86 protein-coding genes and 1 tRNA gene (2 of these 87 running past the window's edge) are annotated in these 115,343 nt (G+C 32.4%); 39 read left to right on the plus strand and 48 right to left on the minus strand.

What is annotated here, in order from left to right:
- The 3 genes from D1816_RS19620 to D1816_RS19630 all read right to left on the minus strand — a co-directional run.
- On the minus strand, positions 1-1,659 hold the 5' portion of the coding sequence (locus D1816_RS19620) for a M56 family metallopeptidase (protein WP_118505128.1). It extends 126 nt beyond the left edge of the window; only the first 1,659 of its 1,785 coding nucleotides appear in the window; its start codon is at positions 1,657-1,659; the stop codon falls past the left edge of the window.
- Between the two features lie 5 nt (positions 1,660-1,664).
- Entirely contained in the window at positions 1,665-2,024 is a 360-nt protein-coding gene (locus D1816_RS19625; protein ID WP_118505130.1) for a BlaI/MecI/CopY family transcriptional regulator, read from the minus strand.
- A 285-nt stretch (positions 2,025-2,309) separates the two neighbouring features.
- Entirely contained in the window at positions 2,310-2,756 is a 447-nt protein-coding gene (locus D1816_RS19630; RefSeq protein ID WP_147405134.1) for a hypothetical protein, read from the minus strand.
- A 183-nt stretch (positions 2,757-2,939) separates the two neighbouring features.
- Between D1816_RS19630 and D1816_RS19635 the strand changes: the two genes are divergently transcribed.
- From D1816_RS19635 to D1816_RS19645, 3 genes are all read left to right on the plus strand, one after another.
- Positions 2,940-3,440: a DUF456 domain-containing protein gene (locus D1816_RS19635; protein ID WP_066313137.1), complete on the plus strand. Its 501-nt coding sequence runs from the start codon at positions 2,940-2,942 to the stop codon at positions 3,438-3,440.
- Between the two features lie 77 nt (positions 3,441-3,517).
- Positions 3,518-5,542, plus strand: a complete 2,025-nt coding sequence (locus D1816_RS19640) for a S9 family peptidase (RefSeq protein WP_118505134.1) — start codon at positions 3,518-3,520, stop codon at positions 5,540-5,542.
- A gap of 206 nt (positions 5,543-5,748) precedes the next feature.
- The gene (locus D1816_RS19645) at positions 5,749-8,352 is read left to right on the plus strand and encodes a T9SS type A sorting domain-containing protein (RefSeq protein ID WP_118505136.1); all 2,604 of its coding nucleotides are present in this window, start codon (positions 5,749-5,751) and stop codon (positions 8,350-8,352) included.
- Between the two features lie 271 nt (positions 8,353-8,623).
- Here D1816_RS19645 and D1816_RS19650 read toward each other — a convergent pair whose 3' ends face one another.
- The 5 genes from D1816_RS19650 to trxA all read right to left on the minus strand — a co-directional run bounded on the left by D1816_RS19650 (position 8,624) and on the right by trxA (position 14,384).
- Entirely contained in the window at positions 8,624-10,897 is a 2,274-nt protein-coding gene (locus tag D1816_RS19650) for a fibronectin type III domain-containing protein (RefSeq protein ID WP_118505138.1), read from the minus strand.
- A gap of 39 nt (positions 10,898-10,936) precedes the next feature.
- Positions 10,937-11,968, minus strand: coding sequence for a hypothetical protein (locus D1816_RS19655; RefSeq protein WP_147405133.1), 1,032 nt, complete (start codon positions 11,966-11,968; stop codon positions 10,937-10,939).
- A gap of 932 nt (positions 11,969-12,900) precedes the next feature.
- A tRNA-Asp gene (locus D1816_RS19660) sits at positions 12,901-12,974 on the minus strand.
- An 85-nt stretch (positions 12,975-13,059) separates the two neighbouring features.
- The gene (locus D1816_RS19665) at positions 13,060-13,989 is read right to left on the minus strand and encodes a DUF58 domain-containing protein (RefSeq protein WP_118505142.1); all 930 of its coding nucleotides are present in this window, start codon (positions 13,987-13,989) and stop codon (positions 13,060-13,062) included.
- 77 nt (positions 13,990-14,066) lie between these two features.
- Positions 14,067-14,384 (minus strand): thioredoxin, encoded by a 318-nt coding sequence (trxA, locus tag D1816_RS19670; RefSeq protein ID WP_066313142.1) that lies wholly within the window; start codon positions 14,382-14,384, stop codon positions 14,067-14,069.
- A gap of 240 nt (positions 14,385-14,624) precedes the next feature.
- Here trxA and D1816_RS19675 point away from each other — a divergent pair, with 240 nt between their 5' ends.
- Complete coding sequence (locus D1816_RS19675; RefSeq protein ID WP_066313143.1) at positions 14,625-14,984, plus strand: hypothetical protein; 360 nt, start codon at positions 14,625-14,627, stop codon at positions 14,982-14,984.
- A gap of 110 nt (positions 14,985-15,094) precedes the next feature.
- Here D1816_RS19675 and dnaE read toward each other — a convergent pair whose 3' ends face one another.
- From dnaE to D1816_RS19690, 3 genes are all read right to left on the minus strand, one after another.
- Entirely contained in the window at positions 15,095-19,480 is a 4,386-nt protein-coding gene (gene dnaE / locus D1816_RS19680; RefSeq protein WP_118505144.1) for a DNA polymerase III subunit alpha, read from the minus strand.
- A 185-nt stretch (positions 19,481-19,665) separates the two neighbouring features.
- Positions 19,666-21,051, minus strand: a complete 1,386-nt coding sequence (locus tag D1816_RS19685; protein ID WP_233565331.1) for a hypothetical protein — start codon at positions 21,049-21,051, stop codon at positions 19,666-19,668.
- A gap of 670 nt (positions 21,052-21,721) precedes the next feature.
- Entirely contained in the window at positions 21,722-23,065 is a 1,344-nt protein-coding gene (locus D1816_RS19690; protein WP_233565330.1) for a hypothetical protein, read from the minus strand.
- Positions 23,066-23,592: 527 nt separating this feature from the next.
- Here D1816_RS19690 and D1816_RS19695 point away from each other — a divergent pair.
- On the plus strand, positions 23,593-25,116 hold the full coding sequence (locus D1816_RS19695; protein ID WP_118505146.1) for a nucleoside hydrolase-like domain-containing protein: 1,524 nt from the start codon (positions 23,593-23,595) through the stop codon (positions 25,114-25,116).
- Positions 25,117-25,251: 135 nt separating this feature from the next.
- Here the strand turns inward: D1816_RS19695 and D1816_RS19700 are convergent, their stop codons facing one another.
- Complete coding sequence (locus D1816_RS19700; RefSeq protein WP_066313157.1) at positions 25,252-26,565, minus strand: hypothetical protein; 1,314 nt, start codon at positions 26,563-26,565, stop codon at positions 25,252-25,254.
- A 503-nt stretch (positions 26,566-27,068) separates the two neighbouring features.
- Entirely contained in the window at positions 27,069-27,902 is an 834-nt protein-coding gene (locus D1816_RS19705; protein ID WP_066313160.1) for a DUF6252 family protein, read from the minus strand.
- 343 nt (positions 27,903-28,245) lie between these two features.
- Between D1816_RS19705 and D1816_RS19710 the strand changes: the two genes are divergently transcribed.
- The 3 genes from D1816_RS19710 to D1816_RS19720 are packed head-to-tail and all read left to right on the plus strand — an operon-like array spanning position 28,246 to position 30,044.
- Positions 28,246-28,764, plus strand: coding sequence for a 30S ribosomal protein S16 (locus D1816_RS19710; RefSeq protein ID WP_118505150.1), 519 nt, complete (start codon positions 28,246-28,248; stop codon positions 28,762-28,764).
- A 14-nt stretch (positions 28,765-28,778) separates the two neighbouring features.
- Positions 28,779-29,303, plus strand: coding sequence for a ribosome maturation factor RimM (gene rimM, locus D1816_RS19715; RefSeq protein WP_118505152.1), 525 nt, complete (start codon positions 28,779-28,781; stop codon positions 29,301-29,303).
- 27 nt (positions 29,304-29,330) lie between these two features.
- The gene (locus D1816_RS19720; protein WP_118505154.1) at positions 29,331-30,044 is read left to right on the plus strand and encodes a tRNA1(Val) (adenine(37)-N6)-methyltransferase; all 714 of its coding nucleotides are present in this window, start codon (positions 29,331-29,333) and stop codon (positions 30,042-30,044) included.
- 124 nt (positions 30,045-30,168) lie between these two features.
- On the opposite strand, the gene D1816_RS19725 is transcribed toward D1816_RS19720, so the two are convergent.
- Positions 30,169-30,480 carry a hypothetical protein gene (locus D1816_RS19725; RefSeq protein WP_066313170.1) on the minus strand — a complete coding sequence of 104 codons (312 nt, stop codon included), beginning with the start codon at positions 30,478-30,480 and terminating at the stop codon, positions 30,169-30,171.
- Between the two features lie 385 nt (positions 30,481-30,865).
- Here D1816_RS19725 and D1816_RS19730 point away from each other — a divergent pair, with 385 nt between their 5' ends.
- Positions 30,866-32,044: an acyl-CoA dehydrogenase family protein gene (locus tag D1816_RS19730; RefSeq protein WP_066313174.1), complete on the plus strand. Its 1,179-nt coding sequence runs from the start codon at positions 30,866-30,868 to the stop codon at positions 32,042-32,044.
- Positions 32,045-32,476: 432 nt separating this feature from the next.
- Here D1816_RS19730 and D1816_RS19735 read toward each other — a convergent pair whose 3' ends face one another.
- The 3 genes from D1816_RS19735 to D1816_RS19745 all read right to left on the minus strand — a co-directional run bounded on the left by D1816_RS19735 (position 32,477) and on the right by D1816_RS19745 (position 34,412).
- Positions 32,477-32,749: a hypothetical protein gene (locus tag D1816_RS19735; RefSeq protein WP_066313177.1), complete on the minus strand. Its 273-nt coding sequence runs from the start codon at positions 32,747-32,749 to the stop codon at positions 32,477-32,479.
- 344 nt (positions 32,750-33,093) lie between these two features.
- Complete coding sequence (locus tag D1816_RS19740; protein WP_118505156.1) at positions 33,094-33,825, minus strand: tol-pal system YbgF family protein; 732 nt, start codon at positions 33,823-33,825, stop codon at positions 33,094-33,096.
- Positions 33,822-34,412 (minus strand): RNA polymerase sigma factor, encoded by a 591-nt coding sequence (locus tag D1816_RS19745; RefSeq protein WP_066313187.1) that lies wholly within the window; start codon positions 34,410-34,412, stop codon positions 33,822-33,824. Before D1816_RS19745 ends, D1816_RS19740 begins: the two co-directional genes overlap by 4 nt.
- Positions 34,413-34,701: 289 nt before the next feature.
- Here D1816_RS19745 and D1816_RS19750 point away from each other — a divergent pair, with 289 nt between their 5' ends.
- The 6 genes from D1816_RS19750 (at position 34,702) to D1816_RS19775 (ending at position 44,571) form a co-directional block, all read left to right on the plus strand.
- A complete protein-coding gene (locus D1816_RS19750) occupies positions 34,702-37,914 on the plus strand; it encodes a CHAT domain-containing tetratricopeptide repeat protein (RefSeq protein ID WP_158597800.1) in 3,213 nt (1,070 codons plus the stop codon).
- Positions 37,911-41,156, plus strand: coding sequence for a tetratricopeptide repeat protein (locus D1816_RS19755; RefSeq protein ID WP_118505160.1), 3,246 nt, complete (start codon positions 37,911-37,913; stop codon positions 41,154-41,156). Before D1816_RS19750 ends, D1816_RS19755 begins: the two co-directional genes overlap by 4 nt.
- 59 nt (positions 41,157-41,215) lie before the next feature.
- Positions 41,216-41,893, plus strand: a complete 678-nt coding sequence (locus tag D1816_RS19760) for a glycerophosphodiester phosphodiesterase family protein (protein ID WP_118505162.1) — start codon at positions 41,216-41,218, stop codon at positions 41,891-41,893.
- Complete coding sequence (locus D1816_RS19765; protein WP_118505164.1) at positions 41,893-43,104, plus strand: NAD(P)/FAD-dependent oxidoreductase; 1,212 nt, start codon at positions 41,893-41,895, stop codon at positions 43,102-43,104. Before D1816_RS19760 ends, D1816_RS19765 begins: the two co-directional genes overlap by 1 nt.
- A 45-nt stretch (positions 43,105-43,149) precedes the next feature.
- Complete coding sequence (locus D1816_RS19770) at positions 43,150-43,707, plus strand: DUF1697 domain-containing protein (protein ID WP_118505166.1); 558 nt, start codon at positions 43,150-43,152, stop codon at positions 43,705-43,707.
- A 75-nt stretch (positions 43,708-43,782) separates the two neighbouring features.
- Complete coding sequence (locus tag D1816_RS19775; protein ID WP_066313195.1) at positions 43,783-44,571, plus strand: hypothetical protein; 789 nt, start codon at positions 43,783-43,785, stop codon at positions 44,569-44,571.
- Between the two features lie 65 nt (positions 44,572-44,636).
- On the opposite strand, the gene D1816_RS19780 is transcribed toward D1816_RS19775, so the two are convergent.
- Positions 44,637-45,209 (minus strand): TetR/AcrR family transcriptional regulator, encoded by a 573-nt coding sequence (locus tag D1816_RS19780; RefSeq protein WP_066313197.1) that lies wholly within the window; start codon positions 45,207-45,209, stop codon positions 44,637-44,639.
- Positions 45,210-45,234: 25 nt separating this feature from the next.
- On the minus strand, positions 45,235-45,708 hold the full coding sequence (locus D1816_RS19785) for a TspO/MBR family protein (RefSeq protein ID WP_066313199.1): 474 nt from the start codon (positions 45,706-45,708) through the stop codon (positions 45,235-45,237).
- 104 nt (positions 45,709-45,812) lie between these two features.
- Here D1816_RS19785 and D1816_RS19790 point away from each other — a divergent pair, with 104 nt between their 5' ends.
- The 3 genes from D1816_RS19790 to D1816_RS19800 are packed head-to-tail and all read left to right on the plus strand — an operon-like array spanning position 45,813 to position 48,799.
- Positions 45,813-46,895 carry a diphosphomevalonate/mevalonate 3,5-bisphosphate decarboxylase family protein gene (locus tag D1816_RS19790; RefSeq protein ID WP_118505168.1) on the plus strand — a complete coding sequence of 361 codons (1,083 nt, stop codon included), beginning with the start codon at positions 45,813-45,815 and terminating at the stop codon, positions 46,893-46,895.
- Positions 46,896-46,943: 48 nt separating this feature from the next.
- Positions 46,944-47,879 carry a mevalonate kinase gene (locus tag D1816_RS19795; protein ID WP_066313211.1) on the plus strand — a complete coding sequence of 312 codons (936 nt, stop codon included), beginning with the start codon at positions 46,944-46,946 and terminating at the stop codon, positions 47,877-47,879.
- Between the two features lie 11 nt (positions 47,880-47,890).
- Complete coding sequence (locus D1816_RS19800) at positions 47,891-48,799, plus strand: geranylgeranylglycerol-phosphate geranylgeranyltransferase (RefSeq protein WP_066313212.1); 909 nt, start codon at positions 47,891-47,893, stop codon at positions 48,797-48,799.
- 76 nt (positions 48,800-48,875) lie between these two features.
- Here the strand turns inward: D1816_RS19800 and D1816_RS19805 are convergent, their stop codons facing one another.
- Positions 48,876-49,226 (minus strand): hypothetical protein, encoded by a 351-nt coding sequence (locus D1816_RS19805; RefSeq protein WP_066313213.1) that lies wholly within the window; start codon positions 49,224-49,226, stop codon positions 48,876-48,878.
- Between the two features lie 438 nt (positions 49,227-49,664).
- Between D1816_RS19805 and D1816_RS19810 the strand changes: the two genes are divergently transcribed.
- Complete coding sequence (locus tag D1816_RS19810; protein ID WP_118505170.1) at positions 49,665-50,618, plus strand: carbon-nitrogen hydrolase family protein; 954 nt, start codon at positions 49,665-49,667, stop codon at positions 50,616-50,618.
- 51 nt (positions 50,619-50,669) lie between these two features.
- Positions 50,670-51,506 carry a pseudouridine synthase gene (locus tag D1816_RS19815; protein ID WP_118505171.1) on the plus strand — a complete coding sequence of 279 codons (837 nt, stop codon included), beginning with the start codon at positions 50,670-50,672 and terminating at the stop codon, positions 51,504-51,506.
- Here D1816_RS19815 and D1816_RS19820 read toward each other — a convergent pair.
- From D1816_RS19820 to D1816_RS19845, 6 genes are all read right to left on the minus strand, one after another.
- Positions 51,487-52,887, minus strand: a complete 1,401-nt coding sequence (locus D1816_RS19820; protein ID WP_118505173.1) for a mannosyltransferase — start codon at positions 52,885-52,887, stop codon at positions 51,487-51,489. The genes D1816_RS19815 and D1816_RS19820 overlap by 20 nt on opposite strands.
- Positions 52,887-54,359 (minus strand): cellulose synthase family protein, encoded by a 1,473-nt coding sequence (locus tag D1816_RS19825; protein ID WP_118505175.1) that lies wholly within the window; start codon positions 54,357-54,359, stop codon positions 52,887-52,889. Before D1816_RS19825 ends, D1816_RS19820 begins: the two co-directional genes overlap by 1 nt.
- Entirely contained in the window at positions 54,359-55,051 is a 693-nt protein-coding gene (locus D1816_RS19830; RefSeq protein ID WP_066313222.1) for a glycosyltransferase family 2 protein, read from the minus strand. Before D1816_RS19830 ends, D1816_RS19825 begins: the two co-directional genes overlap by 1 nt.
- The gene (locus tag D1816_RS19835; RefSeq protein WP_120702491.1) at positions 55,052-55,606 is read right to left on the minus strand and encodes a toxin-antitoxin system YwqK family antitoxin; all 555 of its coding nucleotides are present in this window, start codon (positions 55,604-55,606) and stop codon (positions 55,052-55,054) included.
- A gap of 129 nt (positions 55,607-55,735) precedes the next feature.
- Positions 55,736-57,373: a 4Fe-4S dicluster domain-containing protein gene (locus D1816_RS19840; protein ID WP_118505177.1), complete on the minus strand. Its 1,638-nt coding sequence runs from the start codon at positions 57,371-57,373 to the stop codon at positions 55,736-55,738.
- A 3-nt stretch (positions 57,374-57,376) separates the two neighbouring features.
- Complete coding sequence (locus D1816_RS19845) at positions 57,377-58,678, minus strand: NAD(P)/FAD-dependent oxidoreductase (protein WP_066313227.1); 1,302 nt, start codon at positions 58,676-58,678, stop codon at positions 57,377-57,379.
- 322 nt (positions 58,679-59,000) lie between these two features.
- On the opposite strand from D1816_RS19845, the gene D1816_RS19850 reads away from it, so the two are divergent.
- The 6 genes from D1816_RS19850 to D1816_RS19875 all read left to right on the plus strand — a co-directional run bounded on the left by D1816_RS19850 (position 59,001) and on the right by D1816_RS19875 (position 65,299).
- Complete coding sequence (locus D1816_RS19850; protein WP_066313229.1) at positions 59,001-59,711, plus strand: DUF547 domain-containing protein; 711 nt, start codon at positions 59,001-59,003, stop codon at positions 59,709-59,711.
- Positions 59,712-59,799: 88 nt separating this feature from the next.
- Positions 59,800-60,765: a hypothetical protein gene (locus D1816_RS19855; RefSeq protein WP_066313232.1), complete on the plus strand. Its 966-nt coding sequence runs from the start codon at positions 59,800-59,802 to the stop codon at positions 60,763-60,765.
- Between the two features lie 46 nt (positions 60,766-60,811).
- Positions 60,812-61,810 (plus strand): glycoside hydrolase, encoded by a 999-nt coding sequence (locus tag D1816_RS19860; protein ID WP_118505179.1) that lies wholly within the window; start codon positions 60,812-60,814, stop codon positions 61,808-61,810.
- A gap of 10 nt (positions 61,811-61,820) precedes the next feature.
- Positions 61,821-62,552, plus strand: coding sequence for a hypothetical protein (locus tag D1816_RS19865; protein WP_233565329.1), 732 nt, complete (start codon positions 61,821-61,823; stop codon positions 62,550-62,552).
- Between the two features lie 91 nt (positions 62,553-62,643).
- Positions 62,644-63,906 carry a POTRA domain-containing protein gene (locus D1816_RS19870; protein ID WP_118505181.1) on the plus strand — a complete coding sequence of 421 codons (1,263 nt, stop codon included), beginning with the start codon at positions 62,644-62,646 and terminating at the stop codon, positions 63,904-63,906.
- Positions 63,907-64,039: 133 nt separating this feature from the next.
- Entirely contained in the window at positions 64,040-65,299 is a 1,260-nt protein-coding gene (locus D1816_RS19875) for a POTRA domain-containing protein (protein ID WP_118505183.1), read from the plus strand.
- Positions 65,300-65,390: 91 nt separating this feature from the next.
- Here D1816_RS19875 and D1816_RS19880 read toward each other — a convergent pair whose 3' ends face one another.
- Positions 65,391-66,155 (minus strand): DUF6503 family protein, encoded by a 765-nt coding sequence (locus D1816_RS19880; protein WP_118505185.1) that lies wholly within the window; start codon positions 66,153-66,155, stop codon positions 65,391-65,393.
- Positions 66,156-66,183: 28 nt separating this feature from the next.
- Positions 66,184-67,053: an NAD(P)-dependent oxidoreductase gene (locus D1816_RS19885; RefSeq protein WP_066313252.1), complete on the minus strand. Its 870-nt coding sequence runs from the start codon at positions 67,051-67,053 to the stop codon at positions 66,184-66,186.
- 233 nt (positions 67,054-67,286) lie between these two features.
- On the opposite strand from D1816_RS19885, the gene D1816_RS19890 reads away from it, so the two are divergent.
- The gene (locus tag D1816_RS19890) at positions 67,287-67,880 is read left to right on the plus strand and encodes a Crp/Fnr family transcriptional regulator (RefSeq protein ID WP_066313255.1); all 594 of its coding nucleotides are present in this window, start codon (positions 67,287-67,289) and stop codon (positions 67,878-67,880) included.
- Positions 67,881-68,140: 260 nt separating this feature from the next.
- Here the strand turns inward: D1816_RS19890 and D1816_RS19895 are convergent, their stop codons facing one another.
- The 5 genes from D1816_RS19895 to D1816_RS19915 form a co-directional block, all read right to left on the minus strand.
- On the minus strand, positions 68,141-69,007 hold the full coding sequence (locus D1816_RS19895; RefSeq protein ID WP_118505187.1) for an AraC family transcriptional regulator: 867 nt from the start codon (positions 69,005-69,007) through the stop codon (positions 68,141-68,143).
- Between the two features lie 92 nt (positions 69,008-69,099).
- Positions 69,100-69,807, minus strand: coding sequence for a TIGR04283 family arsenosugar biosynthesis glycosyltransferase (locus D1816_RS19900; protein ID WP_066313260.1), 708 nt, complete (start codon positions 69,805-69,807; stop codon positions 69,100-69,102).
- Between the two features lie 35 nt (positions 69,808-69,842).
- On the minus strand, positions 69,843-70,553 hold the full coding sequence (locus tag D1816_RS19905; RefSeq protein ID WP_082832391.1) for a DUF547 domain-containing protein: 711 nt from the start codon (positions 70,551-70,553) through the stop codon (positions 69,843-69,845).
- Between the two features lie 292 nt (positions 70,554-70,845).
- Positions 70,846-71,775, minus strand: coding sequence for a DUF547 domain-containing protein (locus tag D1816_RS19910; RefSeq protein ID WP_118505189.1), 930 nt, complete (start codon positions 71,773-71,775; stop codon positions 70,846-70,848).
- Positions 71,776-72,175: 400 nt separating this feature from the next.
- Positions 72,176-72,889, minus strand: a complete 714-nt coding sequence (locus tag D1816_RS19915; protein WP_082832393.1) for a DUF547 domain-containing protein — start codon at positions 72,887-72,889, stop codon at positions 72,176-72,178.
- A gap of 242 nt (positions 72,890-73,131) precedes the next feature.
- On the opposite strand from D1816_RS19915, the gene D1816_RS19920 reads away from it, so the two are divergent.
- On the plus strand, positions 73,132-74,352 hold the full coding sequence (locus D1816_RS19920; RefSeq protein WP_118505191.1) for an NADH:flavin oxidoreductase/NADH oxidase family protein: 1,221 nt from the start codon (positions 73,132-73,134) through the stop codon (positions 74,350-74,352).
- A gap of 63 nt (positions 74,353-74,415) precedes the next feature.
- Here the strand turns inward: D1816_RS19920 and D1816_RS19925 are convergent, their stop codons facing one another.
- The 14 genes from D1816_RS19925 to D1816_RS19990 all read right to left on the minus strand — a co-directional run bounded on the left by D1816_RS19925 (position 74,416) and on the right by D1816_RS19990 (position 88,686).
- Positions 74,416-75,165 carry a DUF547 domain-containing protein gene (locus tag D1816_RS19925; protein ID WP_118505194.1) on the minus strand — a complete coding sequence of 250 codons (750 nt, stop codon included), beginning with the start codon at positions 75,163-75,165 and terminating at the stop codon, positions 74,416-74,418.
- A gap of 651 nt (positions 75,166-75,816) precedes the next feature.
- Positions 75,817-76,785 carry an arsenosugar biosynthesis arsenite methyltransferase ArsM gene (arsM, locus tag D1816_RS19930; RefSeq protein ID WP_066313262.1) on the minus strand — a complete coding sequence of 323 codons (969 nt, stop codon included), beginning with the start codon at positions 76,783-76,785 and terminating at the stop codon, positions 75,817-75,819.
- A 109-nt stretch (positions 76,786-76,894) separates the two neighbouring features.
- Complete coding sequence (locus D1816_RS19935; RefSeq protein ID WP_066313264.1) at positions 76,895-77,707, minus strand: purine-nucleoside phosphorylase; 813 nt, start codon at positions 77,705-77,707, stop codon at positions 76,895-76,897.
- Positions 77,707-78,318, minus strand: a complete 612-nt coding sequence (locus D1816_RS19940) for a TIGR04282 family arsenosugar biosynthesis glycosyltransferase (RefSeq protein WP_369886677.1) — start codon at positions 78,316-78,318, stop codon at positions 77,707-77,709. The genes D1816_RS19935 and D1816_RS19940 overlap by 1 nt, the downstream gene beginning before the upstream one ends.
- Positions 78,319-78,378: 60 nt before the next feature.
- Complete coding sequence (locus D1816_RS19945) at positions 78,379-78,882, minus strand: rhodanese-like domain-containing protein (RefSeq protein WP_118505198.1); 504 nt, start codon at positions 78,880-78,882, stop codon at positions 78,379-78,381.
- On the minus strand, positions 78,882-79,823 hold the full coding sequence (locus D1816_RS19950) for a radical SAM protein (protein WP_118505200.1): 942 nt from the start codon (positions 79,821-79,823) through the stop codon (positions 78,882-78,884). The genes D1816_RS19945 and D1816_RS19950 overlap by 1 nt, the downstream gene beginning before the upstream one ends.
- Positions 79,813-80,553: an ABC transporter ATP-binding protein gene (locus tag D1816_RS19955; protein ID WP_118505202.1), complete on the minus strand. Its 741-nt coding sequence runs from the start codon at positions 80,551-80,553 to the stop codon at positions 79,813-79,815. Before D1816_RS19955 ends, D1816_RS19950 begins: the two co-directional genes overlap by 11 nt.
- The gene (locus D1816_RS19960; protein ID WP_082832396.1) at positions 80,550-81,320 is read right to left on the minus strand and encodes an ABC transporter permease; all 771 of its coding nucleotides are present in this window, start codon (positions 81,318-81,320) and stop codon (positions 80,550-80,552) included. Before D1816_RS19960 ends, D1816_RS19955 begins: the two co-directional genes overlap by 4 nt.
- Positions 81,313-82,206, minus strand: a complete 894-nt coding sequence (locus tag D1816_RS19965) for an ABC transporter permease (protein ID WP_147405132.1) — start codon at positions 82,204-82,206, stop codon at positions 81,313-81,315. The genes D1816_RS19960 and D1816_RS19965 overlap by 8 nt, the downstream gene beginning before the upstream one ends.
- An 8-nt stretch (positions 82,207-82,214) precedes the next feature.
- Positions 82,215-83,423 (minus strand): ABC transporter substrate-binding protein, encoded by a 1,209-nt coding sequence (locus D1816_RS19970; RefSeq protein ID WP_118505206.1) that lies wholly within the window; start codon positions 83,421-83,423, stop codon positions 82,215-82,217.
- A gap of 9 nt (positions 83,424-83,432) precedes the next feature.
- Positions 83,433-86,414, minus strand: a complete 2,982-nt coding sequence (locus tag D1816_RS19975) for a TonB-dependent receptor (RefSeq protein ID WP_118505208.1) — start codon at positions 86,412-86,414, stop codon at positions 83,433-83,435.
- Positions 86,415-86,502: 88 nt separating this feature from the next.
- Positions 86,503-87,186 carry a DUF2064 domain-containing protein gene (locus D1816_RS19980; protein ID WP_118505210.1) on the minus strand — a complete coding sequence of 228 codons (684 nt, stop codon included), beginning with the start codon at positions 87,184-87,186 and terminating at the stop codon, positions 86,503-86,505.
- Between the two features lie 3 nt (positions 87,187-87,189).
- Positions 87,190-88,257, minus strand: coding sequence for an arsenosugar biosynthesis radical SAM (seleno)protein ArsS (gene arsS / locus D1816_RS19985; RefSeq protein ID WP_066313276.1), 1,068 nt, complete (start codon positions 88,255-88,257; stop codon positions 87,190-87,192).
- A 93-nt stretch (positions 88,258-88,350) separates the two neighbouring features.
- Positions 88,351-88,686 carry an arsenosugar biosynthesis-associated peroxidase-like protein gene (locus D1816_RS19990; RefSeq protein WP_066313279.1) on the minus strand — a complete coding sequence of 112 codons (336 nt, stop codon included), beginning with the start codon at positions 88,684-88,686 and terminating at the stop codon, positions 88,351-88,353.
- A 542-nt stretch (positions 88,687-89,228) separates the two neighbouring features.
- On the opposite strand from D1816_RS19990, the gene bglX reads away from it, so the two are divergent.
- The 3 genes from bglX to D1816_RS20005 all read left to right on the plus strand — a co-directional run bounded on the left by bglX (position 89,229) and on the right by D1816_RS20005 (position 95,532).
- Complete coding sequence (gene bglX / locus D1816_RS19995; protein ID WP_233565273.1) at positions 89,229-91,547, plus strand: beta-glucosidase BglX; 2,319 nt, start codon at positions 89,229-89,231, stop codon at positions 91,545-91,547.
- Positions 91,548-91,714: 167 nt separating this feature from the next.
- On the plus strand, positions 91,715-94,498 hold the full coding sequence (locus tag D1816_RS20000) for a hypothetical protein (protein WP_118505212.1): 2,784 nt from the start codon (positions 91,715-91,717) through the stop codon (positions 94,496-94,498).
- A gap of 20 nt (positions 94,499-94,518) precedes the next feature.
- Complete coding sequence (locus D1816_RS20005; protein ID WP_066308499.1) at positions 94,519-95,532, plus strand: LacI family DNA-binding transcriptional regulator; 1,014 nt, start codon at positions 94,519-94,521, stop codon at positions 95,530-95,532.
- Between the two features lie 38 nt (positions 95,533-95,570).
- On the opposite strand, the gene D1816_RS20010 is transcribed toward D1816_RS20005, so the two are convergent.
- Entirely contained in the window at positions 95,571-96,602 is a 1,032-nt protein-coding gene (locus D1816_RS20010; RefSeq protein ID WP_082832270.1) for a LacI family DNA-binding transcriptional regulator, read from the minus strand.
- Positions 96,603-97,292: 690 nt separating this feature from the next.
- Between D1816_RS20010 and D1816_RS20015 the strand changes: the two genes are divergently transcribed.
- From D1816_RS20015 to D1816_RS20050, 8 genes are all read left to right on the plus strand, one after another.
- On the plus strand, positions 97,293-98,963 hold the full coding sequence (locus tag D1816_RS20015) for an alpha-glucosidase (protein ID WP_118505214.1): 1,671 nt from the start codon (positions 97,293-97,295) through the stop codon (positions 98,961-98,963).
- Positions 98,964-99,252: 289 nt separating this feature from the next.
- On the plus strand, positions 99,253-102,231 hold the full coding sequence (locus tag D1816_RS20020; protein WP_118505216.1) for a TonB-dependent receptor: 2,979 nt from the start codon (positions 99,253-99,255) through the stop codon (positions 102,229-102,231).
- Positions 102,232-102,254: 23 nt separating this feature from the next.
- Positions 102,255-103,742 (plus strand): RagB/SusD family nutrient uptake outer membrane protein, encoded by a 1,488-nt coding sequence (locus tag D1816_RS20025; RefSeq protein ID WP_066308487.1) that lies wholly within the window; start codon positions 102,255-102,257, stop codon positions 103,740-103,742.
- 97 nt (positions 103,743-103,839) lie between these two features.
- Complete coding sequence (locus tag D1816_RS20030; RefSeq protein WP_118505218.1) at positions 103,840-107,157, plus strand: VCBS repeat-containing protein; 3,318 nt, start codon at positions 103,840-103,842, stop codon at positions 107,155-107,157.
- Positions 107,150-110,455 (plus strand): VCBS repeat-containing protein, encoded by a 3,306-nt coding sequence (locus D1816_RS20035; protein ID WP_118505220.1) that lies wholly within the window; start codon positions 107,150-107,152, stop codon positions 110,453-110,455. Before D1816_RS20030 ends, D1816_RS20035 begins: the two co-directional genes overlap by 8 nt.
- A 75-nt stretch (positions 110,456-110,530) precedes the next feature.
- Entirely contained in the window at positions 110,531-113,803 is a 3,273-nt protein-coding gene (locus D1816_RS20040) for a VCBS repeat-containing protein (protein WP_118505222.1), read from the plus strand.
- 34 nt (positions 113,804-113,837) lie between these two features.
- Positions 113,838-115,166: a vanadium-dependent haloperoxidase gene (locus D1816_RS20045; protein ID WP_118506298.1), complete on the plus strand. Its 1,329-nt coding sequence runs from the start codon at positions 113,838-113,840 to the stop codon at positions 115,164-115,166.
- A gap of 35 nt (positions 115,167-115,201) precedes the next feature.
- Positions 115,202-115,343: the 5' portion of a GyrI-like domain-containing protein gene (locus D1816_RS20050; protein WP_118505224.1), read on the plus strand. The gene runs 764 nt beyond the window's last position; 142 of the gene's 906 nt are visible here — the first part of the coding sequence; the start codon lies at positions 115,202-115,204; its stop codon lies off the right edge, out of view.

Raw genomic sequence — 115,343 nt, forward strand, 5'->3', positions numbered from 1 at the left:
AAAATAGGCCATACAGATATTATCAATAGTTTTTTCAGCATAATCATCCCCATATATTACACTATATTCATACGTACCCTCGGGAATGTTTCTAGCAATATATACTTGGTTAGTTTTAACGTGAATTGTACGTACGACTTTTTGATTTTCTAATGAAGTTAGAGTAAGAATAACATCAGCATCTTTACCTGCTGTAATTTTTAAATAGTTATCTATTTTAGTATCGTATTGTGCATTTTGATTAGGACATTTTGGCTCGGCTTCACGTTCAATAATTTTTTTAGAAATTTTTGGTTTAACATTTTTGGATGAAGTAGCTTCTTCATTGATAGTCTTTTTTTGATTTTTATTTTTTAAATCAATACTTAAAGAATAAGATGGTACGTTGATTCTTTTTTTGGTTTTGACTATTTTAAAATCAAGAATATTCGGATTTGTTTCTATAGCTATTTGGTTTGTGAAATAGGCTTTGCATTCACCATCAATTTGCTTTTCAGCATAATCTTTACCATAGACCACATTAAGCTTGTATGTTCCTTCTGGAATATTTCTTACGAACTGAGTTGTGTTTTGTGTAATATATACAGTTCTTACCTTTTTGGAAGTTTCAGTAGAAACTATATCGACAATGGCTTCTGAGCTTTTTCCGTTGTACAATTTTAAGTAATTATTTAGTTTACCGTTGTATTCAGAATTTTCATTAGGACATATAGGTTCTCCACTAGCAAAGAAATTTGAAGTGCTTTCATCAATGTTATTTGTTGAATTTTCAATACTACTTCTTGTTATAGTGCTTGAAGCTTCAATAGAAGAAGTATAAGACAGTATGCCAATAATTACGGGTGCTAGTAGTAGGTATTTAAATTTAGCAATAGTTTTAGATTTGGATTTTTGTAACATAAATATTCGTTTTTTGATTAGGGACTTATTAAAAAATTGATTGACAAATGTAATTTCCTGAGTTTGAAAAGCTGAGTTTAATAATTGTTCTATATAGTTTCTTTTTTCTATAGTAGACACCACTGCGGCATCAGCCAAGTACTCATGTAAAATTGTAATTCTAGATTGATAGATATAAATCATTGGGTTCCACCATAAGACTACCTTTAAAATTTCAAAAAATAGCTGGTCCAGCGAATGTTTTTGTTCTACATGAACAATTTCATGAGTAACAATTTGTTTTTTCTCTTCTGCATTTAGTTGATCTCCGAGATAAATCGTATTCCAAAAAGAAAAAGCCTGGCTGCTATTAGGAAGCGTTACTATTTTTTGATTTTTGAGAACAGATTTAAAAGAAAAACTTGTTAAAATATTCAGTTTGTAAAACTTCATTACAAGTAGAAACAGACTCACTATTACACCTAAACAATATAAAACTAACCACCAATTTGTTGGACTTTGTTCTGGCCCAGTGGTACCAAGAACAACAAGACTTTCAGAAGAGGTGTTAATTACTCTCTCTAGTTTAGATACATATACTTGAGAAGTAGGTGTACTTAGCGCCTGAATTTTTATAAAAGGAAATATTAAGGATAGAATTGGTGTAAATGTTAGGTATATTCTATTCCATATAAAAAATGTATCCTTTTTATGAAATATATCATAAAGCACTAAAAATAGCACTTGAAAAATCAAGGTTTGTAAAAGATAATGAGGCATAATACTTAATTTTCTTTATCGATTTCTTTTAAAATTTGTTCCAGATCTTTGATGTCCATATCATTCTTTTTTACAAAAAATGAAACCATATTTCTAAAGGAACCATTAAAGTAACCGTTCATAAGTTTGTTAAGGGATTGACTACTATAATCTTCCTTTTTTATCAAAGGAAAATAGATATACCCTTTACCTTTTTTCCGATGTGAGACAAATGCTTTGTTTTCTAAGATTCTAATTATTGTAGAAATGGTATTATATGCAGGTTTTGGATTAGGCATTTTGTCTATTATAGACGCTACATTTGCTTCTTCCAGTTCCCATAATAACTGCATTACTTCTTCTTCGGCTTTTGTAAGTTGTTTCATAAATTGATTCTTCTATAGACTATTAAACTAAGAAACGAACAAGCGTTTCTCTGTAAATTAGATAGAGTTATAGAATAAGATTTTTAGTGTGATTGTTTTATTTAAAAAACAAATATAACTAAATATTTAGTTAAAACTAATTATTTAGTTAAAAAAATGTAAAACAATGAATTTTAGGGATGTGTGTTATTGGTACAAGCTGTATTTTGTCTAAAAACTAACAACAACCCGAGACAAGTAATCAATATGAAGAAAATATTTTGGTATGAGTGCAGATAGGTATTATTAATTGCCTGTTAGTTGTTTCTCTGTAGGGTTAATTTCTATTTGGGTTTTATTGACCTCAAAAGTGATAAGTAGGGTATAAATATCTTCAGACTCAAGTGTATTATCTGTATTTGCAATAGGTATCAAATCAGGAAATGATGCTAACACTCTAATAGCTTCTATTTCTAAAGGAAAAGATGATGCTTTGGCCTGTATGTCGGTAATTTCTCCTGTAGTATCAATCTTAAAACGTGTATAAATACGATTAGCTCCAGGTTTGGTATCTGAAGAAATTGCAGTAATATCATAGTTGTCATTAACATACTTCTGAATTTCTTTGATGACACAGTTTTTCCTTACACGTTCATTAGTTGAATTTTTGCATTTTTTTGTAGTGAAACTACTTTGAGAAAAAGACATAAAGCATGTCATCATGACAAGCGCTGATGTAAAAAGAGTTTTCATAATTCTGGGGGTAGTTTTGAATCAATAGTTAGTTTATTAGTCTTTGCTTAACAGTAAGCTTATACAAAATAATTAAATTTAACTATAATATGTGTACTCTTATCTAAGTAAGAATAGGTTGGGCGTGTTAAATGATATTGTCGTAACAAATCAGAAACATTGTCGTCATATAAATAAAAAAGTATGGATATTGCTTTAGTAGTTATAGGTCTTCTCTTTTGTCTTTTGGGTATTATAGGTAGTTTTTTACCAGTTTTACCTGGACCTTTTACTTCTTGGATTGGATTATTGATTTTACATTTTACAGATGCCGTTCCTCAAAATTGGACATTTTTAGGAGTTACTTTAGCAATTGCTATATTGGTTTGGGTACTTGATTACATAGTTCCGGCATTGGGTACAAAAAAGTTTGGAGGAACTAAATATGGTATGATCGGAAGTTCTTTAGGATTAATTGTCGGTATCATATTCATGGGGCCACTTGGTATTATTATTGGGCCATTTGCTGGTGCTTTTTTAGGAGAATTTATAAGAGATAGTAGTGAAACATCAAAGGCACTCAAAGCAGCCTTTGGATCATTCATAGGTTTTTTGGCAGGAACGTTTTTAAAATTTATAGTATCACTAGTATTTATTTGGTTTTATTTTATTAAAGTTTCTGAAAATTGGGAAGCATTATTTTAGTAAATGATCTCTTTTGTGTTGTAACATATTGAATTTTAATCAGTTTTATAAATATAAATTCACAAAATCATCAAATCATGAAAACGTATTTTTTATCGGCACTGGTCGTGCTAAGTGTACATTGTAGTGTAGCACAAGACAAAAAGGATAAACTGCCTGGCAATCCCTCACTAGTTTCATCAAAAGAACAACTTAAAGCTTTGGTAGATCAAGAAAAAGGAAATTTTAAGTACGCCGTTCAAGATTATTTTGAAAGGCCGAAACAATCTTCTTTTCAATTTTCACCAGATGGGATGTACTTTTCTTATCGCGAAAAAGATACTAATGGAAAAAGACATATATATGTTAAGAATACAGAAACAGAAGTTACAAAAAGAATCATTGAAGAAAAAGAAGAACTTATCAGAGGTTATGGTTGGGCTAACAATAATCGTCTTATTTATGTCATGGATCAAGGTGGAAATGAAGATTATCACCTTTTTGCTTCAGATTTAGATGGTTCGAATCAAAAGGATCTTACACCTTTTAAAGGGGTTCGTGTAAATATTCAAGAATCCTTAAAAGAACAACCCGAGTTCATGATTATTACTATGAACAAGGATAATCCACAGATATTTGAACCTTTTAGAATAAACATAAATACTGGAGAGCTAAAAAAACTGTACGAAAATAAAGATGTGCAAAACCCTATATCAGGATATAATTTTGATAAAGACGGAAATTTAAGGGCTTATAGTAAACAAGAAAACGGAACGAATTATAGTTTATATTATAAAGTAGCTAAAGAAAAACCTTTTGAAAAAATCCTTACAACAACCTGGAAAGACAATTTTTATATTATCGGATTTGATTATACTACGGCATATCCTCACGACGCTTTTGTAATGAGTAATTTAGAAAATAATACAGATGAGATTATTTTGTATGATCTAGAAAATAAAAAAACACTTAAAAAAGTATTTAGCAATGCTACTTTCGATGTGGGAGGAATGAATCGTTCTAGAAAAAGAGGTTATGAAACTGATTATTACTATTATACTGGAGAAAAAAGTGTTACAATACCAGTTAGTGAAACATTTAAGAAGTTATACAAGAAAGTAAACGATAAGTTTGGGGATAAAGATGTTTCTATAGCTAGTAAAACAGACGAAGAAGATAAGTATTTACTCTATGTTGATAGTGACAAATTATATGGGATGTATTACCTGTATGATACAAAAAAAGATAGTTTTAAAGAGATTATGAATTTAATGCCTCAATTAAAAGAAGAGGATATGGCAGAAATGCGACCTATTAAATTTAAGTCAAGAGATGGATTAACATTATATGGTTATCTAACAATACCAAAAGGAATCGAAAAAGGAAAAAAACTTCCTTTGATTGTGAATCCACACGGCGGCCCATATGGTCCAAGAGATTATTGGGGGTTTAATCCAGAAACACAGCTTTTTGCAAGCAGAGGCTACGCAACTTTACAAATTAACTATCGCGGTTCAGGAGGTTACGGAAAAGAGTTCTTTCTAGCGGGGAGTAAACAAATTGGTAGAAAAATGTTAGATGACCTTGAAGATGGAGTGAAATATGTAAAATCTATGGGATTCATTGATGAAAATCATATCGCTATTTATGGCGGAAGTTATGGTGGACTAGCTACTTTAGGAAGTTTGGTGAAAACACCAGATTTATACCAATGTGGAGTAGATTATGTTGGTGTATCAAACTTATTTACCTTTTTTAAGTCATTTCCTCCTTACTGGAAACCCTATCTGGCACAAGTATATGAACAATGGTATGATGAGAATGATCCAGAAGATCAAAAAATAATGAAAGAAGTTTCACCTGCATTAAATGTAGATAAAATTACTAAACCTCTTTTTGTTGTGCAGGGAGCTAACGATCCTCGTGTAAATATTAATGAATCAGATCAAATTGTAGCCAATTTAAGAGGAAGAGGTTTTGATGTTCCGTATATGGTTAAATACGATGAGGGTCATGGGTTTGGACATGAGAAAAACCGAATCGAATTGTATAAAAGTATGATGGGCTTTTTTGCAAAGCATTTGAAATCTGATATTCCAACATCGACGTCGTTCAAGCAATAAAAACAAGTGTATAAAAATATAATACCTCTGTTAAAGCTCTAACAGGGGTATTTTTATGTCCAATTTTAGGCCTTTAAAATGTGTTATAAAATGTTTAATTAGGTTAAAAAAAGAATAAGTATGCCTATTTACCAAATCTAAATTAGGTATTCAGCATAAAAACGTATTTCTTACGTTTATTCTTAAAACTAAACTCTTAATTTACTATGAAACACAAAGTATCTATTATTGCCTTATTAGTGTTGTTATGCACTAATTTTGCCTCAGCACAAACAGTAGAGTCTCGTAGACAAGCAGCCAATACATTATGGGAAACTTATGGTAGGAATCCAAATAATCCCTCACAAATGCCCGATGCGGTGCCAGTTAATGTAAACGCTAATATAGACCAAATAGTAATTGACCCAACTTTTAGTAATCTGGAAACAGCACTAAAAAACCTTCTTGATAATAATGGTGGAATTCTTCGTTTCAATGCTACGACTCCAACCACTATTAATTTTAATAATGTTATTCATCTTAATCCATCATACCAAAATAGAGATAAAGTAAGAACAATTGTAATTCAAGGTAAGAACATCACATTTGATGGTCAAAATAATACTAGTCTTTTTTTGGTTAGGGGTAGTGTTAGATTAGTAATTCAAGATGCAACGTTAACAAATGCTAACTTTAAAGGAGTCTCCCAGGCAAATCTTAAAAATATCTTTCGTTCTGGCGGTGGTGCCATAGAAGTGGCGCAAGCAGCGTCATTTTTTGGATCTTTAAGAGTAAGAAATTGCCAATTTGTTAATAATAAAGTATCGCATTTTAATGGTATAGGTGAAAACCAGAATGGTGCAGCAATTAGAATTAATAACAAAAGTACTGTAGAGGTATTTGGTTGTAGTTTCAAAAACAATCAAGCGGTTACAGGAGGAGCCATAGGAGCGACTTCAATCGAAAGACTTACTATCATTAATAGTTCTTTTGATTCTAATTTATCTAATGGATACAAATCAACTACTGGTTATATGAATGTAGTAGAAGGTGCTGGCGCTTTGCGAGTAGATAGAACCACAAAGCCTCTTGAAATCTATGGAACTAGTTTTGTTAGAAATTCTGCAAATGTGAAAGTATCCGTAATGGAGGTATTTATAGCTCCAGTTTTTGGATCTTCACCAGGTTATCCTACCAATGAACCGGCTCTAGTTATTGATAATTGTGAGTTTAAAGATAATACATATAATAACTATGCAGGCGTAAGTAACTTTGAAAGAGCTTTTTTTGCAGGATGTATTGTTTTTCATGGCAATAGTGCTAAAATGAAGTTAACCAACTCTGTGTTTAATAATAATGAAGTAGGACAAGCTAATGTTAGATTGATTAATAATTTTGAATTTGACAACTGTACTTTTGCAAACACTAAATTTCTTAATGTTGTAGATGCACCGCAGCAAGGAGCCGTCTTTTTACAAAAAATACCTGAATCAGGGTCATTTAATAACTGTACTTTTTATAAAAATGAACCTAGAAATAGAACTGTGGCTAATGACATCATGTTTTGGCAAGGTACAGTGCCTTCAAGAGTTACATTAAATAACTCTATATTTTATCGTACGAACACAAGTACAAATATTAAGCAGGTAAAAGCTCCTTTAAAGGGAAATGGCAATAATCAATATATTCCGGGAGTAGCTTCTTCTAGTCTTTCTGAAGTCACTACGACAGCTTCAAATAAAACTAATCCAAATATTATTGCCAATAATATAGTAGATATGTGTCTAGGGACAAACACACTACCTTTGGGTATAGGAGGTATAGATGATTGTTCAGGAACACCACCAAATCCAATAGGTATTGTAATTCCGGGAACTATTCAGGTAGAAAATTTTGTTGCTAAAAATGGAGAAGTAAGAGCAGAAAACACACCTGGAGGAGGACAAAACCTAGGGTTTATAAAAAATAATAATTATACCGAATATGATATTAATGTTGATAAAAAAGGAACTTATACGTTAGATGTTTTTACTTCTTCAAATGGAGTAGGAGGTAATGTTGTAGTTTCTGTCGGGGGAGTAAACAAGGCCACCCTAATGGTTCCTGTTAATAATGCATGGCATACCTATGATACTTCAATCACTGCAAATTTAGATTTGGTAGCAGGGACTCAAAAAATTCGTTTTACATATACTGGGGGAGCAGGATTCTTATTTAATTTTGATCGAGCAGAATTTAAGTTGAATACCGCCGTGCCAGTAACATTAGATTGCAATGATGCACCTACCGGGTTAAAAGCGATTAGCTCGACTACAAATTCGATTACGTTTTCATTTGATAATTCGAGTAATGACCTTAGAAGATTTGAGTTAAGGGCTTTCGTGCAAGGTACTTTTGGGGGAAATATAAATTCTGGAGCAGTTAGTTACGCAGCAGCCCCAGAAGGAAGTTCTACAATAACGATAAAAAGTTTACAAGGAGCTACTAGTTATGATTTTGTATTTAGAGCGCTATGCTCAGGTAGCAACCCTGGGGCTAGTTCGGTTGCTCCTCTAGTTAACGCTTCAACAAGTGCAACACTTGCTAAGAATGTAAATAATGAAGAGTTAGAAATTATAGCGTATGAAGGTTCTTTGGAGATAAATAATTTAACAGTGTTTACTGGTGTTGAGAATGTGAGGTATGCCTTATATAATTTATCTGGTCAAATAGTGAAAAAAGGTATTTTAACTACCTCAAAAATTTCAACGAAAGGTTTTCCAAAAGGAATATATCTACTAGAGTTAAATAAAGGAATCAAAAGAAAGGTTTTTAAAGCCTTAGTGCAATAAATAAAATAAAAAACCAATACACTAGATCAAGTCTAAAATTGTGTTCATTCGATTTTAGCCTTGGTCTAGTACTTATTTTATTAGTCTTGATGGATTATTTTTAAAAACGGTTCAAGGAGATTGGAATTTAGTAGCCCAGGGAACTCATATGACAGTTGTATCATTATATCACATAAAAAAAACAGCAGCCTATTTTAATGGACTGCTGTATGATAATTATAAAGAATTGATACAATTCAATACGGAAAAAAAATGATGAACTAAAGTTCAATTACTTTCTCACAACTAATTTTTTTGAATAATTTTTTCCTTTAGCATCACTTATATATACTATATAAATACCTTCTGATAAGTGCTCTATATTTACACTATTGCTAGCTTTATGAATGGTCTTTTGCATTTGCAAAGCCCCCATCATATTATAGATTCGCACTTGTGAGTTTTTTACTTTACCCCAATCGATACCGATCACTGTAAATTCATTTTTTGAAGGGTTTGGATATAGATCCATATGCCCAATGAATGAGTCGGATTCAATAAGCTCTTCTTTTATGTCGGCTATGGTCGTATCTGACTTAGAATTTGTTTGTCTATTCGAAGTACATGGTTTTATTGTGAAAACTGTTCGCGAGCCCTCTTCAACACGGGTGCCTGTCCTTATTATAATTTGTCTTCTGGCCCGGGCGTTCGTATTACTACCAGCCTTAAATGTACTTCCTACTACCTCAATATTATTGTTTACTCTATATTCTTTGACTGAGGTTTCTGTGACATTTTGCAGTAACAAAGAATCATGAGTACAATCCTTCGGACTGGTATAAATGATTTTAGCAGCGCTATAGTTTGATTCCCCATACTGACCAATGGCCTGCACCCAAAAAGTATATTTAGTTTCAGGCTCTAAAAAGCGCACTGTATGAAATGTATTGGAAACAGGAGATGTAATACCTGTTCCGTCTGAACGCCTCATTCGGACCTTGTACCCAGTTGCATCTGCAACTTCATTCCAATATATGGAAATTTGTGTTTGCGAGGTAGAATGATTAGTTATAATCGGAGTCTCAGGCACCGGTGCTTCTTGAGTTGACGTCATAAGGTTTTGCGAAAAATCACTAACAAGATATTTGTTTTTAGCTCTGACCTTGAAACAATAGCGCGTATCAGGATCTAAGCCCGTAATTTTATACGAAGTCGAGGTGGTCGTACCAATGAAATTACCCTCGCAACCAAATACCTCATATTCCGTTGCGTTATCACTAGGGTTGAAAAATATTCTGATATAGTCCACTTGGCGTTGGCTGCCATATAAATCTGGAACAGTCGGAATAGGTGCGACTTCCGTTCTAACCGAAAGGTCTTCGGAAAAAGAAGAAACACCACCGTTATTTGCTGCTCTAGCTTTATAACAATAGTTAGTATCTGGGGCTAATTCGGTTATCTGGAATGTGAAGTTTCCTGAACTTTCATATTCAGCTATCTCATTTCCATTACAATCATATACCTGATATTTTGTTGCATTAGTACTCTGACCCATGGTAAAACCAACCCAGTCAATTCCAATGGCGTTAACACTTAATGTAGGAGTGCTAGGGGTAGGCACAACTTCCGTTTCTACCTCAAAATCTGAGGAGAAACCAGAAGCCCCTAAACTATTCAGCGCTCTAACCTTGTAGCAATAATTAGTTCCTGAGGCTAGTTCCGTTATCGTGTAACTTGTACTAGAGGTCGTACCTAATTTAGTGCCCGTGCATGTAAAGACCTCATAACTCGTTGCTCCTATGCTATTGCTCCAATTAAGTCTTACACTATTGGTCGTACTTGTATGAGATGTTATCTCAGGGACAGCAGGGAGTTCTCCTTCATAGGTTACTTTGGTTTTTATTTGGTGGATCTTTACCCATCCACGTAATGGAAAAAAAGCTAAGGTAAAAGAGTTGCCTTCTTGGTTAAAATGTTGCAATGTTTCACTTGGAAAACCGGAAGCTCCTTTATCGTATAAAATCAAACTTACAGTTTCTGGACTACTACTATTAGTGCCAACCCCATTCTCATGGATTGGATTTCCTGAGTTGTTACAGAGATAAAGGGCTTTAGCATCTGCACGGGGTGTCCAGGGAACTGATGTGTTACAAGCTGCCAATGGTACGGATATCCCAAAGCCAGATTGTACGTTGTTTATAGTATTACCAGGGATATTAGTTTTACTAATACGAAGTTCTAAAACGATCTTTGTAATGTCTTTATTCTTAAAATCGGGATGATCAAAGCGGTATCGCGCATTTTTATATTTTGGAGACCTCACGGGAGCCCCCGCCGCATCATCAAATAGGGTCTCATCTGCCTGACTTAAGCTATGCCTGCACGGGTTAAAAAAGCAGTCTAAGGTAGCTCCTTGTCGCTGGGTATAGTTTAAAGTAACGGTCTTAGTCGCTGTTTGGCCAAAAGTGAATAGCGAGACAAACATTAATAGGAAACAACTGTATTTAACTTTTGAGCCCATATTTTGCATGAATAAATTATTTATTCTTATTATTTTTGCTTTCATAGCTTTTAATTTGACGTATGATAATACATGTTCTATTGGCTATTTTCTTTCTAGTAAGAGTTCCAGTTTTTGTTCTAATGCTTCGATCTTTGCATTTTGTACTTCTAACTCTTTTATTCTCTTTTCTTGCTGAAGGATATAAAGAGTAAGCTCTTCTATTTTTTGCATGTGTATACGTTGCATGTCTCCCACGGCTACACCTTCTTTTTCGATCTCTTGCTGAGAAGGAACATCTGGTAAATGATAATTTTCTTTGATAAAGATTGCCACCTCCTCTAGAGTTGGAAGTTGATAGTTTTCTTGAAACACATAATCTGCCCAATTGGCCTCTACAACAATCTCTTTGGCTCTTACTTTACCGTTAACGGATAGTTTGTAATTAGGGTCTGGATTCCTGGTGCCAATACCTACGTTATCCATAATGACCTTTGGCCCACCGATAAAAGTCCCCCCTTCGAAGTCACTATCGTAATTTAAATGTAACTCATCATTTATATAATGAACTAAAGCTCTGTTACTTGTTTTAGTTCCTTGATCTCTACCGTCATGCACTCCTAGTTGAAAGTCAGCACCTCCATTCCTAATCCGGCCAAACACATAAAAATTTGAATGGGCATTATCTCCATACCCTACATATACATTTTTTCCTGAATTATAGTTAAGGTATAGGTCATCTATAACGTCACTAGTAGAGGATTTTCCATCGACATGTCTAGTACGCAATCTGTAATTTCCATCTCCTCCTATGTTCACATGTCCTTTAACGTTAAGTTTCCAAGTGCCTGGGCTTGTTGTACCAATACCAATATTTCCATTCCCCATTATTCTAAAAAGGCTTGTATCTCCAGGTCCCTGAAAATCAAATCCATTACTTGCTCCTATCCCTACACCGCCTACTCGTAAACGGGCAATATTGTTATACCAAGAAAGTGAGTTTGATGCAGCAGTATTGTTAGGGTTTGTCGCTCTAATATTTCCAGAAGTAGTATTATCGCCATTAGGATTCCATTGTCCGTAAGAAAAGGAATTCATAACTAAAAAGGCTAACGTACATTTGATTATTTTTTTCATGTTATTTGATTATTTATGATTACTATATTTTAAGTTTTGATACTAAAAAGCTTAATAATAAGATTGATTTATCCTATGATATATTTTGTTTGTCCGAGATGTTTTAGTGTCCTAATGTTAAAAGATGTTACCCTATTTTTTCGATTTTTTTAAGGAGATGATTTATTTAAACTAAAAACAACTATATCTTTTTTTTGAATATGACTGTTTTTGATAGTATTATTATGTTAATTTATCATTTTAGAGTCATTAATTTGTCGAATAGGAGTCACCTTTGAAACAACTACATAGATTCTGGATAAACACCTTCTGAAGGATTGATTATGTTCGTCTTATTGCTGCTTTTAGTTACGGTTGTGTATTTTTTAACGCACTAAACATATTATCCTTGAATTTAGAATTTTGAATTACACCTGAGTTGATACTAATCACCGTAGATTTATTATTTGTTGGTTTGGGATACACTTGTATGTTCCTTTTTTTAGATTATATGATAATCTATTAGGAGGTTTATAGTTAAAACTATATATGGTTTAAAAAATAGAGGGATATTATCAAATGGAGGAGGCAACAAAAATAGATTCAACAAGAGTATTGTGTAGCAAACGAAGTCGCATAGCGCTGAATAAGAATTGTTACAATCATTAAGTTTACTATTGATCAGGTACTTTTTTACTCTAAAAATCAGCTTGGAATACTATAGCAATCAATTATTAATCCATCTTAAACTATTTGATTAACCGAAGTGCAAAAATGCTTCAGTAGAATCTTTTTGTATGTTGTATACATGAATTAAAAAAAGCCTCTCCAAGTTTATATGGAAAAGCTTCTCATCGGTTTACTACTAAACCATCCCGATCTCTCGGGATCAACACAACATTTTTCAATTGCTAAAAAAAGCTTCAATAATAATTGAAGCTTTTACAATTTTGCGGTCTGGACGGGACTCGAACCCGCGACCCCCTGCGTGACAGGCAGGTATTCTAACCAACTGAACTACCAGACCAGGCCTTATTGCGGATGCAAATATACACCTCATTTTAGAACCCGCAAATCTTTTTTTTGTTTTTTTTCAAAATCTTTTTTCGAGATCAACTAAATTTCTGCCTTTCAACTAAATATGTGGTTAAAATTTTATCAAAGTTTTTGGTGATATCTGCTTCAACATACTTAATGCCATATTGGGCGCATTTCATTTTTAAGTCATAAAAGTAAGTAGAAACGGCTTTTTGATAATTGTCTTTTATATTATCAGCGTATAAGTTAATGTGTTCTTCGGTTTCAACATCAATAAATCTAGTAGGGCGATTGCTAAAATCAAAATTTAATTCTTTTTCACTATCAAAAGTGTGAAAAAGGATAACCTCATGTTTATTGTGTTTAAGATGTCTTAATGCTTCAAAAAGTTTTTCGGGACTTGTTGTAGCTTGAAGCATATCAGTAAATAAAAATATAAGAGATCGCCTATGTATTTTTTCAGCAATGAGATGTAAAAACTTAAAAGTTTCAGTATTCTTATGTTCAGCTTCTCTAACAATCGTTTGATTAAGATTGTTAAGTAACATTTGGTGATGCCTTTCACTACCTTTTTCTGGGGCATAGTAATCGTATGCATCGCTGTATACACTAAGCCCAATAGCGTCGCGTTGTTTTTTTAAAATATTCATTAAACAAGCAGTAGCTAAAACAGAAAAGCTAATTTTATTTAAGGAATTTAAATTGTGCTCTTTTACTTTAGGGTAATGCATAGAAGATGAGCTGTCTATAATAATATGACACCTTAGATTAGTCTCTTCTTCGTAGCGTTTTGTAAAAAGTTTATCTATTTTGGCAAAAAGTTTCCAATCTATATGTTTAGTACTTTCTCCATTATTATATACTTTATGTTCGGCAAATTCTGCAGAAAATCCATGAAAAGGGCTTTTATGCATACCCGAAATAAACCCTTCTACAACTTGTTTAGCTAATAATTCTAGATTAGTAAACCCACCAGTTTTATTTATTTCTTTTTGAATATCCATACATGCAGATTTTTGTGAAAATAAAAAAGGTTTGACAATTCGTCAAACCTTTTATTGTTTTTATTATTGAGTTGTAATTACAAAAGCGAATCTAAAGCTTCTGAGTATACATTTTTTGGAGAAACACCAACTTGACGACCTACAACCTCTCCATTTTGGAAAACCAAAACAGTTGGGATATTTCTTACACCGTATTTAGCAGCGAATTCTTGATTAGCATCTACATCTACTTTACCTACAACGGCTTTGCCATTATATTCTTCGCTAATTTGTTCGATGATAGGACCTACCATTCTACAAGGACCACACCAAGCTGCCCAAAAATCTACTAATACTGGTTTATCGCTTTTAAGTACTACTTCGTCAAAAGTAGCGTCTGTTATTTCTAGTGCCATAGTTATTTATTGTTTAAATTTTTATATTGTTTTAATAATTACAAAATTAGTCAATAATTCTTCGAAAGCTTACAATCGTTGTATTTGTTTTGACTATTTAGCTATATGGTTTTCTGATACCTAAGTTTGAATATCGAAATATAATCTAATTTATATTTCTACGAAAACAATACTTTAAATATACACTTATATGTTCTAAAATGAAATTAACATTATATTTGTAAGACTGAATTAGAAATAATGAAGGAAACCCAACTCTCATATTGTCACTTAACTTTTAAAGAATCTCATGCCATTTTGGTAATGTATGAAGGATCAGCGATTACCATAGAAAACGCTAAAGAGATAACTGCACTCTTAGATGAATTTTACCAAGGAAGAAAATTTGTTTTTATAACTCATCGAAAATACGGTCATGATATAGATCTGGATGTTTATAAGGGTAAAATTTTAAAAAATATGATTGGCTTTGCGATAGTTTCTAATAATCCTGATGAGGTAGAAAGGGCAGTAAAAGAACAATCTTTATGGAATGAGGCGTTTACTTTTTTTACCACGCTTGAAGAAGCTGAAAATTGGGCAAGTAGCTTTTTTGATTAGACTAATCTTTATAGTAAATAAATCATTGTACTCACTAAAATATTAAAAATCAAAAGAATATAAAACATTCTTTTTTGCGTGAGCGATCAGCAAATTATAGTCTGTATACATTAATTTAATTTGTAATACACAGCATCATTTTCTAACGCAGTTAATAATTCAGGTGAAATGTTTATTTTTTGTTTTCTACTTGGCATATGTAATTTTAGTTTTTCTGCCATTTCATAAATCACAAAATTAAGAGTATGATTTCCAGAATGTTCGGTTAATAGTTCTTTTAGGCTATCAATTCTAGAGTCTGATAAATTATTAATGTCTAATTGGATTGTTAGTTTTCTGGCGTAGGTTTCCATAACATCGTGTAATAGCTGAAAACTATTAAATTGTATTCTGGGGTCTCCTTTTTTACCTGTATCTCTATTAACCCACCCTTCTTTTATAAATGCTTTAGTATACACAAAAGTACTTTGTACTAGAAAAGGTCTGTGTTTAAGATAGTCTTCTCCAAACACCCTAAATTCATGAGCTGTATTGTAGTCTTCAATTGTAAATGTTGCCCAGCCTTTTCCATTTTTTGAAGTACGATGTTCTACTCCCGTAATTACTCCTCCAAACGCTATTTCACGATTTAGGTTATTTTCTAGATCAGCAAAATTCAAAAGAGTTCCATTACAGAAATATTTCATTTCATATTTAAAATCGTCTAACGGATGTCCGGATAGATAAATCCCAACGACTTCTTTCTCTCGGGCGAGTTTTTCCATGGTTCCCCATTCTTCACAAGGAGGAACTACAGGCTCAGGGATTTGAACATCACTGGCTTCGCCAAATAAACTTACTTGTGAAGAGTTTTCATTTTCTTGATATTTAGAGCCGTATTTCATAGCTTTTTCAAGAAAAGTAATATCATCTCCATCTTTATGAAAATATTGCCCTCTATGTGTTTCTCCAAATGAGTCAAAGCCACCTGCAAGAGCTAAACTTTCAAATGCCTTTTTGTTAGCTGCTCTAAGGTCAATACGTTTAGCCATGTCAAAAATAGACTTGTATGGTCCATCTTCTTTTCTATTTTCTACGATAGTAGCTACAGCTCCTGTTCCTACACCTTTTATTGCTCCCATACCAAATCGTACGGCACCATCCTTATTTACAGAGAATTTTCTATAAGATTCATTAACATCAGGTCCCAATACATCTAATTTCATTCGCTTACATTCTTCCATAAAGAAAGTAACCTGTTTAATGTCATTCATATTGTTAGAAAGTACTGCAGCCATATATTCTGCAGGGTAATGCGCTTTTAAGTATGCTGTTTGATATGCAATCCAAGCATAACATGTAGAATGTGATTTATTAAAAGCATAGGCAGCAAATGCCTCCCAGTCTTTCCAAATTTTTTCTAATTTATCTTCGGCATGACCTTTTGCAGATGCTTGAGATATAAATTTAGGCTTCATTTTGTCAAGAACGGCTTTCTGTTTTTTACCCATTGCCTTACGAAGGACATCGGCTTCACCTTTTGTGAAATCAGCAAGTTTTTGTGATAATAACATTACTTGCTCTTGATATACAGTAATACCATAGGTTTCTTTTAGGTATTCTTCACATGCTTCAAGGTCATATATGATTTCTTCTGTTCCGTGTTTCCTATTAATAAAACTAGGGATATATTCTAAAGGCCCTGGACGATATAAAGCATTCATTGCGATAAGATCGGCAAAAACAGTAGGTTTTAACTCCTTCATGTATTTTTGCATTCCCGGGGATTCATATTGAAATACGCCTACAGTTTCTCCTCTTTGGAATAGAGCATAGGTCTCTTCATCATCTAATGGGAAATTTTCTGGATCTAAATCTACATCATGTTTAGCTTTTACAATCTTAACGGTATCCTTAATTAGAGTCAATGTTTTAAGCCCTAGGAAATCCATTTTTAGTAATCCAGCACTTTCAACAACAGAGTTGTCAAATTGAGTACAGTACATATCTGAGTCCTTGGCTAGGGCAACAGGTACAAATTTGGTAATATCGTCTGGGGTAATAATAACTCCACAGGCATGGATCCCTGTATTTCTTACAGAGCCTTCTAGAACTCTTGCTTGGTTTAGGGTTTCTGCTTCGAGATCACTTCCTTCGGCTATGTTAAGAAGCTCATTTACTTTTTCTAATTCGTCGCTTCTAAATTTTTTCTTTAATGTGGCTTCATCTACACCAAATATTTTGCCTAATTTGGACATATTTGGTATTAGCTTAGCAATACGATCGGCATCACTAAGCGGTAAATCAAGTACTCTGGCTGTATCTCGAATGGAAGACTTTGCAGCCATTGTTCCGTATGTAATGATTTGCGCAACTTGATTGGCGCCATATTTTTCAATTACATAGTCCATAACTCGCCCTCGTCCTTCATCATCAAAATCAATATCAATATCGGGCATACTTACACGATCAGGATTTAAGAATCTCTCAAAAAGTAAATCGTATTTAATAGGGTCAAGATTCGTGATCCATAAACAATATGCTACTGCTGATCCAGCGGCTGATCCACGACCGGGCCCTACCGAGACGCCCATGTCTCTTGCAGCTCTTATAAAATCTTCAACAATAAGGAAATATCCAGGATAACCTGTTTTTTCAATTACTTTAAGTTCAAAATCCAGACGTTCGTCGATTTCTGGAGTGATGTCGCCATACCGTATTTTAGCACCTTGATAAGTGATATGCCTTAAATATGCATTTTCTCCTCTTTTACCACCATCGATTTGATCCTCTTTAGACTGAAATTGTTCAGGGATATCAAATGCAGGTAAAAGTACATCTCGTGCAAGTACAAAAGGTTCGATTTTATCTATAACCTCTTGTACATTAATAATAGCTTCAGGTAAATCTTTGAAGAGATTTTTCATCTCCTCTTGTGTTTTGAAATAATATTCTTGATTTGGTAAGCCATAGCGATATCCACGACCACGACCTATTGGTGTTGCTTGTTTTTCACCATCTTTTACACATAATAGGATATCATGGGCATTGGCATCTTCTTTTTCACAATAATAGGTGTTATTCGTTGCAACAGTTTTAATCCCATGTTTTTTTGAAAAATCAATCAGTACCTGATTTACCCGATTTTCATCTTCTTGATTATGACGCATGATCTCGATATAAAGATCATCACCAAATTCTTGATACCACCATAATAAAGCCTCTTCAGCTTGTTTTTCTCCAATATTTAATACTTTACTAGGAACTTCTCCGTAAAGGTTACCGGTAAGAATTATAATATCGTCTTTATATTGCTTTATGATCTCTTTGTCTATTCGCGGTAAATAATAGAATCCATCTACGAAGGCAGTAGAAGACATTTTTGCTAGATTGTGATACCCGTTTTTATTTTTGGCTAACATCACAATTTGATAACCATTATCTTTTCGAGATTTATCTTTATGGTTTTCACAAACAAAAAATTCGCATCCTACAATAGGTTTCATTTCTATACCTGTTGGAGTCTCTCCATTTTCAATAGCTTCAGCATTAGCTGCTTTCACACTTTTGTTATGGTTAGAAACGGCTTGTACAAAATGAAATGCACCCATCATATTAGCATGATCGGTCATGGCAACAGCTGTCATTTTATGTTGAGCCGCTATATTAACTAGATCAGGGATACTTGTAGTAGATTGTAAAACTGAAAATTGAGTGTGATTATGTAGATGTGCAAAATTGACTTCGTCAAGAGCTGCTATATTCTTCTCAATTTCTTGTTGAGATATATCAGAAGTACCTTTTTTATTAAGGGCTTCTTGTATTTTTTGTGAAGCTTTCTTAAGGTTTATATGTTTTAACCCTATTAGTTCAATAGGTTCTTGATGAATCTCCTTAAAATTCTGAAAGTAATCTGGCTCAACATCAAGCTCTTCTACTGTGAATATTTGTTTACGAATTAGTTCAAGAAAACATCTTGTTGTTGCTTCTACATCGGCAGTAGCATTATGTGCCTCTCCAAAAGCTACTCCAAAAAGATGTTGATGTAATTCGGTAAGAGTAGGAAGTTTAAACTTACCTCCTCGTCCTCCAGGTATTTGACAAAGTGATGCTGTGGTTTCTGTACAGGTATCAAGAACGGGTAGGTTTTGCAAATCATTTTCTACACCTAAACGATAGAATTCTGCCCCCATTATGTTAACATCAAATCCTACATTTTGACCAACTACAAATTTAGTTTTGGAAAGCGCTATATTAAATTTTTCAAGAACCTCTTGCAAAGTAATTCCGTCCTGATCAGCAAGTTCAGTTGATATACCATGAATTTTTTCGGCATCGTAGGGGATATTAAAACCATCTGGTTTTACAAGGTAATCTTGATGCTCAATGCAGTTTCCCATTGCATCATGCAATTGCCAAGCAATTTGTATGCATCTTGGCCAGTTATCACTGTCGCTAATAGGTGCATCCCATCGTTTTGGTAAACCGGTGGTTTCTGTATCAAAAATTAAATACATAAAAGATATATTTCGAAAAAATTAAGGCCTTACTTCTGTAGTTCAAAAATACAGAAAATGATACGTTCGGTTTCCGAAAAGTTATCCAGAATTATCAACTAGTCATTTTGATTAAAATATGTCAATAAAAAAAGCTTAGAAACATTAAATGTTTCTAAGCCTCTTTTGTATAATTTGTTTTACTATTAATTGTTTCTCGGTGATCCAATTTGAGTTCCGATTACACTTTCCGAAGGCTGTGTAATTACTGGGCAATTGATAATTGCTCCTGTCGCGGTTAATAAATCTGATAAAGAGTTTGCTAATGGACTAGGGTTTGCATTTCCTCTAAAAGGAATTAAAGTGCCATCTGCTAAAAGATCGTTTATTTGTTCAAAACTTTTTAAGATTGGACGCTCTGATTCTGCTACTGTAAATTCAGTAATATGAGCATCCCACATTGGTGCATATCTAGTGTCTCTAGGATCAATAGGAAAAGTATTTGTAGGATCTTGTACTTGTCTATCACTTAATGAAGCAGAGTTTAAACCTTGAACTCCAAAACCATCGGTGTCTGTTGTTCTACCGTTTGCCGTTGGGCTAAAAGGTAGCATAGAACCACCTGGGAATAAGCCAAATGTTGGTAACTGAGCTAATCTTGGTGCAAAAACACCTAATTCTATTGTAGCCGGTCCTGGATCTGAAGTGTCAGTTACTATATGGAAATAGTAAGGTTTTCCGTTTTGCCACCCATCTAAAAGTTGCATTACAACTGATGCTTGATCAGGAGCAAAGTTTGGATTGTTTAAATCGTCTTCCTGTTGTGGCCCATTCCCATTAGGATTAGGTATTCTATCATGAATACCTGTACTATTGGCTACAGGTTGAGCATTGATTACAACTCCACTTGGTAATACTACATAAGACGACCAATTAGCATCAGCTATAGCTCCTGGGTTAACTTCTGCAGGTGGAAAACCAAATAATAATCCATCATCTGATGTAGGTCCTGGAACCAAAGATCTTTTTGGAGAAAAATCTACAGACCCTTCAAAAACCAATCGACCTCTACGAGTAAAGTATCCTCTTTGTTCACCTCCAGAACCTATTGAAGCTGCCATTCTTGGAGCAAAAATAACTCCTAATTTTTTGGCCATAAACTTATCTGATGCTTCGGTTATTACATAATAACTTTCTCTTTTACTTCCATCAGGTAAGGTTTCCAATCCTTTGAACATAGGAAATCTAGCTGTTGGTCCTGCTGGTACTTCAGATCTATCTATTCTATAATCGATACCTAATACACTAGGTAAAAATACATTTTGATCTGAAGTAAAACGAAGAGCAGGGTTAAATACATTATAGGGGGTCCCTCCATCTTGTTTTATACTGCTTAATAATATTTTAGCTTCTTTTAAGGCTCTTAGGGACTGAAAAAAACCTTTTGATTTAGCTTCAAGTTCTAAAGCATCTTCTGCTGTTTCACTGTTGGTTACTAATGGGGGGGTCTCTGAGGTTATATCATCAGTATTACAAGCTGTAAATATCGACGCTGCAAATAAGCCTAAAAGTAATGTTTTAAAATTTTTCATGTTTTAATTTTTTTAAATTTTTGTGTGTTTAAAAAAGAGAAAACAATTGGCCAATTGTTTTTTTTAAGTATTGATTTTGAGTGCTTAAAATCAAAGCTTAAAATTTGATATTAATTCAGACGACAGTATTTTTTTATGCTTACATGAAAAAAAGTATTAAAAAAATATGATTGTTCTAATAATTATAGTTAAAAATAAAAAAATCAATGTTTTTGGGGCTTGTGAAAGAATAAGAAATGTTTTGAAAAAAAATAAAATACTAATTTTAGCATTTAATTAACAAAATTAAAGCGTTTTTAAATCAAACTCAAAAGTCTTAAGTGTTAGGCAGCTAACACATTAGAGTGGTTTTTGAATGAAGTAGTTGTCTCAAAAGAATGCCTAAATGTAATTTTAGTAGTTTTAAAAATCACATTATTTTATTAGTAATATAAAAGATGATGTTTGATTTTGTTTTTTAATCATACTTTTTTGAAATATTTATTAGCGAATCTTCTAAATTTTTTAGAATAAATATTTTCGATTTCTAATCTTCTCACTTTTTTGGAAATATAACAAAATGTATTTGTCCTTTTTATTACCAAGGTTATAGATATAAACAAAGTAAGCTTAGAGACATATAATGTTTCTAAGCTTACTATTACAATCTATTTGTTTGTTTTATACTTTATTAATTGTTTCTAGGCGATCCAATTTGAGTTCCGATTACACTTTCTGAGGGTTGAGTAATTACTGGGCAATTGATAATTGCTCCTGTTGCGGTCAATAAATCTGATAAAGAATTTGCTAATGGACTAGGGTTTGCATTTCCTCTAAAAGGAATTAAAGTGCCATCTGCTAAAAGTTGATTCACTTCGGCGAAACTTCTTAAGATCGGACGCTCATTTTCAGGAATTGTAAATTCAGTAACATGTGCATCCCACATTGGAGCATATCTAGTATCTCTAGGATCGATTGGGAATGTATTTGTTGGATCTTGTACTTGCTGGTCACTTAATGAAGCTGTGTTTAAGCCTTGTACTCCGAAACCATCTGTATCTGTTGTTCTTCCATTTGCCGTAGGGCTAAAAGGTAACATAGAACCACCTGGAAATAAACCAAATGTTGGTAACTGGGCTAATCTTGGTGCAAAAACTCCTAGTTCTATAGTTGCAGGTCCAGGATCAGAAGTATCAGTTACTATATGGAAATAGTAAGGTTTCCCGTTTTGCCACCCATCTAAAAGTTGCATTACAACTGATGCTTGATCAATAGCAAGGTTTGGATTGTTTAAATCATCTTGATCAGCAATGCTGTTTCCGTTCGGATTAGGAATTCTATCATGAATACCAGTGCTGTTTGCTACCAATTGAGCGTTAATTACGGCGCCACTAGGAAGTACTACATATGATGACCATTTGTCATCTGCGATTGCTCCAGGATTAGCTTCTGCAGGTGGGAAACCAAATAATAAACCATCATCTGATGCAGGTCCGGCTACTAAAGATCTTTTTGGTGAAAAATCTACCGACCCTTCAAATACCAATCTTCCTTTACGAGTGAAATATCCTCTTTGTTCTCCTCCAGAACCTATAGATGCGGCCATTCGTGGAGAGAATATAACTCCCAATTTTTTTGCCATTTTTTTGTCAGACGCTTCGGTTATTACATAATATCCTTTTCTACGACTGCCATTGGGTAAAGTTTCCCAACCTTGAAACATAGGAAACCTAGCTGTTGGCCCTGCAGGTACTACAGATCTGTCTATTCTGAAATCAATACCTAATACACTAGGTAGAAATACATTTTGTTCTGAAGTAAATGAAAGTGCTGGCCTAAGAACGTTGAATGGAGTTCCTCCGTCTTGTTTTATACTGTTTAGTAATATTTTAGCTTCTTTTAGGGCTTTAAAAGATGTTAAGGATTTTGCCGATGCTACTGGTTGTTCTTCATTTATTACTGTATCATCGTTACTACAAGCTGTAAATATAGCAGTAGCAAATAGGCTTAAGAGTAAGGTTTTTAAGTTTTTCATGTTTTAATTTTTTAAATTTTTGTGTCTTTAAAAAAGAAAAACAATTGGCCAATCGTTTTCTAAGTATCCAAATTCAGTACTTAAAATTTGATGTTAATTGAGACGACAGTACTATTTTATGCTTACATGAAAAAAACCATAAAAAATGTAAGGTTATCAAATAAATGAGCTTAAAAATCTAAAAAAAGTCAATGTTTGTAGGGGTTTTTTAAGGGTGGAGAAATCTTTGAAAAATGAATTAAAAGCCAAATTTGGCTTTTAATTAACAAAGTTTAAGTGTTTTTAAATTCAAACCGAAAATATGAAATGTTAGGTAGCTAACATATAACTAAAGGTTTTCAAAAAGTAAAAAGAAGTTTTTAATTTACATTTTGAGTTTGCAATTCAAATTCTTTAAAAATTGTATGATATTATTATAATACAAAATGAGTTTAATTGTTAATGATTAAATAGTTTTTTAAGAGTAATTTTATTTTTTTTGATTTAAAAAACTTTATTTACTAAATATATCTTCAACATATACACTAATGAAAAAAGCTTATTTACTGATTTTAATTTTTTGCTCTACATTAATAATTTATGCTAATGATAAACATAGAGTTATAATACTTGCTGATATGGGTAATGAACCTGATGAAGTTCAACAAATTACTCATATGATGACATGTTCTAATGAAATGGATATTGAAGGTCTTATAGCTGTAACAGGAAAATACTTGAGACCTGAATCAAAAGAAGAATACAGAAGAGTTAATCACCCTGAATTATTTATTGAAATACTAGATGCTTATGCTAAAGACCTTCCAAACCTAAGAAAACATGCTAGTGGTTGGCCTAACCCAGAAGAATTGAGAAAAGTTGTTTGTTCAGGTCAGAAAGGATATGGGATTGCAGACGTTGGTGAAGGTAAATCAAGTAAAGGTTCAAAATTAATAATAGATGTAGTAACCAAAGATGACCCCAGACCTGTGTGGATTGTTGTGAATGCAGGTTCAAATACACTTGCACAAGCCTTATATGATTATAAAAAAGAACATTCAAAAACGGAATTACAAGCTTTTATAGATAAGTTACGAGTTTTTGAAAATGGAGCTCAGGACAATGCAGGAGCTTGGATTTGCAGTAATTATCCTAAAATACATTGGATACGTAGTAATTATCAAACATATGCGTATGGCGGACCAGGAGGGACAGACGGAGATATTACTACCAATCTTGGACCACATTATTGGAAACCTTATGCATATAGCGTAACAGGTCAAAATGAATGGTTGATAAAAAACGTAATGACAGATCATGGAGCGTTGGGGAAAGTATATCCCGAACGCAGGTATCATGGTTTTCGAGATGGAGGTTTAGGATTTATGGAAGGTGGAGGTACTATACCTTGGATGGGACTTGTGAATAAAGGACTCTTTGATGTTAATCACCCTAATTGGGGTGGATGGGGCGGTCGTTTTAGCGCAAACAAGGTGCCTGATTTTTGGTCTCGTCATGTAGATATTAAAGTCGATGAGGAAAAAGAAACGCCATTTTATACATATCGAGAAGTAAGTGATCATTGGGTTGATTCACAAGATGGCAAAGTATATAATAATAATTATGCGCCAATATGGCGATGGCGAGAAGCTATGTATAATGATCAGATTTGTCGTATGGATTGGTGTGTAAAACCTTTTAAAGAAGCTAACCATCATCCAGTAGCTGCGATAAACGGAGATGATTCAAATTCAATTATACGAATAAGTGCTCTAGCTGGTGAAACAATTACATTTGATGCCTCTTCTTCTTCCGATCCTGATGGTGATGAACTAATTTTTAAATGGTGGGTTTATGAAGAAGTAGGAACGTATTCGGGAAAAATAATGATTTCGGAGCCTCAACAGTCAAAAACTAAAATAGTAGTTCCTACAGGGGCAGGAGGGAAACAAATACATTTAATTTTAGAGGTAAAAGATAAAAATGCGATTGCTTCTCTTTTTGATTATAGAAGAGTAGTAATTGATGTAGAAAATATATTTGTTAAACAAGAATCTGTTCAAGTAGATTAATGTGATTAATTTGCTAATGCGAAGAATCTGTTTTGATGGTTTTATGTTCTTGTCAAGAGTATAAATAATTAAAAAAAGAAGGCTTAGAGATATCTCTAAGCCTTCTTTTTTTAATTATTTGTTATTACTATTTTATTAATTATTACGAGGAGATCCGATCTGAGTTCCAATTACACTTCCTTCAGGTTGTGTGATTACTGGGCAGTTAATAATCGCTCCGGTTGCAGTAAGTAAATCAGATAATGAATTTGCTAACGGACTTGGATTTGCATTTCCTCTAAAAGGAATTAAAGTACCATCTGCTAAAAGATCATTTACTTGTTCAAAACTCTTTAATATAGGACGTTCAGATTCTGCTACTGTAAATTCAGTAATATGAGCATCCCACATTGGTGCATATCTTTCGTCTCTAGGATCGATAGGGAATGTGTTTGTAGGATCTTGCACTTGTCTATCGCTTAAAGAAGCAGAGTTTAAACCTTGAACTCCATCACCGTCAGTATTAGTCGTTCTACCGTTTGCTGTAGGGCTAAAAGGTAACATAGAACCTCCTGGGAATAACCCAAACGTTGGTAACTCAGCTAATCTTGGTGCAAAAACGCCTAACTCGATAGTTGCTGGTCCTGGATCAGAAGTATCTGTTACGATATGAAAGTAATAAGGTTTTCCATCTTGCCATCCATCTAAAAGTTGCATTACTACTGAAGCTTGATCTGTTGCAAGATTTGGATTGTTTAAATCGTCTTCTTGTGCAGGACCGTTTCCGTCTGGGTGAGGTATTCTGTCATGGATACCAGTGCTATTTGCTACAACTTGTGCATTGATAACAATTCCACTAGGTAAAACCACATATGAAGACCATGCAGCATCTGCTATTGCTCCAGGATTAACTTCTGCAGGAGGAAATCCGAATAATAAGCCATCTGCCGATGTTGGCCCAGCTATTAGAGATCTTTTTGGAGAGAAATCTACAGAACCTTCAAAAACAAGCCTTCCATCATCTGTCCAAGTAGCATTTTGAACTCCACCAGAACCTACTGAAGCTGCCATTCTTGGAGCAAAAATAACCCCTAATTCTCTTGCCATATCTCTATCTGATGCTTCTGTGATTACATAATATGAGCGTCTAGGTCCACTAGGAGTTGTCTCCCAACCTTGAAACATAGGGAATCTAGCTGTGGGTCCAGCCGGTACTACTGATCTATCTGTTCTGAAATCGATACCTAATACACTTGGTAAAAATACATTTTGTGCGGCGGTAAAAGTTAAAGCAGGATTGTCTACATCATAAGGAGTTCCTCCGTCCTGTCTAATACTTTCTAATAATAAACTAGCCTCTGATGGTGTATCTACCGGTGGAGATATTATTGTTGAATCATCATCGTCACTACAGGCTGCTAGTAATGAGGCGGCTAGGATACCTAAAAATATTGTTCTTAAATTTTTCATGTTTGCAATTTTTAAAATGTTTGTATTTTTTAATGTTTATATTTTTAAAAAAAACAACTGGCCAATCGTTTCTATATATCAAAAAACTGATGTTTTAATTTTGATATAAGTTGAGACGACAGCACTTTTTTGTACTTACAAGATGAAAACTTACAGAATAAGTAAAATTTATTAATATTTTTTTTGCAATAAGTAAAAAATATACTGTTTTAAAGGGTTTTAGATGAAAAATGAATGGCGAATTTTGTTTTGAAAATAAATGATTTTATTGAAATATTAGCATTTAATTAACAAATCGACAGCATGGTCAAAGCGAGCCGAGCCCCTGTAAATGTTAGGTATCTAACATATTTGTAAATAGTTTTGTGATTCAGGTAAGAGGTGTAAGGAAAGAATACGTGTCATAAAGTTTAGAGGTGCCTAATCTAAATTTATGCTCTTAAATAAAAAAAAGTGCTCATTAGACAATGAGCACTTTTTATCGCTAAGTTGAGTCTCTGGTTTTAGTAACCAAAATCAAATAGGCCTTCTGTAACTTGAATTCCGCTTCGGGTTTCGAATTCGAAACTTCCTCCAATACATTTTGTATCAATATCGTGGTCTGTTATTATAAGTCTTCCAGAAAGTGCAGATGACTTATCTGTACCTGCTGTATAAGTAGCACTGTAATCTCCTGATCCTGTTAATGAGTATTCTCCCGGACTGGTAGTTGCAGGAAGGACGATAGTAATTTCTCCGTCTTCATTCGTTGCTTTAATAAGAATAGATACAGACGAAACGCCGAATAACTCTGCGGTGTGATTGTCAGTAATCATTTCAGAACCGTCAATTAATGCAGTTAATGAGGCATTAAGTAAACAAGGATTAATTTCTACTGTTGGCTCTTCTGCAACTGCATTTTCAATAGGAACTCTATAAAACCATCCACTTTCCATGCTTGTGGTGTTTCCTTTTGTATCATTTAAGTTTTTGAAATAGAAGTTACCTGAAATTTCATTATTATGTATTTCGGTAATAACTACTTCTCCTTCTGTTGTATCATCTTGAGAAGTAAATTTTGTTTGATCTTTTTCAAAACTTATTCTACTAAGGGTTTGTTGTGCTAATTTATACGTTCCCGTTTTTGTAGAGGACGTTGTGAAGCTGATAGACTGATTGCCTTCACTTCCAGAAATTACTAATGTTCCATCATCATGAATTACTGCCTTTTTGAATGTAGATCTAAAAAGCTGTCCATCAATTTTAGCTTGTAATGCAGGATCGTTAATTTCGATATCTGTCGAACAAGAAGTTAAAATAATGCAGAAAACTGCTAATAGGGTAGTTATTCTAATCATACGCTTGGGGCTTTTGCAATTATTAATTACGGTCAAGCCGTAAAAAGTGCTTACAGGACAAACATACAGGTAAATTTCGTATAAATCAAAAATTTCATCGAAAAAAAGCATATAATATCGATGAAATACACAAAAAGAATAAAAAATATGTTTAATTATTATTATTTATAAGAATTTATCTTTCAAAAAATATTATTATCGACAAAGCGTAAATGAATTCGAAATGGCCTATCTAATAAATTAGACACTATAAACTTGTAAATTATTGATTCTTTATAAATTAAAATAATTATCTTTGCGCCCTTAATTATAACCCGGGTCGAGTACCCAAAAATTAATTTATATGCCTGTTAAAATTAGATTACAGAGACACGGTAAAAAAGGAAAGCCTTTTTACTGGATCGTAGCAGCAGATGCTAGATCAAAAAGAGATGGTAGATTTCTTGAAAAATTAGGTACGTATAATCCTAATGTAAACCCAGCTAGTATTGACCTTGATGTTGATGGAGCTGTAAAATGGTTACAAAATGGTGCACAACCTAGTGATACTGCAAGAGCTATTTTATCTTATAAAGGAGCTTTGCTTAAAAACCACCTTGCTGGTGGAGTTAGAAAAGGAGCAATCACTGAAGAGCAGGCAGCCGAGAAATTTGCTGCATGGTTATCTGAAAAGGATGGAAGTGTAACTGCAAAAAAGGATGAAGTAGCAAAAGCTGAAGCTGCTGCAAAAGCTAAGGCTCTTGAAGCAGAAAAAGAAGTAAATGCTAAGCGTGAAGCAGAAGCAAAGGCAGCTGCAGCACCTGAAGAAGCTGAAGCAGCAACAGAAGAAGTAACAACTGAAGCTAGCAACGAAGAAGAATAGTTGCATTATTAACGATGAAGAAAGAAGAATGCTTCTATCTAGGTAAAATCGTAAGTAAATTTAGTTTTAAGGGGGAGGTATTGATCAAATTAGATACCGATGAACCTGAAAGTTATGTAAAAATGGAATCAGTTTTTGTTGACTACAACAATAATTTGGTTCCATTTTTTATTGAACGAAGTACTTTACATAAAAGCGATTTACTACGGGTAAAATTTGAAGATGTAGATTCTGAAGAAGATGCAGACGATCTAATGAAGGCAGAAATTTACCTTCCACTAACACTATTACCCAAACTCGAAGGAGATCAGTTTTATTTCCATGAGGTTATAGGATTTAAAATTATAGATAATGCGTATGGAGAAGTTGGTGTAATTAAGTCTATAAATGATTCAACAGCTCAAGCATTATTTGAAATCGATCGTAATGGTACCGAGATACTTATCCCTATGAATGATGAGTTTATTGATAAAATAGACAGAGACTCAAAAGAAGTAAGAGTAAATACTCCAGAAGGATTGATCGACCTTTATCTATAAAAGAGATATACATCTCATATTTAGAGTATGAATAAACCTTTTAAATTCAAACAGTTTACCGTTAAACAAGATCAATGTGCTATGAAAATAGGTACTGATGGTGTTTTGCTTGGTGCTTGGGTTCCTATTAGTAATGAGGTAACTTCGGTATTAGATATAGGTGCCGGTACAGGAGTTATAGCACTTATGGCTGCGCAGCGATCAAATGCAGAACTTATTGATGCTCTAGAAATTGATGAAGGGGCTTATGAGCAGGCTGTTGATAATTTTGAGGCTTCACCTTGGGGAGATAGATTATTTTGTTATCATGCTTCGTTTCAAGAATTTGTTCAAGAAATCGAAGACACTTATGATTTATTGATTAGTAACCCTCCTTTTTATGCAGAAGATTATAAATCTGCAAATGCAGAAAGGGATTTAGCCAGGTTTCAGGATGCACTTCCATTAGATCATTTAATAATTGGAGCAGTAAAACTATTATCCGAACAGGGAAAACTGGCTTTAATTATCCCGTTTAAAGAAGAGGAGCAATTACTTGCGATAGCAAAACAAGTGGGGCTTTTTCCTGAAAAAATTACAAGAGTAAAGGGAACTCCAACTTCTGAAGTAAAAAGAAGTATGCTGCTATTGGGTTTTAAAGAAAACGATATGGTGATAAATGAGTTGGTTATCGAAAACGCTCGTCATCAATATACAGATGAGTATAGTGATCTTACCAAAGAATTTTATCTCAAAATGTAGAATTTGAACAAAAAAAGGAGAGCTTTTATAGGCTCCCCTTTCTAAATTCAATCACTCTACTAAAGATTAATTTATATTACGCATTATAAATTAAACTTATGCTTTTCTGTTAAGCAGAATAGAATTACTTGGTAATCCAATTTCCATCAGCGTCACAAAAAACTTCCATTTCTTTTTCTCCCTGCTTCAATACTAATTTAAATTCAGAAGCATCTTCTTTTGCCCCAGCACTTTCGATTGTTGCTCCAGCAAAGTCTTTAGCAACTGCTTCAAGAACTTTTTGAGGTAAATTTTCAACGGCTAAATCAATATATTTATCCTGAACTGGAGTTACTATTTCAGTATTTTCACTAGAAGCTACTTCCTGAGCATTGCTATTTTGAGTTCCTACTAATAATCCAAAAGCTACGGCTGGTAATACAAATAAATTTTTCATTTTATTTCTTTTTAAGATTTAAATTTTGTTACGCTTTATACAATAGAATAATTATGCCATTAAGATAAAGGGTAAGGTAGTTTTTATGCAAACAATTAATAATCAAATAGTTGTATTGAATGTGTGGAAGATTATTGATTTTTAATATTTTGTGATAAGTGTAGAAAGAAGTGTCAAACTGCGGAATTTATACACGGATTTCTTGTAATTATGGTTGAAAAAAGAATCTCAATTTTTTAAGAATCATAATGCTCAAATTCTCATTAAAAAAACAATCTTTTTAAAGATGTGAAAAAAATTGGTAGCTCTTTTTTCATTAATTACATTTGTTAAGTACTTTGATACAAGAATTTTGAAAATAGTGTAAAATTAAACATACTGCTAGATGAAACCTGATCTTTTTGAAGCTCCTGACTACTATAACTTAGATGAATTACTAACAGATGAACATAAATTAGTTCGTGATGCTGCCCGAAGTTGGGTAAAACGAGAAGTGTCGCCTATAATTGAGGATTATGCGCAGCGTGCTGCATTTCCTGAACAAATTATAAAAGGACTAGCAGAGATAGGAGCTTTTGGCCCATATATTCCTGCAGAATATGGAGGAGCAGGATTAGATCAAATAAGTTATGGTTTGATTATGCAAGAAATAGAAAGAGGTGATTCTGGAGTACGCTCAACTTCTTCTGTACAATCCTCTCTGGTAATGTATCCTATTTGGAAATATGGTAACGAAGAACAACGTAAAAAATACCTTCCAAAATTAGCTTCAGGAGAATTCATGGGCTGTTTTGGGCTTACAGAACCTGACCATGGTTCTAACCCTGGAGGAATGACTACTAATTTTAAGGATAAAGGAGATCATTATTTGCTGAACGGAGCAAAGTTATGGATTTCTAATGCTCCTTTTGCTGATATTGCTGTGGTTTGGGCTAAAAATGAAGAAGGAAGAATTCATGGACTTGTTGTAGAAAGAGGAATGGAAGGGTTTTCAACACCAGAAACTCATAATAAATGGTCACTACGTGCGTCTGCCACTGGAGAACTTATTTTTGATAATGTAAAAGTCCCTAAAGAGAACTTATTGCCAAATAAAAGTGGTTTAGGAGCACCACTAGGATGTTTAGATTCTGCTAGATATGGGATAGCTTGGGGAGCAATTGGAGCTGCTATGGATTGTTATGATACGGCTTTGCGATATGCAAAAGAACGTATACAGTTTGATAAGCCTATCGGAGGAACTCAATTGCAACAAAAGAAATTAGCCGAAATGATCACCGAAATTACCAAAGCTCAATTATTAGCATGGCGATTGGGTGTTTTACGTAATGAAGGCAAAGCAACTACTGCACAGATTTCTATGGCCAAACGTAATAATGTAGAAATGGCAATTAATATCGCCCGAGAAGCCAGACAAATATTAGGCGGTATGGGAATTACTGGTGAATATAGTATTATGCGACATATGATGAATTTGGAAAGTGTGATAACGTATGAAGGTACACATGATATTCACTTACTAATTACGGGTATGGATATTACAGGGATACCTGCATTTAAATAAAAATTCTCCTATACCGAGGTATAGGAGAATCAAGGGAATTGCAAAAAATCAGCGAATCGCCGAATGTTTAAAGGTCGTATGAACCTTTAATAGTCCAATATTGATTTCGCCTACCCCTAGTCTCAATTCAATATTGGATTTTTCAGTACTATAATGGCTAACTATGTATTGAAAATGATTTGTTAATAATGATGCAATGATAGCTTAGGGTAGTTTCATTTTTCGTTACTGGGATTTATTTTTTCTTTTTTTCTGAAGAATTATTTTAAGTATTGCAAACAAAAAATTCCCTTACAAAAGCAAGGGAATTTAAAAACTCAACTAATTGTCGAAAGTTTAGAGAATCTTTTAACGATTCTCTTTTGAAGTTTAATACTGATCTCGCCTACCCCTAGCCTTGACCAGATATCAAACTTTTTAAGTTAATACCTATCATGCGGTATTAGTCAATTTCTTATTTCTAAATTCTTTTTGTTCATAAAACCCAAATCGAAACCCAACATTTTGTTCATAGACAAAGCTTTTTAATGCTACATCATAGATTACAGGAGCATTTAATGCTTTCATAGTACTTATGGTACGATATAGTTTTGTTTTTGAGATTCCCAGCCTGCAAGCAAGTGCTTCAGGTGTTCCAGTTGATTTTAATCGAACCAACTGATCTATTCTCTCTATAAGCTTAATGTGTTTTATGATAACATTCATAGATATTCCCTTTCATTTAAATAATATTCTAATACGTATTTATTTGTGGGGGGTTGTCTATTAATGTTGTCAATAGAAAGTATGTTACCTAAAAAATGATATTTTTTTTATTTTTTTATAAAATGAAGAGTATACCTGCTACACAGAACAGGAAACTTGGTGCGATTTTTAGCATAGTTTATGCACTACAGCCCGAAACTTCATCACAAAATTCCTATACCTAAAATAGATAACAATAAAAAAAGAAAAGAATTAAATTCTAAAAAAGCGAATTACCTATGTTTGAAGGAAGAAAGGAAATATGAAAAGAGAAATAATACTCTAAATTAGAAATACTAGTGTTCCTATAAAGCTTCTTTTAACTGTAGGGCTCTAATTTTATAGATGCCATCATAGGCTATTACTTCATCCAAAACTGAAATTACTATGTTTTTCTTATCGAGTTTTAGATAAGTAAGCGATAAGTACCATTTGGCGACCTCGTAAAACTTACTATCTTTTTCAAAATCTTCAAATACTGTGATAGCTTTTTCTTCTTGATTTGTATTTAAGTAGCTATTGCCAAGATATAATTGTAACTTTTCTTTACGGTCTAGATGAGGTAGTTTTTCTAATTCTCCGATTACAGTTTCGTAATCTTTGTTATTGTAGTTTTCAATAATATCTTGTAACTGAGTGTCTGTTTTACCTCTGGTTGTATCTTCTGTTAAAAAAGGAGTGTAATACGCTAAATATAAATCTTGGGTATCAACGGTTTTGCCGGTATAGTTCCATACTAATGCTCCAATACTTAATATGACTATAATAGAGGCCGCGATTTTCCAGGGTGCAGAAAAAAAAGAACTGCTAGCGGTTTCCTCTTCTTTAATCGCAGCACTTATTTTTATTAATTTTTTTTTAAAAGCGATAGTATCAGGATCACTTAAGGCAGCATGTAAAGATTTATGTTTTTCAACTTCCCGGGATAGTTCAGGATTAAGCGATATTTCTTTTTCAAAAGCAATTAGCTCCTCTTTAGATAAAGAGCCAGCAATATAACTTTCGATTTTATCGAATATTTGTGGGGTTCGTTTCATAATTCGCTATTTTTTTGGGGAGTAAGCTGTAACTCCTTAAATGCAGTATCTTTTTCGATCATTTCGATTAAAGATTCCTTGCATTCAAATTTTTTCTTTCGGGTATACCCTTCGGTGTACCCAGTTATTTTAGCAATCTCTTTCATGCTATTGCCCTGAAAGAGTAAATTTAACACTTCGCGACAGCTATCACTTAATTTTAAGAAATATTTGCGATAAATATGTTCGCGTTCACTATTTTCTATATCTTCTTGAACTTTAAGTTCTATAGTATCTGCAGTATCATAGATATTTTCTGCAAGTACTATTTTTTTGTTTTTTCGTAACCGATTTCTCCAAATGTTTTTACAAACAGCGTAGAAAAATGTACGTAAAGAAGACTGAAGCTCTAAAGAATCTGTCTTTAGTTTTTGATAGATCATGACTAATGCGTCTTGAAACACATCTTCTACATCTTCTTCGTTTCCTGAATTTTGTAGAATATATCGCCGTATATAAGGAAGGTTTTTTTTATAAAACAAGGTTAAAACCTGTTCATCTCCTGCCGCGATACCCTTCAAAATTTTCTGATCTTCGGTGTTCTTCATACATTAATGTAATAAGATAACAATTTGTTACCTTTTTAGATGGATTTTTTTATTTTATGTCGAACTATTGGTATAAGAACTGTAAAAGTAACAATTTTAGTGTCTTTGGTATTAATAAAGAAAGGAAACAATTGATAAGAGACACTAGTATTGAAATTAGTAACGATTTTTATACTGTAATATAGCTTATATACGTAAACAATAAGTCATAAAAATAATGGTAATACGACCCAGATATATACCCAAGAGACTGTCATTATATTTTAAAATGACATGTTGCTTCATTTTTTTGAATACAATAGTATCCTATGCACAAACCACAGATACTTTGGTAGCATACCAACACTTTGTAAAAGCAGGTGCATTACTTGCAAATGATCAATATGAGGAATCTATACAATATTTTGAAAAAGCATTACCGATTTATAAAAAGGCAAAGGCATGGGAGCGAGTTGCCAGATGTCATAATAAAATATCAAAGATTTATTGGAAGAATAGAGATTTTAAAGAATCATTAATAAGTGGAGAAAGTGCTATTAAAATTAGTATTAAGTACCTCTCAAAAAACAATCGAGAAGAAGCCGATTACTTTGATAATTTAGGGAGCATATGCTTTCTTAAACAAGAATATGATAATGCGTTGGAATATTATCAAAGATCTTTAGGTATTCGAATAGAAAAATTTGGAATACATCATACAGAGACGAGCGCTTCTTATTTCAATGTAGGACTTACATATTATGAAAAGCAAGAATATGATAGATCATTGTTGTTTATTAAGAGGGCTTCTTCTGTTAGAATAAAAGAATTTGGTAAGAATAGTAAAGAAACTGCTAAGTGTTATGAGGTAATTGGTAAATTATATCGAAGAAAAGCCGAATATGATAAAGCGCTAATGTATTTAAAAGAGCGATTGCTTATTTTGATTAATATTTATGGGAATGATCACATTGATGTGACTAGTGCTTTGGATTTAATAGGACTTACATATAAGAATAAGGGTGAATATGACAAGGCATTAGATTATTACAAAAGGGCAATTAGTATTATCGATAAAATTAAGATCAGTAAAGTGTCGAAAGATAAAACAGATAAACTATCAAGTGTTCATAATAATATTGGAATTATTTACAAGTACAGAGGAGAATATAATAGCGCATTAAAATACCTTAAACAGGCATGTGTTTTGTATATTCAGAAGTTAGGAGAAAATAATCCAAGAGTTGCAATTTATTATAATAATATAGGAAATGTATATAGATTAAAAGGCGAGTATGATCAGGCACTAAAGTATTATAATAAAGCTTTAGGGATAAGAAGACAAACGTTTAATAGAGGGCATTATGATATTACATATTCCTATAATGACATTGGAGAATTATACAATTTAAAAAAAGAGTATAATACTGCTATCCAGTATATTGATAAAGCTTTAAAAATAAGAAATCAAATATTTGGTAAAACTCATCCTGAGGTTGCAGATTCTTATGAGAGTTTAGGAAAGGTATATGAGAATATAAAAGATTATAAAACAGCATTAATAAATTATCAAAAAGCTTTACAAATACGATTAAATGTGTTTGGAGAACGTCATCCAAAAGTTGCTTTGTCCTATACTATTATTGCTGATATGTATAGGTTACAAAGTGATGTTGTAAACAGTCTGCAGTATTATGAAAACGCCATTACCGCAAATAAAAAATTAAATTATACAAGTAATTCATATTTAGATCAAAATATTGTTTTATCCAGTCTTTCAGGAAAAGCCAATGCATACCAAAAAAAGTATCAAAAAAGTAAAGATGTAAAAGATATTGACAAAGCAATTGAAAACTATCAAAAAGCAGATGTTTTACTTCATAAGATTCGTCAATCTTTTACTACTTATGAAGACAAAGTTACTTTTGCCAAAAAAGCAACAGCAATCTATCAAGGTGCTATCGCATCACAATTGTTGCTATATAAAGTAACAAAAAATCAAGAGGCATTAGAAAGCGCATTTTATTATTCAGAAAAGAGTAAGGCTAATACATTAAAAGAATTACTAGCTTCTGCTAATGCTAGAAATTTTATTGGATTACCTAAAAAAGTACTCGAGCTAGAAAAAGAGTTACGCATTGATCAGGCTTTTTATCAATCTAAAATTACTGAAGAACGTAGTAAACAAGAAATAGATTCGTCAAAGGTGGTAGATTATGAGAATCGGCTTTTTGATATAAGTAAACGTCAAGATTCACTTACCACCATTTTAGAAAAAGACTATCCTAAATATCATCAATTAAAGCATAAAAATGCGCTTGTCTCGGTATCAGATATGCAACAAAAGCTAAAAGCAAACACGACCTTGTTAGAATTCTTTGTTTCAGATAGTGTTGCATATACATTTACCATTTCTAAAGATAAGTTAGATGTCAAAGAAGTAGTGGTTTCAGATGTAAGTAAGGATATAGAGATACTTAAAGAATTTATTATTGCAAAAGATATACAAAAGTATAAGAAAGTTGCTTATGGTCTATATTCGCAATTAATAGCACCTATAAAAGATAAGTTAACTGGCGGCGATGAGTTGATCATTGTTCCCGATGGAGCATTATGGCATTGCAATTTTGAATTGTTACTCACACAACAGGATGCATCAAATAACCCAAAGTCATTATCCTATTTATTAAAAGAATTTGCGATCAGTTATGCTAATTCTGCGAGTTTATTGTTTCAATCATCGAATACAAAATCTGTTCACCAAGAAAAAGAAGACTGTTTGGCGTTTTCATTTTCAGACAGTACAACTGTAGTAGATGCCAAAACGATGAGTTTGGCAACTTTGAGAAATGCTGGGGATGATTTACCTGGTACACGAAGAGAAATCAGAGAAATTTCAGAAATTATAGATGGTCAGTATTATTTTGGATCTCAGGCAATAGAATCTAATTTTAAGCGAAATGCGAATCGGTATAACATCCTACATTTGGCATTGCATGGGGATGTAGATCATAAGCGTCCAGAAAATTCAAAGCTGTATTTTACCAAAAGTAAAGACACTATCGATGATAACTTATTGTATGCTCATGAGTTATTTGCAATGGATATCCCAGCAGAACTTACCGTATTAAGTGCCTGCAATACAGGTACAGGAAAGGTTGCCAAAGGCGAAGGGATTATGAGTTTAGGTAGTGCGTTTCAATATGCAGGCACAAAGAGTTTGTTGTTAAGCAGTTGGGCAGTATCAGATCAAACAACGCCAGAGTTGATGAAATACTTTTATACAAACCTAAAAGAAGGGATGAATAAGTCCAAGGCATTACAACAAGCAAAACTACAATACTTACAAACAGCCAATTTAGATCGTGTTCACCCATGGTATTGGGGAGGCTTTTATGTAGTTGGTGATACTGCTGCAATACAGTTTAGTAGTAATACATCGTGGTATTGGATTTTAGGAATAGTATTATTTGTATTAGTTATAGGAGGTTTGGTATACAAAAAGAAAGGATATAGTTTATGAGATTGCTGCTGAAAATATCCATATCATTAATATTGTTTACAAGTCTTGGCTACAGTCAAACCACAGATACTCTGGTAGCCTATCAACATTTTGTAAAAGCAGATTCACTACTAACAAATGAGAAATATGAAGAATCTATAAAACATTTTGAAAAAGCTTTGCCTGTCTATGAAAAAGCAAAGGTGTGGAGGCGAGTTGCTAGGTGTTATAATAAGATTTCTAGAAATCAATGGGAGGATGGTGTTTTTGATAAAGGAGTATTGAATGCAGAAAAAGCAATAAAAACTTGTGAGAAATACCTAAAGAAAAATAATCTTGAAGAAGCCGAGGCTTACAATAGTTTAGGTGTTATATCATATATGCAAAGAAAATATGATATTGCAATTCGATATTACGAAAGATCCTTTTTAATAAGAAATACAAAATTTGGATTAGATTCTTTTGAAACGAGTACAGCTATTTTTAATATAGGACTTTCATACAGTGCAAAAGAAGAGTACGATGTTGCTTTAAAGTATTTTTATAAGGTCATGTCGATTTGGATAGTAATATTGGAAGAGAATAACTTTAATATGGCTAGGTGTTACAGAGCAATTGGCATAGCGTATCAAAAAAAAGGAGAATATAATAAATCAATTAGATATGTGAAAAAAGCCTTATCAGTTTTGATTGATTTGTATGGGCGAAAACACCAAAGTTTAATTAACCCTCTTAATTCAATAGGCGTATCATACAGGAATATGGGGATGTATAATGAAGCTTTGAATTTTTACAATCAAGCAATTATGATTAAAAATGGTTTTCCTAGAAAACTCCAGAGTAAAACTAGTAGAAGGATGTATAACAATATTGGTATTGTATATAAATATAAAGGCGAATATGATAAGGCATTGGAGTATTTAAAAAAAGCTCTTCAGTCTAATTTTGAAATTTATGGAACGAAACATCCCGTTGTTGCACTTAATTATAATAATATAGGTAATGTATGTCGATTGAAAGGTGAGTATGATCAAGCACTGAACTATTACAATAAAGCTTTAAAAATAAGAGAAAGTACTTTAGATAAAAATAACTCTGAAATAGCATATTCTTATAATGATATTGGCGAATTATATAACTTAAAAAAAGAACATAATAAAGCTATTCATAATATTAATAAAGCTTTAAAAATAAGATTAGATGTGTTTGGTACAACTCATCCTAGTGTTGCAGATTCTTATGAAGGTTTAGGAAATGTGTATAAGAATAAGGAAGATCTTACAACGGCATTAACAAATTATCAAAAAGCGTTAGCCATACGATTAGATGTTTTTGGAGCACATCATCCTAAAGTAGCTTTGTCATATACTACGATTGCCAATATGTATAGGTTGCAAGGTGATGTTGCAAATAGTTTACGTTACTATGATAATGCTATAATATCCAATAGAAAATTAAATGATAAAAACAGTTCCTATTTAGATCAAAACATCGTTTTATCCAGTCTTGCAGGAAAGGCTAAGGCTTACAAAAATAGATATCAAAAAAACAAAGATGTAAAAGATCTTGACAAAGCAATTGAAAGCTATCAAAAAGCAGCTATTTTAATTAATGCTATTCGGCAATCGTTTACTACCTATCAAGACAAGCTTACTTTTGCTAAAAAAGCAACAGCAATCTATCAAGGTGCCATAGCTTCACACTTATTGGCATATAAAGTAACCAAAGATCAAAAATCGCTAGAAAAAGCATTTTATTATTCAGAGAAGAGTAAAGCCAACACCTTAAAAGAACTACTTGCTACGGCTAATGCTACAAACTATGCGGGATTACCAAAAGAAGTTTTAGAACTAGAAAAAGAGCTACGAATTGATCAAGCCTTTTATCAATCTAAAATTAAAGAAGAACGCACAAAACAGGGGATAGATTCCTCAAAGATTATAGATTATGAGAATCGGCTTTTTGATATAAGTAAACGGCAAGATTCACTTACCACCGTTCTAGAAAAAGAGTATCCTAAATATCATCAATTAAAGCATAAAAATGCGCTTGTTTCGGTATCAGATATACAACAAAAGCTAAAAGCAAACACGACCTTGTTAGAATTTTTTGTTTCAGATAGTATTGTATATGCATTTACCATCTCTAAAGATAAGTTAGATGTTAAAGAAATAACAGTTTCAGATTTGAATAAAAAAATAGAAGCACTAAAAGAATCTATTATCGCCAAGGATATACAAGAATATAAGAAAGTTGCTTATGGTCTATATTCGCAATTAATAGCACCTATAAAAAATAAGTTAACTGGCGATGAGTTAATTATTGTTCCCGATGGAGCATTATGGCATTGCAATTTTGAGTTGTTACTTACCCAGCAGGATAGTTCTAACAACCCTAAGTCATTACCATATTTGTTAAAAGAATTTGCGATCAGTTATGCTAATTCAGCAAGTTTATTGTTTCAATCATCAAATACAAAATCTGTTCACCAAGAAAAAGAAGACTGTTTGGCGTTTTCATTTTCAGACAGTACAACTGTAGTAGATGCCAAAACGATGAGTTTGGCAACTTTGAGAAATGCTGGGGATGATTTACCTGGTACACGAAGAGAAATCAGAGAAATTTCAGAAATTATAGATGGTCAGTATTATTTCGGATCTCAGGCAATAGAATCTAATTTTAAGCGAAATGCGAATCGGTATAACATCCTACATCTGGCATTGCATGGGGATGTAGATCATAAGCGTCCAGAAAATTCAAAGCTGTATTTTACCAAAAGTAAAGACACTATCGATGATAACTTATTGTATGCTCATGAGTTATTTGCAATGGATATCCCAGCAGAACTTACCGTATTAAGTGCCTGCAATACAGGTACAGGAAAAGTTGCCAAAGGCGAAGGGATTATGAGTTTAGGTAGTGCGTTTCAATATGCAGGCACAAAGAGTTTGTTGTTAAGCAGTTGGGTAGTATCGGATCAAACAACGCCAGAGTTGATGAAATACTTTTATACAAACCTAAAAGAAGGGATGAATAAGTCCAAGGCATTACAACAAGCAAAACTACAATACTTGCAAACGGCAAATTTAGATCGTGTTCACCCATGGTATTGGGGAGGCTTTTATGTAGTTGGTGATACTACTGCAATACAGTTTAGTAGTAACACATCGTGGTATTGGATTTTAGGAATAGTACTATTTGTATTAATTTTAGCGAGATTTGTAAATAAAAGAAATTCTAACAAAACAAAGAAATTATCTTAGGATATTGAATTACCCAGGATTTTATCATTTTTATATCTCGAACACAGTAAGTTATTATCATGAAAATATACGGACATCGCGGAGCAGCAGGTTTAATTGCCGAAAATACCATCGAATCAATTTTAGAAGCGCTGAACAATAATGTAAAAGGAGTTGAAATCGATGTGCATTGCTGTAAATCTGGTGAATTAGTGGTGATCCACGATGAAACCTTAGAACGAACAACTAATGGAACGGGTTTAGTTTCTGAATATACTTTACAAGAGTTAAAACAGATAACCACGATAGAAGGTTATAAAATTCCAACATTACAAGAAGTTCTTGAAGTTATAGACGGGCGATGTGAACTTAATGTTGAACTAAAGGGTATACATACAGCACTACCAACGCTTAAATTACTTGAAGAGCAAATATTAAAAACCAATTGGGAATACAAACATTTTATTATATCAAGTTTTGACCATAGTCAATTGTTCGAATTAAAAGAACATACTTCTAAATTTAAAATAGGTGTTCTTACTGAAGAGAATATAAGTAAAGTACTGCCCGTAGCTCATGACTTAGAAGCATTTTCAATCCATCCTCCAATTTCAACACTAACTCAACAAGCGGTTGATAAAGCAAAAACACAGGGATACCGAGTATACGTTTGGACTGTAAATACAAAAACATTAATAGAACAATCAAAAAGCTGGAATGTTGATGCTATCATCACAGATTTTCCGAATTTTGTATAATGAATTATGATTTAATAATCGTTGGTGGCGGAGCTGCAGGTTTTTTTACAGCAATAAATGTTGCCGAACAGGATCCGAAATTAAGAATTGCAATTCTCGAAAGAGGAAAAGAGGTATTGTCAAAAGTTCGTGTTTCTGGAGGAGGACGTTGTAATGTTACCCATGCAGAGTTTATACCTAATGAACTAAGTAAAAATTATCCAAGAGGAGAAAAAGAGCTAAAAGGACCATTTCATACCTTTATGACTGGCGATACTATGGATTGGTTCGATCAGAGAGGAGTAGCTCTAAAAATTGAAGATGATGGTCGAATTTTTCCTGTCTCTAATTCATCAGAAACTATTATAAATTGCTTTTTGTCCGAGGCAAAGCGATTGCAAATTGATGTTTGTACAAGTCATGCGGTTAAAAATTTTAAACGTGAACAAGAAACTTGGTCTGTCGAAACTAATCAAGGAGGTTTTACTACAAAAAAACTGATGATAGCTACTGGCAGTAATCCAAAGATTTGGAAGGTACTACAAGAACAGGGTCATGATACTATCGATGCTGTTCCTTCATTATTTACATTTAATATTAAAGACTCCAGAATTAAAGAATTACCAGGAGTGGTAACGCATGCCATGGTTAAGGTGAATAATTCAAAATTGCAGAGTGAAGGGCCTTTGTTAATAACGCATTGGGGGATGAGTGGTCCGGCAATATTAAAACTTTCTGCTTGGGGAGCAATAGAATTAAATGCGCTTCAATATGATTTTGAAATAACCGTAAACTGGTTGCAAGATGATACTGAAGAAGAAGTTTTACAAAGTATCAGGAGTCTTAAAGAAACCTATTCAAAACAATTAGTATTTACGTATGCACAGTTCGATTTACCTAAAAGGCTGTGGCAAAGTTTAGTTTTGGCATCGGGTATCCAAAAAGATACTCGCTGGGCAGATCTTAATAAAATTCAAAGTAAAACCCTGTCAGAACAATTAACCCAAAGTGTTTTTAAGGTTAATGGTAAAAGTACCTTTAAAGAAGAATTTGTAACGGCAGGAGGTATTAATCTTAAAGAAGTAAGTTTTAAAACGTTTGAAAGTAAAAAATGCCAAAATCTATATTTTGCCGGAGAAGTCCTAAATATAGATGCTATCACAGGTGGATTTAATTTTCAAAATGCATGGACTGGTGCTTTTATAGCTGCTAAGGCTATTACGTCAAAATAACATTTCTTAATTTTAAAAAGAGATAAAGGACTTAAAAATTAACTTATGAAAACATATGTTGCATTGTTAAGAGGAATTAATGTAAGTGGCCAGAAAAAGATTAAAATGGCAGATCTTACAGAAGCATTAGAAAAATTAGGATTGTTTTCTGTTACCACTTATATCCAAAGCGGAAATGTAATTTTTCAAAGTGAACAAAATGATGTACAATTCTTAAGTGATTTAATCTCAAAAGGTATACAACAAAGATTTGGTTTTGATGTTCCTGTGTTGGTTATTACTCCAGAGACATTAGCTACTATTTATCAAAAAAACCCATTTTTTGATAGATTAAATAAAGAAGAAATTGAAACAAAAAAAATGTATTTTACATTATTGTCAACCCCTCCTGATGAAGAATTAGTAAAAGAATTACGATCTGGTTTTAATGGAGAAGAAGAGTTTGTGATTACTAAAAATGTAGTGTACCTATATGTAACTGCTGGATACGGAAAAACCAAACTAAATAATAATTTTTTCGAAAAAAAATTGAAAAGTGTAGCCACAACGAGAAACTTAAAAACAGTAATTAAATTATTGGATTTAAGTGGTTTGAACTTGTAAATTAGAGTAAAGTATTACGGTTTTTTAAGTAAATTTTTGTATCTTAATAGAGATTAACTAATACCTCAATTAACTATGAAAAAAATTACTCTCTTTCTTTTTGTCATAATTTTATTTAGTAATGCACATCAAGGACATGCCTATAGTGATAAAAAACCTATGGAAAAGTTATTGATGGATTATATTGACAAAATGAATGCCTTGACGCAAGGAACCAAAAAAGAAGATGTACTAAGTTTGTTTGATGAAAAATATAACGGAAATACAGTATATGTAAACTTATCGGGAGCCTTAGTTAGGAAAAATTACTTTAAAAAGGATATTTCTGGACAATTAGACGATATTATTGATGATGATAATTATAAATTTAAGCTTACATTAGAAAAAATTGTTTTTCAAACTCAGAAAGAAAGGGCAGGTACAATTTCTGCTGTAATTAACTTTGAATCGTATATAGATAAGAAAATTGCCGAAAAAGGAACAATGCTAATGGATCTTGTTGCTATTAGAGTAAACGGCGGTTGGAAAATAGCACAAAATAATATGATTAGAGTTTCTGAAGCAAAAGATATAGGAGAATGCATTTGTTATGTATACGGTAAAGGGACTACCAAATTTGTCACAGAAGTATATTACCCATCAGGATTAGAATATAGTCAAGAACTAGGGGCGTTTCAGGTTACGACAAAAGATACAAAACGAATCATTAAATCAAATAGCAATGAGTATTATTGGAATAAAGGCACTGGAAAAATAGCTTTTAAAGGTGTGCAAATTGGAAAAGCCGCAGATTCAAGAAAAGCACTAGAAGTTGTACTAAAACACCAGTATAAAGAATCTTGTGTTAATATTGTATTTAATTAATAGTATTTAGCATATACACATACTTAAGCTTTGTATATTTAAGTATGTGTATTGCTTTATTTCTCTTACTGAATAATAGTTGCATCCTTTAGAAAACCTCGCCATGAGATTTCAATAGCTTGATTAATATGTTTTTCTTGAAGTTTCACCTGCTCATTTTCGTGAATCTTTACCAACGAAACAACGTTACCAAAGAATAACTCTTCCATAACGAGTGTATTGTAAGATTTAAAAACCTTTTGTCGTACACCATTTTTAAAATAATTTTCTATTTCACCATAGTATTCACGAGCTTTATCTTTTAGGCTTTGTGGAATTTCTGGAGAACGAGCAATTTGTTCAGAAAAAATAAAAGCTAATGGGTTATTAACAAAGTAATAGAATAGGTTTAGCCACATTACGGTAAATTGCTTTTTAATATCGTCTTCTGGGATGTTACGCATTACTACTGTACCAAAATCTTGCGTAAGCATTAAATATAATTCTGTAATAATCTCTTCCTTGTTCTTAAAATGATGATATACGGTACCATTAGCAACTCCTGATTCTTTAATAATCTGCGAAAGAGAAGTAGCATTAATTCCTTGTTTAGTAATTAATTCTAGAGTAGTCTGTAAGACTATTGCTTTTTTACTCATAAAAATGAAATTCCTTATTCTTAATTTAATTTAGCTGCCATATGCCAAAATTCAATGCAGTCGCAAAAGCAACCCAAACAACGTAAGGGATAAGTAGGTAAGCGGCAATAGTGTTCACTACAGTAAACCATTTAATGGTAAACAATAGTAGGATAAATAGGGCTATTATATCTAGTAATGCAATCAACGGACTCTGCAAGCCAAAGAAAAAAATTGACCAAGCAGCATTCAATATTAATTGAAAACCAAAATGATATAACGCAGTTTTTACCCATTTATGATAAAAACCTTTACTCCATACAATTCCTGCTGAAATACCCATCATAATGTACAATAGTATCCATACAGGTCCAAATATCCAATTTGGAGGTGTAAAGGACGGCTTTTTTAAAGTTAAATACCAAGTATCTATAGAACTTTGAGTTGCAATACTACTCAAAAAACCAATTAGTAGACATAAAACTACGGCAATACCGATGCGAGATAACTTTTTTTTCATTAAAAGGAATTAGTGCAGTACTAAAATAGGAATTTATTTTCACTACTGATGCACTTAAATATCGTAGAGCACTTATATTTGTTCAAAATTATTCTAATATTATGATGAACTATCCTGAGTTTACCTTTTCTGTAGTGTCAGAATTACCAGATAATGGAGTAATAAAGTGTACATCTCCTAGCAATATAGCTTTAGTAAAGTACTGGGGTAAAAGACCTATACAGCTACCCGAAAATGTATCTATTAGTTTTACGTTAGAGACTTGCAAAACAATAACAAGTTTAGCATACAAAAGAAAGGAAACACCCTCTGAAGATTTTGATTTTGAATTGCTTTTTGAAGGAAAACCCAAACCAGATTTTAAACCTAAGATTCAGAGTTTTTTTACACGAATAGAGACATATTTGCCTTTTTTAAAAGAATATTCTTTTACCATAGAAACAAGTAATACTTTTCCTCATAGTAGTGGGATTGCATCTTCGGCTAGTGGTATGAGTGCCCTTGCATATTGTTTGATGCAATTAGAAAGAAAAATAAACACAAGTATTACAGAACATGAATTGTTACAAAAAACGTCATTTTTAGCCCGTTTAGGATCTGGGAGTGCTTGCCGAAGTCTTGAAGGTCCAATTACGGTATGGGGAAAACACGATGCTATTGGCGGAAGTAGTGATGCCTTTGCTGTTAAATTTCCGCATACTATTCATGATAATTTTAAAGAATTTCAAGATACGATCTTACTAGTTGATAAAGGTGAGAAGCAAGTAAGTAGTACCGTTGGCCATGATCTTATGCATGGTCATCCATTTTCTGCAAAGCGATTTGAACAAGCTACAAACAATTTATCTAAACTTAAAGAAATACTTGGTACAGGAGATTTAGATGCGTTTATTGAGGTGGTCGAAAGCGAAGCCTTAACGTTGCATGCTATGATGATGACCTCGTTACCCTATTTTATTTTAATGAAACCTAACACATTGGTAGTAATTAATAAAGTTTGGGAATATCGAAAAGCAACAGGATCTAAACTTTGTTTTACATTAGATGCAGGTGCTAATGTACATTTGTTATATCCAAATAATGAAAAAGATAAGGTTTTATCTTTCATTACTAGTGAGTTAGTTGCGTATTGTGAAAACGGTCAGTATATTTGTGACAAAATAGGATTGGGAGCAAAATTGTTGTAACTTTATCCTAATAGGGAAGACAAATAAGATATATATTAAAAAATACAGATGAAGGGACCATTATTTTATTCTAAAATATTATTATTTGGAGAATATGGAATTATAAAAGATTCTAAGGGTTTATCTATACCATATAATTTTTTTAAGGGTGCCCTTAAAGTGTCAGAAACTCCAAATGATGAAGCTTTAGAATCTAATAAGAACCTGAAAGAATTTTCAATTTATCTTGAGAAAATTCAAAATGAAGATGTCGTTAAATTTGATTTAGAAAAGTTAAGAAAAGACATAGATGCGGGCATGTATTTCGATAGTAGCATACCACAAGGTTATGGTGTTGGTAGTAGTGGAGCACTTGTAGCTGCTATTTATGATAAATATGCTGCAAATAAAATTACAGTTTTAGAAAATCTTACTAGAGATAAATTATTAAAGCTTAAGAAAGTTTTTGGTCTTATGGAGTCTTTCTTCCATGGAAGCAGTTCAGGGCTAGATCCTTTAAATAGTTATTTAAGTCTTCCGATACTAATTCATTCTAAAGATAATATAGAACCCGCAGGTATTCCATCTCAAAGTGTGGAAAATAAAAAAGGTGCCGTTTTCTTGTTAGATAGTGGTATTGTAGGAGAAACAGCTCCTATGGTAAGTATCTTCATGGAAAACATGAAGCAAGAAGGTTTTCGCAGCATGCTTAAAAATCAATTTGTAAAGTATACTGATGCATGTGTAGATGATTTCCTAAAAGGAGATGTAAAGTCTTTATTTTTAAATATCAAACAGCTTTCTCATGTAGTGTTAGATAATTTCAAACCTATGATTCCAAAAGAATTTCATAATCTTTGGAAAAATGGAATTGAGACGAATGACTATTATCTTAAATTATGTGGTTCTGGCGGAGGAGGTTATATCCTTGGGTTTACACAAGATTTTGATAAAGCACAAGCTTCACTTAAAGATTACAAATTAGAAGTAGTTTATAATTTTTAATAAGCATTAGTATGCTTACTAGAAAAAACAAACTTTTTTTTCTCAAATTGTTAAGTTTATTTTCTGTCGTTAGAGGATATAACATTCTTATTATTGTCCTTGCTCAATATTTGACATCTATATTTATTCTTGCACCTAATATTCAATTAAAGCAAGTTCTTTTTGATCCAAATTTATTTGTAATTGTATTGGCTTCTGCAGGAGTAATTGCGGCAGGATATATTATTAATAGTTTTTATGATAAAGAAAAAGATCTAATTAACAGACCTCAAAAAACGATGCTTGACCGTCTAGTAAGTCAGCAAACTAAACTTACAGGTTACTTTATTTTAAACTTTTTATCTGTTGTTTTAGCAAGCTATGTTTCGTTTAGGGCTGTTCTATTTTTTTCGGTATATATTTTTGCAATTTGGTTTTACTCTCATAAATTGAAGAAATATCCTATTTCTGGGAATATGGTGGCTTCAATACTATCAATAACGCCTTTTTTTGTTGTATTTATATACTATAAAAATTTTGATGAAGTCATCTTTGTACATGCAACTTTTTTGTTTCTAATGTTAATGATTCGCGAGATGATAAAGGATTTAGGAAACTTAAAAGGTGATCTAGTTCAAAATTACAAAACAATTGCCGTTGTGTATGGAGAACTCGCGTCAAAAAGAATTATTACAGGTTTAATCATAATTGCTTGTATACCTATTTATTTATTATTGACTAAATATGAAATAGGGTTTATGTATCTGTATTTTTATGTTTGTCTTGTTCTTCTTACTTTACTACTAGTTGGATTATGGGGTTCTAAGGGGAAATTACATTATGTTTGGTTGCATAATATTTTAAAACTAATTATAGTTTCAGGTACATTTAGCATAATTCTTATTGATGTAAACATGATTCTAGATAGAATTCTTTGGTAAAAAAGAAAGCAGTTGCATATGCAACTGCTTAAAAAGATAAGTTCTCAATTTAATCTCTTTGAAGATGTATTTAAGATTAAATAGTATTTGGCTTTTTAATTTTAAGTGGAAGTCTAAAGATTCTGTTTGTAGTAACAGATTTTTCTGTAGTTACTTTTTTATAGTTTAATCTAGATTTTATATAAGTAACAACACTATCTTCATGTGAATCAACATTTAGAACTACAACTTCACCATTAGTATTGATAGTAAATTGGATTGTAGCGGTCAAATCTGCTTTTTCAATTTTGATTTCTGGGTCTTTTAAAAGTACAGCAACTTCATCTCTTATTTGTTGTTCTGTACTAATAGAATTTTTGTCGTTTGAGGCAAATGACTGATTAAATCCTAATACAATGACGAATACTAAAACGATTAACTTTTTCATTTTTTTGATCTTTTAAGATTTGAGTTTTGAACTATTTGTTTCAATTTTACATGACAAATGTACCGCTGGATTTTACATTATTTTTGTTTTTAGTTTTACTAGAATGTGTCAATATGTTTACGGTTTGGTTAAAAAGCATATGTTTTAACGTAAATTAAACTTTGAATACTATATACTTTTTATATGTTTACTTTTTCATAATAAATAAGGAAGTACTTTTTTGTTGTTAAATTCTCAGCGTTTAGTATGATTTCCTGTCGATAGTAAGTTTTTTACTAAGGCTCTAATGTTATGATAATGTTATGTTGTGGTTTTGCCGTAAGCTCATTTTTAGAGTTTAATGAATTGAAAAACAGAATTTTATATATTAATTATTTGTTAACGAAGTGCTGGGGAATTTGTATCACTCACGCATGAAGAAATAATACAATTGAATACATGAAGGATCCATTATTGACAGTAGCGCTAGCTCAAATTTCTCCTGTTTGGTTAAACAAAACAGGAACATTACAAAAAATTGAAGAAACTATACACGAAGCTGCTTCTAAAAAAGCAGAGCTAATTGTTTTTGGTGAATCACTTCTTCCTGGATACCCTTTTTGGGTAGAACTTACCAATGGCGCTAAATTTAATAGCACGGTTCAAAAAGAAATCCATGCACATTACGCACAAAATGCTGTTAGCATTGAAAATGGAGATTTAGATACTATTTGTAAGCTTGCTGCTACATATAAAATGGCAATGTATATTGGTATTATTGAACGCCCTATAGATCGTGGAGGACATAGTTTATATGCTTCATTGGTTTATATTGACCCTTTAGGAGAAATTAAATCGGTTCATAGAAAATTGCAACCAACATATGAAGAAAGACTAACTTGGTCCCCTGGAGATGGTAATGGGCTTAAGGTTCATCCTCTTAAAGCATTTACTGCTGGTGGATTAAATTGTTGGGAGAATTGGATGCCATTGCCAAGAGCGGCGCTTTACGGTCAAGGAGAAAATTTACATATTTCAGTATGGCCAGGGAGCGATTATAATACAAAAGATATAACAAGGTTTATTGCGCGAGAATCACGCTCTTATGTGATCTCAGTTTCAAGTTTAATGAGAAAATCTGATTTTCCTGAGACAACTCCGCATCTAAATGAAATTTTAAAAAATGCTCCTGATGTTCTAGGAAATGGAGGCTCCTGTGTTGCAGGTCCCGATGGAGAATGGATTCTTGAACCCGTTTTACATACAGAAGGACTTTTAATAGAAACATTAGACTTTAATAGGGTGCTACAAGAACGTCAAAACTTTGATCCAGTAGGGCATTATTCAAGACCCGATGTAACTCAATTACATGTAAATAGAGAACGTCAAAGTACAGTAAGGTTCGATAAATAATAATTGTCAATCCTAAATAGTAATCCACTATCTTTGCAAAAAATTTAAGATATGAGTCGTGGAGATCGTTCTCGAGATGGAAAAAGTAGTGGAAGACAAGGGAAATCTAAAATTAAGACTTTCAAACAGGATAATACTCCTGTAAAAAAGTCTGTTAGAAGTCCTAAAAAGATTGTAGAATCTGATGAGATACGACTAAATAAGTATGTTGCTAATTCTGGTGTTTGCTCTAGAAGAGAAGCTGATTTATATATTCAAACAGGAAGTGTTTGGGTAAATGGTAAGCCAGTGACAGAAATGGGGTATAAAGTGAAGTTGACCGACGAAGTAAAGTTTGATGGACGACTTATTACACCACATAAAAAAGAGTACGTTTTACTTAATAAGCCAAAAGGCTTTGTAACCTCGACAAGTCCCGAAAAAACCAGAACGGTAATGGATTTAGTCGCAAATGCTTCTAAGCAACGATTAAAACCCGTTGGACGATTAGAACGAAATACAACAGGTTTACTTTTATTTACAAATGATGTGGATTTAGAGAAAAAACTCACTCATCATAAAAGTGGGGTTCGTAAAATCTTTCATGTAGAGTTAGAACGTAATCTTAAATTTGAAGATCTTCAGAGAATTGAAAAAGGAATTAAACTAGAAGAAGGTTTTATAAACGTTGATGAGATTTCTTATATCGAAGGCGCTTCTAAAAACGAAATAGGTATTCAATTACAATCTTCTAAAAACGGAATAATTCATAAACTTTTTGAACATCTTAACTATAGCGTAGTCAAATTGGATCGTGTTATCTATGCAGGATTAACTAAAAAAGATCTTCCTCGTAGCCACTGGAGAGTACTAACAGAGCAAGAAGTAATTAATTTAAAGATGATGTAAGACTTGACTTAGTCTGATTTTTAGATAGCAGATACATATCCCAAAAAAAGACAGTTAAGACTATAAAATATTCTAATCCAACCATCCATAAGTTTTCTTTAAAATCAGGATGAATATAGGCTGTATAACTTAATATAATTGCAAATGACCATGCAATAGGGAATTTATACCTTGTAAATATGCAAAGTGATAAAGGAACGGCGATATACCAGGGATGTACTGTGGTGGATAAAAAATAATAACAACAAATTCCTAAGGTCAATACGGTGATGAGTTGTATTGTTGTTTTGTTTTTTCGAATAAAAGTCAAACTAAGAAGGATTAAAATAACAATCATTGGTAATATTTTACCAACGGTTTCGATAATATTCCAACCTACGACTTGATACCCAATCCAACGAATGATATAGAAAATACTGGCATTAAATTCAAAATTTTGAAACCAGAGCGTAATTGTTTTTCTAAAGTTAATAAGAAAAGCTTCTGATAAAAAAGGTGCAAAGGTTACCAAAACAGTAAGAAGAATAATACTATAGAATCCAAGTAGTTTTGGTAATCCTGATCTTATACCAAGCTTGTTGTAGTTTTTGTGATCCCCAATTACAAATTTCTTAAAGAATAATGGTAAAAATAACAAGGGAATCAGTTTTACAGAAACAGATAGTCCTAATGCTATTGCAGCCCAATACCAATAGCCTTTATGTAACAGGTATAAGGACCAAATGATAAAAAAGACCATTACAGCCTCAAAATGCAGGTTTCCCGTAAGCTCTATAATTATAAAAGGATTAAGAACGTACCAGAAAATTTGTTTTTCTGGAAGCTTAAGAGCCTTTAGTAGTTTTTTTCCGAAGAAAAATGTTCCAATATCTGCCAGAATAATAAGGATTCTAAATACCATTGCAGATCCTAGAATGCTCTTACTTGCAAATACAGCCGAAATTAAATAGCAAAGCTGGCTGATAGGAGGGTAATTGGTAAAATGGCTACCATTAAGTTGTCCCATGCCCTTGTAGAGCTCGTGAGCTTGGTTAATAGGAGCATTGTTGTCGCTAATCCAGACTTCAGGCAAAGATAAATACGGATTGTATCCTTCTAGTAACATTCTGCCATCCCAGATAAAGCGATAAAAATCTTGAGATAGGTTAGGGATAGCAAATAAAAATACGATCCTAAATAGTAATCCGGCTACGGCAAGAAGCTTCCAATTATTTGGATTGGATTGTATGATTTTATAGGAAATAAAGAATAAGATAGTCCAAAGACTAATCATCTTAACAAAATCAATGCGCTCTAATTGATAAGCAAAGCTCCAATAAAAAAGAATACCAATAAAAATGAGAAGTATAGAAAACTTATTATGTTTCCAATACGATAACATTATAATTTAGAGGTAACAGATTTAATAAATACAAAACCAAATCCCAAAAAAAGCATAATATGAAATAAGAAGAGTCCAAAATCCTGAAGCTTAAAAGCACTATATAAAGCAAATCCAAAATAGCCCATTAGTAAAGCTTCAATAATAGTATTACCCGAAATATTCTTGTTTACATATTTATTGTCTTTCCATGAATCTTTTAGCGTATTTATATTAAACTTTGGAGTACGTACAAATTCACTTTTCTTTCCAAAATGGCCTTCAAGGACAGCCATAGAATTGTGCACAGAGAATCCCATTGCAATAGAGAAAAATGTAAAAAACATTTTAATATACTCCATGAAATTCCAAAATCCTTTTCCGTGTATTTTTTTAAATGTATGCCAATAGCAATAGAAAAATATTACCGTACTTAGAGCAAAGAATGCGATTACATTAAAGTACCAACTAAACAATGGATTGTTGTTTTTAATATACATTACAGGTACACTAAGAATAGCAACCAATAATACTAATAAAAACATACTACTGTTTAACAAGTGGAAAAAACTATGAAATTTGGTTTTAAAAGGTACGGTTTTGTCTCTAAGTAATTTCCAATATAATTTCTGAAAATTTTCTGCAGCACCTTTATTCCATCTAAATTGTTGTGATCTTGCGGCACTAATTACTACCGGTAATTCTGCAGGTGTTTCAACCTCTTCAAGGTATTTAAATTTCCATTTCTTTAATTGCGCTCTATAACTTAAATCTAGATCTTCGGTTAATGTATCTCCTTGCCAATTACCTGCATCTTCGATACATTTCTTTCTCCAAACACCGGCGGTTCCATTAAAATTAATAAAATGATCCTTATAATTACGTCCTACCTGCTCCATAGTAAAGTGAAAATCAAGCGCAAACGCTTGAATTTTGGTTAGCATAGAGTAGTTTCTGTTAATATGTCCCCAGCGTGTTTGTACAACACCAATATTTTGATCTTTAAAGTAAGGAATAGTCTGCAGTAACCATTTTTTTCCGGGAAGAAAATCAGCATCAAAAATCGCGATGTATTCACCTTTAGCAATTTTTAATCCTTCTTTTAAAGCGCCAGCTTTAAACCCAGTACGATCTTCGCGACAAATATGCTTAATGTCTAATCCATTTTTTTGAAGTTTTTCTATCTGAGCAGCGGTAGTAATCACTGACTCATCTGTAGAATCATCCAAAACTTGTATTTCTAATTTATCTTTAGGGTATTCAAGCTCTGCAATATTATCAAGTAATCGATCCATTACATATAGTTCATTAAATACAGGTAATTGAACTGTTACTTGTGGTATTTCTTCTGCTTTAGTAAAATCAAAAGTAGGAGAGCTATCAGGTTGCTTTCTTGACTTTAGATAATTAACGAGCAGATTCAATTGAGCCAGACTATACATAAATATGATTAGTAAGGCTAATGTGTAGGTTATGATGATAGCAATATCCATTACGTAAAGCTATATTTAAAAATCCAACTTAAAATCTTAACGCCTGCAAATATAGCACCTTTTATTGTTCCTGAAACTTTTGAGACTCCAATTCTCTTTTTGTACTGTACAGGGACTTCGGTGTAGCTGTAACGTTTTTTTAACACTTTTAGCTGCATTTCTACAGTCCAACCATAGGTTTTATCAACCATGTCGAGTGCTAGAAGTGTTTCATATTTAATCGCTCTAAATGGACCAAGATCTGTGAAATTTGCTCCAAAAAAAAGTTTCATTAAGCTTGTAGCTAGCCAATTTCCGAAGATTTGTGGGAACGTCATTGATCCAGCTTCTCGTAAATGTTTTACTCTAGAACCAATAACCATATCAATATTATCAGTAAGTATAGGATTTATAATTTTAGTTAATTCGGCAGGGTAATCACTATAATCTCCATCAAGGAAAACGATAATATCTGGTTTGTTTTCTTTTGAAGCAATATAACTCATGCCTTTTAAACATGCATATCCATATCCTTTTTGATTTTCTATAAGTACTGTTGCACCAGCCTTTTTTGCCACACTTTCTGTTTGATCTGTAGAATTATTACTCACCACAATAATCTCAGAAACCACTTCGGGAATCTCTTGAATTACATGCGCAATAGATTCTTCTTCGTTAAAAGCAGGTATGATTACGTTTATTATTGGAGGCATTTATAAGGAAACATTTGGGTTGTCTTTTTTAAAGCTAAAGATATCGGTCCATTCTCCGATCTTTTCATCATTAACATAGCGTTCGGCTTTAAAAATTTTATTGTTTTTGTATAATAAGGAATATCCTTCTTTTTTATTGTTTTGATATTGGTACTTTGTTGTTATTCCGGTCGCAATATCGTAAATAATCCACCATTTCTCTGCATTATCGTTTAGAAAATGGCCTTCCTTAAATAATTTACCCTTTTCTGTATAAAAATACCAATAGCCATTTTTAGCATTATTTTTAAAATGCCCTTCTTTCATGATGATTCCATTAGAAGAGTAATAATACCAAAAACCTTCTTTTTTATCTTTTTGGTAATGCCCCTCATGAGAAACTTTTCCGTTAGGATAATAAAAAAACCAAAAATTCACTTTCTTTCCGTCTTCTTTCCATCCTTGAGATTTAAGAACACCATCAGGATAGTACTCATAATGATATTCTTTTTGAATAGCATAGGTACTAGCAGAAAAGCAACACATCAATAAGAAAATAGATAACTTTTGGATCATGATGATTTTATGTTTGCAGTCTTAGACGTAAGCTAAAAGCTATACTAACAGAGAATTTTAAGTTAATTCGTAAAAAAGCCATATCTGTTTTTAGATATGGCTTTTTACTTTGTTATTAGATCTTAAAATCTATTTTTTATTTACATAATCCATTAAATCTACATCATTACCTAGTAAGATTTCGTTTGAATTAATTCTACCGTCAAGAGAATCATTTTCTAGTTTAAGTACTCCTCTTGGGCAAACTGCAGAACATATTCCACAACCTACACAACTAGACCTTACTATGTTTTCACCTTTTTGTGCGTATGCACGTACATCTATTCCTTGTTCACAATAGGTAGAACAGTTACCACAAGAGATACACTGTCCTCCGTTAGTAGTAATTCTAAATTTAGAGAATAATCGTTGTTGGATCCCCATAATACCAGCCATTGGACATCCCATTCTACACCATATACGGTTACCAAGTATAGGATAAAAACCAGTTCCTATAACACCAGAGAAAATAGAACCGATTCCGAAAGCATAAAAACTTCTTAAGGCACCATCAAAAGCATATTTCTTTGTATTAAGTCCAAAAGAAAAATATGAGGCATTAATTTTAAGCTGATTAAGATCTACAAAAGCAATTAGTAAAAGAAACCCAATAGTAATTGCAAATGCACCTATAGCTCCTTTAAAAGCAGTGTTGTTAAGTTGATCTCTTTTGAAATATGTTACTGTTGCAAAAACAATTGTTAAAAATGCACCTACACTTATTAAGAATGTATTTTTTGTAAACCAATATTTAGTTGAGTCATATCCTAAATATGTAGATATGGTAGCAACCGTCATTACTACAGAAAAAACCAATACAGAGTTGATCATCCATCTTTCAAATTTCCAGGCTTTAATTCCTTTGTCTGATAGTTGGCGAAAAGAATCACCTGCGGTTTCTGCTAATCCACCGCAACCGCAAACCCATGAACAATACCATCTCTTTCCATATTTATAGGTAAGCCAAGGTGAAATCACAAATACCATTAATACAGCCAAGATTAAAAAGAATAACCCAATGGTTTGCGCATTAATAAATTGATCTACTCTCCATTGTTCAAAAGCATAATAATTTAATGGCCACATGTTTTTTAAATCATTATAGGGTAATGAAAATGTATCCGAATTAAGACGGGCCATTAATTCTGGAATTACAAATGCAAAAGCTGTTTGAAAAAACATCACGCTTACCGTTCGTAATTGCTCATAACGATTGTGTTTGTATTTCATGATGAATTTTACTCCAAAAGAAATAATGGCTACGGTATATAATGTTCCATATACAAACCATTGACTTGCTGGATTACCACTTAATAACCTACTTAACGGATCGAATAGACCTACAAGACCAGTATTTGTTCCATCTGCTCCTTGTCCAAGACCTAATAATTCTGCATAAAAGTATAGTACAATGTAAAAACCTGTAAGTGCTACTCCTGCAATCCAGGCAAGTACGCCTCGGGATGAAATAGAATTAAACCAAACTGCATCATTTTTAATTCCTTCGAGCTTTTTATCATATGCTCCTTTTGAAAACGTTATGATTCCTGCTATTAATGCTATCAAAGATATAGCAAGCCATGCAGTTTTATTTGGTAAGTTGATATTAAAGATTGCTAGTACTAATATTAGCAACCCAGACATCCCGACTAGAACGCCTATTTTTTGTATTGTATTAAGGCTTTTAGGAGGTTGTCCTGTTAGTGCCATATTTCTCTCTACTGCCATGATTTATGCGTTTATAAGTTTTTGCTTTTGAAAAGCATTTAAAATATCTTTTTCGAAATGTTTAAAAAATTCGGGATCAAAATTAGCTTCAGGTAAATGTTGTATTACATAATCAACATCTCTTTTTTCAGTTAACCAACGATCAAAAATTTCGTGGCGCATTCTAATACCAAAAGTGTTTATTCCTAAAAATTCTGAAGTTTCTTTATGATATGAAACCGTTATACACTTAGTATCATCTTCATGAATCCAATGAAATTGTTCTTCATATTCTTGTGGCCTTCCAAACACCCAACCATATGTTTGATATTCGATGTCAAGAAATTTTGCACTATTAAACCAGTGTCCAGGTTTATATTCAATTCTATTTCCGCAGATAGTTTGCGCAACAGTTTCACCCATCATACGCCCAGTGTACCAAACTGCTTCAATTGGTCTTCTAAGTCCAATTGCTTCATGTTGTTCTGCGCAATCACCAATCGCATATATATTAGGAATATTGGTTTCAAGAAATCTATTTACTTTTACACCACGTCCCAGTTCAATACCAGAATCTTTTAGAAAATCTACATTTGGAGATACTCCTGGCGTTAATCCAACAACATTACAGTCGATAATTTCACCTGTTTCCTGTACGACCACACCTTTTACTTTGCCATTGTCATCAGCAAGGATTTCTTTCAAGTTTGTTCCTAAACGAAGATCTATATGATGGTTTTTGATATGTCTATTAATCATGCCACTCTCTCCAGCTGGTAATACAGCATCCCAAAAACTTTTTTCTCGTACTAAAAAGGTAACAGGGATTCCGCGAGAGTTTAACATCTCGGCTAATTCTATACCAATTAAACCACCGCCTACAATTACGGCTCTTTTACATATTTCATTATTTGGAGCATGTTTTTCAAGATTTTCAAGATCTTGCTTGTGGTACATACCCATAACGCCATCTAGATCTTGACCAGGCCAACCAAATTTATTAGGTTTAGAACCTACTGCGATAATTAACTTATCATAACTTAAAGTTTCTCCATCTACAAATTCTAATGTATTAGTTTCATGGTTTACTTTAGACACGAAACCTTTTTTTAGATCTATTCGATTTTTTTCCCAAAACCAGTTTTCGTAGGGTTGTGTATGTTCAAATTTCATATGCCCCATGTATATATACATAAGAGCTGTGCGGGAAAAGAAATAGTCCGTTTCGCCAGAAATTATAGTGATTCTTTTGTCGGACATTTTTCGGATATGCCTTGCAGCAGTTATACCTGAAATTCCATTTCCGATAATTGCAATGTGTTCCATAAAAGATGATTGTTGATTGTCAATTTTTACTTCGAAGTGAATACTTCTGACAGTAAGTCGCATATAAATATAAGAACTTATGTGCTTGATTTAATTTAGAATCAATCTAAAAAATGATTGTGTTGTAAGGACTTTTATTGATCTACGAACAGTAATAACTCTTTGTTAGTATGTGATTTGTTTTGAAAAATAAAATGTAACTTAGTTTGTAAGTTGCAAAATTACCCTTCGACTGATTGTCCGTTACCGAGGTGAACTTTAAAAAAATAAAATGTAATCTGAATCGAAGTTTTTTGAATTAAAAACTGGTAAAAAGTAAATCATGAAAAGAATAATTATTATAGTATTTGTACTTGTAACTCAACTTGGGTTTTCTCAGAGCAAAGCAGATTTTTTTGCTAAGGCAGATACTTTTTTCAAAACTTACGTATCAAATGGTAGAGTAAAGTATGCTGCTATTAAAAAAGATCCTTCATCTTTGGATACGTTGTTAGAAATGGCTGCTAAGATATCAATACCTAAAAGTCAACCTAAGACTTTTCAATCTTTTTATATCAATGCTTATAATTTGGCAGTAATAAAAGGAGTGGTGAATAAATATCCTGTAAAATCTCCAACGAGTATTAAAGGTTTTTTTGATAAAACCACGTATACTATAGGAGGAAAGGCTACAACCCTTAATAACTTAGAAAATAAAATCCTTCGTAAAAATTTCCCGAATGAGGCGCGTTTTCACTTTGTACTAGTATGTGGTGGATTAGGTTGTCCTCCGATTATTGCATCGGCATATAAGCCCGCTAGCTTAGAGAATCAATTACAACGTCAAACTGTTAAAGCTCTTAATGATCCTACATTCATAAAAGTTAAAGGAAAAAGAGTACAATTATCTCAGATATTCGAATGGTATAAAGGAGACTTTACTAAAAATGGATCTGAGGTTGATTACGTGAATAAGTTTAGAAAAGTAAAAATACCTTCTGACGCGAGAGTGTCATACTATACTTATAATTGGAGTCTAAATCAAATTAAATAATCTTTTATTAACAATACCAAAAATAAGAAACTACCCTTGCGCTCACCAAAGCCTGGGATAAGAACTTATGCAACTAAAAATTAAGAAAATGAAAACTACTAAAAATATAATAGCAACTCTTTTATTATTACTAACCGTTACTTTTGGATTTGCTCAGGATGGAGATGGTGATGTTTCGAATATTCAAGAATTTACACCGTCTAAATTATTAAAGAAGGGGCAGTGGGATATCAAAGTTTTTACAGGAGTATATACCCAGACAAAACGAACAGATGCCAGATCTAACTCTGTAGATATTCTTAGAGAAACTTTTTTAACTAATACAAACGAAATTTATACCGGGATAAGCAAGAATTCTAGAGTAAATATTGGTTTGATCTTTCAAATTCGTTCGAATCAAGTAGGAGGTGATAATTACTACGATGCTTTAGGTGTGTTTAGATTTAAGAACGATAAAAATAGTACAAGAAGTGGATTAACAACGATAGCACCATCGATAAGAGTACAGCCTTTCAAAAATATAGCTAATTTTTCTTTTACAAGTTCATTTTTCATCCCTTTATTCGAAGACACAAGTACATTAAACGGGTTAACAGATGGAAACGGAGATCCTGCATTTACACCATATTTGGATCAACGTAGTTTTGCTTGGGAAACTAGATTTTTCTTTGATCACACTTTTGGAGGAAATAAATGGCAAGTATTTACAGAATTAGATTTTAGATTTAATTTTGGTGAAGATGCTGCGGATGCGGACCCACTAACCGAAAATTTAAATGAGCGATTTGCAAACGAAAGTTTGTTTTTACCATCAACTGTTTTCTTGAGTTATTTTCCGTCTTCAAAATCAACAGTTTTTGTTAATGCTCAACAATCTTTTCTATTAGATCTAGGAAATGGATTTGCGCAAAATTCTACACAATTAGGATTTGGAGGTAAGTATCAGTTAACTAGAGTTCTTAATATAGAAGCATCTTACGGAAAGATAGTAAGAGGAAATAATTTTCAAGGGCTTGGAAACACAACAAGTATAGGTTTAAGAGCAATATTCTAAGAAGATATTATAAAATAATTGTATTTTCAGCAGTAAAAAAACAGAAATGAATAAAGTTTTTTTACTGCTGTTATCTTTTATATTTTTAAACTGTTCTGGACAATCGGCAAAAATTAACGGAGTTAGTTTTGTTGCATCACCAAGCGAAATAACTTCAAAAGCAATTGACCCAATTGTAAAAGTTAATGCAAATTGGGCAGCCGTAATGCCTTTTGGATTTGTGAAAAATTTACAAACACCTAAAGTTACTTTTAATATCGAAAGACAATGGTGGGGTGAGCGAAGAGATGGAGCAAAAAAAACAATAGAGTTATTAAATTCTAGAGGTATTAAGGTAATGCTTAAACCTCAGATATGGGTCTGGAGAGGAGAATTTACAGGAAATATACAAATGAATTCAGAAAATGAATGGATCACTTTTGAGCAATCATATGAAGAATTTATAGTATTATATGCAAAATTAGCTCAAGAGATGAATGTGCCAATGTTATGTATTGGAACAGAGTTACATACTTTTGTGCAGCATCGACCAAAATATTGGAGTCAACTTATAACAAAAGTTAAAGCGGTATATAAAGGGAAATTAACCTATGCAGAAAATTGGGATCAATTTGATAAGGTTCCGTTTTGGAGTGAACTGGATTACATAGGTATCGATGCCTATTTTCCGATTTCTGAGGATCAAACGCCAAAAATTGACATGTTAAAACAAGGTTGGCAAAAACATAAAAATAGTATACAAACCCTTTATAATAGTAAAAAGAAACCTGTTTTATTTACAGAATATGGGTACAGAAGTATTCATTATACAGCAAAAGAACCATGGGACTCTAATAGAGCAGATGGTAATGTTGATCTTGAAGCCCAAAACAATGCATTAACAGCATTGTATGAAGAGTTTTGGGGAGAACCTTGGTTTGCCGGAGGGTTTTTATGGAAATGGTATCATAATCATGAAGAATCTGGAGGTAACAAGAATAATAGATTTACGATACAAAACAAACCAGCAGAAGAAATTATAAGAAGGTTATATAAAAATGAATAGGATGCTGATAATGAGATATGTCATAATTATTGTAGTGATACTTGTATGTTATTCTTGTAAGAATGATGATACTCCTATTTTTTCCGAAAACTCTTTAGCGGCGTTAGTAACACAATATGATATTGAAATCGATAATGTAATTGCTTGCGCTTCGGGATCCAAAACCGACGAAAATACAATTATTGCTTATGCATACCCAAGACCAGGAGCTAGTAATTTGCAATATTTTGAAACTTTTTCAACAGACGATGACAAAAATGATTACCAAAATTATACAAAAGTATCTATAGAAGCAACTGACTTTTTTAATGGATATCTTAAAAAATTTACTCGTATAAATACCGAAGAAAAATGGGTGATTATTACTTTTTTTGAGGATAATAAATTGCATTTGTCAAATCCAATTCGTTTAAAACACCTTAGCAAACCTACAGAGTTTTCTGAAACAGTAACTGTGGATACAATGTTGGATGGGATGCCAGTTTTTGGATGGGATGACGGAGTATTTAACGATAACAAAATCTACTTTCAAGTGATCTCTGATGTAGAGAATAATTTTATCTCAGGAACGTATACATTCGAAAAACAATTTCAATATTATAAACTAGATAATGTTGTGCTTAATATAACTCAAGGAACACCTCCTGTATTAAATTCTTCAAATCAGTTCAACTTTACTCTAATGGGAGTTAGTGAAGATAACTGGGTGAATCTCTTTATAGAAAAAAAGTTTACCCCTTAAAATTATTTTATATCTAGTTATCTCAAACTTCTATTGTAAGAACCCCACTTTTTTCTCGTCTACAACAATATCGTTTTGAAAAAGAAAAATCATGATTAAGAAGATTGTATTCTCATTAATCTTTGTTGTTTCTGGCAGTATTTTTTCCCAAGATGCTATAGTGTCAGAATTACATATTGAAGGATTAAAGAGAACCAAGGAATCATTTATACGTAGATTGGTAAAAGTTAAGCCAGGATCCGTATACGATTCTGTACGTATAGCCACAGATATAGCCCGTCTTAAGCGATTGGCAGGAATAGCAAATGCAGATGCTACCACCACAAAAAGTGAAGACAAGAACTATGTTGTTACTTATAAAATTGAAGAGAACTTTACAATAATTCCAGGATTTAATATTGCTACCGATAATAATGGAGAGTTTGCATTTAGACTTTCTCTCTTTGAGTTTAATTTATTAGGAAGAAATCAAATTTTAGGAGGATTTTATCAACGAGATGTATTCGATTCTTATGGTGGATATTGGGAAGCTCCGTACCTTTTTACTAATAAATTGGGTTTTGGAATAAATTATAAAAATTTAGTTTCTCAAGAGCCTGTTTTTTTTGAAGATAATACAGTTAACTATAAATTCGATAGTAGAGCTCTTGAAGCTAATATATTATACGAATTTGACTTTCATAATCGAGCAGAAATAGGAATAAATATTTCTAATGAAACTTATGATTTTATAGAAGGAGATTTACCGGTAGGGATACCTTCAAGACTTACTGCGGACAAGGTCTCTTATCGAGGGGAATATGAATATAATAATATTGATATTGATTATCAGTATGTATCAGGATTTAGAAGTTTATTAGATGTAAGATTTGTAACAGGGGGAGAAGGCTTATTAAATGACTTCTTTATCGGAAGAAATGATTTTGAATATTTTAAGAGAGTCGGAGACAAAGGAAATTGGGCAAATAGATTGCGATTAGGATTTGCATCTAACGATGATACACCCTTTGCACCCTTTGCAGTAGATAATCAATTAAACATTCGTGGTACTGGTAACACTATAGATAGAGGTACTGCTGCCATTGTATTAAATACCGAATACAGACATACATTGTATGAAAAAGGTTGGTTTGTTGTTCAAAGTAATGTTTTTTTGGATACAGGTACATGGCGTAATCCAGGAGGAGATTTAGGAGAACTGTTCGATGAAAGTACCTTACGTTTTTACCCTGGAGCAGGCATTAGATTCATACATAAGCGTATTTTTAATGCTGTTTTTAGATTGGACTATGGTTACGGGATTGGAAATGATGCAACCAACGGAATTGTTTTCGGAATTGGTCAATATTTTTAGATCAAGAAAATAATTAATATTAATTTTAGTTTTTATTAAAACCATTACAGATTACATATCAAAGTAAAAAGTGTAAGTGATCAAATGTTTACTAATTGAAAGTCAGAATTACTTCATTATATAATTTTTATTAATGCGAAAAGAGCTAACCATTATTTTTCTTTTGTTGATATGCTTTTGTGGTTATGCTCAAAATGCAACTATTGTAGACTTAAAAGTACAAGGGAATAAAAAAACAAAAACGTCGGCTTTGCTAAAGCTTACCTCTATAAAAAAAGGGCAACAATTAGATTCTCTTGTAATAGAAGATGACATTAAAAGATTAAAGAGGTTATCATCTATAGCACATGCTTATTATCAGGTGCATAAAAAGAGCGGGGGATATGAGGTAGTTTATGGAGTGCAAGAAAATTTTACGATAATTCCGTCAGCAAATATATATACAACCAATGATGATGAGTTTGCTTTTAGAGTAGGGGTGTATGAGTTTAATTTATTTGGTCATAATATTACGTTTGGAGGAGTGTATCAAAACGATATATATAGCTCATATGGGATCAATTTTAGAGCCCCCTATTTGTTTAGTAAAAAATTAGGATTAGCACTTAACTATAATAATTTAACTACCGAAGAACCTGTTTTTTTAGATAACGGAACTGCAGATTATAAATACAACAATACCTCTTACGAAATTCAAGGATTATATCAATTCAATCTTAGACATCGCATAGAGCTAGGCGTAAATTACTTTAATGAAGATTATGAATATAAAAGAGGGTCAACACAAGAAGGAATCCCTCAGGATTTTGATGTAGATAAACTACTATTTAAAGGTATTTACGAATACAACAATCTTGATTATCATTTTCAATATGTATCTGGATTTAAGAGTAGTTCTAATTTACAGTATGTAGTAAGTACCGAAAATGTTTTGCCCGATTTTGTGATAGGTTGGAATGACTTTTTTTATTACCATAGAATAGGAGAAAAAGGAAATTGGGCTTCTAGATTAAGATTAGGATTAGCAACCAACGATGATTCGCCTTTTGCACCATTTGCAGTAGATAATAATTTAAACATTAGAGGTGTTGGTAATACTATAGATAGGGGAACTGGAGTTATTGTTTTAAATACAGAATATAGGCATACTGTTTATGAAAAAGATTGGTTCGTTTTACAAAGTAATGTTTTTGTGGACGGAGGAAGTTGGCGTAATCCAGGAGGTGATTTTGGTGATTTTGGCGATACTCAAAACTTTAGAGTGTATCCAGGGATAGGGCTACGCTTTATACATAAGCGTATCTTTAATGCAATTTTTAGAATAGATTATGGATACGGTGTTACAGAAGATTCAACGAATGGATTCGTATTTGGAATTGGACAGTACTTTTAACGCTTTAAAGAATATAGTAATTATTAAAAAATGTTTCACATTAAAAAAGTACACTAAAGTATTTACACTAGTGTACTTTTTTAGTTCTTGTTTATTTTTTTATAAAAATTGATTTATCAATATCAGTTTTAAATTTAATATTTGTCCAGTTGGTAATTGCATGTTGTTTTCCAACAACTTCTCCTTCCCAATTTGCGGCAATATATTTTCTTTTTGTTGCAATTTTAATTCCGTCTATTGTTTCATATTCATAAATCATAAGATTGGGTTCTGTAATCCCAAAACCAACAACTGTAAATAAAAACTGATCAACTAATTTTGTTTCTTTATTGATATATAAAATGTAAGTATCCTGTACATCTCCGATCTTGTCACCAAATGTAATTTTAACTATGTTATATTCTTTCCCATTAATATTTTTGGTTCCGGTAAATTCTTGATGTACACCATCGTCTAAGAGTTTAAAAAACATGGCAAACCAATAGTAATTGGTTTTTCTTAAAAACCGAGCAATTCCATTAGCTTTTTCATCGCTTGATAAAGTTCCATTTATAGTAACCCAAGCATCTTTTCCGTCATATCCTTCTACTACTTTTCCTGCAGCACCTAAAAGACTATGCTCTGTATATGAAGCATGCGATAACTCTTTGTCAAATACATAAGTTTCCTGACCTCTAAGGTTTGTTTTAGAGTTAGGATCAGCATATTCATATGCGTACGTTACATTTCCTTTGTTGTAAAAATTTTCTTTGCCTCCTAGAGCATCCATCATTTCAGAAATTAGCAACTTTGGATCTTGTGCATAGCTAGAAAAAGCAAGCATAATTGCTAAAAAAGTGATTGCATTTTTTTTCATTTGAGTTGATTTTAGAGTATGTTTAATATTAATTCTTAGGATTTAAAAATTTATAAATGGCGGTAAAATCGTGATTTCCAAATCCATTTTGCTTTGCTTGAGCATATACTTCTTTAGTAGTATTTAGATTTGGTGTTGCGATGCCATTTTCGTAGGCCGAAATACTAGATAAATGTAAGTCTTTTTGTATCCATTTTAAAGGAAAATTTGTTTCATAATCGTCATTTTCTAATTTATGACGTATAGCAGAGATTACAGGAGCTACTACTGGGGTAGCTAATAAAATATCAAATACTTTTTCTTTTTCTAGTCCCATAGCTTCACCAAGTATTAATGCTTCGGCGAAGGCTAATACAGATTGTCCTAACAATTGATTGATTAGCATTTTCATTGCGGCTCCTTTTCCCACCACACCAAGGTGCAATGTTTTTTTACCCATACTATCAAAAAGAGGAGTTACCTCTTCAAAAGTATCTTTAGTCCCTCCTACTAAAAATAACAACTCTGCATTCTCTGCTGCTGCTTTAGATCCTGCGACAGGGGCATCCAGGTACTGTATTTGATGTTTCTTTGAGATCTTGTGCATTTCTTTACTAAAGGAAGGGTTGACGGTACTAGAATCAATCCAAATACTATTCGGTTTCATTTTATGAAGAAACCCATCTTCTCCTAGAGCAAGTTTTTTTACAATTTCTGGGGTAGAGAGCATCGTGATGATGATTTCTGCGTTATTTCCAACTTCTTTTGGTGAATGCGCCCAAATGCCCCCAGCATTTAAAAGATCATTTGCTTTTTCTTTGGTCCTATTATAAACAACAAGAGAGTATCCTGCTTTTTGTAAATTTTTAGCCATTCTGCAGCCCATTATACCAAGCCCTATAATACCTATTTTTTTCATGAATGTAATTTTAAATTATATGTAAAAGTCACTTTAAATATGTATGTTAAGTTTGCCAAAAAAAAGAAACTTGTGTTTTTTGATCAAAAAATCAAAGTTTTAACAAATAATAAATTCTTATATAAAAAAAGACGAACTATATTGCTAGTTACGTACTAGAATCAAAAAGCATATGTAAATAACCCAAAACTCACAACACAAGAACACACAATTAACCTTAAAGCCTCGTTTAAATGAAAACCTCAGTAAAAGACTACCTCTCTTCTTTTATTAAACTTAGTCCCGAAATTGAAAATGAAGTTTTATCTATTTATGAAAATAGATCCTATAAAAAGATGGAACATTTTATGAAATGTGATTCCGCGGCAGATAAAATAGCTTTTGTAAGAGAAGGTATTTTAAGAGCATATGAAACCAACTGTCAAGGTGAAGAAATTACAATTAGCTTTTATGCTGCACCGTGCTTTGCCTTAGATTTTGTAGCTTTTCAAGAAGGAAAATCTACTACAATGAATATCCAAGCACTAACTCCGGCTAAATTACAAATAGCCAATATAAATGATGTTTATACTCTTAATGAAAAATATGCCGTTTTAGGTAAAATACATATCAAACTCTTAGAAGATTTGTATTGTTATCATAAGAAGCGAGAAACTTCATTTATTTTAAATTCAGCTACAGAAAGGTACCTGAATTTTATTAATACAAAGCAAGAACTTTTTAATACAATTCCGCAACATTACATAGCATCTTATCTAGGTATTAAGCCACAGTCACTTAGCAGAATTCGAACAAAATTAAGTAAGCAATCACCAAGTGATTTTTAAGAAAATTACGGTTAAATCATAAAATTTTCCTAATGCTTAAGTTGTTAACTTAGGTTAATAAATAATTTATAGATTGCTATTAATTTTGCCGCGTGATGTAAATAGCTAATATGTTTTTTTAAACATATTTATTGACCAACACTTGAGTATATTACATCTGAAAAATTCAGATGTATTGTTCATTTTTTTGCCCTCTTAAACCCTATGAAAACCGGGTGTTACTTTTTTAACACCTGGTTTTATGGCTTGTCTTCTATGAGCTATATAAGAATATCTTTTCTGCTTTTTATTTGATATTGTTTAGGAGAAATTTTAAATTCTTTTTGAAAGGCTTTTATAAAATGTGAGATATTTTCATAACCTACTTGTTGGGCAATATCGGTAATAGAATCGTTCTTTTGTTCGAGTAATTTGGCAGCCTTTTCTAATCGCTTTTTGATTAACCATTGCTTTGGTGAGATTTTAAATCTAGATTTAAAATCTCTTCTAAATGTTGAAATACTTCTACCGGTTAAATAAGCATAATCTTTAATGTCTAAAGGTTTGTCAAAGTTTTCCTCCATAAATGACTTTACGTTCATTTTAGACCTATTTTTAAGAGATTGTAATTTGGTAATAAATTGCGCTCCTTTTTGGGATACACTTATAAGGTGTAATAATTCTAGTAACTTAGGTCTAGTGAATTGGTGTTGATTTTTGTCTCTGTATAGCGCTATTAGAGTATCTGAAAATAATCTTAAGTTATGGTCGTAATTAAGCACTAGGGTTTTAGGGATTTCCTGACCTTCATGTTTAGGAAAAGTGTTTAGAAATTCATTTATAATTTCTGTGTCGAAAAAATAGATGATAGCATCAAAAGATTGATTTTTCGGAATGATATCAGAAATTATATAAAGCCCTTTTGGTAAGAGAATCATCTGGTTTTTGTTCACTAAAGTAATTTCTCCTTCAGAATCTTCAATTCGTAATTGCCCGTTTAGTACAATAGTTATGGCATGAGTGGCTAAATATCTATTGTTTTGAAAACCAACTTGTTTTGTGTTTTTTAATAGAACACAAGAAAGACCATTAACGAGAATTTTTTCAATTTCTGTGTGTGCGTAAAATGCTTGAGGAACAATTTTCATAGTTTATAAAATTAGGAACACTCCTAAGATCAAGATACTATAATATGTTAAAAGTGGTGATTTTCGGTCAAAATAGCGTGTTTAAATTCATTTTATACTACTTTTTCTTTATAGTAACGATATAAATCTTGAGAGGATGCTCCCATCCATCTTCTCATATGAATATTAAAAAAATGATATTGTAATCGCCAAACACCAATTTCATTATACCGTCTGGCAGAAGTGATTACATACCTTGGTATAATTACAAACTCATTTATAGCAAAGAGACGGTCAACCAAATCATTATCCTCATAAACAATATAAGATTCGTCATAACCATCTATTTCGATAAATAAAGATTTGGTGATAAACTGACTCTGGTCACCACCACGACAACGTTTGCTCTCGAATTGAGTTAGCCAACCCAGAAAACGTAACCACCAATGATCAGAATCAAATTTCATTCTAAAGCACCCCGCAAGATTACCTTTTTTTACCTCTTGAATAATATCTCTATCATAATACTGAGGAGGAAAGGAATCCGCGTGCAGAAAGTACAAAATGTCTCCTGTAGCGTTAGTGGCTCCAGTATTAAGCTGCTTGGCACGACCTTTTTCTGATGCAATTAGTTTAACAGAAACTGAATATTCTTTTGCCAGAGTTTTAACAATCTCTTGAGACCCGTCTACACTACCACCATCAACAATTAGAATTTCTTTTATGTTTTCTAAAGATAGTGTAGATTTTATTAAGTATGATGTTAGATGGCTGATGTTATCAGCCTCATTAAGAATAGGGATTATAATAGATATCTTCAATGTTAACTAGAAATTCAATTAATTAAATTACAAAATTACTCATTTAAGCTCCAATCATAATCTTTATAGCCTTTTTTTGGTTGATCTGTTATTTTAACTTCTGAATATCTATTGATGAAGTCTTTTACATCTCCGCCATTAACTTTAAAGTCTTTTTTATACCATGAAAATATTTTTGATACGTTTACTACGCTTTCTGTAATTGTATTTCTGGTAGGGTCATTAATGAATTTTTTCGTTTGTTCATCTAAGGCTGCATCAACATTATCAGCAGTATATGCTCTATTCCAAACAACAGGACAAGAAAAAGAAGCACAGTTTATAGCAAAATGAATTCTAGGGTCTCCAAATTTTCTTAGAATTTTATGTTCTAATTCTCCCAGACTATGCCATTCTCCATCTATTTTAAAGAACTTCTTATCCCAAGGAGCTTTAATATCTTTAATACTCTTTACAGGGTAACTATCTATAATTAATTTAATGGTATACGCATTGTATGCATTAATCCAGTATGCTAGTTTTTCATCTCTTGTCCAATTTTCTTTTGGAGGATTATCTGATAATACTTTGAAATAAGCATATAATTGAGAGCTATCTCGCATAAAACCATTATAGTCTACCTGTCCCTCTTCAGAAACATTTAATAATAATGCTTGATCCCAAATGTTATGATTAAACTCATTTTGAGCATACGTTTTGTGAAATAATATTAATGTAAATACGATTATTAATTTTAGGGGTTTCATTGTTTTGTTTTTTTGAATAGTTGGATATACTTACGTATTATTTTTTGGATTATTTTATCCAAGGTTTGAAATTTAGTAGGAAAATTGAGGATTACCTTACAATATCAAATGCTTTTGTAAGTGTTTACTACGAAAAAAAATTAAAGAAATACTATATAATTAAGCATATGGGTTTCATCCTATTAATGAATGCCAAGTCATAATCGGTTTGTAAATAAAAGTATAGATACTACAAATCCCTATCTATTTAAATAGATAGGGATTTGTAGTTTTAGGTTTAGTATTGTGTCCTTTATTCGTTTAGATTCCAGTTATAGTCCATGTAGCTCTTTTGGGCATTTGGATTAATGGTGATTTTTGAATATTTGTTAAGAAACGAGACTAAGGTTCCGTTGTATTTAAAATCTTTGGCGAACCACAAAAATATTTTTGAAAGCTCTATAGTATTTGCAGTGATTTTATTTCGTTTAGGATCATTAATAAATGAAATAGCTAATTTTTCAAGTTCGCTATTTACATTTTTTGATGTAAATGCTTTATTTAATAAAGGCGGGCAGGAAAAAGAAGCACAGTTAATTCCAAAGTGAATTCTAGGATCTTTCATTTTTCTAAGAATTCTATGTTCAACATCATTAAGTGTATACCATTTACTTCCTAACTTAAAAAAACGTAGATCCCATGGCTTTTTAATTTCTTTTATACTTTTTAAAGGATAATTGTTAGTTATTAATTTTATAGTAAAGGCATTATATACATTTAACCAATAGGCAAGTTTTTCGTTTTTAGACCAATTTTGATCAGGCATATTTGTACTTAATGTTTTTAAATATAAACGAAAAGCTCGATCTTGTTTAAACCCTTTGTAGTTTATATTTCCATCTTTAGAAACATATTTTTTTAATAAAGCGTTCCAAGGTTGATGAAGTAATGTTTTGGATACTTTTTTTGGTTCTTTAGATATTTTGGGTGTACTTTTTACCGTATCAATTCTTTTAATCGGAGCTGTTATTTCCAACACTTCTTTTTTTTGTAAAGGAGCTTTTTTGAGAATAGTTTCGGGTGCCTTTTCTTCAATAATTAAAGTTGTCTTTGTTGTATCGGTTTGTTTTCTAACTAAAGTGTTATTTGTAAGTGCTGGTTGAGCAGTGTTTTTAACTACTCTAGTGTTAGCAGAACAAGTAAAAGACAAGCAAATCAATATGATAAGGAGCGTTTTTTTCATAGATAAATTACTTTTTTGTTAAATAAGGTGTATAATCCAATTAAACTGACTTTATAATAGCTCTTAATCCTTCGTTATTCATTGATTCAGATATTTCTATATCTCTTAGATCTATCATATTTGAATAAACAATCAGTTACTATTTAGTACTAAACCAAAATTCGAGCCACAATTTTTAGTCTATAGAATTTAATAACCTTACTCTGAATTAATTTATTTCTGAATGCAGATTAAAGTTTCTTGTATTAATTGAGTTTTAGTCCTTATAAAAGCTTAAGTATTACATATAAAAAAACCACCCTCAGGTTTAGTTTTAGAATTGTTTTCTAAAATAAATAGGGCAATGCCTTAATCTTATTTTGAAGAAGTTTGTGTGTGAGGAGTAATTTAAGAGTATTACTTATAACTGTTCATTTAAACTCCAGTCATACTCTACATATCCTTTTTTAGGAATTTTGTTGATTTTTACATTTGCGTATTGATTGATGAAATCAACAACATTTCCATTATTAAAATCGTCTTTATACCATTCAAAGATCTTTGAAACTTTGACCTCAGAAGACGTAATGGTGTTTTTTGAAGGATCATTAATAAACATGGTAGTACATTTTTCTAAGGCTTCATTAATGTTTTCGGCAGTGTATGCCATGTTTAGCAGTTTTGGAGAAGAGTTAGATGCACAATTAATAACAAAGTGAATCCTAGGTTCATCAAATTTCCTAAGTACTTCGTGTTCAATATCATCTAGACTGTATCGTTTATCATTTACCTTAAAAAAACGTTGTTTCCAAGGATCATGAAGTTCATTTATACTTTCAACAGGATAATTATCGATAATCATTTTTAGAGCAATTGCATTATATGCATTTACCCAATAGGCCAGTTTTTCTTCTCTTGACCATTCATCGGTAGGCGGGTTTTGCGAAAGTGATCTAAAATATTCATAAAAAAGCGAACTATCTTTCATTACTCCTTTATAATTAACTTTCCCTACTTCAGAAACATTAAGTATCAAGAGTTGATCCCAAACAGAATGATCGACATTATTTTGTGCTTTAATATCTGTAAAACAAATTGTTACGAATATTGCAAGTATTAAATTAAAATTTTTCATTGTTTTTATGGGGGATTAAAGTCCTTGTATTAAACGTAAATTATTTAAAATAATATTTTTCTAATTTGATATTAGACAAAAGAAGTGAAATAATCGATAAAATGCAAGTTTTACGGTTAAACCGTAATGTTTTTTAACAAAAAAAGTTTATTATAGTTAATTTTTTGCAGGTTTAGGAAGAAAATTTTAAAAATTGGTTTAATAATAGAGATTATGTATTATTGCAATCGAACTATTTAGGTATGATTAGTACAAAATTAAAGCTTCCTTGTGGAGCAATATTGAAAAACAGACTGGTGAAATCTGCTATGACAGAGCGTATTAGTAATAAAAGATTTGAGCCGACTATAGGACATGAAAAGTTATATAAAAAATGGGCCGATACAAATGCTGGTTTGTTAATTACTGGAAATGTAGTAGTAGATAGAAAACATCTGGAATCTGCAGGAAATGTATGTTTTGATGATGAGTCTATGTTGCCTAAACTTAGTTCTTGGGCAGAATCGAGTAAAAAGGATGGAAATCATGTTTGGGTACAAATTTCTCACTCCGGAAGACAAACTAATAAGTTTGGAACTAGTAAACCTCTAGCACCTTCTGAAGTTAAGTTAAGTAAGATGGGGCTTTTTGGTAAGCCTATAGCTATGTCGGAAAAGGATATAGATGATGTTATTAAAGGATTTACAAAGGCAGCAAGATTATCTAAATTATCTGGTTTTACAGGAGTTCAAATACATGCTGCTCATGGATATCTACTAAGCCAGTTTTTATCTCCCCATACGAACCTTAGAACCGATCAATGGGGTGGTACGATAGAAAACCGTAGTCGTTTATTATTAACAATTATTAGAGAAATACGTAATGAAGTAGGTCCAGATTTTCCGATAGCCGTAAAGCTAAATTCTGCAGATTTTCAACGTGGGGGATTTACAGAAGAAGAATCATTAGAAGTAGTGAAAATGTTGGATAAAGAAACTATTGATTTGTTAGAAATTTCTGGAGGAACTTATGAAAAGTTGGCTTTTTTTGAACTTAATGAAGAAGTAGGGATTAAAGAAAGTACTAAAAAGAGAGAGGCCTATTTTATAGATTTTGCGAAAAAAATAAGAAAAGTAAGTACGATTCCTTTAATGATTACAGGAGGTTTTAGATCTTATCATTTTTGCAATGAAGTGTTGCAAAATAAAGAAGTTGATTTAATAGGTATGGCGAGACCATTTATCACTAATAGAGAAAGTATTTCCGGGTTTTTAAAAGGAGAGATTTTGTCTTTAGAAAATTTTGTGATTAGGACTGGTATAAAAAAACTTGAAGATGCTGCAGAAGGTGGGTTTTATGCTCGTCAGTTGATTAGGTTTTCTAAAGGAAAAAGCTTTAAAGGAGATATGAATCCCTTATGGAGTTCGGTTTTCTTAATACTTTACGAATTTAAAATAGCTATGCTAAAGAAGTTTTTTAACTAAGTAACCTCAAATCTGAAAAGAAATCAAACTTGAGGTTATTGTAAATTTTGTACTACTTTAAATTTAATGTTGGTTACTCGAAATAGGAGTTTTAATATCCTTTTTATTAAGAGACCAATCATAAGTAATATAACTGTCTTTTGAAATTTTGTTTATTTTAACTGTTGCATATTGATTAATAAAATCTATGACATCAATATTATTACTTTCGAAATCATCTTTATACCATTCAAATACTTGAGAAATTTTAACGGTACTAGAAGTAATTTGATTTCTTTGTGGGTCATTAATAAATTCTCTTGTTCTTTCTTCTAAGGCATCATTAATATTCATAGCAGTATAGGCTCTGTTCCATAATCTTGGAGAAGACATAGATCCGCAATTAAGCAAAAAGTGAATTCTAGGATCTCCAAATTTTCTTAAAATATCATGCTCTATTTCATCAAGACTATATCGTACCCCTTCTGATTTAAAAACTTTTCTTTTCCATGGATTCTCAACCTCATTAATAGATGCTACAGGATAATCATCGATAATCATCTTCATTGCTGCGGCATTATAAACATTTAACCAATACGCTAATTTATCTTCTTTACTCCAATTTTCTTTTGGGGATATTTTGCAAAGAGATCTAAAATAATCATAAAACACAGCAACATCTCTAGTAACACCCTCATAATCAACCATACCATCATCCTGAACATTAAGAATTAAAATTTGATCCCAAGCAGAATGATTCACTTTTTCTTGAGCGTAGGTAGTACTAAACAAAAGTGACAATAGAATAAAAGTAGTTGTTTTAAGAAATTTCATTTTGTTAGGTATTTTGGGTTATTGTAGAATTTCGAATCTGTAATATACAAAAAAAACGGACATAATACACGATTTGATTATTTAAGTAGGAAAATACTTCTAAAAATTTTGATAATTAAACAAAGAATCTCATAAAAGACGTAGCCTAAGCAAGGAATCCTCAAATTTTAAATTTATATACTTTTAAAGTTGTTTAACTTGCTGATTTATAGTATTTAAGGTTTTTACGCAGTTAAAGAAGTCCAAAACCTGACCTAAAAAATGGTCAAAAGACGAACCTTTGTTTATTTTGGTTTTGTTTTAAGTAAATCGAGCCTTGATTTAAATAATTTAAGTACGTTAAAACAATAGTATATCTTAATTATGTTAGAAATAATGAAGAGCTGTTTTAACTCACTTTATATGTAGAAAACCTAGTAAACTTTTGAACTACTTTGAATGCGATCGCTTTGTTGTATTTTTTAACTTCAGAATAGCGATATGATGCAGAAATTAGGAAAGTAATGTATGTATTGCATAGATTGGGTTTAAGCGATCTATTACGGTATGTAAAAATTATATCTTGGTTTATTTTACTATCCTTAGAAAAGAAGAAGCCGAAAACAAATACATGCTTTCGACTTCCTGGTTATAGTTAATTAGCCTTGAATCTTAACAGCATCCCCCACCATCATAATGATAAGTAGATTCGCTGATAAAGATATCGTCTCTGCCTAAATCGGCTAAAGCACCTGCTGTTTTATCACAAACAGCAATAGGCTGGTTTTTTAGAAGTACATGACCTTTTTTATCATCAAAGTAGTCTTCATCTCCAAAATAAATAGCGGCTTTTCCTGTAAAAATACAAGGCCCATCTTTTGGCATTGGATCTTTTATGGCAGCTACTTCTATTGATTCTATATAAATAAGTTCGTCGGTATCATAGTTTTTTGGATCCAAAATTCTATAAGGCTTACGAGCTCTTATTTCAATGGTTCCAAACCCTACATCTGTAAGAGCTTTGATATATTCGTTAATTGGTAAGCTTCCACTTAAGCATAATGCTCTTAGTCTTTCATCATTACGCAAATTATCATTCATAGGTTGTTCACAGGTAGGATCGCTCATCACCAATCTTCCATGAGGTTTTAAAACGCGATACATCTCTTCGATTGCTTTTTTTAGATCATCTGCTTTAAATATGTTGAACAAGCAATTTTGAGCGGCAACATCAATACTATTATCTTCAACAGGAAGATTTAAAGCATCTCCAAATCTAAGATCTACATATTCACTTTTAAACCAATCATTTTGAGCCTCGGCTTCTTTAAAGTTTTTACGAGAAGCCTCTAACATTTCTTCTACTACATCAATCCCAATAACACCTCCTTTTTGACGTGAAAAATATGAGAATTGCAATAGTTCCATTCCTCCTCCAACACCAACATATAGTGTTTTTGGACTATTGGTTAAATCTCTTGCGTTAACTGTGCTTCCGCAACCATAGTTCATTTCTTGCATGATCTTAGGTATTTTAAGACCAGGTAACTCCCAAATAGGGTTAGTAGTACAGCATAAACCTACATCTGGTGTTAATGCTGCTTCTTTATACACGTCGTGAGTGGTATCTAAATAACTCATAAATTAATTTTTGTATTCCTTTTACTAGGATTATTTTGGGTTATCAATAAATTTTAGTCGAAACAGTAGTCCAAAACTTTCATTTTTTAAAATAGACTATTTTTTCTAATTAGAATGTTTTTATTAACTCTTTAAACAAAAGAATCATATTGGGCTCTGCCTTTGCGGCCATAGCAATTATTTCGTCGATATTAATAGGTTTTAAGTCATCTGGATTACATTCATCTGTTAATACAGATACTGCAGAAACCTTAAGACCTAAGTGATTGGCAACAATTACTTCAGGAACGGTACTCATACCAACGGCATCTGCTCCTATGGTTTTTAGATAACGATATTCTGCTCTGGTTTCTAATTGTGGACCTAATACAGAAGCATATACTCCTTTATGAAGCTGTATATTTTTTTCTTTTGCTATTTTTTCTAATGTATCATTAATTTTTTGATCATAAGGGGCACTCATATCAGTAAAACGGCTTCCTAGTTTCTCTACACCTTTAAATGCTAGTGGAGACCCACCTTGTAAGTTTATATGATCATCGATTAGCATTAATTCGCCTTTCTTAAAGTTAAGATTTACAGCTCCAGAAGCATTTGATACTAAAAGCGTTTTAACCCCTAATTTTTCCATTATTCTAACCGGATATGTTACATCTTGTAATGTGTATCCTTCATACAAATGAAAACGTCCCTGCATTACAATAACAGTTTTTTCTTCTATTTTTCCGTAGATTAATTTTCCTTTATGAAATTCTACAGTAGCTGTCGGGAAATTAGGAATATGATTATAACTTATTTCTTTAATAATCTCTATTTCATTAATTAGTTGACCTAATCCGGTTCCTAATATTATACCTATCTCAGGGCTTTCAAATCCTTTTTCTTTAAGGAAATCTGTTGTTTCTTCTATGTATTTGATCATTAGTCTAGAAATTTTTGAAAGGCCGCAATGTCTTTAATATCTTCATAATAGTCAATATCATTGCGTACCTCTAGTAGTTTTATATTTTCTTTTTTTAAATCTTCTAAAGTATCTTTAAGGACAGAATCGGTGCCCCAGATTTTATTTTTAAAAACCTGTGAATTTAAGGATTTCATTCCAAATAAATAATACCCTCCATCTTCTGCCGGACCAATTACATAATCATGAGTTTTAAGAGTTGTGAACGCATGCTCAAGATCTATTTGATTTAAGTCATACATATCACTACCAATTATGATTATGTTTTGGTAACCTTTTTCAAAACCAGCTGCAAAAGCATATTCCATTCGTTTACCTAAATCACTTCCGGATTGCTCCATCTTATTGTAAATAGCTGCTTCCCATAAGTCATTGTTATTCTTGTTTTGAGAATAATGCACTTCTTTTGTTACATTTAGATCTTTGGTGATTTGGACAGTATGTTCTAATAAAAAGGTATAGATATCTAAAGCAACTTGATCTCCAACAGTAGCGGCAAGACGAGTTTTGCATTTTCCTAACTCGGGATTGCGAGTAAAGATCATTAATAAATTGTCTTTTTCTTGTTTCAAATTTTAGGTCTTTTTATTTTTAAATTATATATGATTTTTCAAAATGATAGTGGTTTAAGACTAGTACACTTTTTTACCTTTTAATAGCCATTTTGACCATTCTTTAGAGCAAACATGAACTTTTTCTGTTGATTTTTCTTCAGAATCAACTACCTCATAGTCTTTGTTTTTCCATTCAAAAATGCCACCATATAGGTTGAGTACATTTGTGTATCCTTCTTTCTTTAACTTTTCTGAAATATCTTCTGATCGAACGCCAAGACTACAATAGACCACAATTTTAGTGTCTTTAGGGATGTTTTGTTTGGTTATAGTATTTATTTTGAAATGATCGTACCCTACAAATTTTGCGTTTTTGATGTGACTAACATCAAATTCATTTTTTTCTCTCGCATCCAATAATACCACTTGATCTTTAATGTCTTTTAGTTCATTTACAGAAATATATGGTACACTTTCATTATTATATTTGCTTAGTAATTTGTCAAGATCGGTGGTTTGCGCATTTACCCCTAAATACAATAGAGACATAAGGACGGTGTAGATATAAAAGTTTTTTTTCATTAGGCTAGTTCTTTTATTCCATTTTCATCGAAAATGATATTTTTATTACATTTTAAGAAATGATCGCAATACAAGCAAATATTTTTGAGTTCTTTATTTTTTAGTGAAGCTTGTTGTTTGGAAATTCCAATTGGAACTCCCATCTCCAGGGGGGTACCTTCATTTAGTATTTTAAATACGGCATTTTTTGAAGCACGTTGCAATACATGAGCAACTTTTTGTTTTCGAGCATCCCCCATTGGGAAATGTGTACCTGGGCAGCATGGGTTGATTTTCCATAATTGAATACTAATTTCTTGAGGAATATCATCATGTCCGCCAAGAAAATTACGTGCTCCAGATAAAATAGAGCAAAAATTATGATCTGGGTCTTTTTTCCAGATGTCATTTTTTATTGCTTTTCCTCGTGCCCAATTACCACCTAACCACATATCTTCACTGGCTCCCCAGTACCCCCAGCTTAGTGGATTTTCTGTTAGATAATGCCCTCCTTCGATCAGTGGATCTTTTTCTGTTCCTGAAACACCGCAACTTTCAAAAAGATCGGCTAGTTCTATAAGTCGACTACCGGCTTTTTTATGGTAACGATCAATACTAGCAATGTCAAAACGTGTAACGCCTTTGTTAATAAGCGTTTCGACTATGTTTTTATTAAGAAGATCTCCGTTGGTTTGAAGCATTACTTGGGTTTTGCCATTATACTTTTCCTGAACTCTATCTAAAATTGCATAGAGTAATTTTTTTTCGGCAACAGGTTCACCACCACTCAAGATTAAACGATCTACCGTATCGGGTAAATTTTCTATAATTGCCATACAGTCAGATTCACTCATTCTTTTACCAAAGGGGCTAGAATCATTGTAACAATGATCACAGTCATCATTACAGAGCTGTGTAAATACCCAATAAATGGATTGTATGTGATTAAAATCATTCTTCATTTGCATGTATATTTTTCCAGAATTCTATTTCTTCTTTTATTCCTGTAGAAGGGTCATTAAGAAATTCTTCTTTGTTTTTAAAAGTTTTTAATACACCACTTTGCATTTTGCCAATTTGATCTCCCATAATTAGGGCTTCTTTAAGGTCATGGGTAACAAATAAAGTTGTGATTTTATATTGTTTTAAGGTTTCTTTACAAAGGCGTTGCATTTGTTTTCGGGTATCGACATCTAAAGCTCCAAAAGGTTCGTCTAAGAGTAATATTTTTGGTTGTATAATTAATGCTCGTCCAAAAGATACACGTTGACGTTGACCACCGCTTAGTTGCGTTGGCATTTTATGAATGTGTTTTTGTAATTCTAGATCATAGAGCATTTTAGTGACTCTATTTTTGACCTCTTGAGCATTTATCTTTCTTAATTTTAATCCAAACGCTATATTTTCAAAAACATTTAGATGAGGAAATAATAATGCATCTTGATATAGGTATACTACATTTCGTTTATGGGCAGAAAGGGTAGTTATGTCGTTGTTCTCTAGAAGTATAGTTCCGTTATCTTGTTTTTCTAACCCCGCAATTATTTTTAACAATGTAGTTTTACCACTACCAGATTTGCCCAAAATACTAAGTGTCTTGCTTTCTTGAAGAAAAAAAGAAGTTTGTGTAAGGATGTGTTCATCTTCAAATGCCTTACTAAGGTTTTGTATGTCTAGCAGTTGGTTTGTCATATCGTTTGTTGGTTTGTAAAAATGAAACGTTTATTAAGATATAACAGTATCATTGGTGGAATGATCAAAAGACAAGATGCTAGCGCAGCTAAAAAAATATTTGCTTCTTGTATATATTGAAAAACACTTAGTGTCAAGGTTTTTATTTTTCCAACCCCTATTAAGGCAGTTAAGCCATATTCAAACCAAGAGATTAAAAAAACCTGAAAAAAGCATAACAGTAGAACTCCTTTAGACAGAGGTAGAACGACCTTATAAAATGTTATCCATGAATTACCTCCTAAAGTATTACTTAATTCAGCTATTGCTTTAATACGTGGATTCCAAAAATTGCTAAAAATAAGGACTCCAAATGGATAAGTTATAAATAGTTGAGCTAGTATTACTCCGAAAAAAGTCCCTGAAACATCTACAAAAGTAAAATAGAACTGTAGTGTAGCGGCTAAAATTACAGGAGAAAATACGTAGGGGATATAGGCCAAAAACAACCATCTACTTTTGTAGACACTATATGATATATGTTTAGAAGAAAAGAAAGATAATAATGTTACCACAGAACTTACTCCTAGAGATATCCCTATTGATTTTAGGGTAACCATAAGTAATTCAGAATTTATTTGATATATATCATTCCAGTGCTGTAAAGTAAATTGGTCTGGAAAAATATTTGGGTATACCCATGATTTGCCAAAAGATAATAGTAATAACAAAGCTATAGGAAATGTTACCATAAGCATAAATACAGGTATCAAAGCTTTTCTAATCATCAAAGTTTCTTTTTAAGGGTGAAACAGATAGTTGTGTACTTGACTTCGAAAAAAACAAAAAGTATAATACCAATCCAATAAATATCATATACAAACAAGCAATAGCATATGCTTGAGGAATATCGTTAAGATTAAAGCGTTGCAGTTTTTGTATTGCAAGAACAGAAATCATTTGCGGATTTTGTCTTCCTAGTAGTAATGGTATTTCATAACTGCTCATCACAAAAACGATAAATAAACTAATAGTGATCTTTGCTTTTTTTAATATTACAGGCAACACAATTTTGAATAAGGCCTGTGTGCTTGTTGCCCCTAAACTCATTGCAATATTTTTTAAATGATCTATTTGTTCTTGTTTATAGAGATTTGAAAAAAGAATTGCAAAAAAGGGCGTAATCATTAAGATACATGAGCATAGAATTGAAAATCCATACGTGTCATTTGTAAGATCAGGGAAAGACGTTATTTCTGTTAGTATACCTAGATGTGATACTATTCTTGAGATTAGTCCTGATTTTGACCATACTTGAAAACTAAATAATGCGACTACAATAGCCGGAAAACATAAAGGTATATATAATAGATATGATACTATACTATTGTTGCTAACCAGGCTTTTTTTCCAGAATAATACTATTGTTAAAGCTAATAGTATGCTTATACTCACAGAGACAATGGCAATATAGAAACTATACCCTAAAGAAAACCAAAATGAGGTATCGGTTAAAACATTAACCCAATGTGCAAGAGTGAAACCGTTATTTAAAATCCCTATGGTTCCAATACTATATAGAAATGCGTACACAAAACCACTTCCTACAGGAAGTATAGTAAGCATTAAGAATACTATTTTACTACTTAGAATATTAAAATGGTTAGCATTCATGTTTTTATTTATTTGATCATATATTTTCTGAAATCTTCAGCTAATCGGATCATATATTCTGGGTTGATTTCTTGTAAAGCTCTTTGAGTAATTTCTGATCGTTTTGGTGCATATTTCCTGTTAGGTTGGTTATTAAATTTGGCTTTTAGTAAAGAAGGTAATTTCTTTGTGTCTAATACTGTTCCATCTCCCCATATACTTGGATCTTGTTTTTTTAATTGAGCTTCAGCAGAGATCATTTCATTGGCGACTACCATAGCAGCGGCTTTATTTATAGACATTTTAGAGATTCCCATATAGTGCGAGTTTTGTATAGTGCCATACTTAGGAACATAGGCTCTAGTGGTCTCGGGAAATATTCCTTCGGCAATTTTATTGTCGACTTCTGCATCATTATTACTCATTGTAAACCATAGTTCGCCACTAGCAAATAGTTGATGCATAGGGGCTACAGCTTCAGGAAAAGTTTCTCCGTTTTTCCAGAGATATGGTTTTAAAGTGGTGAGATATGACCAGAGTTCTGAACTATATTTTTGGTACTTTTTTTCGTCAAAATCACCATTTAAACTTCCGTTACCCCCAGCAATATCAATTAATAATGCTTTAAGAAAGGTAAGTCCTGTAAAGTGATTGTCCCAAGTAAATTTACCTGGGTTTTCTTTTGCAAACTTATATAGAGCTTCTCTGGTCATTGGAGGAGTTTTTACATTTTCACTATTATAAATGATAGTCATTTGTACATTACCCCATGGTAGTTCATAACCAGCAATAGGTTGTTGAAAATCCATACCAATAAATTTATTATCAAAATCTATGAATTCGGCATTTGGTAATTTGGATGTCCATGGGCCATAAAGTCCTTTAATTTGTTGTAGTTGATAAAAAGTTTCTCCATTAATCCATACCATATCTAGATCACTTTCTGTTTTATTGGCTTGTAATTCTGCCATCAAGATTTGTACAATCGTATTTCCTTGTCCACTGCTAATAGTAAGATCTATGTTATACTTTTCTTTCACCAAAGGTCTGATATAAGAATTCATATACGCATTTATCTTTGTGTCACCTGTCCACATCATTAGGTTGACACTTTGATTTTGCCCTTGCTTAATAATCTCGTCCCAGCTGGCTGAGTCAATAGCAAAAGAAGTTTCTTTTTGTTCTTTTCCACATGCTAGTAAGAGCATTGCGAGTATAACATAGATTAACTTTTTCATAAGTGATTTTTAAAATAAATAACGAACTCCAAATTGAAACTGTCTAGGTGGTCCTGCGTTGCGTTGCACAAACCGCCCGCTTGCAGCAGAACCTTGCTGAATTTGATTACTTTGTGTAGCATTGTTGCTATAGCCACTAAGGTTTTCGGTATTAAATACATTAAAAATATCAGCTCGTATTTCGATAGTATTATTTCCTAATACGAATTGATGTTGCAAGCCAACATCAAAATTAGTGCTCCATGGTAAACGATCACTATTTCTGGATTCTCCAGGAAAGCGATCACTATTACCAACATACGCATCTCCAAAACCTGATCCATCACCATTAAGATCAGTTGTTCCAAATAACAAAGCATCAGGAATACGATTAATAGATTGTCCACTTTGTAAAAGAGCGGCAAGAGTTATTGATGTGCCTTTGAATGGATAATAATTAAATATACCATTGATATTGTGAGTACGGTCGTTTATAGAAGGTCCAAACTCTGAGTCATAGTTATTAGCATCTTGCGCTCTGAAATTAATGTCTTCTGTATCATTTTCTAATGAGGATAGTGTATAATTTATACGATACGCATAGTTGTCTGTTCCTTTATTTTTTTGAAAATTAAAACTAGCCGCATAGTATCTAGATTTTCCTTCGGTTTCTGAGATAACCACATTTCTTGCAACTCCTGTACGTGTTTGTCCGTTGATTACAGCGGCACTATTTTGAATTGGAATAGGACGAGTTGCATCTGCTTCTTCTATGGTTCTAACGACAACGTTATTTGGATCTATTGCATATTGCGCTGCCGCATTTAAGTTGCGTAGTCTAAACAAGTTCTCACTTCGATTGTGTACAAGATCAACAAAAAACAATTTGTTATCGTTGATTTGAGTTTGATATCCTAAGGCAAATTGATGTGTAAACGGATTGTCAAACCCATTAGGATTTAATATTCTACGTTCATTAGAAAATGCACCTTCTCTTTGGTCCTGTAGTTGATCAGCGGTAGGTCCCTGAAGATAGTTTACACCACTTACATTTGCACCTATGTTTCCATCAAAAAGCACACGATCTAAATCTGTGTCTGCCGGTAATATACCTAGGTTTATAAATTCTTGAATTTGCGCTCTATAATCTGTTGAAGTGGTGTTTTGTTGTAACGCATCGCTATACACCGCATATGGGATTTTATCGTATGATACTGCATAGCCTCCTCGTATGGTGCTATTATTACTTAGTTGATAGTTAAGATTAACACGAGGAGCAAAATTATTGTAATCTCCATCTGTGCTACCAGCCTTAGAAAGATTATCATAGTCATATCGAAGACCTAAAGTAATGTTTAGTTTTTCGGTTACATCCCATAGATCTTCAACATAAATAGAATAAATGTTTTGATTCGTACCAAAAGAAGCTGGACGCAGTTCAACATTATAATTGCTTACCAAAGCATCGGAAGGGATATCGGTGATACTTAAGTTGCCATTAACGTTATTATTGCGTAATACATCGATTTGATTTTGGGTTAAGTCAACAGTATATGATCCATTTGGAACTCCACCTCCAAAAAGTTCATGATCACCTCTAATGTAATTTGCGCCTGCTTTTAAGGTGTGATTTGATAAGTATAATTTGAATTTTTGTTGTAATTGAATAGTGTTTTCTAGAGCATCGAATACAAAGCCAGGGTGTCCAAGTACAGCAATAGTTTCCTGCAAAGGATTGCGTACTGTAACTTGGGGACTATCTGGATTTTCTGGATCTGCATAGTTCCAACGAAATCTACTGTATTGTACATTGGTTTCTGCACTTATGTTTCCTAGGGTGTATGAGTTTTTTAGTGCAATATTGATGCTGTTTCGTTGTTGTTGATTTGCTGCAGAATTAAATTGTACACCTCCATCAAGACCACCTCCTTGTCTTTCGATACTTACTACGCCAATATTGGCACGTAAGGAAGATCGAAAATTGGTACTCCAAAATTGATCAATTTTTCCAGAAAAATAATTAAAGGAATTATTTCCGCGTATGGTTTCGTTAATTCCCAAATCCGATACATTCAATAAATTATCTTTTACATCTGTGGTATGTTCAAAATTAAAATAGTAAAAGGTTTTATCTTTTATAATAGGTCCACCGATACCAATACCCGTCTGATATCGAGCAAAACCATCTCTTACAGCGTTACCGGATAAATCGCGCTGTGCAAAATCTGTCTGACCATCAATAGAAGGTCCAGGACGTGTAGTAAAAAATACTTCTCCAGTTACTTCATTTGTACCTGATTTTGTAGTGATATCAACTACTCCATTATTGGTTAACCCATATTCTGCAGAAAAATTATTTGTTAACACAGTGATGTCTTTTACAAAACCAACAGGAATCGCAAAGCGTTGTCCTCCTAAAAAACGTTCATTATTATCTAATCCATCAATTAAGTATGAGGTAAATAGAGAATTAGCGCCATTAATACTAACATTAGGCGCCTCTGGAAAAAAACCTGTTGCTTGTGATACATTTGGTAGACGATACAATACACGAGTAATGTCTCTACCTTCTACAGGAATTTCCTGAATTTCTTTAGCTTTTAGTTCAAAGGCGACTTCTGCATCTCTTCGATTGATATTAGCAGTTGGATTAGCAGAAAGAATTACTTCTTCTAATTGTGTTGTAGACCCTTTTGCAAGTAAAGCAATTTTGATACTTGAGTTTTTGTTTGATCGGATATCAATATCAGTTTTGTTTAAAGGGTTAAATTGATCATTTCCGATAAATGAAAGTTCATAGTTGTTAAGTATTGGGAGTGCTCTAAAAATAACTTTTCCTTTAGAATCAGTTGTTTTTTGTATTGTAATTCCTTGATTAGGATTACTTAATGTAATAGTAATATCAGATAAAGCTTGACTAGTTTCGAAGTCTATCACTGAAACTGTAAAATCTTCTTGCGCAAAACTAATTGCACTTATACATAGTAATCCCCAAATGAATATATTCTTCATTTAATGAGTTTAATTTTAATAAAAAAGAAAGTTGAATGAAAGGGCTTTTATTGTTTCATTATTGAAAAATAAAAACGCCTAAATTAAATTATTGAAAAGAAACAAAAGGAGGACCTTTATTAAAGAAGTAATTTGTGTGCAAAGAAGTTATAAGTTCTGTAACAGTATCTTGAATAACTACTTTGCTGTTTAGTATAGCTTTTATAATTTTTTTTAGATGTACAGAAAGTGTTCTAAAAAAACGAGATATAGATTCAATATCACTAATAGTATCTATATCGATAAGTATTTCTAATGTAACTAACTCAATTTTGGCTGTTTTAATAAGCCTAGAAATACATTTGGATAGTGTTCTTGATTGCCAAGGTAACTTTAAAAATACATCAATATTAAACTGGGATTTATGCAATCCCATAAGGTAAAACCCTCCATCCTTCGATGGGCCTAATACAAATTTATTATTCTCAAGTTGTTTAACACTTTCAATTAAATGCTGTTTAGTAAGATGAGGAGTGTCATTACCTATTGTAATAACATTTTCATATCCTCGATCATAGACATCTTGAATAGCGTTCACAAAACGCTCTCCAAAAGTATGGCCACGTTGTTCTTTTTCTGTGTAAACAAAAAATGGAAGACCAGTACGTTGTGCCGTTAAAATGGTTTTTTGATTCAGCTCAGAAAACAGAGCTTTACCACCTATAATAGCTTTGTTTTTCAATTCTTCCTGAATTGAATTTGCAAAAACTAATATGGCGGTCTTTTGATTCATAAATTATGCTACTGTTCCTTGACAACTACTTCCTGCCCCGGCTGTACAACCATAACAATGTTGTGATATTAGGATATTTCTATTCTGAAGTAACTCTTCATTATATTCACTAATATGCTTTACTTTACTGGCTACCTTAAGATCGAGCATTTGATTAAAATCGCAGTCGTAAAGCCAACCATCCCAACTTATTGATATTGTATTTGTACACATTACGTTTGCAACGGCACTTGGGTTATAAGCTTCTACCAAAGCATACATATAATCTTCATAGTTTTCTGATGCGATTAGATAATCTAAAAACCTACTTATAGGTAAGTTTGTAATTGCAAAGAGGTTATGAAATTGTATGTTGAAATCTTCGAGTAATGCTTTTTTGAAATCTTTTTCCATCGACATTTGATCCCCTGGTAAAAATGCTCCTGAAGGATTATAAACAAGATCTAATCTTAAGTCACTATTTGGCATTCCATAACCACGTTCATTAAGTTCTTGTAATGCTTTAATAGATTTGTCAAAAACACCATCACCGCGTTGTTTATCGGTTTTACCTCTGGTCCAATGTGGCATTGAAGAAACTACATGAACATTATGTTTTTTAAAAAAATCTGGCAGGTCATAGTATTTTTTATTTGCTCTAATTATTGTAAGATTACTTCTAACAATAAAATCTTTGATTCCTGCTTTACTAGCTTCTTCAACAAACCATCTAAAGTTAGGGTTCATTTCTGGCGCCCCACCTGTTAAATCTAAAGTATGTGCTCCAGTTTTTTTAATAACATCAAGACATTGAAGCATGGTTTCTTTGGTCATGATTTCTTTTCTGTCAGGACCGGCATCTACATGACAATGCTCGCATACTTGATTACACATATATCCCACATTAATCTGTAAGATTTCGAGCTTATTTGGACGTAAAGGTGCGTAACCTATCTCTGCAATTTTATCGGCAAATTTCGGTAATTCACCATTTGCAAAAATACCATTATTTAAAATCTCCAATTGCCTATTTGCATTTGCTAATTGGTCATTGCGCTTATGTAAGGATTGTTTTGTTTTCGCTTCAGACATCTTCCTCTATTGAATTATTTTGTATCACTGCTACTGTTAAGATATGAAAGTTTTAGACAGGTAAAAAATGTTTTTACCAAGTACAGGTCTCAATTACATAGACAGTTTTTCATATTTGTTCATCATTTGCACTCCATGAACTAAGGTAGCACCGCTCTCTATGGCGGCTCCAGCATGAACAGCTTCCATCATTTCTTCTTTAGTAATACCTTTTTGGAGACCATCTTTTGTATAGGCATCAATACAATACGGACATTTAACAACGTGTGATACTGCAAGTGCTATCAGTGATTTCTCACGAGCACTTAGAGCGCCTTCTTCAAAGACTTTACCGTAATAATCAAAGAACTTAGTACCTAACTCTTCGCTCCACTCTGTTATTTTTCCAAATTTTCTAAGATCTGCTGGATCGTAATATGTTTTTGACATGCTATGTGATGTTTTATCGACAGATATAAAAGCTATATGTCGTATACGTGAATTAATACTTACAATAAAAGCTATTTTGTTTAATTAAAAAAGCTAAAATTTTTATTATGAAGATAAAGTAATAAGAACAGAAAATAGATTTATATATTTTTTTAAGGTGATTATTTGTAATTATAAAGTGTTTTTAGAAAAAATAATAGCGTAATGTAAAGTGTTTTTTAATGCGGTAGTTAATTTACTTATGTTTCTAGATGCTAAGAAAAAACTAGACAAAATAGGTTTTGGAGTATTCTAAAAAAGTAAAGTTATATATTTATAAAATATTTACAGTTATTCTATATTTTATAATTTTTATATAGATTTATGGTTTGATTTTTAGAATTTAAACAATTGATTATCAAAATTTTATGTTTTTACAATGTTTTAAATAATTATTTTTTTGTAAACTGTATATATAATGTTTAGATTTAATACTATACGTTTTTTGTAAAGTGTATTGTAAATTTAGAATTGTAAATATTAAAATTTGAAAATTCTATTTTATGAAAATAAAGAACAATAGTAAAACAACCATTGTTATTTTTTTAGTTACATTTTTTTGTAATTCTATGGTTTTGTTTTCTCAAAATTCTACAACTCCATCTACTTTAAATAAAAATAAAGAAAGTTTGATAGAAAATAAAGTTGATGCTTTATTGGCTAAAATGACATTGAAAGAAAAAATAGGGCAATTAGTTTTATATAACGGAAGTTGGGATGTGACCGGACCTCCTTCTGATGTTGGAAATAAAGAGAAGTACGAAAAATTAAAAAATGGAGAAGTAGGTGCAATGTTAAATGTAACATCTGTTGCAGGTACTAGAGAGTTACAGTCTAAAGTAGTAGAGAATTCTAGACTAAAAATACCATTACTTTTTGGATACGATGTGATTCATGGGTTCAAAACTATTTTTCCTATTCCTTTAGCAGAGAGTGCAAGTTGGGATCTTGAGGCAATTAAGAAATCTTCTTCTGTAGCTGCAAAAGAAGCAACTGCTGCGGGTATCAATTGGGCTTTTGGTCCTATGGTAGATATTTCTAGAGATGCACGATGGGGCAGAATAATGGAAGGTGCCGGAGAAGATCCTTTTTTTGGAGCTAAAGTAGCTGTTGCAAGAATCAATGGTTTTCAGGGAAATGATCTTTCAGGAAAAGAAACATTGGCTGCTTGTGCAAAGCATTTTGCAGCATATGGTTTTGCCGAGGGCGGTAGAGATTATAATACGGTTAACATCGGAGAGTATGAATTGCATAATACAGTACTGCCACCATTTAAGGCTGCAGCAGAAGCTGGCGTAGCATCTATGATGAGTGCTTTTAATGAAATAGATGGTATACCTGCGACCGGACATAAAGGTTTGCAACGTGATATTTTAAAGGACAAATGGGGTTGGAATGGTTTCATCGTTTCAGATTGGGCTTCAATAGCAGAGATGATTTATCATGGATATGTTAAGGATAGAGTTGATGCATCCCAGAAGGCGATTGTAGCAGGTAATGATATGGATATGGAAGGTCGCGCTTATGAGAAAGGGTTGGAACAATTAGTGAAAGATGGAAAAGTAGATGAGAAATTGATAGATGATGCTGCGAAACGTATTCTTAGGGTAAAGTTTCAATTAGGATTGTTTGATGACCCTTACAAATATTGTGATGAAAATAGAGAGAAAAATGAAATTTATACCAAAGAAAATTTAGAAGCATCTAGAGATGTTGCTAAAAAATCTATTGTATTGTTAAAAAATAATAATAGTATTTTACCGCTCAAGAAAAATATAAAAAGTATTGCCGTTATAGGGGCGTTAGCTGATGATAAGGATACGCCTATAGGTAGCTGGAGGGCAATGGCTACAGAAAATTCTGCAGTATCACTTCTTGAAGGAATTAAAAGTGCTGTTGGTAAAGACGTAAAAATATCTCATGCAAAGGGAGTGGCTGTTGGAGTAGGACAACGAAGTTTTGTTCGAGAGTTGAAGGTAAATAGAGAGGATTTAGCAGGGATTCCAGAAGCTGTTCAGGCGGCAAAAGGCGCAGAGGTTGTTATTTTAGCTTTAGGAGAAGAAGCTTTTCAATCTGGTGAAGGTAGAAGTCAAGCTAGTATAGAGTTAACAATGCCTCAACAAAAACTGTTTGAAGCAGTAGCTAAGGTAAACAAGAATATTGTTGTCGTTTTAATGAACGGAAGACCGTTGGTTTTAACTAGTATTATTGAAAAATCTTCAGCAATCTTAGAAACATGGCATCTAGGATCAGAATCTGGGAATGCAATTGCCGATGTGTTATTTGGAGATTATAATCCTTCAGGAAAACTACCTGTTTCTTTTCCTCGCAGTGTGGGGCAAGTTCCTTTATATTACAATGCAAAGAACACAGGAAGACCATCTAATGCTGATGGAATGGTATTTTGGTCACATTATACCGACGAAAAAAATGATGCGTTGTTTTCATTTGGGCATGGATTAAGTTACACCTCGTTTGAGTACAAAAATATGGCTATTAGTAAGCAATCATTTTCTTCTGGTGATAAAATTACGGTTTCTGTAGAGGTTAAAAATACAGGTAAAGTAAGTGGGAAAGAGGTTGTGCAATTCTATATCCGTGATTTAATAGGAAGTATAACTAGACCGGTCAAAGAATTAAAAGGTTTTGAAATGATAGAACTAGAACCAGGTAAAAGTAAGACGGTTTCTTTCGAGATTAACGAAGAAGTAATTCAGTTTTATACAGTTAATAAAAAATGGGAAGCCGAACCAGGTGAATTTAAAATATTTGTAGGCGGAAGCTCAAAAACTGCATTAGAAAAAGATTTTTCTTTTAAGTAAAAGATACTTAAAACCGTTAATAAAATTCTCTATGGAAATATCTTTTTTTAATTGTATCAAATAAGAATTGTAATATTTGCGTCATTGTAGTGTATTAAGTTCACCTTATGATTGTTAAGATTTTTTAAGGTATATTTATAAGCATTGTCATATTAATTAAAATAAAAATGCATCGAGTAGTAATTATAGTTTTGTTTTTCAGTTGTTCGGTTTTTTCACAATTTATTGAAAAAAAGGCTTTACCTCGAATTACCCATTACGATACTAAAAGTATGGGTTTTAATACACAATCTTGGGATATAGGACAAGATGAAACAGGTTTGATTTATGTCGCCAATGGAGGACAGGTTTTAATTTTTGATGGCACAAAATGGGAATCAGTAAATGTCGGGTCGGATATTGTTAATAGAAACCTTTTTGTTAAGAACAAAGATTCAATTTATTTCGGAGCAGATGGTCAATATGGTGTATTAGTTAATCAACGATATACTGATTATAAAGTGGTGCCTCTTGGGGCAGGAAAGAAAGATGCTATTTCCGAAGTAGAAGAGTATTGGAGAGCGCATTATGTAAATGATGAAGTCGTATTTCAGACATTTAGAAATCTTTATGTAAATCAAGGTAATATTGTTACCAAAATCCCCGCTCCGTATCGGTTTAAGTGGAGCTATATCGTTAATGATGAATTATACGTAAATGATCTTAAATATGGTGTTTTTAAGCTTCAAGGAACTAACCTTATGCCTATAGTTAGTGATCAGAAGCTTAATGAAAACATTATCGGAGTTACCAGTCTTAACGAGAATTTGGTGATTATCACTGATACCAAAGGCATATTTAAACTAATAGGAGATACATTAATTCCATTTGAGTTCTCCGAATTAGATGCGATAAAAAAGGCTCAGATATTTTCGTTCTTAAAACTTCATGATAATAGAATAGCAATAGGTACTGTATCTAATGGGTTATATATATTAGATTTGGAGACTGGTGAATTCGAAAATATTAACAAAAAAAGCGGGTTACAAAATAATACGGTTTTATCGATATACCAAGATTCAGAAAGTAACTTATGGTTGGCATTAGATTACGGAATAGATTTTATCAAATTAAACTCATCTCTTAAGTATTTTTATGATTATTATGGGGAATTTGGAACAACCTATGCAGTACTTAAAGACAAAGACCTGTTGTATTTAGGTACCAATCAAGGATTGTATTTAGCAAATACCAATGAGCCAAATCCAGAATTTGAATTATTACTTAATGGTCAAGTTTGGAATATAGAAAAAGTTGATGATCAGGTCTTTATAGGGCATGATAATGGTGCTTATTTAGCTAATGGCGATAACCTAACTAGAATTGGAGAAGACCTGGGTTCTTGGAATTTTAGGGCTATTAAAGATGAAAGTAATGGGTTTGAAGGTATTATCTCTGGTAATTATAGTGGTGTTTCTTTTTATGAAAAAACTGATCAAAAATGGAGTGGTTACAAACTAAAAGGTTTTGAAAAATCTACTCGATATGTTGAGATAGACGTAGAAAACAATATATGGTTAACGATTAGATCCGAAGGAGTTTTTAAATTTAAATTTGATTATGCTAATAAAGAGATAAAGAAATTGGCATTTTATTCTCTTAATGATTTTGGGGGCTCAGAAGTATCCATGTCTAAGGTAGATAATGAGATTGTAATTACTTCAGACTATCATAAATATACATACTTAAAAGAAAATAACACTTTTGATAAAGTTATTATTGGTGAAAATAGGGGGCGTGCTCCTAGAATATTTAAAAAGGGTCAGCAAACATGGTATTTGGATAATCAAAATGTAGCAATTGAAGACAAGCAAGGCGTTACTGTACTTCATGAATTAAGAGATCAGTTAATTCCTGATATTTTAAATGCGTTTTCAGTAAATGAAAGTAGTGAGATTATTCCTGTATTTAATGGTTTTTCGGTGTACACTAAAAATGGTGTTATAATTCCAGAAAGTGTAAAGAACAATTTGTTGATAATGGATTTTGTTTCCGTTAATAGCCAAAAATCATATGATAAAGAAGCAGAGATTCCATTTTCTGATAATGATTTAAAAATTAATTATGCGTTACCTGTCTATGGTCAAGAAGTCTTGTATCAAACAAGACTCAATGACGATGAGTGGGGTAGTTGGACAACCAGTACAGAACAAACCTTATTTAATATAACTGAAGGGGATTATAGTTTTAATATTAGAGCAAAATATAAGGAAAATATCGAGGAAGCTTCTTTTGAATTTAAAATTAAACCACCGATATATAGAACACCTTGGGCGTACTTGCTATATCTGTTACTGTTTTTGTTGTTGATCATCACAACTGTTTCGTTTAATCGATATAAGATGAAGAAACAAGAAAGGATGTTATTGCAGCAAAAGGCAGAGAAACTTCAAAAACAAGAAGAAGAACATAAAGCTCAAAAACTAGAACAAGAACACAAGATTATCGAGTTAAACAATGCTAAATTACAAGATGAAATTAAAGCAAAAAGTAGAGAACTTACACAAATTGCTTATGTGAATCTTAATAAAAATAAAATTCTTAAAAAGATACGAAATAAAATTATTAAGGTTCAAGAATCATCAGAGCAAAAATTACCTACTAACAGTTATAATGAGCTAATTAGACTTGTAGAATATTATATCACTAATAAAGAAAGTAAACTGTTCGAGATTAATTTTGATAAATCTCATCAGGAATTTTATGAGAAGTTATCTAAGAAATATCCTAATCTTACCTCTAAAGATTTACGATTATGTGCCTATCTTAAAATGAATTTATCTTCTAAAGAAATAGCTCCTTTGTTAGGAATAAGTTCACAAAGTGTAGATGTTAGCAGGCATAGATTAAGAAAAAAGCTTACTTTAGACTCCAAAGATAATTTGATTAACATTCTTATTAGCCTTAAATAAGAAGTTTCAAAATTGGAGTCATGAGGAAAAAAGTAACACTCAAGCAGCTTGCAAAAGAGCTTAATTTGTCAATTTCAACTGTTTCTAAATCATTAAAAAATGATCCCGAAATCAGTGAAAAAACTATAAATCGAGTTCATGAATTAGCTAATTTTTACAATTATAAACCTAATGCACTAGCTGTTAGTCTTAAAAGTAATAAGACAAAAACAATAGGAGTTATTCTGCCTGAAATTTTAAACCATTTTTATGCAAAAGCTTTGTTCGGTATAGAACAAGAGGCATCTAATAGTGGGTATAAGATCGTTACATGTATTACAAACGAATCTTTCAAAAAAGAATTGGAGTATGTAGAAATGCTTAATTACAGCAGTGTTGATGGTTTTATAGTTGCATTAAGTCAAGAAACTCAATTTTTAAATAAATTTGATCATTACACAGATTTAAAAAGAGATGGTGTTCCAGTAGTCATGTTTGATAGAGTTACCGATGAGATTAATTGTGATAAAGTAGTCGTCGATGATAAAGTAGCTTCAAAAAATGCTATTCAATACTTAATTGATACAGGTTGCACAAAAATAGCAGTCATTACAACAATTAGTAATGATTTAAGTGTAGCAAAGTTAAGATTAGAAGGAGCAAAAGAAGTTACAGATAAAAATGATAAAGTATCTCTGAAACAATTGCCTTTAAAGGATCCTAATACTTTTGAATCTGAAATAGAAGATTTTTTACGAGAAAACGATATTGATGCAGTACTTGGTTTAGATGAGACTGCAGCAGCAATTACCATTAATATGTCTTTAAAATTAGGGTATAAAATCCCCGAAGAAGTCTCTGTAATTGGTTTTACAGATGGTTTACTTTCTCAACATTCGTATCCCAAATTAACTACCGTTTCTCAACATGCCGAAGAACTAGGGGCTAAAGCAGCTCAAATTCTAGTTAGTCACCTTGATAATTTTGACGAAAATTACAAACCCAAAACAGAAATAGTAAAAACCTCTTTAATTGTTAGGGATTCTACAAACTGATTAAGTGTAACTTGGTTTTATATATCAGTAATCATTGTTCAAGTACTGTCTCTTAGGATTAAGTTAGTTGCAAGTTTTACTACTCTTTTATGATGTTTCACATCACTGGGTTCGTTTAATTGATCAATTAATAATGCTGCGGCTTTTTGACCCATCTCAAAAGTAGGTTGAGCGATACAAGTCATAGAAGGAACAAATACTGCGCCTAGTCCAAGATCTCCAAAGCCAATTACAGAGACTTCTTCGGGGATTTTTCGACCAGATCTAAGAAGTGTTTTCATGGCGAGTAGGCCATAATTGTCTGTACAAGCAAAAACTGCATCAGGTTTTATTTTTTGATTTTTAAAAAAGTTTTGTATTTCCATGTCTTCTAGATCTCGATCTAATGAGGCACAGTGCATAACTAATTCGTCATATATAGTTACGTTGTATTGCTTCATAGCTTCCAGAAAACCTTTGTATCGATCTTGAAATACTTTTTTTTCGATTATACCGCCAATAAAAGCAATTCTCTTTTTTCCTTTTTTAATAAGATATTCAACGGCATTAAACGAAGCTTTATCGTCATCTATAAGGATATGATCTGCTCCTGGTACTTCTTCTCTAATATTGTCAAATAATACCACAGGTATGCCTTTGCGTGTAATATTTCTAATATGAGCAAACATCTCTGTTTCATGAGTAGGAGAGAGAATAATTCCATCAACTAATCCACGTTCAAAAGCAATAAGATTGTCCCTTTCAAATTCAAACGAATTTCTTGAAGAGCTAATTAATATTTTATAATTATGTTCTCTTGCATATTCGTCAATTCCTCTACAGACCTCTATAAAAAATGGTTCATCATATCTAGGTATTATAACCCCAATGATGTTAGTTTTTCCCGAACTTAGACTTTTTGCGATCTGATTAGGCATATAACCCATTGCCTTAGCAGTTTTGAAAACTTTTTCTCTAGTGCTTTCTTTTACCCTAGGGCTTTCGTCTAAAGCTCTTGAAACTGTAGCAATAGAAATATTAAGATGTCTAGCGATATCTTCAAGTTTCACCCTCCTTTTTTTAAAAGTCATTAGAATTTAGTTAAAAAATTGTTATTAAAACATCATTTTCAGTAAATATATAATAATACAAACGTTTGTATTTTTTTAAGTGAAAGGATTGCTATTCATATATCTGAATAGTTTAGTAATTTGTAATAAACATATTTGATTTTTAGGCAATTCGCATACGTTATTGCTTAAAATTTTGAAAAATGTAATAAAAAAACCTCCCCAAAATACTTAGGTTTAATATATATAGCTGTGCTAATTTAGAATAAAAAAAGCAATGCTTAACAGGGTTTAGGAAATTTTGATGCTGTGCGATAAAGAGTAATAATGTTAATTTTTAAAGACATTACATATAAGTCAATCTTTACAAAATCTATACTCAATTGCTTTTTTAATACAATTTTGATATTGTAGTGTAAATGTTATTTTTTATGTAAAATATTGATTATTAGTTTTTTATTGTGTAGTTGTTGAGAATTTTTATAGATGTATATATAATGTAAAGAGGATTAAGTCGACGATTGTATATAAATATCGCTATATTTTTGTCAATGAATAGCTTGTTTAGTTAGTGATTTTTTAAAAATTTAACACTATTTGTGATTTAATAGGCTTGAATTAGTGTTATGCAGATAAAGTAAGGTTAAAATCATACAGTACTGTATGCTAGATATAAAATAAATTATTGTTTAAAAATTAATTGATTGTTGAGTGAATTTTTCTTGGTTTAAAAAAGGGACTATCTACCAAATTTATCCCAGAAGTTTTAATGATAGTAATAATGATGGCATTGGTGATATACGAGGGATTATAGAGAAATTAGACTATTTAGAAAAACTTAATATAGATATTCTTTGGCTGAGCCCGATTTTTAGCTCTCCCAACGATGATAATGGATACGATATTAGTGACTACCGTGCGATAATGCCCGAGTTTGGCTCAATGAGAGATTTTGATGAATTGCTTGAAAAAACTCATAAAAGAGGCATGAAGCTGGTTTTAGATCTGGTAGCCAATCACTGTTCAGATGAGCATAAGTGGTTCGAAGAAGCAAAAAAATCAAAAGATAATCCGTATAGGGATTATTTTCATTGGAAAAAACCTCTAAGTAATGGAGGGCCTCCAAATAATTGGAAATCGTTTTTTGGTGGAAGCGCATGGGAGTTTGATGAAACATCAGGTGAATACTATTTGCATCTGTTTACAAGAAAACAACCTGATCTTAATTGGGAAAATCCAAAAGTAAGAGAAGAAATATTTAATGCAATGAAGTTTTGGCTGGATAAAGGAGTTGATGGATTTAGAATGGACGTCATCCCATTGATCTCGAAAAGAGATGGATATCCAAATGCACCAAATGTTGGATTTAGAAAGGTAATTGAAGATGTATATGCTAATGGTCCTAGGTTGCATGAGTATTTAAAGGAAATGAGGGAAAAAGTTATTCGACATTATGACGCATTTTCTTTAGCAGAAGGAGTAGGGATTAATCACGATAATGCAGGTTTGTATATTAATAATGATCGAGAAGAACTTGATATGTTGTATCATTTTGATATTCTTGAATGTACTATAGTTAATGGTAAGTTTGAAGAGTCATCATCTTTTGATCTGGTTAATATGAAAAGTATTTTTAAGAAATGGAGAGATGCCGTTCATCAAAAAGGTTGGTTAGCAAATGCTATGGGTAATCATGATTTTGCTAGAATGGTGTCACGATTTGGGAATGATGATAAATATTGGGCAGAATCTGCAAAAATGCTTTTTATAATGCAATCCACCCAAAACGGAACCTTAAATATTTATCAAGGAGATGAAATTGGAATGACCAATATTGTTTTAGAATCTATTAATGAGGTAAGAGATGTGCAGTCTTTAAATTTTTATGAAGAAAATTTAGGGACTCAAAAAATGTCTAAAGAACGAGCTCTAGAATTAATAAATAAAGAAGGAAGAGATAATGCCAGAACACCAATGCAATGGAATGATGAAATTAATGGGGGTTTTTCTATTGTCGAACCTTGGTTAAAAGTAAATCCAAATTACAATAAGATTAATACAGTAACTCAAGAAAATGATCCAAACTCGATACTTAATTTTTATAGAAATGTATTAAACATCCGAAAAAGCAATGACGTATTTGTTTACGGAGATGTGGAAGAGTTGGAGTATGATAATCCAAGTATTTATGCGTATACCAAAACACTAGACGAAATAAGAATACTAGTGATATTAAATTTTAGTGATAACAATTCTAAGTTTACATTGCCTAATAAATGTACAAATAAAAACATAATAGTAAATAATTACGAGAGCTTAATGTTTGATAATGAAGTTATCAATCTTAAGCCATATCAAGGTTTAATTTTAAAATTCGAATAATAAATGAGAAACAAATATGAATTCAGTAGAAAGTGAAAATAGTTTTTGTTTGTTAGCGTAGAAGTTTTTTATAAAACTTCTCGAAGGTGTGACAAGTGAGGCATCTATTTTTTTTGTAACTTTTTGTTTTTAATTTTGACTTTACAGTTACAAAATGAGTCAAATGTGGTAAAAGACTTAGATGTCTCACTGTTACTAAAAACTAGAATAAACTTTTTATCAATAAACAATAATTAATAAAATAAGTTAAACAACAAATCAATTAAAAATTTAAATCAAACTCTATATTATGAAAAGTATGATACTTAAAAAGCTCATATTCTTATTGGTATTTTTATCGGGGAGTATGTTGTATTCACAGATTACAGTTTCAGGGGTAATATCTGATGGAAGTGGTCCTGTGCCAGGTGTAAATGTTCTAGTACGAGGGACATCTAATGGTTCAGTATCGGATTTTGACGGTAAGTATACCTTAGATAATGTTGCAAGCGATGCAATTTTAGTTTTTAGTTATGTAGGTTTCAAGTCAAAGGAAGTTTCCGTAAATGGGCAAACCACGATTAACGTAACACTAGAAGAAGATGCAGCAGAACTTGAACAAGTGGTTGTAATCGGATATGGTTCTATTCGTGCTAAAGATGCGACAGGAGCTGTAGCCACCGTAAAAGCAAAAGATTTTAATGGAGGTGTGATTTCTTCGCCAGAACAGTTAATACAAGGTAAAACTGCTGGGGTTCAAATTACCCAAACTAGTGGTGAACCTGGAGCAGGCATTAACCTAAGAATTCGAGGTACTTCTTCAGTTCGATCAAATAATAACCCGCTTTATGTTGTAGATGGTTTTCCATTAAATGGTACAGATACTTCTGCGGGAACAGGAGGATCTGATATTGGAGCAGCATCTGCAAAAAACCCACTAAATTTCTTAAATCCAAATGATATTGCTAGTATTGATATCTTAAAAGATGCATCCGCTACCGCAATTTATGGTTCTCGTGGTGCAAATGGTGTAGTAATTATTTCAACTAAAAAAGCAAAAGTTGGAGTTCCATTATTAGAATTCTCCTCTTCTATTTCTACGGGATCGGTTTCCAGAAGAATAGAATTATTAGATAGAGCTGGATACTTAGCAGCTCAAAGTTCATTAGGTGCAGATTTAAGTGTTTTAGATCAAGGAGCAGATACGGATTGGCAAGATGTAATTTTTAGAAATTCTTTTTCATCCAATTATAATGTAGCTTTTGGTGGAGCAGAAGAAAGAGGTGGATATCGTTTTTCTGTTGGATATTCTGATCAAGAAGGTGTTGTAGAAAATAGTGGTTTAGAAAGATTTACAGCAAGATTTAATGGAAACTATAGTTTTTTCGACGATAAACTTAAACTTGAAACACAATTAACAGTATCTGATATAGAGGATGAGCGTGCTCCAGTATCTGATAATGCAAATGCTCGTGGAGATTTAATTTCTACTGCATACTATTCAAATCCAACTTTGGCACCTTTTGATGCTAATGGTATACCAACGCTAACAGGATCTGTTGAGCAGATCAATCCAGCGGCACTGTTATTTTATATCACAGATAATACAAATACATTTAGAACATTCGCAAATTTATCTGCAGAATATTCATTTACAGACGAATTATCTTTTAAAACATTAGTAGGTATCGATAAATCTACTTCGACTAGAGCAGGAGCATTTTCTTCTGATTTACCAGTAACTGGTGTTCAGGGTCTTGGTAGAGCACAAATAGATGATTTAGCTGTTACTACAGGATTATGGGAAGCGTATTTCAACTATAATAAAGAAATTGATGAAAGCAATACAATAGATGCTTTATTAGGATATTCATATCAACGATTTAGAGGAGAAGCAAGAACTACAATTGCAGCAGATTTTAGAACAGCCAATACAGAACTTATGATCAATAATATTGGATCTGCTAGTGCTTTTGGTGCAAACTCTGCGAATGTTGTTGATGAATTGCAATCGTATTTTGGTAGAGTTAATTACTCTCATAAAGGAAAATATTTATTAACAGCTACGGTAAGAGCAGATGGTTCTACACGATTTGGAGATAATAATAAATACGGATATTTCCCTTCTTTTGCAGCAGCATGGAGAATGTCTGATGAAGATTTTATTCCAGAAGTATTTACAGATTTAAAATTAAGAGTAGGATATGGTATTACTGGTAACCAAGAGATTCCTTCTAATCAATATGTAGAAAGAACTCGTTTTGGTGTTGGTGCTATTGATAATAACGGATTATTTACTCCTGGAGGAGAAGGAGGAGTTGCATTTAATAATCCTGATTTACAGTGGGAAGAAACTTCTCAGTTTAACTTAGGTTTAGATTTTGGATTCCTGAATGGTAGGATTAATGGACAAGTAGATTTTTATCGTAAAGTGACTTCTGATTTATTAATTCAAGTAACTAGTGCTCAGCCGGCGGTTAATCCTTTTGTATTTAGAAATTTAGATGCCGATGTAATTAACCAAGGTGTTGAATTTTTAATTAACGCTACTGTTTTAGAATCAGAAAACTTCTTTTGGGATTCTTCATTTAATATAGCATATAATAAAAACGAAGTTCAGAACTATACAGAAGCTCCATTAAATACAGGTGCTATTGATGGTCCTGGGTTAACAGGAGCATTTGCACAACAAATTGCAGATGGTCAACCGTTATATGCTTACTTTTTAAGAGAGTTTACAGGTTTTGATGCAAATGGTATTGCTCAATATGTTGGTGGAGTCGATAACCAGAAATTTACAGGCGATAGTCCATTGCCAGACTTTACGTTAGGTTTTTCTAATAGTTTTAAATATAAAGATTTTGATTTAACTTTATTTTTAACTGGGCAATTCGGGCATAAAATATATAATAACAATGCCAATGCGTTATTTACAGTAGCAAATTTATCTCAAGGAAGAAATGTATCTACAGATGCTGCTGCTTTGATAGGTACAGAAGATCCATTTAATGCAGGTGATGTTTCTACAAGGTTCTTAGAGAATGGTTCATTCTTAAGACTACAAGATGTGACTTTAGGGTATAATTTTGATGTAGCTAATTCTAAGCTATTTAATTCATTGAGACTATTTATGAATGCCCAAAACTTATTTGTAATTACAGATTATAGCGGACAAGATCCAGAAGTATCTGTAAATAAACAGATTAACGGGGTTCCATCTATCGGGATTGATTATACAGCCTTTCCAAGAGCTAGGACCTTTACATTAGGATTAAACGTAGCTTTTTAGTAAATTATAAAAAAAACACAAAAATGAAAAATTTAAATTTTAAGATCGGCGTACGGTACGTTTTTGGAGCTTTACTAGTATTGGGAGGAGCTGCGTGTACTGATTTAGAGCCAACATTTGATGATTCTGTGCCAGCAGAAGATAGTTCTGGTGCATTTGCTGGAATTGATGCAGGTAATTTTTTAGAATCTGCATATAATGATATTGAAGGAATGGGAGATCAGGCTAATACCTATGCACTTCTTGAAGTGTCTTCAGATGAATTAGCTGTGGTTACTAGAGGAGCAGACTGGGGAGATAATGGTATTTGGAGAACAATGCATCAGCATGCATGGACACCAACACATGCACATATACTTACCGCTTGGAATAATCGTAATGCGGCTGTATTTAGATGTAATCAGATTATAGCACCAGAATCTAACGCTACACCAGCCCAATTGGCACAAGCAAAGACTTTACGGGCATTAAATATGTTCTATGTAATGGACTTCTTTGGTCAGGTACCTTTTAGAGGAGTAAATGAAGGTGTTGATGTAAACCCAATGGTAATGAGTAGAGCAGAGGCTTTTGATTTTATTGTTCAGGACCTTACAGAAGCATTACCAGATTTAGAAGATGCCGATTTAACAGATATATATACTGTAAATAAGGCTTTTGCTAATTTCTTATTAGCAAAAGTATATCTTAATAAAGCTGTATATACAGGTAGTGCAGATGCTGCCGATTATACAAAAGTTGTTGAGTTTTGTGATGCTGTAACTGCTCAAGGATATACACTTGATGCTGATTATTTTGGTATTTTCTTACCAGGACATGCAAATCAAGAGATTGTTTTGGCTTTAGATACAGGTACAGGAAACAGAGTTTGGAATATCTTGCACCCTTTTCAAGGAGGATGGAATGGGTTTGTTACATTAGGTGAAGTTTATGATTCATTCGATAGTGCAGATATTCGTTTAGGAGATCCTGGTACTGCTGGGGTTGGAACAGGAATGTTAATCGGTCAGCAATTTGCTCCAGATGGAACAGCCTTAAATGATAGAGGAGGAAATCCTTTAGTGTTTACAAAAGATTTCCCTACAGGAATTAGCGGGAATAATGAACGTACAGGTGTAAGACCAATGAAGTATACAAACAAGAATGCTGATGGTAATCCTGATCCTCAAAACGGTAGTGTATTAGCAAGATATGCTGATGTTGTATTAATGAAAGCTGAAGCAATCATGAGAGGTGGTACTTCTGCTGAAACAGCAGAAAGTATTATAGATGGTTTAAGAACACTTAGAGGCGTTACTGCCGCAGGAAGTTACACTATGGATGAACTTTTGTTAGAACGTCGTAGAGAGTTATGGATCGAAGGATGGAGACGTAACGATCAAATACGTTTTGGAACATTTAATACAACTTGGGATATGAAAACAAATACTGAAGATTTCAGAAACTTATTCCCAATCCCAGCTGCTGCTGTAGCTACAAATCCAAACTTAGATCAAAATCCTGGGTATTAATTAATATCCTGATTTATAATAAAATGTATTTAGAATGGAGCCCTTCTGTCATAGAAGGGCTCTATTCATAGTAATTTTAATTGATAAAAAATAACTCTTGAATCTTACTTTCAGAAATATTAGTATCTCACTGCTTACCTTTTTTCTTTTTATATCATGTGAGATAGAAAAGGAATCACATCTTTTTAATGTGTTGTCAAGTAACCGTACGGGTATTTCATTTAGTAACACATTAATAAATACTCCTGAGCTTAATATTTTAACATACCTCTATTATTATAATGGAGCCGGAGTAGCAGTTGCAGATTTTAATAATGATGGTTTAGAAGATTTGTACTTTGTGGCTAATCAAAACGAAAATCAGTTATATATTAATCAAGGAGGTCTTAAGTTTAAAAAAGTCCAGTCTGAGATCTTAAAAGATAATCAAGGTTGGTCGACTGGAGTTACAGTAGTTGATATTAATCAGGATGGTTTACAAGATCTTTATGTATGTAAAGTTGCTAACTATAAAAATATAAGAGGTAAAAATAAGCTTTTTGTAAATCAAGGTGTGGATGAGATGGGTATTCCCATTTTTAAAGAAGAAGCATCTTTATACAATTTAGATGTTTCGAGCTTTGCGACACAAGCAAGTTTTTTTGACTATGATTTAGATGGAGATTTGGACATGTATTTGTTAAATCATTCTGTTCATCCTAATCGTACATACGGAAGAGGTTCAAAAAGAAAACAAATTGATCCGTTTTCAGGAGATCGATTGTATGAAAACAATAATGGAGTCTTTCAGGATATTTCTAAAGAGGCTGGTATTTTTCAAGGAGCGATAGGTTATGGGTTAGGTATTGCAACAAGTGATGTTAATGGTGATATGTATCCTGATATTTATGTTTGTAATGATTTTTTTGAAAACGATTATTTATATATCAATCAAAAGGATGGAACATTTAAAGAAGTAATCTCTTCTGATCAAAAAAAAATTCAACATACTTCACACTTTTCAATGGGTGTTGATATGGCAGATTTTAATAATGATGGTTTAGTCGATATATTATCTTTAGATATGTTGCCAGAGGATTTATCCACATATAAATCTTCAGGTACAGAATATGGCTTTTCTACCTATAATCAGTATTTAAAAAACGGATACCGAGCTCAGTTTATGCAAAATGCATTACAGCTTAATAGGGGTAATGGTGATTTTAGCGAAATAGCTTTTTATTCTGGGATAGCAGCAACAGAATGGAGTTGGACGCCCCTACTTGCAGATTTTGACAATGATGGTTATAAAGATGTATTTATTTCTAATGGTATTAAAGGAGCAACAAATGACATGGATTTTATAAGTTTTATCGCAAATGAGAATATTCAGAAGCGAATAAGTAAAGGAATGACCAAAGAAGATTTAGCTCTTATAAAAGAAATACCCAATAAGAAAACGGTTAACTATTTCTATAAAAATAATAAAGACTTGACCTTTGATAATGTTTCAGATTCTTGGTCAGAAACTATTCCGTCATACAGTAATGGGGCAGTCTACGTTGATTTGGATAATGATGGTGATTTGGATATTGTGACAAATAATATAGATGAGAAAGCATTTGTGTATGAAAACCAATCAGATCTGTTTATCCAAGAAAATAACTACATAAAAATTAAATTAAACGGCACTAAAAGTAATCCAAATGCTATAGGAGCTAAGATTTTTGTCTATACTAATGATGCCATGCAAATGTCTGAAGTTTTTACTACAAGAGGATATCTTTCATCAGTTTCTTTGATACCTCATTTTGGCTTAGGAAACTCGACTATACTAGATTCTGTACAGGTGTATTGGCCTGATAAAAAAATAACAACTCTTAAAAATATTGAGGCAAATAAACTAGTAACCGTTGATAGACAAGGGGCTAAAACTGTTAAATCTAAAGTAAGCTCAGCGGTTTTCTTTAAAAATGATACGATAAATATAAAGTTCAAGCATCAAGATTTTGAAACCAAAGATTTTGATGTAGAACCTTTGATACCTTATACAAATTCTAATGAGGGTCCCCATCTTTCTGTAGTAGATGTTAATAATGATGGATTAGATGATGTTTTTATTCCTGGAGGAAGATTTAAAGCGGCTACCCTTTCTATACAACAAGCAAACGGAAATTTTAAAAAGAGTGAGCAAAGTGATTTTGATTTGGATAAACGTTTTGAGGATGTAGACCAATGTTTTTTAGATATAGACAATGATGGAGATCTAGATGTAATTTCCATTTATGGAGGTAACGAAAAATTAGAAAATTATCAAAGCGCACCGAGTTTGTATATCAATGAAAAAGGGGTTTTTAAAAAGAAAATAGGAACCTTTGCAGATAAAATTAATGCATCTACAATAGTAAGTTCTGATATTGATGGAGATAAAAATATAGATGTTTTTATAGGTAGCGCTAGTGTGCCTAACAAATACGAAGTGGTACCAAAGAATTATCTTTTTAAAAATGATGGAAAAGGTAATTTTAAAGATGTAACTTCTGATCTTGCTCCTCAATTAAGTTCAATAGGGCACGTTTATGACGCTCAATTTATAGATATGAATGGAGATCATTATGAAGATTTGGTATTAGCAGGTCACTATATGCCCATTACAATACTATTTAATGATGGGAAAGGACATTTTAAACAAGAAGAAATTCTGTCTTTAAAAAATACAAATGGATGGTGGAATACTATTAAAGTTCATGATATGGATAACGATGGTGATTTGGATATTGTTGCGGGTAATTGGGGATTAAATAGCCGATTAAAAGCCACAGTAAAAGAACCTATTAAATTATACCTTGCCGATTTTGATGATAATGGTAAAATAGATCCTATTGCTACATATTATTATAAAGGAAAAGAAACTTCTATTGCTACCAAAGATGAATTAGTAAAACAAATTCCACAATTAAACAAAAAGTACTTAAGTTACGGCGCATTCGCTGATGCAGACTTTAAGGATTACTTCTCATCCTCTAAAATTAACAAAGCCAAGAAAAAAGAAGTCTATACGTTAGGCACTACTTATTTTGAGAATATGGGGGATCTTAATTTTACAACTCATATACTACCCTGGGAAACTCAGATATCATCAGTACATGATATTTTGATTAATGACATTAATAATGATCAATACCCAGATATAATTTTTGCAGGAAATACATATGAGATCAGTACTCAATTAAGTAGATTAGATGCGTCTTACGGAGTTGTACTACTTAATGATAAAGCAGGAGGTTTTCAAAGCCATAAAGAAGCGAAGCTAAGTGTTAAAGGAGCCGTAAGATCAGTAAAGAGTATTAAAATAAAAAACGAAGAATTTTTGATGTTTACTTTAAATAATGATAGCCTTCAGGTTGTCAAAAAAATGAAATATACTGATGAATAAATTTATATATCATTGTATTGTTCTTGTGATGTTGGTCTCTTGTGTCAAAGAACAATCAAAGGAAGAAATTGTAACTCCAAAAAATACATTATTTACGAAGGTATCTTCAGAAAGTACAAATATCGATTTTATAAATCAAGTGCATAATGAAAAGGACTTCAATATTTTTAAATATAGAAACTTTTATAACGGTGGTGGTGTTGCTATAGGTGATATTAACAATGATGGATTGCCTGATGTATATCTTACTGCAAACCGAAAGGAGAATAAATTATATCTTAATAAAGGCGATTTTAAATTTGAGGATATTACGACATCGGCAAATATAAAAGGAAAAAATGCATGGTCTACAGGTGTGGTAATGGTAGATATTAACGCCGATGGGTTATTAGATATTTACGTATGTAATGCAGGTAATGTAGAAGGTGATGATCAAAAAAATGAATTATTTATTAATAATGGTGATTTAACATTTACAGAAAAAGCAGCACAATATAATCTAGCCGATAGTGGATTTACAACACATGCTGCTTTTTTTGATTATGATCTTGATGGGGATCTCGATGTCTACCTTTTAAACAATAGTTTTATACCAGTAAGTAGTCTGGGATATGTAAACAAACGAGATGTAAGAGCCAAAGATTGGAATATTCCTGAGATTTTAAAAGGAGGAGGTGATAAACTCCTAAGAAATGATAAAGGTGTTTTTACAGATGTTAGTGAGGCAGCAGGAATATACGGAAGTCTAATTGGTTTTGGTTTAGGGGTAACAGTAGGTGACGTAAATAAAGATCTACTACCTGATATTTATGTGTCTAATGATTTCTATGAAAGAGATTATTTATATATCAATAAAGGTGACGGGACATTTAATGAAGAAATAAAAAAATGGATGTCACATTTAAGTATTTCATCAATGGGAGCCGATATGGCAGATATTAACAATGACGGTCTACCAGAGATTTTTGTAACCGATATGCTTCCAGAAGATGATAAGAGACTCAAAGAAACCAGTGCTTTTGAAAGTTATGATGTATATACCCTGAAAAAAAGCCGAGATTTTTATAATCAATATATGCAAAACTCATTACAACTAAATAATGGGGATAATACATTTTCAGAAATAGCTTTTTACGGCGGAGTAGCAAAAACAGATTGGAGTTGGGGCGCCCTGTTATTTGATATGGATAATGATGGGTATAGAGATATTTATGTAAGCAATGGTATTTATCACGATCTCACAAATCAAGATTTTATGAACTTTTTTGCCAATACTATTATACAAAAAATGACTTTAACAGGTAAAAAAGAAGAAGTAGATTCGATTATTAACAAAATGCCATCTACCCCAATTCCCAACTACGCTTTTAAAAATAATGGGAACCTTACATTTTCTAATCAGACAATAGATTGGGGCTTTGAAGAACCTACATTTTCTAACGGCTCTGCTTATGGGGATTTGGATAATGATGGAGATTTAGATCTGATCGTAAACAATTTTAATATGCCCGTTGGAGTCTATCAAAACCATAGCGAACAAAAAAAGAACGCGTACTTAAAAGTAAAAATTAAAGGAGCAGATCAAAATACATTTGGTATCGGAAGTATTGTTGAGGTTTTTTCTCAAAATAAAATCTTTAGACAAGAATTAATTCCTTCAAGAGGTTTTCAATCGTCTATCGAATATATCATGACGATAGGACTTGGTACTATCAATACAATAGATTCTTTACAAGTGATATTTCCAAATCGAAAAACCCTTGTAAAAAAAGATGTACAACTAAATTCACTACTCACGTTAGATCAAAAAGACGCTACTCAAGAGTATATTTTTCCTGAAACAGGAAAAGGCAAGTATTTTGAGCCCGTAAAGCAAGAACTCCTTACTCATAAAGAAGATGCTTATGTTGACTTTGATTTTGAAGGTTTGCTATATAAAATGCAATCCAGAGAAGGGCCAGCAATGGCAATAGGTGATGTTAATAATGATGGAAATGATGATGTATATATTGGTGGCGCATATGGACAAGTAGGAAAAGTCTATTTACAAAGTCATGATGGTAAATTAAAACCTACAAAATTCGAGACTGAAGATTTTTTCGAGGATACAGTTGCCGTTTTTGAAGATATTGATGGAGATAAAGATTTAGACCTTATTATTGGTTCTGGAGGTAATTTTAAAGGAGCTCGAACTGGTGTTAGAAGTTATGTAAATGATGGAAAAGGTATTTTTTCAAGAGGTAGTATTATACTTCCAACACAAACAAATATTGCAGCTCTAGCCTCTAATGATTACGATCAAGATGGAGATATAGATATTTTTGTTGGAAGTCAAAGTGTTATTGGAATGTACGGAGTTTCCCCAAACAGTTATCTTTTAGAAAACGATGGTAAAGGTAACTTTAGAGATGTTACTAAAAATAAGGCTACAGCGATTGGTACTATAGGTATGATAACAGATGCTATATGGCAAGATATAGATAATGATAAAATAAAAGATTTAATTGTGGTGGGAGAGTGGATGTCTCCTAAAGTTTTTAAGAATACTAAAGAAAAATTAATCAGTTTTAACACAAATTTGGATAGTATTTCTGGTTGGTTTAATACCGTCGAAGCTAAAGATCTTGATAAAGATGGTGATATTGATATAATACTGGGAAATCGAGGCCTTAATGCAATGTATCAGGCTGATAATGAAAACCCTGTAAAGATGTATATTCATGATTTTGATAGTAATGGAACCATAGAACAAGTTTTTACACAAACAATCGATGGTAGAGATATTCCGATACACTTAAGAAATGAACTAACAGGGCAAATCAATGTTTTGAAAAAACAAAATTTAAAATTTTCAGAATATGCAACCAAAGCAATAGATGAATTGTTTTCTCCAGAAGTATTACAAAACGCTACTGTTAAAAGTGTGAACAATTTTGCTAGTCTTATCGCTTATAATGATGGGCAAGGTAATTTTGAAATTAAAACACTACCAGATGAAGTGCAAATATCCTGTATTTGCGATATAGAAACAGAGGATTTAAATAATGATGGAGTTTTGGATCTTATTGTAGCAGGTAACAATTATAGCTTTAAACCACAATTCTCAAGGTTAGATGCAAGTACAGGTAATATTCTACTAAGTACCAGTAATGGAGAGTATATAGATCAAAAAGCTTCCGGTTTTTTTGTTGAAGGTGAGGTTAAAGAATTACATTGGTTGAAAAATAAATCTGGAGAGAAGTACTTGATTTCAGGAATTAATAACAAAACTCCTAAGATTTTTAAATTAAAAAAATAGAAATTGTTTGTCTAAACCCCGAAGGTTTTCAAAACCTTCAGGGTTGAATAAACCGAAAAGGTAGAATACAAAAGAATGATTAAATATAAGATCATAATAATTTTAGGGATTATACTTTTTTGTAGTTGTACTCAACAAAAATTACAACAAGGAGAAGTATTCCATAAGATGTCTTCTGAAATCACAAAAGTTGGATTTCAGAATACTTTGATTCCTACAGAAGAACTTAATATTCTGGATTATTTATATTTCTATAATGGTGCTGGAGTTGCTGTTGGAGATGTTAATAACGATGGACTGGTAGATGTTTTTTTTACAGCAAATCAGGGCAAAAATAAACTTTACCTCAATACTGGAGATTTTCAATTTAAAGATGCAACAGAACAGGCAGGTATTTCTGGAACTTCAGATTGGAATACTGGAGCAGTGATGGCAGATGTAAACGGAGATGGTTTTCTTGATATTTATGTTTGTGCAGTAGTCGGACTTCGAGGTCTGAAAGGTAAAAATGAACTTTTCATTAATAATAAAAACGGAACATTTTCTGAGAAAGCAGCACAATACGGATTAGATTTTCAAAACTATAGCACTTCAGCGAGCTTTTTTGATTATGATAACGATGGCGATTTAGATATGTATTTGCTAAACCATGCAGTTCATACTCAAAATTCATATGGAAAAGCCGCGTTACGTAATAAAAAAAGTGATGAAAGTGGTGATAAATTACTTCGTAATGATGGATCAATATTTACAGATGTAAGCGAAGCTTCTGGTATATATAGCGGAGGAAATGGATATGGACTTGGGGTGGCTACAGCGGATTTTAACAATGATGGATTTACAGATATTTATGTAAGTAATGATTTTCATGAAGATGATTATTACTATATCAATAATGGAAATGGGACTTTTACAGAAAGATTAAAAGAAAAATTTGGACATACTAGTCGCTTTTCTATGGGAAGTGATATTGCAGATATTAATCATGATGGATATCAAGATATCCTAACTTTGGATATGACCCCAGATGATGAGGCGGTTCTTAAGGCATCGGCGGGAGATGAAACTGTAGATATGTTAGCAATACGAATTAATAGATTGGGATATCACTATCAATATGCTAGAAATATGCTTCAAATCAATCAAGAAGGAGAATATTTTACCGAAACAGCATTACTTAGTGGTCTTTCTGCTACAGATTGGAGTTGGTCTGCGTTGTTTGCCGATTATAACCAAGATGCAGAACAAGATGTTTTTATCTCAAATGGTATTCCTAAACGACCTAATAATTTAGATTATATTAAATATATTTCCGATACAAAAATCAAAGAACAACTTCATAATACAAAGTTAGTAGATAATAAAGCTCTTGATATGATGCCATCTGGAGTTGTACAGAATTATATTTTCCAGGGGAACAAAAACATACGTTTTGCAGATCAGTCGAAAAAATGGTTGCCAAAAGAGGAATTGGCCAGTACCGGAAGTGCATATGCAGATTTTGATAATGATGGGGATTTGGATCTAGTTACAAACAATATCAATTCTCCGGTGACTTTTTATCGCAATCAAATAGATGGTACAAATAAATTCTTAAAACTAAAACTTAATTTTAAAGAGAAAAATAAATTTGGGATAGGAACTAAAGTAATATCCTATCACAATGGTATTGTGCAACATAGACAATTATATACCACAAAAGGGTTTCAGTCGTCATCAGAACCAATTGTACATTTTGGATATGGAAATGTTGAGGTGGTAGATTCATTAAAAATTATATGGCCAGATCATACCATACAAGTGGCAGAAAATATAAAAACCAATCAGACCTTACAGATAAAAGTATTGCATAAAAGAGATGCTGTAAATTATACCAAGATCTTTTCTAAACCTGATAAAAATTGGTTTAGAAAATTAGATAGTATTCCCGGGTTACAATACGTACACAAAGAAAATAGCTATGTTGATTTTAATAGACAAAAACTGATACCCTATAGAATTTCTGATCGTGGTCCCGCTACAGCAATTGGGGATCTTAATGGGGATGGTATGGATGATGTTTTCTTTGGAAGTTCAAAAAATAACCCCTCTCAGCTATTTTTTCAAACAAAAACAGGCTTTCAACAGCAATTTCTGGATTTTTTAGATGCCGACAAAAAGAAAGAAGATGTAACTGCTATTATCGAAGATTTTAATGCGGATCAAAAAAATGACCTTTTAATAGCTTCATCAGGAGGAGAGTTTTTCGGAAAATCTAAAGAATTAATTGATAGATTATACCTTAAATCAAACTCAGGATTTGAGAAAAGTCAGATTCCAGAATTATTTGAACACGAATCAATTATAAAACCCAACGATATAGATAAAGATGGCGACTTAGACATCTTCGTAGGAGGGTATGTAGTATCTAACGATTTTGGAAAAATCCCAAATTCATATATACTCATAAATGATAAGGGAAATTTTAGTGTAAAAGAAAATAAAGCACTACAACAAATAGGAATGGTAACAGATGCTATTTGGAGTGATTTTACAAACGATGGAGTCAAAGATTTAATTATTATCGGAGAATGGATGTCTCCTCGTTTTTTTGAAAATAAAAACGGTGATTTAAAAGATGTAACAACGACACTTTATAAAGAAAAACTAAATGGTTTATGGCAGTCGTTACAAGAATTTGATATAGATAAAGACGGTGATTTAGATTATGTACTTGGTAATTTTGGTTTGAATACAAAATTTAAAGCATCTCAGGATTTTCCGCTACGTTTGTATTATTCTGATTTTGATAATAATCAAAAAACAGAGACTATTCTAGCGCTTCCAAAAGACGGAAAGTATTATACAGCCTTAGGTTTGGATGAGTTATCAGGACAATTAAACTTTTTAAGAAAGAAATTTACTAGCTATAAGACATTTGCAGGTCTTACAATAGAGAATGTATTCGGAAAAGAAACCTTAAATAAAGCTACTTTGTTAGAAGTGCATCAGTTAGCTTCGGGATATTTAAGGAATGATAATGGCACTTTCGTATTTATACCATTTAAGGAAGAATTACAAGTAGCACCAATCACGCGAATGCTTCGACATGATTTTAATGGGGATGGAAATGAAGAAATATTTATGGCAGGCAATTATTTTGGAGTCATTCCCTACCATGGCAAATTTGATGGATTCGGAGGAGCTTTATTGCGTACAAATGATGAAATTATTGATGCAACTGTACTAAATGTTAATCTGTCTCAAAAATCGATTAGAGGATTAAATATTATTAATTTTGATACTAAAGACTATTTGCTAATTACCATACACAATGAAAAAGCAGAAATTTATGAAATTCTCAAATAAAGTAAACACTAGCATTTTTTTGAAGAGAATACATATGAAATGTATAGGACTCTTCGCTATTTTTATATGTTTTGCATCATGTCAAAATCAGAATCAAGAAATTAATATTACGGCTAGTGATTATCATGCCGCAGTCGATAAAGTTACTGAAGTTATGGTACATGATATTTTTTCACCTCCAGTAGCTAGTAGAATATATAATTATGCCAATATTGCTGCCTACGAAGTAATCTGTCAAGAAGAAAATGAATACAATTCATTACAAAGCCAATTACATGGTCTAAATTCTATCCCAAAGGCTGGTGATGGTAAACAAATAAATTATGCTATGGCATCACTAGTAGCGTACCTGGAAATAGGAAAGAATCTTATTTTTTCTGAGGATAAAATAAACGTATATCAAGATAGTTTATATGCGTCATGGCAAACCAAAAATAAAACCGTTTTTCAAGATTCAAAAGCATATGGAAATCAAGTCGCCGAACATATAAAAAGCTGGTATTCTAGTGATAATTATGCCCAGACTAGAACGATGCCTAAATTCTCTGTTAATACAGAAGATCCTTCAAGATGGCAACCTACACCACCTGATTATATGGATGGGATAGAGCCACATTGGTCAAAAATAAGGCCTTCGATTATAGACTCTTCGGCACAATTTAAACCAGCAAGATATCCTGACTTTTCTTTAGAAAAAGAATCTGCATTTTATAAAGAGCTTTTAGAAACTTATGAGGTGGGTGAGACAATCAAAAAGGAAGGAGAAGAATCAGAAAAACTCGAAATTGCGCAATTTTGGGATTGTAATCCTTATGTTTCTACGCATAAAGGACACCTAATGTTTGCAACAAAAAAAATAACACCAGGAGCACATTGGATTGGGATATGTAAGATTGCTTGTGAAAAAACTAATGCAGATTTCTCAAAAACTGTTTTTGCATATACTAAGACTTCAATAGCAATTGCAGATGCATTTATTAGTTGCTGGGATGAAAAATACAGAAGTAATTTAATACGTCCAGAGACACTAATAAATCAGCATATTGATGAAAATTGGGAGCCTGTTTTGCAAACTCCACCTTTTCCGGAATATACAAGCGGGCATTCTGTAGTTTCAGGAGCCGCTTCGACAGTATTAACGTCTATTTTCGGGGATAATTTCGAATTTAATGATGATACCGAATTGCGATATGGTTTACCAATACGCTCGTTTAATTCATTTAATCAAGCCGCAGACGAAGCGGCAATTAGTCGATTGTACGGAGGGATTCATTATCGAGCAGCGATAGATCTTGGATTAGATCAAGGTCGCTCATTAGGAAGTTTCGTGGTTAAAAAACTTCAAATGAAAAAAAGTAACTAACCTTATATATCATGAGACTGATAAGCTAGTAGTATATGAAAAAAATAATTGCTATAATTTCAATTCTATTTTTAGGATTAACAATATGGTATTTGGGTATAAAAGAGTATGATTACCAAATTACATTTAAAGTAACAACGAGCCCGGCAAGTTTATACTATGAAGTAAAAGGATTAA

The organism is Aquimarina sp. AD10, from assembly GCF_003443715.1.
GTDB classification, from domain to species: domain Bacteria; phylum Bacteroidota; class Bacteroidia; order Flavobacteriales; family Flavobacteriaceae; genus Aquimarina; species Aquimarina aggregata.

Bases quoted from the DNA above. Each gene is read 5' to 3' on its own strand.
- D1816_RS19860 (WP_118505179.1), top strand. From the start codon at position 60,812: ATGAATAAAGTTTTTTTACTGCTGTTATCTTTTATATTTTTAAACTGT.
- D1816_RS20000 (WP_118505212.1), top strand. From the start codon at position 91,715: ATGCATCGAGTAGTAATTATAGTTTTGTTTTTCAGTTGTTCGGTTTTT.
- D1816_RS20045 (WP_118506298.1), top strand. From the start codon at position 113,838: ATGAAATGTATAGGACTCTTCGCTATTTTTATATGTTTTGCATCATGT.
- D1816_RS19840 (WP_118505177.1), bottom strand. From the start codon at position 57,373: ATGGCAGTAGAGAGAAATATGGCACTAACAGGACAACCTCCTAAAAGC.
- D1816_RS19925 (WP_118505194.1), bottom strand. From the start codon at position 75,165: ATGAAATTTCTTAAAACAACTACTTTTATTCTATTGTCACTTTTGTTT.
- D1816_RS19885 (WP_066313252.1), bottom strand. From the start codon at position 67,053: ATGAAAAAAATAGGTATTATAGGGCTTGGTATAATGGGCTGCAGAATG.
- D1816_RS19850 (WP_066313229.1), top strand. From the start codon at position 59,001: ATGAAAAGAATAATTATTATAGTATTTGTACTTGTAACTCAACTTGGG.
- dnaE (WP_118505144.1), bottom strand. From the start codon at position 19,480: ATGTATTTAATTTTTGATACAGAAACCACCGGTTTACCAAAACGATGG.
- D1816_RS20005 (WP_066308499.1), top strand. From the start codon at position 94,519: ATGAGGAAAAAAGTAACACTCAAGCAGCTTGCAAAAGAGCTTAATTTG.
- D1816_RS19695 (WP_118505146.1), top strand. From the start codon at position 23,593: ATGAAAAAAGCTTATTTACTGATTTTAATTTTTTGCTCTACATTAATA.
- D1816_RS19725 (WP_066313170.1), bottom strand. From the start codon at position 30,480: ATGAAAAATTTATTTGTATTACCAGCCGTAGCTTTTGGATTATTAGTA.
- D1816_RS19935 (WP_066313264.1), bottom strand. From the start codon at position 77,707: ATGATCAAATACATAGAAGAAACAACAGATTTCCTTAAAGAAAAAGGA.
- D1816_RS19910 (WP_118505189.1), bottom strand. From the start codon at position 71,775: ATGAAAAAAACGCTCCTTATCATATTGATTTGCTTGTCTTTTACTTGT.
- D1816_RS20025 (WP_066308487.1), top strand. From the start codon at position 102,255: ATGAAAAATTTAAATTTTAAGATCGGCGTACGGTACGTTTTTGGAGCT.
- D1816_RS19765 (WP_118505164.1), top strand. From the start codon at position 41,893: ATGAATTATGATTTAATAATCGTTGGTGGCGGAGCTGCAGGTTTTTTT.
- D1816_RS19720 (WP_118505154.1), top strand. From the start codon at position 29,331: ATGAATAAACCTTTTAAATTCAAACAGTTTACCGTTAAACAAGATCAA.
- D1816_RS19955 (WP_118505202.1), bottom strand. From the start codon at position 80,553: ATGACAAACCAACTGCTAGACATACAAAACCTTAGTAAGGCATTTGAA.
- arsM (WP_066313262.1), bottom strand. From the start codon at position 76,785: ATGAGTTATTTAGATACCACTCACGACGTGTATAAAGAAGCAGCATTA.
- D1816_RS19710 (WP_118505150.1), top strand. From the start codon at position 28,246: ATGCCTGTTAAAATTAGATTACAGAGACACGGTAAAAAAGGAAAGCCT.
- D1816_RS19675 (WP_066313143.1), top strand. From the start codon at position 14,625: ATGAAGGAAACCCAACTCTCATATTGTCACTTAACTTTTAAAGAATCT.
- D1816_RS19760 (WP_118505162.1), top strand. From the start codon at position 41,216: ATGAAAATATACGGACATCGCGGAGCAGCAGGTTTAATTGCCGAAAAT.
- D1816_RS19865 (WP_233565329.1), top strand. From the start codon at position 61,821: ATGAGATATGTCATAATTATTGTAGTGATACTTGTATGTTATTCTTGT.
- D1816_RS19815 (WP_118505171.1), top strand. From the start codon at position 50,670: ATGAGTCGTGGAGATCGTTCTCGAGATGGAAAAAGTAGTGGAAGACAA.
- D1816_RS19915 (WP_082832393.1), bottom strand. From the start codon at position 72,889: ATGAAAAATTTTAATTTAATACTTGCAATATTCGTAACAATTTGTTTT.
- D1816_RS19730 (WP_066313174.1), top strand. From the start codon at position 30,866: ATGAAACCTGATCTTTTTGAAGCTCCTGACTACTATAACTTAGATGAA.
- D1816_RS19735 (WP_066313177.1), bottom strand. From the start codon at position 32,749: ATGAATGTTATCATAAAACACATTAAGCTTATAGAGAGAATAGATCAG.
- D1816_RS19665 (WP_118505142.1), bottom strand. From the start codon at position 13,989: ATGGATATTCAAAAAGAAATAAATAAAACTGGTGGGTTTACTAATCTA.
- D1816_RS20035 (WP_118505220.1), top strand. From the start codon at position 107,150: ATGAATAAATTTATATATCATTGTATTGTTCTTGTGATGTTGGTCTCT.
- D1816_RS19640 (WP_118505134.1), top strand. From the start codon at position 3,518: ATGAAAACGTATTTTTTATCGGCACTGGTCGTGCTAAGTGTACATTGT.
- D1816_RS19825 (WP_118505175.1), bottom strand. From the start codon at position 54,359: ATGGATATTGCTATCATCATAACCTACACATTAGCCTTACTAATCATA.
- D1816_RS19645 (WP_118505136.1), top strand. From the start codon at position 5,749: ATGAAACACAAAGTATCTATTATTGCCTTATTAGTGTTGTTATGCACT.
- D1816_RS19700 (WP_066313157.1), bottom strand. From the start codon at position 26,565: ATGAAAAATTTAAGAACAATATTTTTAGGTATCCTAGCCGCCTCATTA.
- D1816_RS19855 (WP_066313232.1), top strand. From the start codon at position 59,800: ATGAAAACTACTAAAAATATAATAGCAACTCTTTTATTATTACTAACC.
- D1816_RS19980 (WP_118505210.1), bottom strand. From the start codon at position 87,186: ATGAATCAAAAGACCGCCATATTAGTTTTTGCAAATTCAATTCAGGAA.
- D1816_RS19845 (WP_066313227.1), bottom strand. From the start codon at position 58,678: ATGGAACACATTGCAATTATCGGAAATGGAATTTCAGGTATAACTGCT.
- D1816_RS19690 (WP_233565330.1), bottom strand. From the start codon at position 23,065: ATGAAAAACTTAAAAACCTTACTCTTAAGCCTATTTGCTACTGCTATA.
- D1816_RS19625 (WP_118505130.1), bottom strand. From the start codon at position 2,024: ATGAAACAACTTACAAAAGCCGAAGAAGAAGTAATGCAGTTATTATGG.
- D1816_RS19810 (WP_118505170.1), top strand. From the start codon at position 49,665: ATGAAGGATCCATTATTGACAGTAGCGCTAGCTCAAATTTCTCCTGTT.
- D1816_RS19960 (WP_082832396.1), bottom strand. From the start codon at position 81,320: ATGATTAGAAAAGCTTTGATACCTGTATTTATGCTTATGGTAACATTT.
- D1816_RS19830 (WP_066313222.1), bottom strand. From the start codon at position 55,051: ATGCCTCCAATAATAAACGTAATCATACCTGCTTTTAACGAAGAAGAA.
- D1816_RS19650 (WP_118505138.1), bottom strand. From the start codon at position 10,897: ATGAAAGCAAAAATAATAAGAATAAATAATTTATTCATGCAAAATATG.
- D1816_RS20010 (WP_082832270.1), bottom strand. From the start codon at position 96,602: ATGACTTTTAAAAAAAGGAGGGTGAAACTTGAAGATATCGCTAGACAT.
- D1816_RS19990 (WP_066313279.1), bottom strand. From the start codon at position 88,686: ATGTCAAAAACATATTACGATCCAGCAGATCTTAGAAAATTTGGAAAA.
- D1816_RS19780 (WP_066313197.1), bottom strand. From the start codon at position 45,209: ATGAGTAAAAAAGCAATAGTCTTACAGACTACTCTAGAATTAATTACT.
- D1816_RS19870 (WP_118505181.1), top strand. From the start codon at position 62,644: ATGATTAAGAAGATTGTATTCTCATTAATCTTTGTTGTTTCTGGCAGT.
- rimM (WP_118505152.1), top strand. From the start codon at position 28,779: ATGAAGAAAGAAGAATGCTTCTATCTAGGTAAAATCGTAAGTAAATTT.
- D1816_RS19875 (WP_118505183.1), top strand. From the start codon at position 64,040: ATGCGAAAAGAGCTAACCATTATTTTTCTTTTGTTGATATGCTTTTGT.
- D1816_RS19745 (WP_066313187.1), bottom strand. From the start codon at position 34,412: ATGAAGAACACCGAAGATCAGAAAATTTTGAAGGGTATCGCGGCAGGA.
- trxA (WP_066313142.1), bottom strand. From the start codon at position 14,384: ATGGCACTAGAAATAACAGACGCTACTTTTGACGAAGTAGTACTTAAA.
- D1816_RS19970 (WP_118505206.1), bottom strand. From the start codon at position 83,423: ATGAAAAAGTTAATCTATGTTATACTCGCAATGCTCTTACTAGCATGT.
- D1816_RS19805 (WP_066313213.1), bottom strand. From the start codon at position 49,226: ATGAAAAAGTTAATCGTTTTAGTATTCGTCATTGTATTAGGATTTAAT.
- bglX (WP_233565273.1), top strand. From the start codon at position 89,229: ATGAAAATAAAGAACAATAGTAAAACAACCATTGTTATTTTTTTAGTT.
- arsS (WP_066313276.1), bottom strand. From the start codon at position 88,257: ATGTCTGAAGCGAAAACAAAACAATCCTTACATAAGCGCAATGACCAA.
- D1816_RS19800 (WP_066313212.1), top strand. From the start codon at position 47,891: ATGCTTACTAGAAAAAACAAACTTTTTTTTCTCAAATTGTTAAGTTTA.
- D1816_RS19795 (WP_066313211.1), top strand. From the start codon at position 46,944: ATGAAGGGACCATTATTTTATTCTAAAATATTATTATTTGGAGAATAT.
- D1816_RS19775 (WP_066313195.1), top strand. From the start codon at position 43,783: ATGAAAAAAATTACTCTCTTTCTTTTTGTCATAATTTTATTTAGTAAT.
- D1816_RS19740 (WP_118505156.1), bottom strand. From the start codon at position 33,825: ATGAAACGAACCCCACAAATATTCGATAAAATCGAAAGTTATATTGCT.
- D1816_RS19655 (WP_147405133.1), bottom strand. From the start codon at position 11,968: ATGAAAAAAATAATCAAATGTACGTTAGCCTTTTTAGTTATGAATTCC.
- D1816_RS19630 (WP_147405134.1), bottom strand. From the start codon at position 2,756: ATGAAAACTCTTTTTACATCAGCGCTTGTCATGATGACATGCTTTATG.
- D1816_RS19950 (WP_118505200.1), bottom strand. From the start codon at position 79,823: ATGAAGAATGATTTTAATCACATACAATCCATTTATTGGGTATTTACA.
- D1816_RS19975 (WP_118505208.1), bottom strand. From the start codon at position 86,414: ATGAAGAATATATTCATTTGGGGATTACTATGTATAAGTGCAATTAGT.
- D1816_RS19755 (WP_118505160.1), top strand. From the start codon at position 37,911: ATGAGATTGCTGCTGAAAATATCCATATCATTAATATTGTTTACAAGT.
- D1816_RS19880 (WP_118505185.1), bottom strand. From the start codon at position 66,155: ATGAAAAAAAATGCAATCACTTTTTTAGCAATTATGCTTGCTTTTTCT.
- D1816_RS19790 (WP_118505168.1), top strand. From the start codon at position 45,813: ATGAACTATCCTGAGTTTACCTTTTCTGTAGTGTCAGAATTACCAGAT.
- D1816_RS19965 (WP_147405132.1), bottom strand. From the start codon at position 82,206: ATGAATGCTAACCATTTTAATATTCTAAGTAGTAAAATAGTATTCTTA.
- D1816_RS19905 (WP_082832391.1), bottom strand. From the start codon at position 70,553: ATGAAACCCCTAAAATTAATAATCGTATTTACATTAATATTATTTCAC.
- D1816_RS19770 (WP_118505166.1), top strand. From the start codon at position 43,150: ATGAAAACATATGTTGCATTGTTAAGAGGAATTAATGTAAGTGGCCAG.
- D1816_RS19685 (WP_233565331.1), bottom strand. From the start codon at position 21,051: ATGAAAAATTTTAAAACATTACTTTTAGGCTTATTTGCAGCGTCGATA.
- D1816_RS20040 (WP_118505222.1), top strand. From the start codon at position 110,531: ATGATTAAATATAAGATCATAATAATTTTAGGGATTATACTTTTTTGT.
- D1816_RS19835 (WP_120702491.1), bottom strand. From the start codon at position 55,606: ATGATCCAAAAGTTATCTATTTTCTTATTGATGTGTTGCTTTTCTGCT.
- D1816_RS20020 (WP_118505216.1), top strand. From the start codon at position 99,253: ATGAAAAGTATGATACTTAAAAAGCTCATATTCTTATTGGTATTTTTA.
- D1816_RS19895 (WP_118505187.1), bottom strand. From the start codon at position 69,007: ATGAAAATTGTTCCTCAAGCATTTTACGCACACACAGAAATTGAAAAA.
- D1816_RS19820 (WP_118505173.1), bottom strand. From the start codon at position 52,887: ATGTTATCGTATTGGAAACATAATAAGTTTTCTATACTTCTCATTTTT.
- D1816_RS19705 (WP_066313160.1), bottom strand. From the start codon at position 27,902: ATGATTAGAATAACTACCCTATTAGCAGTTTTCTGCATTATTTTAACT.
- D1816_RS19785 (WP_066313199.1), bottom strand. From the start codon at position 45,708: ATGAAAAAAAAGTTATCTCGCATCGGTATTGCCGTAGTTTTATGTCTA.
- D1816_RS19945 (WP_118505198.1), bottom strand. From the start codon at position 78,882: ATGAAAAAAAACTTTTATATCTACACCGTCCTTATGTCTCTATTGTAT.
- D1816_RS19890 (WP_066313255.1), top strand. From the start codon at position 67,287: ATGAAAACCTCAGTAAAAGACTACCTCTCTTCTTTTATTAAACTTAGT.
- D1816_RS19920 (WP_118505191.1), top strand. From the start codon at position 73,132: ATGATTAGTACAAAATTAAAGCTTCCTTGTGGAGCAATATTGAAAAAC.
- D1816_RS19635 (WP_066313137.1), top strand. From the start codon at position 2,940: ATGGATATTGCTTTAGTAGTTATAGGTCTTCTCTTTTGTCTTTTGGGT.